The sequence below is a fragment of the Moorena sp. SIO1G6 genome, from assembly GCF_010672795.1.
GTDB lineage: Bacteria > Cyanobacteriota > Cyanobacteriia > Cyanobacteriales > Coleofasciculaceae > Moorena > Moorena producens.
This window is the reverse complement of the sequence record NZ_JAAHFZ010000020.1, coordinates 1-115343: the sequence shown is the minus strand read 5'-3', so window position 1 is coordinate 115343 and position 115343 is coordinate 1. Positions and strand designations below refer to the sequence as shown.

Here is a 115343-nt window from a genome sequence, read left to right as displayed (position 1 = left end):
TACCGCCTAAGAGTTTTCCGCCGTTTTCCAAATAAGCAGATGCGCCAAGTGGTCATTTATTTGACCCGTTCAACTTCTGAACTCGTTTATCAGACAGCGTTTGAGATTCCTGGTACTCGTCACGAATTTGAGGTCATTCGGCTATGGGAACAACCAACTCAGCTGTTTCTGGAATCGACGGGGTTATTGCCCTTGGCTGTACTGACACAAACCCCCGATGCTGCTCAAACCTTGCGTCAGGTGGCTGCAAGAGTTGAGACGATTCCAGAAATGAGGATACAGAGCAATGTGGCTGCGTGTGCTGGGATTCTAGCAGGGCTATTATTAAAGAGGGACTTCATTAAGCAGGTTTTACGCACAGATATCATGGAGCAGTCTGTAATTTATCAAGACATTAAGGATGAAGGCCGTCACGAAGGGGAACAATCTCTCATCCTCCGCCAACTCTTGCGTCGCATCGGCGAAGTGTCCCCAGAAATGCGAACGCAGGTTCAAGCCTTATCCCTCCCTCAGCTTGAAGCTTTGGGGGAGGCGTTGTTGGACTTTACGAAACCCGAGGATTTGGATGAATGGATGCGTTCACTATCTGTTGCTGATAGCAAATCGAACTCGTAGGCCAATCGCACTTTCTTACCAACAGTTTTTGGAGAGCGATCGCGTAGCGTGGCCTACGGCCAATCGCAAATTATTAGACAATTAGAAAGATGAGCCAATTGCAAAAAATACAATGGTGGCTACCAAAACTTTTACCTTCAGGTAACTACTTATTAACATTCTCGCAGAGATGGCGATCGCTCTCGCTGACATTAGGATTATTCTCCAAATAGTCACGCACCCAATTGCAACCCTGCACCATGAGTTCATCCAATGATTTAATCTTCCACAACCCAAGTATTTCTTTATCATCATCTTTTATCTCAACCATAGCCACTTGCTTACTATCGTGGCTAAAACTGAGATTGATATTGGAGTAATCATCAGTTTCATTCTCTACCTTGAATTCTGCCACCTGCTCCTTGGTCTCTACATCCCATAACTTAACGATACGATCTACTAATCCAGTAGTAGCCAGTAACTTGCCATCAGGGCTAAAACTGACAATCATTTCCGAGTTTTGTATTCCTGGTAATTTGGCTAATTTTGTGTTATTTGAGTCCCACAAACAGACGGTGCCGTCAAAGCCGGTGGTAACCTTTAACTTCTGATCAGGGCTAAAAATTTCCCAAAGGTCTGTAGTAAACTCCGAGTGACATTCCTGGAATAAATTATTTGTTGAGCTTCCTTCGTATCTCTTTAATTGACCACTCGACGAGAATAGTTTAGGATTATCACTTGAATCAGGAACTTGATTAGCTTTAAAGTCCCAAATACTGATCAGACCATCTCTACCGGCGGTAATCAACTGCTGACCATCAGGGCTGAAAACCGCTCTTTCTATCCAAGTGTGCTTGGTTTCGATTGTAATCTTATCAGGAGAAGACGGCTTTTGTAAAACTAATGTGTTTTTATAATCATTAGAAAACCTTTGGTGTTTCGGAAAAGTTACGGTCTTACCATCACTGCTATAAATTGGATCTAGTGAATCTAGCCATAACATCGAGAATTGTGGTTCTCCTTTAAATTGGTTTTTGGATATTTTTTGAACTGATAGGTCTTGATCTGATAATTCCCAGTACCTAAAATCATAAGGATGATCATTCTTATTCGACTCAGACATAAGAGCAAGTTGCTTGCCATCCTTGCTAAAGACAACCTCCCTTGCTAGATTCAAGGTGTCGTATATTAAGTCGGCTATTACTAGGGGATACTCCTGTTCATTTTCTAAGTTCCATAAATTTAAGGAATACGGCATTCGTGGTCCGTATCGTCGCCCAGGATTCCAATCGCTAGTAATTATAGCCACTAAACTGACATCCGGATTAAAACTGGCACTGTCAAGATAGCCTGCTTGATCTGCTTTACAATGATTCTTCAGAAGTTTGCCTGACCTGTCCCAAATGCAGATCAATCCCGTCTCATCAACGCTACCGATTCTACTGTCATCCTGGCTAATACCAAGACCGATCACTCTGCCTCGATGTTTTTCTAGGCGATTCCGTTCTCTTACTCCATAAGCCACCTTGCGCACTGTTGTTAAAACTTGTCTTTTAAGCTTAGGCTCAGGCTTAAATAAGAATAAGTACCAAGGCCAATCTTTAAGAGATTTCGCTGCTCGTAAACTGGCAAGCGAAGCTTCTAAATGTGGTAAGTTTACTTCAGCGGCTTGACGATCAGTCTGAATTTGACTGATCAGGGCGTTTCTTTGACCAATCAAAGAAAATACTAAACCTGTACCTAACCCCAGCATAACTGCGATCGCAACAACCCAATTCCGACGAGTATTGAAGCTTTTGCGCCTGACGCTACGCCGCACAAACTTAGTTTCTACTTGGTTAAGCCAGTTATGCTCAGAATTGAGTACCTTTTTCAACAAATCCAGACGTGGGTTAGTATGCCAAAGAAACCTTGCCCTCTGCTGGCTTTCCCACTCCTGTGCCGCCGGAGTTAACCGCCGTTGCAGAAGTAGGCTTTCCTCCTCCTCTTGCTTCCATCCCAGCAATCTTTGCCATCCCCGTACTAAAGCATCATGGGCTGGTTCTACATCAGGATTCCCCTCACTATCTTGTCCTTCTACTAATAACCGTGCTGTGCTAAAACGCTCAATTACTTCCTTAACTAAACTATTTTTCGCTGGTGGATATTCCAATTCCGATAAAGGTACCCGCCTACGGGCTAATTCACCCCCACCTAGTGCCACCATCCGCAGCATCACATGACGGATCACTTGGTCATAAGCGGGGTTTTCATTAACTAGCTTCTGATACTCCTCATCCGCCCTTTGAGTTAGCGATCGCATTACTCCCCCCAATTCCTGATAATCGGCTTGAGTCAACGCCCGGTCAATAGTAATACCCCTGTATTGTGCTTCTCTTTGTCGCCTTAAATACAAGAGGAATAATTCACTCAAGGCAAAAGACAGCAGGGGCAATGCTCCCGGCATATCCGCCACTTCATCAATTAATTGTTCAACTAATTCGTGGGGCTGAAAATACATCACCCGTGCTTGAGCCGGTTTCTCAATGGCTTCCTTTAGTTCCCCTCGTGTCATCCCTGGTACAATAAATCGTCTGCTGTGCCAACGATTTTTAAGCACAGTGTTTTCCACGTTATAGTCTGTGGGGACAAACCTTAAGCCAGCATCCCTGACTTGGGGTTCAAAGTCAGACCGTAGGGTTAATATTACCCGTAATTTATCCCCATGGGCATTGATGGCTGTGAGTATCTGTTGGAAAAACTCCTGACGCTCATCTAAGTTTCGACAGAGTGTAATAATTTCTTCGCTTTGGTCAATAAACAGTAATAACTTAGAGTTGGGGTTATTTTTTGCCCAAACATCAATGCTCATTGCCAGGTTATGCTCTGGGTTTTGTGGCTCAACATTAGGTAAGTTAGCATTACATAGCACATTATTTAACGCTTGCAAGGGCGTCTCACCAGGACGGATGGGTGGCAGAATACACCAAGTTTTATATTGCCGTAGGTTGGGAATTAATCCTCCCTTGACCAAGCTAGATTTACCAGAACCGGAAGCACCCAACACCACTGTTAAGGGATTAGCTTTGACAAAATTCTGTAACTTTTCTACTAGTAATGTTCTACCGAAAAACAGAGCACTGTGTTTCTCCTCAAAGGACTTTAAGCCCCGATAGGGATTTTGTGACTGATCTAAAGGTGGTGCTGGTGGTAAATTAAGTTCATGTCCGGGAGAAAGAAAGATATATTCTCCCTTATCATGCTTATTTAAACACCAAATTCCAGGGGTTTGTCGCAGACGGCATTTTTCTGTGGGAATTTCGACTCGATCCCGTAAATGTAAATATAATTCTGTGGCTGTAATTACCCCATCTCCAGCCGGTTTACCATTGGTAGCAGGAGGATAGATATCTGCTGCACCTTCGAGAGCGTCTAATAATGCACTAGCAAAAGGGGAATGATTACCGACTTGACCGCGTACGCTATCTAAATTAAAGTTATCGAGGGCTTTTTGGTCAGAAGCTGAAGAAGTAATGATTTGCCATGCCGGGTCACTAATAAAACGGTCATAACGCTCTTGGTGAATTACTTCTGGCGAGGTTAATAAATCCCTAGTACTCGACCATTTAAAAGCACCAGCAAAACAGCAGTCGAGGATACCCAAAAAATGACGGCAGGGTAATTGAATTAAAGCATCGTGTAACTTGGTCATGGGCAGATAACTATTAGTATCCCCCAGTTTGGCATCTTGAGGAATTAAGTAACCAGCCGGGCCATCATCCCCATTGAGAGCGACTCCATGACCAGCAAAGTAAAATAATAAGCGGTCATTTTCAGTGACTTTTTCGGGTAAGGTATGGGATAAAAATTTGTTAAAGTTAGACAGAGTTGCCACTTCATCTAAGCATTCCCAGACTTCGTAATCATGCTTTTTGCGGAGAATTTCCACTAGTTTTTTGGCATCGTTTACGGCAGTGTTGAGGGGGGAAATGCCGTTTGTGTAGTTATTGATGCCGGTGATAAAGGCGAGATTTCGAGAAAACATGTTCTGCTAAAAGCACTTAAAAGCACTTATAAAGATAACTTGAATACTCTTGATTGGGAGCATCCCATTTTTTTTGGCAAAAATATCTTTTTATAGCAGTCGCCAGCGATGCAGCGCGGTCTTGGGGGTTTCCCCCATGAGCGACTGCATCAAGACAGGGTAGTTAGAACATGACAAAAGTATTAAACCTAAGTAAGCGCAAGAGTTTGACTTCTGACTTCTGACTTCTGACTTCTGCTATATGTGGGCGGTATAATGACGCTCACACAGCTGGGGTATAGTTTTTCCAAACTGGGATGCTCCCTATTTATTCCCCAAGATAATCTGTTGACTTTACGCATAAATTATTAGTTTCGTAATAAATCTTTACAGTAGTTTCATTGGCGTATATAGGGTTTATAAATGAGATGTAAACCTAGGAGGTATTTTTTGACTGTCCAATAAAACTCCAGATCTATTTCCCCTCTTGGCTTTTGCCTCTTGTATGCAAGCCTTTTTATACAAGAATTGTGTTTACAAGTAAGCATTCAGTTAATGCGCTACGCGCACCGCTGACCGCTGACCGCTGACTGCTTACGCATCATTGGTTTAGATTCTGGCTTGGTTGAGATTGATTACTAGGTTCGGTATTATTGGATGGCTTTAATACCAGCCAACCAATAATACCCGCTACTAACACTCCAACTACCCCAATAATGCACCATTTCAGTGCTTTGTTCCCTGAAGAATTATTAGTAATATCATTAACCACAGGATTTGCCACAGTAGTAGTTGTACCTGCAAAATCAGATCTGTTTTCTAGGGCTTGAATCACCGCCTGAGAAAACGCAGTTAACCCCACTGGTTCAGCAAAGTAAACCAGGTGATCGCAGCCGATTTCCAGGATTTGCGGTTGTGGAGTCCGGTCTGAACCTACGCTTTTTATACTTTGTACTGTAACAGCGATATCATTGGGTTGCTCAAAGAAAGCCATAGCTACAGCTTGATCAAATAACTTCTCCATTAGTCGTTGCAAGGGACTAGAAGTTTGATTGGCTTCTGCTTTCAGGGCGGCAGGAATAATAGATGTATTACCAGCAATAATTGAGTAAGGTACTTTGGGGTCAGGACTTGCTGCTAATTGTTCCAAAAACTCAGAACCAGGATGCATCTGGTCTAGGGAAATATCAATAGTTTCAATCTCATCAGCAAACTGGTTAATAGCCTTAAGCAAAATCCCCATCACTGGTACTGGCAAAGTAAATTCTGACAGCCCATTTAAACCGATACTTAAGGTAGCTAATGCCCAATCTTCAACCGTAGACCAAGGGGAACCAGCATTGGGTGTACCCAGCATAATTAAATGCCCAACTACCTGATTACCTCCTTCTCGTTCAATAAACCAACGAGAAACCAACCCTCCCATGGAGTAGGCGACAATGTGAAAAATTTTACCGTGGTTCTCCCCTAACCCTACAGCTTGTAGTCTCTGCTTCAGCAATTTAGCATTCTCTACAATTGAGGTATTTATAGTCTCATAATCATAGCTGAGTACCAGGTCATATAATTCGGCCAGGGGTTTTTCTGTTCCATCCACCTCAACCTGGGCGGAGCGAAGGCTGGGCAGCAAGCTCTTGGTATCACCAATAATACCGTGTATGTAGAGGACTATGCGTTGGGCTTGGGCAACCCGCGACTTGACTTGTTCAACCTCTCTTGTATAGTTGACTGTATAGTTGACCACGCCAGAGCCAGTGACATCCGCTGCTGCCAAGATTGGGTAACTAAAGTCTAGCCCCAGTTGTTGAGACACTACTTTTTGGAAGAAAATTCGGATTGAACCCCCCAAGCTGCGGCTACCTTCACTAATTGGTTCTGTTAACCGTTCCAGTAAAATCTCCGTTTTGCCCTCCGGGGTAGACCGAGCCCGTCCCAAAGGCAGGAAAAACTCCCCATCGTAGCTAATGGGTAACAGTTGTTCATTAGAAGCAAGGGGTCGATCAACAATAAGTTTCAGGGGATTTTTCGGTGTAACGGCTGACGGATTTTCCACCTCAGTTAATTCCAGCGCGCTTAAACCAGGATCCGTTCCCCGACTGCTAGTAAACTCAAAAGACTCAATGCCCGGATGGTCCTCCCGCAGTATCGGTGGTAACATGTGGTTACCTAAATCCCTGGTTGATTGGGTGAGAGTGGTTAGACGTGCCTTTGCTCTAAATTCCGAATGGGCGTATAGGGTGGAACCTACTCCCAGAAAGACAGACTCGTCCCCTGTGGGAATAGGAGTACTGTGTAGAGGACGCACGGTAGTAATGCTAATTTGGCTAGTTAACCAGTCATCATAGATTTCGTCTTCTTCTGGTCTGCTGCGGAGGTCACGAGCTGGAATCCTTCGCATCAAGCGGTTCAGGGTACCATTACCGCGACGGGGTGTAGGCGAGATCCGTTGAGGTAGGTCAAGTTCTGGTTGTTGGAGCAAAGTGGCATCAAATTCCGTCGAACAGATAATCAGTTTGAGAATATCTTTAACTTCCGTAATCCCCGCTTTTTGCCATAGTTGTTTGGGGACTTCAGGATAAATTGGATTGCCGCGATTAACCCAGGCTTGATCTCCCTCTTGCCCCCTTGGTTCCAGCCAAATTCCGCCCCCATCTAACAACTCAGCTGAGACGGCGTAACGGTCGGTTAAATCGAGAAGAGCGCAATAAAGCGGCTCATTACTGGTGTTTTTCAGCTTAATTTTGAATCTGGGCGATCGCCACCTGCGATTTTCCTGTTGATATTCCAGGCGAATGTGAGGATCTAGCAAAGGTGACCCATCCTGCTGGTAAATCAGCATTTGCACGGCATCAGGGGGAATGCGGCTGGTGGCTGGGCTGGCCAGTTCAGTGATATTCAGCCAACGGGTGATATGTTCTAATCGCTGAATCGCCTGCAAGGCAGTGGCATCGGTGTAACCGGAAATGGCAGCCACTAGAGGACGGTCATCCGCTGGTCGTGTAATTAAATAGTTACCGTCACGAGCCAGTAATTTCAACTCGGCAGCTTCAGGGGTTGCCACTTCCCGAACATACAGGGAAGGCTGATTGTGACCAGTGTTGAGCAGGGTGGTACGGGCTAATTCTACACCAGCTGGTTCTCCTGACAATAAAACCCCTTTCGGTGGCAGGGGCAGACTAGTGATGACTGCTTTCCAGGTCATGTCGGGATCTAAATCCCCAATACCACTAATTTGAATTTGACTCAGCTGGGGCATTACTTCGACAATTTTTGCCTCACCTACTGCGGTTGAGAGTTGGCGAAGTTCCTCTGTGGGGGTGTCAAAGGGAAACAAGGCCAGTATTGTGGTGTCATTCCCAACAGGTTTAGAAATGCCGTGAACTGCACCACCATCAATCACCCAGTCGTGGTTTTTGTCATAGCAGACAGTAAAGTAGGGTGTACGGTTAGCGATCGCACCGCCCAGAAAAGGTTGGTCTAAATCACTCAACTCCGTAGCTTCGATTTGGGGAGATTGGGCGGTGATCTTACTGCGGACTAGGGCATTGGCACGCTTGAATAAATCCCGATAAGTCAGGCTACCATTGGCTTTCTTCAAGGTATCCAGCAAAAAGTAAGAAAACGCACCTCTTGGTTGCCCATTGCTGTTGAATTCTTTCGCCGTCTCACTATCTCGACAAGCAGCTAGGACGATATGTTTTCCTGTGGGGAAACTCCAACCACTAGGATTTTTTTCTGGGCTGAGGGCAGCTGATAATTTGTCAGTTTCACTCAAGGAGAAAATAAAACTCTCCCAAGGTCGCTGGCGTTTGTCAGTGGAAGTTTTGCGAATTGCTGTTTCTCCTTCTAAATCCCCACGGGTGCCAGCACCAGAGTGACAGCAGTCTAAAATCACAGCAATGTGGGGGTTTTTCTCAGCTACCTCAGAAATTAGCTTGGCTAACTCCTTATCTGCCAAGTCCCAACCCCCCTCAGTGCGACTTTCATAACAGACTAGAGTTTCATCCAATCGGTCTGGCTCTATTGCCCAAAACTCTTGTGGGGCTTGCTCTTGAGAACCATGTCCCGCGTAGTAAAAGAAAGCAACATCTTCACGGCTAGCTTTACACAAATGCTCCCGAAAACCATCAATAACTGCCTGACGGGTAGCATCTTGATTCAAGAGTGTGCGGATGTGAAGTTTATCTCCATCTGCAGCGACCCGCCCTTGCAAATAGTCCTGTATTTCTAGGATGTCATTGACACAGCCATTCAAAGAAGGAACAGGACTGGGATATTCATCAATAGCTACCAGCAGCGCATATATATTGTAGGTCATAATTGTCGAAGATTGCCCCTAGGTGAGTGGGAGCATGTCAGTTTTGTTAATTCCTTCATCAGGAGCACTTTTTTATCTAATTTATTCCTTCATCAGGAGCACTTTTTCATCTATTTTTTTACTTAATAAGGGTAACTTTTTTATCTAATTTCCTCCTTCATCAGGAGCACTTTTTCATCTAATTCCCCCCTTGGTTAAGGGGGGTTAGGGGGGATCTATGTACCTAATTACAAAGGTGACATGCTCCCGGCTGAGTTGGTCAATTCTCGCCCAAGAATATAACTCCTGGATTATAAACCTCTATCGGTTTTTCCTGGAGAACGCTCACTAGTAGTTGTATTAGATTCTGGTGCGGTAATTTCTTTAGTGTCTTGATTATCTGTTTCGACATTTTCATCACTCGATCCAGCTTTCACTTCAGTTTTTTCAGGAGTTGTTACTGTTTCCTGAGAGTCGGAGCGAGGGTCCCCTAAGGGGTTAGTATCGCCAGCTGTATTTTCTACTACTTTATCTTCAGAATTTTGGTTAGATTCTGTATTTTCCATAGCCACTTTTATGCACCCCAATTTTATGATACAGGGCAAGGGCAAGACTCAATAAATTATTCTTAAAAATAGTGATAACTAAGCGCAATAGTTATGAGAATCAAGGCTTACTCTGGTCATAATCCTTGCCGCATATCACATTTTTGCTTAATTTTTCTTGCGCTTACCCGGGCTTTATTATAATAAGCTCTATTTCTAAAATAGCATATTATGAGCTGATTTGTCAAGGAAGCTAGAACCATTGCGCTGCCGTCAGCGATCAGCGATCAGCGATCAGCGATCAGCTATAGCACTACGTATTAAGAGGACATTGATACAAGCTGAAACGCTGTTGTAGTAAACTTTTGCCTCTTACCTATTGCCTATTGCCTCTTGCCTCTTACCTATTGCCTCTTGCCTATTGCCTATTGCCTCTTGCCTATTGCCTCTTGCCTATTGCCTCTTACCTATTGCCTCTTGCCTATTGCCTCTTGCCTTCCCCTCCTGGGAGGGGTTAGGGGTGGGTTCCTCTTGCCTATTGCCTATTGCCTTCCCCTCCTGGGAGGGGTTAGGGGTGGGTTCCTCTTGCCTATTGCCTCTTAGCCTTTCTCTACCGCACCTAAAGCTTTTAACGTGTTTTTCTGAGCTTTTGTTAAACCAATGGCGTTTTTAATATTCATCCCTTCATAGGGTCGATCAATTCTCAAGGTTTTTATACAGTCACCCGTATCAAGATTCCAAAGCTTAATGGTTTCATCTTCGCTGCTACTCACTAACACAGGACGATTAGGACTAAAGGCAATTGACCGGACTGCTTTGTGGTGTCCCTGAAATAGTTTAACAACATTACCTGTACTGATATCCCACAGTTGAACAGTCTGGTCATCACTGCCACTGGCTAAACTCTTGCCATTTGGACTAAAGGCAATGGTTCTGACTCGAGATCTGTGACCGGATAAGGTTTGTAGACATTGCCCCGTCTCAACATCCCACAGTTTAATCGTCTGGTCTCCACTGGCACTCGCCAGCAGATTTCCACCAGGACTGAACACAACCGATAAAACCCAATCCCCGTGACCTGGCAATGTTTGTAAACAGCTTCCCGTACTGACATCCCAAAGTTTGATCGTGTTGTCATGGCTACCACTGGCTAGGATTTTACCGCAGGGACTGAAACTAATGGTTTTGACCTGCTGAACATGCCCTTCTAAGGTGTGCAGACATTCTCCCGTATGCCAATCCCAAAGCTTTACGGTTTGGTCACGACTGGCACTGGCTAAAATTTCGACCTCTGGACTGAAGCTGACCGAATGCACCCAACTATCATGTCCCCACAGGGTTTGCAAACACTCTCCTGTATTTGCATCCCAAAGTTTGATAGTTGTGTCGTCGCTGCTACTGGCCAGAATCTGATCGTCTTTGGGAGCAAAGGTGACGGATGAGACCAGATTAGTATGTCCTGAAAAATTTTGTAAACATTGGCCCGTCTCAATATCCCACAATCTTACCCGTTGGTCTTCGCTGCTACTGGCCAACATTTCACCATCTGGACTAAACGCAACGGATAATATCCAATTACTATACCCATCCACTGTTCTTAAACATTGTCCCGTGTGGATATCCCATAACTTCATGGTTTGGTTTTCATTCACACTCAGCAAGGTTTGACCATCCGGATTAACAGCAACCAACCAAATCCGTGAAGGGTAGCTATTACCTAAAGGGGAATTGCTATACTCGTGCAACGTTTGCAGACATTTCCCGCTTTCCACCTCCCAGATTTTAACCGTTGTATCCTCACTACCAGTCACCAGTGTTTTACCATCTGGGCTGAAAGCAACTGACCACACATAACTGTTGTAGTCTGGTAATGTTTTGATACACTCACCACTAGCTAAATCCCAAAATTTTACCGTTGTGCCATCACTTCCAGTTACCAATGTTTGTCCATCTGGGCTAAGGGCAATCGATAATACCCAATTGATCGGGATTTCTAGGACTTGCAGGCAAGAACCAGTGTTGAGATCCCAGACTCTCACAGTTTGGTCTTCACCCCCAGTGACCAACCTTTGTCCCTTGGGACTGAAGGTAGTAAAAAATACCGGATTGCTATGGCCTGACAAGGTTTGCAAACATTTTCCGGTGTGAACATTCCACAGCTTTACCGTTTGGTCATGGCTACCACTAGCTAAAATTTCCCCGTCTGGACTAAACCCTAGGGATTGCACCCAACTGGTATGACCTCGCAATGTTTTTAGACATTGCCCGGTCTGGACATTCCACAACCTGATCGTTTGGTCGTTACTACCACTAGCTAAAATTTCTCCCTCTGGACTAATAGCCAGGCATTGCACCCAAGCCCTATGACCATTGTAGGTAATAATTTGTTTGATATTGGCAACGTCCCACAACCAAATCTCATTATCCACACTGGTTGCCAGGAGTTTCCCATCTGGGCTAAAGGTCGCTGATAAAACCCCCCCTAAGGTGCGAGTCAAAGCTGACTTACTTAAATCGGCATTGGAAAAGTTGACTCCATGCAAATTCATGCCCTGTAGGTAAGCTTGCCAAACTGTTAAGTTAGAAAAATCATAGCCAGTCAGGTCAAGATCAAGCTGCCAGAGTAAATTGAGAACATTCCCCCCGGCATATCCTGGTTTTCGAGGGGGAAAAGACTTCAGTTTTGATAAAATTTGATTCAAATAGTTTTGCACATTTTCCGGGAGACCAAGCAGGTTTAGTAGTTGCTCGGTAATCGGTTTTAGAATCAGCTCAATTTGGGCATTTATAACATAATCTTTGGCTTGAGCTTTGATTAAAGCACAGCGCTGCAATAGGGCTATTTCTCCCGTTTGAATTTCTTGAAAAATCTGTTCAATTAAGCGATCGCTGACATACTCCATCACCACGGGTTGTTGAGTAAATTTCCCCGAAGTCTTCTCAATCAGTGACCGCAATTGGAGAGATTCTAAGGTTTCTAATAAATGTTTGAAGGAAACAGCCGGAATACTGTCCCTTTGTAGCTCCTTAAATGAAACCCATTCTCGATTAATTGTCAACCAGTACATCACTTGTTTTTCTAACGTGGACAAGCGATTAAACTGCTGGTCGAGTAAATCTGAAATATCACCAAATACAATAGTGCCTTCTTCTAAAAACTGAGCCACGTCGCCGTCAAACAACTCATAAATTGTGGTGGAAACAATCTTCAACGCTAAAGGATTGCCTGCATAAAACTCTATCAGTGCTTGACATTCTTCTTTTGAGACAGAAAAGCCTTTTTCTGCGAGAATTTTTTCCCCTTCTCCCTCGGTTAAGCCAGGTAACCTCAGGGAACGAATGGGAGCATTTACACCTTCTTTATTTCTAATTTCTCTGGGTTTCTCCCGACTAGTCAACACCAGACAACTTTGATGGTTAGTCTCCCCCCAGCTTCTGAGCAGCTGCCCATAGCCTTCATATCCTGGGCGATAGGCTCCTGCCCGTTGGTCAGGGGATAGAATTGACTCTACATTATCTAAGATGAACAAACAACGCTCTGCCCGCAGATAGTCGATTAAACAGGAGATTTTACCATCTAAGCTTTCTGGTAAAGTGGTTTCTTGCTGATGGGACAAAAACCCAATCAGGTCGGTCAAAAGCTCGTGAATGGGTGGGGCATTACGCAAACTTCGCCAAATCAGGTACTGGAATTCTGATTGTATAAGCTGGGCTAACTTGACAGACAAAGCTGTTTTACCAATTCCACCCATGCCAATTAAGGTAATCAGTCGGCAATGGTCATGAATAATCCATTGTTTGAGTGTGGCTAATTCTTCCTTGCGCCCGTAGAAATTGGTAACATCAATTGCTTCTCCCAAGTCTTGGCGTTTGCTAGAGCTTCTGATCTGTGGGTTTTGAGCTACAGTCTGGGATATTACATCATCTACAGCCTGGGATGGCAGGTCAAAATCTAAATTGGCAATGGCTCTCCATTCCAGTGCCAATTTATGACAAATTTCTTCAAAAGTAATATAGTCAACGGGTTTGCCAGTTAGGAAGTTGCTAACTGTGGCTAAGGCAAACCCCACATCTTCAGCCAAAGCCCTCTGGCTCGGAAAACCGTTACGCCTGACTGCCAGTTTAACTTTTTCAATGCACTCCTGACGGACTTTGAGCGACCTGGACATGGCTGATGGAATCTTGAATGCCGGAATTATACCATTGACAGACGAAAAGTCAGTCACAAATTATTCACAAGTTAGTCACAAGTCAGATCATCTCAGGCGGTAAGTCAGTATGCAGTCGGGTTTGATGAATATATAGCAATTTAAGGCAAAAGGCAATAGGCAATAGGCAATAGGCAATAGGCAATAGTTCTTTAGGGTGCGTTAGGGCGTGTTTTCAAAGTTTGTCGCATGATTATGATCCCCCCCAGCCCCCCTTAAAAAAAGGGGGGAGCCATACTCAAAGTCCCCCTTTTTTAAGGGGGATTTAGGGGGATCTCCGAGTTTGAAGACACTCCCTAGGGGCGCTCACCCTAATTTTCAGCCTCAACCCCCGGCTTAGGTTGCTGCCCGTAACGCACCACTGAGTCAAACAACTGGTATATATTCTAGTAATTTTATCCTAAAGAAAACCATGAATGTGCTTTATAAAAAACTATTAGCCAGAACAACATTATGGCTAGTGTTGGAAATTTTACTCAACTTCCTTGGACTAGATAACCTAGCTGATTACAGCGAATTTATTTTTGATAATAATTTCAGCATTCAGCATTCAGCATTCAGCATTCAGCTTATGCGCTATGGGCAGGGTTAACTAGGAAACCAGAATAAAACAGTTCAGCATTCGTTTAATTTGAGTGAATTCACAGCGGTTGTGGCCAACGGCCAAGAGCTTTTACCCAGACTTTAAATTATCATTAATCTCGAACTATTCAATTCTACCGTTTCGCTATGGGCACGCTACGCCAACCAGGTTTATTTTAAGCTGAAGCCTGATAGCTTAATGCTTACGAATAACCCCAATTAATTTATCATAATGACATTTCACCATGACTAATCAACAACTCTTGACCAAACCCATTGGTATTGATGTTAACCAAGTTGCTGATTCAAGCAGTGAAGAAGCTACTAAAGCCGAAAGCAGTAAGCCGGAGTTAAATTCAGACGAAGGTTTGCCATTACTGCTCAAAGCAATTATTGAAGGCTTTGTTGATGGGGTGCTGATTCTAACTACTAACCAAGAGTGGTTTCATGCCAATGAGTGTGGACGTCGAATGTGCTCTCAAATCTCTCAAGGTAAGTTACCAATAAATTCTATTCCTGAGCCAATTTGGCGAGTTTGCCAATCATTAATTGATAGTCGTGAGTGGTTTAGCGATCGCAAACGATTTTTAGAAGATGAAATTAAAGTGAATAAGTCAGTTGAGTTTCGGGTTAGGGTGAGATGGTTAACGTTAGACTTATCCCGAGACCCTTACCTATTAGTCACCCTAGAAGATCAACATCAATCTACCAAAAATTCCGCTATCACTGATGTTATTAACTATGGGCTAAGTCAAAGAGAGCAGGAAGTCTGGTTACTAAAAAAAGCCAACTTTACTTACGAAGAAATTGCCCATCAGCTATATATCAGCATCAATACTGTTAAGAAGCACCTGAAAAAAATTTACGCTAAACAAAAACAACTGATGCAGCATTAACATTAATATATACAGCGTTTTTCCTAGCTATGAGGTACACAGAATTGTTTCCCGATTCCCGATTCCCGATTCCCGATTCCCGATTCCCTAAAAAAAATGAAAACAGAACCAAAATTAGACGAGATTAATCTATTAAAACGTATATCTAAAGGCGATAGCACTGCCTTTTGGAAATTATGGCTACTCAATCAAGACTATCTTTACGGTCGGTGCGTAACTTGGATGGGAGGCGATCGCACCAATGCTGAAGAAGCATTAAGTTTGGCCAGAATCAAGGCGTGGGAGAAACTACCACACCATGCCGAAAAAATTACTAATCCCAAAGCATGGCTAACTCGAATGACTCATAACCTATGCGTGGATCTGCATCGAAAACGCCACAAAAGTGCAATGGGTATGGAGAGCATTGAAGAAATGGCAGGAGGAGAACACCAGACATTAGCCTCTAGTCAGTACTCTCCTGAGTCAGCTATTCTCCGTCGCGAGTTACGAATGTACATCTGCCGTGAAGTAAAGGCTCTGTCTCCCCAACTGCGAGAGCCTTTTGTGCTGCATTTTTACCAAGATATACCCTACCCAGACATTGCCAAAAAACTTGCTCTCTCGGTGGATAACGTTTACAAACGGATTCAAAAGGGGCGAGCAATTATGGAAAAGCAGTTGAAGCAGTATCTATCAGGAATAGATAATTATCCCCCCTTGTTAAAAGAGCTTGGAGAGGATGATAATTTTGATTATTTTAAAAATAAAAAATCAGTTATTCTATCTCAAACTCCGACGACAGAGTGCAAATTTGAGCAAATTAATGATCAGATTAATTATCAGGTAACAGCGATATGTCTAGAAACACTACCCCCTGTTTGGTAACCTTATCCCAGTCTTCATCCCAGTCTTCAAAGATCGAGTTAAATGTAAAACTGGTATTAGATAAAAAAAACACCCGAAAACAGCAGAAGTTGAAAACCTTAACTAACTATGTGCAGCAGTATCCCTCTGGATGGAAAAAACGGTTGGAATTGGCTGATTTACTCTATGAAACTGGAAACTGGGAGCAGGCTGTTAAGGAGTATGACCAAGTTATTCAGCGGCAACCTCAATTAATTCAGGTAAGGTTGAAACTGGGGAAACTTTTACAGTTGATGGGAGAGGTGGCTAAGGCAATTGAGGTTTATCACAGTGCTTTGCCATTATCCAGTAATGTTGCTACTGGGCATCATATCCGGGGTTTGATAGAGGTCTGTCGGCGTCAGCCAGACAAAGCAGTAAAAGCCTTTGAGACAGCCGCATCTTCTGAGCCAGAAAATCCGTCTCACTGGCTGGCATTGGGGCGAGTTGAGATGGAACTGGATCATGCTCACGCTGCTTTGAACGCTTTTGAGCAAATCTTGTTACTTCAGGCAGATGATATTGTGGCTTTGATTCACAGTTATGACGCACTCCTAGTAGTAGGTGATTTTCAGTCAGCAGAGTTGAAGTTAAGTCGAGCAGAAGAGTTAGCTCCTGGTGATTACTCAGTTTTAAAACGACGCTTGGCCTATCGTTGCCAGATGAAATTAGTATTGGGTAAGGAAGGGAAACAGACTAAAAAGATAGTTAATGCTGTATTGAAACTCGCTCCCCACTCCGCTGATGCTCATAAGTTGCAGGCTGACTATTATCGGTTGCGAGGAGAATCGGCAAAAAGCCTGGCTATATTGAAACAGTTTACTGAGCAGTATCCAAATAATCCTTATGGCTGGTGTTATTATGCTCGGTTTTTGTCTGAGAGGGGTGAAAATAAGAGGGCGGTTGAAGCTATTGAGAAAGCTGATCATCTATACCCGAATAATTGGCTAGTTTATGGGGCATGAAGAGGGTGAAATAACTTGAGGAGGGATATATTTGTTATTATAAACCTATCTACAGCGTTTTGTATAACTAAAATGACACAATCATCTTCCCATCACACTGTAAGGCGAGGACGGGTTTTTCCGGAGAAACGACTGTCTCCTGAAGAAAAAGCCAGAATTAAAGCAGAAGACGCAGTATTTTATAAGCGTTGTCGAGAGGTCTTTGAGCGAGTACAACCAGAGTTGATTCAAGAGCATTATGATTGGTTTATTATTATTGAACCTGATAGTGGGGAGTATTTTATCGATGAAGATGAAAAGGTAGCGCTGGCAAAATCACGTTCTCAACATCCACAAAAAAAATGTATTATTATGCGAATTAATGAAACAGGAACTTGTGGAACAATATGATCCAAGGGGAATTTAATAATCGAGGAGAGTTGTTTTTTGAAGTTGGCTTGATCTCTGCTGATGGAGAGATTGTTCCCGTAATGGCGATGTTAGATACAGGGTTTACGGGTTGGTTAGCTATTGATAATCAAGATGCAGATAGTTTAGGGTGGAGAAATTATAACTATACAAGAGATATGCAAACAGCAAGGGGAGAAGCACAGTTTAATTTATATGAGGCCAAGGTGGTTATTGAGGAAGAGGAGTTTACGGTTGAGGTGTTAGGAGGGAATGAATTGGTGAATATTATTTTAGGTGTTTTGTGGTTACGAACAAAGCGTTTAGTTGTGGATTTTCCCATGGGAGTGTTAACCCTAGGATAAGTGATGCTCTGAAAAAGCCGCTACGCGAACGCATTACTGATAATTAAAGAGGTGCGTTACACGTTGTTAATGCACCCGACCAGATATGCGATTGGCCTATGGCCACGCTACGCGATCGCATTAAGTAAGGTTGTCACCAACCCTACTCTCCTTCAAGCAAAACTGACTAACTCTTGGTAATTTCTACCTTCCATTGCTGGGATGTCCATTGAGGTAAATTCTCGTTAATGACAAGGGCCGATTCACCATCAGTTTTAATCTCGATATAGAACTGCCCTCCTCCAATGAAGTTGGAGCCGATCAAAGCGAGTGTTCCTGAGCCTCCAACTTTGCTAATAGTGTCCGTCAGGTTGATGTTAGCACCGATATTGCTGGGAAGATAAGCATCGAAACAATAAACCGTGTATGTGGGTCGGTCTCCATCAGGGTTTAACAACACGGTGAGCCGATTGTCGGCGCTAGTAACTTCCATGGTAATACCATTTTTCAAAAGTCGTGTCATACTTAAATTAATAAAACAACTATAAATAACCATGACTGGAGTAGCTAATCTAAATGTTATTGAATCTCCTGAGAGATTATTAAAGCTGATGAATCAGCAAAAAACTGCCTTGGGATTTGCCAAAGTTCAAAGCCTATATCTTTGGAAGATTGGTGCTGTAGAAACCGTCAGACATTTAGCTGTTCTTGTTGGTAGAACTGAAAGAACAATTCATCGTTGGTTGGAAATTTATCGCCAGTCAGGAATTGAAGAACTACTCAAAGAAAAGCCGAAGACGGGCAGACCGAAAAAATTAAAAATAGAGCAGGTAGCTAAATTACAACAAGAATTAAGAGACCCGGCTGGATTTAAGAGTTATAAAGAAGTTCAACTGTGGATATTTATTTTCTGGGAAATATGGCTCAGCTACAGTACAGTACATCGAATAGTTAATCAAGAGTTAAAAGCTAAGTTAAAAGTAGTGAGACCGAGAAGTAAAAAACAACTACCCGGAGAAGTAGAAGAATTTATAGCCACTTTTCCAGAAAAGCTTAAATTATTATTGGAACATCAAAAGCATATAATCAATCAGTACCAAAAAGTTACTTTTTGGTGTAGTGATGAAACTCGATTGGGCTTACATACAATTGAGCGCTTTGAAGTTACCGTAAGATAGTTGAGCCTTTATAGTTAGTCGGTTATGCGTAAAAGGTTCAAGTCTTTTGTAATAAGGCTCAACTATCTAAGGTTTCGTCCCAGAAGATTAACACTTAAAGGAGTCAAACCAGTACATACTCATCAATTTAATTTTCAATACTTTTGGATATATGGATCAGTAGAACCAAAACAAGGACGTAGTTTCTTTTATGAGTTTTCTCATCTAGATGCTAGTTGTTTTAACAAATACTTATCTTTATTATCTCAAGAGTTTCCTAATGAAGTTCTGATTATTCTCATTGATAATGCTCCTATTCACACGAGTCAAGAAGTAGAAGTTCCTGATAATATTATTCTATTTTTTCAGCCTCCTTATTGTCCCGAAGTTAATGCTATTGAAAGATTCTGGGAATATCTCAAACAAGATTTGGCTTGGGAATTGTTTGAATCTTTAGACTCTTTAAGAGCCAAGACAGATAAAAATTTAAACTCTTTATCTAATGCAATTGTAGGTAGTCTAACGGGCTGGTCTTGGATTTTGCAATCTTTATGTATGTCAGGACTTTAAATTTTTGGTATAACTTCATTTTGGTATGTAATATTCATCTTGCTTCTCTTTGTTGGGTCGTTTTTTTTTGATTGGAGAAAACTTCGATTTTCAAACTTCAGTTTCTCTCCTAATTTTGAACTTTGGACAAAGTTTGAGTTTCTGTCTTCAGTCTCTACACCCTTAAGACGATCTCAAAACCCAATTTTGGAATTTTTCGAGTTAGCACCAATTTTTTTTATCGACTCACCCCATTCAACTCACTTCAAAGCCCAAAACCCTTTTGTCAGCTAACTTGTAGCCATTTCAGTGTGTTTGTTGAGAAAGCAATGCTCGTCAGCCGCTACGCGATAGCCGCTACGCGATCGCTCAATTATAAAAAGCAGTCAGCAAAAAAAGCGATCGCCTATCTTGTAGCGATCGCTCTAATTTAGATGGGTTTATCCTGTACCCCTAAGGGTGCTTTTTGTAATAGGGGTCTCAGCTCACGGGGTGACAACCCCGTCAGGGTTTACCCACCTGTTTGTCGAGTCTAATTATTACAGCTTTGCTTCACTGAATAAAACCTTTGACTATACTAAAGGTGGTATCTCTCTTAAAGAGTTCACTGCCATCTGATTGATGAAGGTACAATTGATAATTTTGATGCCTTATGTAATAACCAGGATAGTTAATTGACTCAAAAGAGAAGCCTCCATTTCCATACAATCCTGGTACGATTTTGAAAGTTGCATCTTTTCTGAAAAGATCGCTTCCATCCGATGTATGTAGTTTGATTTCGTAATTTTGATGTCTCAAAAAGTGATCGGGATAATTAACAGACCTAAAAGAGAAATAAGCTTCGTTATCTAGCCCCGGGACTAATACAAAGCTCGCGTCTTGTCGGTCTAGCTCAGATCGAATAGGTTCAATGTAGAACATGAAACCCTTGTGGCGAATATACCGATCAGGGTAATTCACAGACTGGAATGACGAATTCATCATTTCTTTCTCCATTTATTAATTTTAGACTTTGGACAAAATTTGAGTTTCTGTCCTCAGTCTCTACACTCTTAAGACGATCTCAAAACCCAATTTTGGAATTTTTCGAGTTAGCAGCAATTTTTTTCTCTCGACTCACGCCATTCACCCCACTTCAAGACTCAAAACCCTTTTGTCACCTAACGTGTAGCTGTTGCAGTGTGTTGGTTGAGAAAGGGATGCGTGCCCATTGAGCCGCTACGGGAACCCATTACTGATAGTTAAACAGGTGCGCCCACATCGGTTTCGGGAAGCTTGTCACCCAGTCAGGCCAGGGCACAGGCTAAGTAATAACAACCGTTAACATAGGCGTTGGAGTTGGATTGAGTGGGGAGCCAGTCTCTACATTTACAATGCATTGGCAATTATTGACAATGTAGCTATAAACAAGCAGTAAGCAACTAAGTATCCCCATGGACACAATGAACATTGCCCTGCCCTCGGAAATGAAAGAGTTTATTCAAACTCAGGTAGCCGTAGGGGGTTATAGCAGCGCTAGCGAGTACATTCGAGAGCTAATTCGAGCTGACCAAAAGCAGAAAACTAGATACGCCCTAGAAATGGAAATTCTCAAAGGACTAAGTAGGGGAGAGCCAACAGCGATGACAGCCCAGGATTGGGAAGATATTCGCGCCAATATCAGACAGCGGTTTGACCAATCCGGGAAATAATAGCGTTTCTCATATTAATTAGGTACACAGGATTTTTTCCCTACTCCCTATCTCCTTATCCCCCTATCTCCCTATCTCCCCACACTCCCGACTCCCTAAAAAAAAAATCGGTCAAGTTTAGGTTAACCCCAATCCTTGACCGAATTATGTACTTTAACCTTCCACAAATACAGCTGAGCTGCACTCAACTATCGATAATTTCAGATCAGTTATGACATGATTATCGAGTTAGTCAGCAACTGCTGGAAAGCAACAACATCCCAACTCATTCTGCTTCATGCTGCTTGATATTCCTCCACAAAACATCCTTCACCAGTTCTGATTTGCCAGGGGGCAACCCTGGCAAAATCCTATCTTAATCTACGTAAAAGTATCGAATCAAAAAGGTCATAACCTCACCAGGCTTTCCGGTAGGCTCCGGAGTGCTCCACTCGTCCGGCTCCGCATACTTAAGGGAATAAATGGCATTAATTGTTTTGCGAACCTTTTCAGGAGAACCCACCAATAAGAGCTTGGCTTTCTTGGGTTTAGAACCTTGGTTGTCGGAAGGAGGAAAATTGTTACTCATCTGAAATTATGGATTGATTTTGTGGACATTATTAATTTATCAATAAATAAATATATTGTCAAGGGGTTTAGAAAATTTTTTTTTATTAAGAAATCGGGAATCGGCAAAATTAAGAATGAAGAATGAAGAATGCAGAATGCAGAATGGAGAATGCAGATTAATCGTAGGGTGGGCAGTGCTTCCGAGGGATAAACTTAGCTTGTAATCGGTTTAGGCACTGCCCACCGACATTAAATTAACTAAAAAATAGAATCGGGAATTTGCAATAGAGATTAATCGTAGGGTGGGCAGTGCTTGAGAGGGATAAAATTAGCTTGTAATCGGTTTAGGCACTGCCCACCGACATTAAATTAAGTAGAAAATAGAATCGGGAATCGGGCATCGGGAATCGGGAATATGCAATAGAGATTAATCGTAGGGTGGGCAGTGCTTGAGAGGGATAAAATTAGCTTGTAATCGGTTTAGGCACTGCCCAACGACATTAAATTAACTAAACAATAGAATCGGGAATCGGGAATCGGGAATCGGGAATATGCAATAGAGATTAATCGTAGGGTGGGCAGTGCTTGAGAGGGATAAAATTAGCTTGTAATCGGTTTAGGCACTGCCCAACGACATTAAATTAACTAAACAATAGAATCGGGAATCGGGAATCGGGAATCGGGAATCGGGAATCGGGAATTTGCAATAGAGATTAATCGTAGGGTGGGCAGTGCTTACGAGGGATAAAATTAGCTTTTAATCGGTTATTTAGCCACTGCCCAACGACATCAAATTAAGTATAAAATCGGAGTGAATTGTCTAAATTTTGATAACCCTAATCGTAGGTTGGGCATTGTTTTATACCGATACTATCAGCGTGTAATCCGTTGGTTAGGCACTGCCCACCAACATCAAATTCACTAAAAAATAGATAAAAATAATCCTAGGGTGGGCAGTGCCTAAGACCGATAAGATCAGCTTGTAATCGGTTTAAGCACTGCCCACCCTACATCTACATCTTCTCTAGATTTTTAATAAGATTACTGGTCAGGTGGGCAGTGCCTAATACCAATTCAAACCCTGACAATCCTTTTGGTACCCACTGCCCACCCTACATCTACATCTGAAGAATGAAGAATGAAGAATGAACAAATTCTAAAAGTGCGATTGACCTTAGGTCACGCTACGCGATGCTCGGTACGAGCCGCTACGCGATCGCAAAAATGATTTGTGGTGGGAACCCCTGTGAGATCTCCCCATCTCCCCATCTCCCCACCCTTAGTACACTTCCCACACTTTCCCCTTCTAAACAACCCGATGTATTGTACTCAAGTACAGCACTACGGATTAAGGTTAGGACGTTGATACAACCAGCAAAAGCTCTTTTAGTCAACTTTTGCCTTTTGCCTTTTGCCTTTTGCCTTGCGCGTAGCGCTATACAAACCGTTATAATGGATTAAGCCAGTTCCATTAAATCCCTGTCCCACATTCATCTAGCTATTGATCAGGCAGCATTCCATCGGACCATCCTGTCGGCGGAATGCTAACAAAAGCACTACTCCCATCACTCCTCTAAACAAAATCTAATGTCTGGTAACTCACCCCCACTCATTCAAACCCTCAACCCAGACCGTTGGGCAGGGTGGAGCATGGACTTTATCGGGGCAGGCTATATTGCTTTATTTGTCAAAAATGGTCGGTGTGTGCGGGTATGGAAACCAGGGCGTCATGTCAGCTTTGCCCTACCCTGGCTAGAAAAATGTGAACTGCTCCTAGTAGACAGCAAACTCAGGCACTTACCCATTACTTCCCAAGGAGACTTTCTATCCCGGGATCAGTATCTGGTCAATGTCTCTTTGAATGTAATGTATCAAGTGGTAGATGCCAAACGAGTTGCCCTAGAAATATCTGACCCCATTGCTGCCCTAACTAGTGCCGTTAAAGATAGTTTAGGAGTAGCAATTAGTCACCTAAGGATGGAACAGTTAACCAATCAGGGACGGGTAGAAGTCCGACAATACATTCTCGACCATGTTGACGTTTACTATACCGTAGGCTTTTCCATCGAAGATGTGCGAGTCAGTGACATCAGCTTTCCTAACACACGCGGGATAATTCGTCAAGTCGAAGGGATGAGTGCTCGACAGGAAGCAGAACATGAAGCCGTCCTAAAAATGCAGATTGCCAATGCTGGTCGCCCAGAACTCTCCCCACCACCAATCCAGCAAGTCAATATCCTCCCTGGTGGAGAAGCTAACTCTAAACACTCCATTGTCAATCAGGAAGTACCTAGGGCTACAATTCCAGACGAATCAGCCGCCACACCCAGTCTGCCCATTCGCGATCAACCAGTACTTGCCCCAACCGTACTTTTTTCCAATCCTACCCCAGCAAGCAAGGGGCGTTTAGTAAACCGTTCATCCGGTGCCATGATTGTTTTGTCTGCTAATCCTTTCACCATTGGCAGAGAACCCACGAACACCCTAGTGTTAGAAGATGCGATGTGTTCTCGCAACCATGCCCAAATTCTCCAAATTCCAGAGCCTCAGGACAAAGTGCGCTACCAAATCATTGATGTGGGTAGTTCCAATGGTACTTTTGTGGACCAACAGCGGCTTAGTTCCCATCAACCCTTTTGGCTTAGTGCAGGAAATGTGATCCAGATTGGTAATCAGGAATGGACTTTCCAGTTACCTTGAGCAGTTGATCCGCATCTAATACTCTACGAGGCAGCATTACCGTAAAAGTAGTGCCAACGCTAACATCACTGTTTAGACTAATTGTCCCACCATGAATATCGACACATTTTTTGACAATGGCTAACCCCAGTCCAGTACCAGAAATATTTTCTACATTCGAGCCTCGATGAAAAGCATTAAATAGATTATGTTGCTCTTTCCTAGGAATGCCAATCCCGTCATCACTCACCTCAAAAATAACTTGGTTATTTTGACAGGTAAACTTGATCAAAACCTTGCCTCCATTAGGGGAATACTTGATGGCATTGTCAATCAGATGGGTAAGGATTTGCAGTAGCAGCTTAGAATCAAACAACGGTCGCCCACAGTCTTGATCAATGTTTAAAATCAGGTGATGTTTATCACCATAGTGCTGTTGCATGTCATCCACTAGATCACGCACAAATACCCCTAAATCCAAAGGAGTAGGCTGAAACTCCAGTTGTTCAAATTCTGCCTTATTCAGGAACATCACATTACCCATTAAGTCCGTTATCCGTTGAACAGCTGCTCGGATCCGTTGAAAATGTTGGCTTTGTTTAGATTTATCCCATCGATGGCAGTAAGCTTCCAGCAGTTCAGAACTGGAGAGAATGCTGGTCAAGGGCGTGCGGTACTCATGGGAAATGGCTATGATCATCCGAGATTTAAGATGATTGAATTCTTGTTCTTGGGCTAGAGCTTTGCGTAGCTGAGCTTCTAATTCTCGCAGTTGCTGGTTTGCCTGTTGTAGATCAGCAGTGCGTTCCGCTACCCGCTCCTCTAAGTACAAATTTTGGTCTTCTAGTTGTTTGGTCAGGAAATGCAGTTGTAAATGCACCTTGAGACGGGCTAACACTTCTTCAGTCTGAAACGGCTTGGTGATGTAATCTACAGCCCCCAGGGACAAACCTTTGATCTTATCAACCGTGTCATTCAGAGCAGTCATAAAAATCACTGGTATTTCATTAGTTGCCGGATTAGATTTCAGTCGGCGGCAGGTTTCAAAACCATCCATTACCGGCATGATTACATCTAACAAAATTAGATCTGGTGTTGCATATTCGCTCTGATCGATAGCCGTTTCACCATCAGTTGCTACCAATATTTCCCATCCCGAATTTGCGATCGCTTCCGACAACACTTTCAAATTCGTGGGATTGTCATCAACGATCAAGATAGTGGCTTGATCAACTTTAGTGATAGTCATGGATTTACCCCCTGAACGATTTTATAAATTCCCGAATTTGCTTAACCTGAAAGCTAGTTGCTAATTGCCTTAACTCCTTGGCAAAATGCCGATATTTTTTATCGCTCTGTTCCAGTTCAACCAAGGTTTTATCTATGCCATGGATATTGCCTCTTTTGGCCAATTCAAATAGCTGATCAATTACCTCAGCTGGTGGAGCAAAAATTTCACCTGTCTCCAGTGATAGATTTTCTGAAGTTATACTTTCTAGGTTGTTATTATGTTCATAAATCCAATTAATTTTTAAATATTTTTGTAACTGATTAAAAAGATAATCCATGTTAATTGGCTTAGATAAAAATGCATCAGCTCCAGTCTTTATACTGTTTGTTATGTCAGTTTCAAAGGCACTAGCAGATACAACCATAATCACTACATTTGGCAATTGCTGTGATTTCCTAATAGCACCGATCATTTCCAATCCATCCATAATTGGCATCACAATGTCTGTCAAAATTAAATCGGGCTTAATTTCTGTTGCTTGCTGATAACCTTCTTGACCATTACTTGCTTCAAAACAACGAAATCCAATCGACTCTAGTAGGTTAATGAGTAACGAGCGATTGTTGAGATGATCATCCACTATTAGTATGGTTGGACGTTTCCCTTTAATGCCAACAATATTGCTGCTGTCTACGACTGTTTCTTGCTGGGGCGATTCGGTAGTGGTTGCTAGTTCCAAATCTAGCCAAAACCTACTTCCCTCACCTAAGGTACTTTCCACTTTGATTTCACTCCCCATTAGGGAAATAAGCTTCATACTAATTGCCAATCCCAAGCCAGTGCCTTCTGATTGTTTTTTAGTATCTCCTACCTGCTCAAACGGCAAAAAAATCTTTTTCAATTGTTCTGGAGTCATCCCGACACCAGTATCTTCAATTTGAAACCTGATTGTGTGGGAAGGGTCACCATTCAACGATGAACCGATTAAACTTACTTGAAAGGTCACACTTCCAGTATCAGTAAACTTAATCCCATTACCCAGTAAATTAATTAAAACTTGCCGCAGGCGTTTTTCATCCCCATAAATACCCACTGGCAGCTGAGGCTCGGCATGGTAAATAAACGATATACCTTTTTGCTGGGCACGAATCCGACAAATTTCTACCACGCCCATCAAGAATGAAGTAAAATGAATATCACTTTTGTGCAGCTCTAGTTTCCGAGCTTCAATTTTCGATAGGTCTAAAATATCATTGATTAAAGTAAGTAAATGGGAGCCACACTGGTGAATAATACCGATGCCATCCAGGTCTGATTTACTTATATTTGAAGAGCGTTTGAGGATTTGAGCGTATCCCAGAATGCCATTGAGGGGAGTGCGCAGTTCATGGCTCATGTTAGCCAAAAATTCGCTTTTTGCCTGGTTAGCAACATCAGCAGCTACTTTGGCTGTTTCTAATTCTTGAGTGCGCTCCTTAACTTTGACCTCCAGAGTGCGAGAATAATCTTGCAATTGCTGGTTAGCTTGTTTCAATTGCCATTGATTATGGGTATTAGTTCCTAAAATCGCCGATAAACATAGAGCTATTAATGGGGAAATTACAGGAATCCACCAACCTGTTAGAAAGACTAAATAGCTACCACCGACAATCATGCCCCCTGTCATCAAAATACTCAGAATTAATTTGCTCAGGAGATGTTTTCTTAACCAGTTAGTCTCTGGTAATACCCAACTTCCTACGGCTCCGATCAACGAACAGCAAAAAATCCACAGCCCCTGTGCGTTAACATACCATACTCGCAGCAGAAGTCGTCCATCAAGTGCTGCACTCAACATCTGGCTGGCGATATTGGCATGAATAACAACACCAGGCATTTCCTGAACGATAGAGCTGAGACTGCTATCATAGGGCGTCGGAAAAATGTCGTTAAGGCTCGGTGCAGTCATACCAATCAAAACAATGCGATTGTACAACTGCTCCGGCGAAATTCTATTGCTCAGAACATCACTGATTGAAACTGTATTGAAGCGCTCCTGGGTGCCACGGTAATTCAACAATATTTGGTAGCCTCCAAGATCTGCACCTTGATAACCAGCATTTTTCTCGGTTAGATTGAAAAATCTTGCTTGACCTAATTGGTAATACTCGCGCCTCCCATTGATTTTTTTGAGATTGATCCCTTTGGCTTGAAGATACATCAAGCTCAATCTAACGCCTAAAGTAGGTATATCCTTACCGGATTCATCTGCTGCTGATATCAAGCTTCGCCTTACTTTACCATCCCCATCTAGCACCAAATCTGCTAGAGCAACTTGATCTCGTTGTGCTAAGGTCGGAGGTGGGGCAACTCTTTTATCCCTCACGAGGGACTTCACTCCAATCAAGTTGGGTGTGGACTTCATCACCTCAACGAACTCCTGATAACCAGGTTCCACTGGAAAATCGCGATAAATATCCAGACCAATACCTTGAGGCCGGTATGCTTTAATTTTTGTGATTAACTCAGCTAAAACAGCATCAGAAATCGGCCATCCTCCCAGTTGAGTCAGATCCGATTCATCTATGGTGATAATCACAATGCGATTATCAATGTCTTCAACCGGACGCAGGCGAAAAAATTGATCCAGGGTAGCCCACTCCAGTAGCTGGAACCATCCTGCCGTATCCAAAACAGTGACTAGTGCAGCCACAACTGGAGCTATTATAAATACAAAGCGCCATTGCTTCAAACGCTCTTTAAAGTGAAGCCACATTCCCCTTAGTCAATCTCTAATCTAGGTCAGGTTTGTTCTCTACCAACCTTGGTGAGAAGCCTATAGGCGCTTCTATTGGTTGGCAGGATTCCAGGAATAGCATCGACCGGTAGAACTGCTTTTGTGGTGAGTCACTAACCCGTCGATAACTTACCTACAGAGTTCCCAGTAAATCCTGACTAAGTAACAGTCTTGAGAAAAAAAGCAAAAAAGGGATAAAAATTGACGTTGCCCAATTATGGAATGATTGAGGCTAATTGGTAATGGGTAATTGCTAACTGACTCAACTATAGCAATTATCATAGCTATGAGGTACACAGAATTTTTTACCTCTTCCCTCTTCCGACTTACCTGTTATCTGCTCCGTTATCTGCTCCGAAGTCCCTGCTCCCTGCTCCCTAAAACCGAATAATTTGTACCTCACCCAAAGAATAATTGCTATATACTTGATTGAGTTTCTTAGTTCAGCTATTGACAGGATAGGACGGAATCAATTCCGTAAGTTGTTTTAAGCCCCATGTTAAACCCCTGGTTTAAAACCACGGGTTTAAGAAGCGAGATTTTTTGGATTTATCACAGATCAGCTGCTAACTAACCCCTTGAGCCCCATAGGGTTAAATCCTTGCAAAGCAAGGATTGCAGGATAAGAGTTGATGGCCTGATGTTCAGTGATTTATAGTTTATTTATTGAGCAACGGCTGGTTAGCGATCGCATTTAGTCCTACTGATTGTAACAGTTCTTCCCAATGGGAGCGATAGACTGAATTTCTTGGTTCAGCTCGCCTTAAATCAGCGAGGGTAGCGACAGTATCGACCCAAATCCCATCTTTAGCCAACAATGAGGCTTTTTTCAGTGAGGCTTTTAATGTGTGCTGATTCATCAAGGTAGAATTGGCTTCAACTCGACGAATCCATCCAGTTACCTCAGGACTATCTGGTTCTAAATACTCCCCACAAATCATCACCAAAGACCACTGGTAATTCTTACCGACCTTTAGTGGTGGAGCCTCAGGTGGTAATTGAACCGCCATTACACCTGGCTGATTAGGCAGACGTATAAAGGACTGGTAATGATGGTTTCGCTGTTCATCCTCGAAACTTAAAAAAGCTTCTTGAGCTGAAGTCTGAGGAACATATACCAGCAAAGTTGGACGTTCTGCTACCGTTAAGCCCAAATTAGTGGCTGGCATCAGCGGTGTGACTGATGAAGTGGTGGTTTTAGCATCAGAGAAACAAATATCTTCACCCCGGGAAGCTCCTCCCCTTGCTCTCTCCGGTCTTGGATTCTGCGTATTTCTGAATCCGATCGCCTGAGTTGGCAAACTGTGGATGAGATTCATTCCTAGGAATAGTAAAGTAAAACAAAGTGGTAATCTCACGGCTAATTTGTTTGATTTCATAAAATATTTCCTATTGCTGCAGGACTTTCTTTATGATCATGCTGGGCACAGAAAGCAGAGCAGATTATTTACCGCTTTCTAATTTTTATTTTGAGGGTTGCTAGAACTTTCAATATAAACGCCTAATGTTTGCGTTCATGTTTGTTTTATGTTTTATTTCTAGTATGTTTGATGCCCAATTGTCCTCTAAGAATGTGTTTGAAAAGTCCTTCGATTAGAGATAGAGCAGTCGCCAGGGCAGTTAGGACATGACAAAAGTCTCACACCCTTTGTAAGCGCAAGAGTTTGACTTCTGACTTCTGACTTCTGACTTTTGACTTCTGCTATAGAGCAATTACAACCAATTTCCCACTAACACAAAGGGAGCCCAGTAGACAGGATGGTTATATTCCCCTTTCAATAGCGCTAACTGAGCACGGCGCAATGCTTCAGCTTTAGTTACACCTGCTTGAGCCAGATACTTGTAAAATTCAGCCATCAGCTGAGCAGTAGATTCATCCCTTACTGCCCATAGGGTAGCTAAGGTGCTCCGTGCTCCCGAACGTACTGCTACTCCAGCTAACCCCAAGACAGCACGATTATCCCCTCTAGCAGTTTGGCAAGCACTGAGTACCAATAATTCAATGGGATTAGTGTCTTGTCTTTCTCTTGAGCGCAGTAGTGAATTGAATTGCCGGACATTAATTCGATCGTTCCAGGCTAAAACAAACGTCTCATCGGCAGTACTACTAAACTGACCGTGGGTTGCCAGATGTAATACTGGGAAAGGTTGTGCATCAACAGCGTTTTGGAGGTTGCTATCAGTAAACTCCTGATTCAAAAGCACTGTTGTGGAAATTTTTGAGGAAATCTGTTCTAATTCTCGCTTTACTGCTGGCAACGGCTTAAAACCTTGGCGACCCTCACTCAGCCCAGCAGTTATAGCTTGGATCTGGTTTGATTCAAGGGAGCGTGGATCTAAAAGCTGCAATCCTGGACTTAGAGCTATGCTATATTTCTCGATCAAATACTGTTGACCATCATAGAGAGCGGACATGGGTAAATTCCGCAAAGAACCATCTAGCACAAATACTAGAGTGGTGATGCCGTGGTCTTCTAACTCAGATTCTGCAGGTCTAATCAGCCAATCATAACCTTGCTGATAGAGCTTGAGACGTGCTCGCTCAGAAAAAGCTCTATTCAAAGATTGTCGCATCCGTCGGAAGAACTGCTCCAGCTCTGCTTGAGGTATATAAGTTTGGTAGTGACGGAGGGCTTGTCCTGGCACAGAAACAATCACCTCTAACCGTTCTGGCAAAATAATAGGATAAATAACTGCCGCTTTCTGGTCAATTTGGTCAATCTGCCTCGGTTGACCTTTTAAACAGGCTTCCTGGAAAAAGTTCTCTAATTCAGCTAATTGCAGCGATTCAATAACTTGCATCGCCTTTTTCAGGTGGTCTTGACTAATTTCTGCTGAGCCTTTTGCCTGGGATACCCCTCCTGGCTCAGGGGTGGTGACAGAAGGTTGCAGTAGTAATTCAACTAGCTCTCGATAGATCGGTTCGACAGTTTCAGTGAAAGAAAATTGGACATCTCGATTGATAGCGACTAAGTCTGAGCGCAGTGACTGGAGAGTTTTGACCGCTGAATCGTAAGCTGCGATCGCTTCGTTGATATCCCCCTGCTGTTTGTGCAGCCTCCCCAGTTGCCAAGCTGCACGAGCGGCAATATCTGAGGCATGATTACCTTGGGCAATCTGTAGAGCATTCTCTGTTAACCTCAAAGCCTCGGACCACTGCTGGGTTTGTTCATACAATGAACCTAACTGAGTCATGGCATAAGCTTGAGCTGTTGGATCCCCCAATTCCATGGCTTGTTGCACTGCTCGTGCCAGAATTTTTGCGGCTTTTTGGATAGGTATAGGCACCCCTTGTGACTGTCTAGTTGAAGCAGCTGCCAACTTTGACAAGCTCTCAGCAAAGTTGACCGCAGCATAGACTGTGGTTCGACTGGGGGGCTGCTGAGCTAGATTAGATTCAATGGCAGGCAATAGTGCGATCGCTTTCTTGTGCTGGTCTAGTTCTATATAAAGGCTGAGTTGGTTGAGTTGTGCTTCAGTTTGAATTTGTGGGCTAGTTGCTTTTGTGACCACTTGTTGGTAATACTTCAAGGCGGTTTCCGGCTCTTGTAAGTTTCTGGAAGTATTTCCCAAGCTGAAAAGAATGTGACTGGTATCCGTGGCAGAATCTAACTTCTGGGCGATTTCCAAACTTTGCTCTAAAACTTCCCTGGATTCGTGTACATCTCCCACTACTTGCAAAGCCACTCCCAAACTCCGCAATCCCTTGACTTTAAGCAGGGAATCATCTTGAGCTTGGAGCTTTTCATTGACAGCTTCTAAGAGTTTTCGCGATCGCCTGTAGAAGCCCATAGTTTGTAGGGCTTGAGCCTGGTTAATCTGGCTACCCAAGATGCCAACCTCATCCCCTAGAGATTGATACGTAGCTTCTGAGTTTTGCCAACTTTCCAGAGCAGATTCCGTTTGTCCCATCGCATTTCTGAGACTGCCCTGAATAGTCAGCGCTTGAGCCAAAATCGACCCTTTTTCCCTAAGTTGTATACCCTGCAAAATCTTCAAACTTTGGTCAATAGCACTCTGGGCTTGCTGCCATTTTCCCAATCGTTGGTCAGCTAAGGAGAGATAGCTCAAGCTCAAAGCTTGTCCCACTTCATCACCTTGTTGCTCAAAACCAACAGCTGCCTGTTGCCAGACAGCAGCCGCCTCAGCAAATCGTCCGGCTTCATAGAGAGTTCTGCCTTGCTCTAGCAACTCTGAACCATGCTTGGTGGGTTCTAGCACAAGGGTTTGGGGATTAGAAATAGCACTAACGAGTTCCTGGTTTCCACCGACCTTTGCTCTACTCCCCAGTACCGAATGATCAGGATGGGCTACAGCAGGAACTACCATAGTCACTATCAAAAAGGTTAGTAATCCTAACCAGATAGTATAGTGACTAGATTTGGGAAGCTTACCTAGCTTGCTCATCATCTATGTCCAATAACTACCAGCAAATGTTCTTGGGCTCGCATAAATTTCTGTCATCTTAGTTATTAATTAGTTATTTTTAATTGATTATTTTTAATTAGCTGAATATTTAGCCATGACCGGAACATACTCTTCCCCCATATGGGAGCTAATCGGGATTAGTTCTATAGTTCCCACTTTTCTAAGCAAGAGCGTCAACCAACAAACTGTTTAAAAATTCGGTTCGATTACCCATTACCTATGACCAATTGGGTTAACGGGGATATTCAACCCTGATGAGGTATGGCTAGAGATGCTTGATCAACAGCTTTTGTGATAATATAGGGCTATATTGCGATTGGGGCTGTGGCTCAGCTGGATAGAGCAAGCGCCTCCTGAAAAATCGGGCACCATGGAAGAAATTCCGTGAGTGAATGTGGTCAAATTCGGTGAAACCTAAGGGGTATTTAGCTTACTCAGTACTCTAAGGCAATACCGAGCCAAGCCTGAATCTGTGTGCGAGTCATCGTCGAGGTTAAATGCAGGAAGGTGGAGAGACTAGACGGCCACCACCTAAGGGGTATTAACCTTAAAAGGTCCTAGGGTGAAGGTATAGTCCAGAGAGTGGGGAAACTCACACCAATCTGAAGCGCTAGGTCGCCGGTTCGAATCCGGCCAGTCCCGTTGATAAACTATTAGCTATTAGGTACTTTGTAAGCATTCAGCGGTCAGCGGTCAGCGGTCAGCTTATTCTATTCAAAAGCACCGATTGCGCTACTTGAGGTGCTGGGCGAACAGTAGCGTGGCACAGGCTTCTAGCGTGGCACAGGCTTCGACGCTGTGACCTAACCCATAAGCTGATAGCTGATACGCGACACGCTGATAGCTGATAGCTTACGGTACGTTAACTACTTCAATAACTACTGCAACACTTCTTCTAATTGGTGCTGCTCCCAAAGAAAGCGATAAATACCGGGTTGTTGTAGAAGTTCACCATGAGAACCAGTTTGGACAATTTCCCCTGCGTCCATTACCAAAATCCGGTCAGCTTTAGCAGCAGCTGAAAGTTGATGGGAGATAAAAATTACAGTTTTGCGCTGGACTCCTTCGGAAAGATTGTCCAGTATTTGGGTTGCTGTCTGATTATCAACACTCGAAAGTGCATCATCAAGAATCAGCACTGGTGCATCCATCAGTAGAGCTCTAGCTAAAGCAGTACGTTGTCGCTGCCCCCCAGAGAGGGTTATTCCCCTTTCCCCGACAATTGTTTGGTACTGCTGGGGGAAATTCATAATTTCAGGGTGAATTTGGGATTGCGAAGCTGCGTATTCTACCTCTGAGTGTTCGCTGATTGGTATACCGTAGCAGATATTGTTTTTAATGCTAGTGCTGAACAAGAAGCTGTCTTGAGGAACATATGCGATCGCATTCCGCAAGTTCTGCAAGGGCAGCTTAGTAGTATCATATCCATCCAAAAACAGTTGACTAGCTTGAATATCCAGCAAACGAGGCAAGGCATTAGCCAGGGTAGATTTTCCAGAACCAATGGCTCCCACAATCGCTACTGTCTCACCTGCATTAATCGTGAAGCTAACATTTTTCAGGGCAGGAGTTTGACTGCTGGGGTAAGTGTAACTCAAGTTGACAGCCTTGAGCTGACCTCTTACTGGGGTTGGCAGGCTAACTGAATCTGGGGCATTGGTAATCCGAGGCTGAGCCAAGAGAATCGACTCAATACGATCAATACTCACTTCACCACGTTGATAAGCAGTGATGGTAAACCCTAGCAGTGCTGTGGGGAAGACTAAACGTTCAGTGTAGATAATCAGCGCCACAAAGTCACCAATACTGATAGCACCGGACTCAATGGAACCAGGACCAATGCTTAACAGCACCAGTAAGCTGAGGTAGGTAAGAGCCTCAATTATCGGAAACAGAAAGTTTCGTGTTTTTGCCAAATTGAGATTTGCTCCCAAAAGCTGCTGATTGAGCTGATGGAAGGCACGACGCTCGTTTTCTTCCTGAGCGTATATTTTAATCATGGCGATACCACTCATATCTTCCTGAATCAGCTCACTGAGGTTAGACAGTTTCTCCTGGACTTCTTGTTGTTGGCTGCGCAGTTTCTCACTAAATAGCTTGACAATGATCAACATCAACGGATAAACCGCCAAGGCTAAGAACGTCAACCACGGATCAATGCCAATCATAACCGGCACGGTCAAAGAGTAGGCAAACACCGTATTTGCCAGACTCAAAACTGCAAACCCCAATAGACGCCGAATATTATCCACATCACTGGTGGCTCGGTTAATCAAATCACCGATCGTGTTCTGAGAAAAATAGGCTGGTTCCAATGTCAGCAAATGCTTAAAAATCCGTTGCTTCAGGTCAAATTCCACTTTGCGCCCCACTCCAAACAATAGGATGCGCGAAGCCATCCGAATCCCCCACATCAATGAAGTGAGTATCAGAATAAGCAGCACAAATCTCCAGACTTGGTCGAAGCTCAAGGTTTGACTCAACTCGTCAATAGTATCCCTGATCAGTAAGGGGATATAAACACCAAGTCCATTGACAATAAGGAGGGCAAAAATACCTAGGGCTGACTGTCGCCAGTATGGGCGCAGGTAAAGCAGCAGTTTTTTTAGACGGGAATTCAGCATGTTACAATACTATACAATTCCCATCCTGGTTACAATATTAAACAATTCCCTTCCTTTAGGCTTAACCTTTCACCAAAAATCGGGGAGTACTTAGCCTCAAGGGAACCGCAAATCATAAATTACCGACCCTTACTGAAGGTGGGAGCCGAGGGTGGTATCGGTTTACTTCCGATGAAACCAGAAACCCACACTATACCCGATTGGGTTCATGTGGGTAGTTAACATAATGTCTATATTTCAAGAAACATCTCTTGCGGTCGGCGATTCAACTTCTGTACTGGTAACTGGTCTTCCTCGTAGTTGGAAGTAAATATTGCTAAAGAAGGTGTTAATTACCCTGGTAGTCTGGTCAAGGGCTCCGATAGAAGGGATAAAAGCTTGGATGCCAATGGCTTGATTGGGTGGAACAAGTTGAGCCAACACAGCGTCCCTAGGGAAAGGACTAGCATTAGTAGTAAGCTGAATTGATTCCCCATCGGGAACAAAAGCAGTTAAGGTTTCCTCCTGCCACCCGATTGTTTTGGCCATTTGAACCGCAGGTTGGTTTTGAACGACTCCAGGCCCGAGAAGTTGAGCCAGCCGATTAGATAGAAAAGGGGTGCTGGCGACAAGCAAGACAAAAAATCCCGTCCAAATCAAGGTAGGTCCTGGGTTAGAGATATTGTCACCTTTAATTCGCATTGCTCCTAGGAACCAAAGCAGAAGTGCTAAGCCCAATGGTTGAAAGGGAAGTGAGAAAATTGTCCATATCGGTGAAACCAGGGCATTGGTTGGGGTGAAAAACAGCAGGACAATAATGGCAAAAACCAAAAAACCCCCAAGCCAGGTGAAATACTGTTTAGGGATGATTTCGAGCAGCAGCTTGGCGAGCAAAAATCCAAGCACTACCCATAGCAGGACTAGAAATAGTAGTTGCATAGTGAATACCTTGTAAGTTTTTGACCGTTAGCTGTTTGTTGTGGAAGTTTGATCCGACAACTCAACCTCCTATCCGGCTAGTCGTATTCGGCTAATTGATCAACTGTGGTAATTTGATAGGCATAAATCCCTCAAATCGTGGCGACATGCTCAGTTTGAGGAATATCTCAACAGGTAAATCACCCCAGTCTGAATTGCCTTAACACCGGCATTATACTTGCCATTGGCTGCAAAGGGTCACTTTGAAATTGGTGTGAGTGGGATCAAACTAGGAAACGTTTTCTGTCAAAGGGGTTGAAATTTTGCTATTTCAACCAATAATCATAGAATACCCTTGGCGAATTAACAGGGGATATTTGGATCTGACCCCATTTAATAGCAGACTAGGCAAGACTTCATACTCCATGCCTGTTTGCCTCGCGCCGATATTGATGGCCGATATTGATGGCCAATATTGATGTTTGATTGAAAACGTTGCCGGTGGATAAACCAGCTCAAATGGGAAACACTTCATACAACACGACCCCTACCATACAAGAGTCGCTGACGGTGGAAAACCGCATCAGTCGTTTGGAATTAATTGTTGGACAAATCGGAGAGGCAGTGCTTGCCACTACCGAAACTATAGACCGTCTGGCTGACCGGGTCGATAACTTTGTGATTCAAGTGCAAAACCAAGGACAGCAAGTCCAACAACAAGGCTACCAGCTTTTTGCTCTAAGTGATGCGGTGCAAACCTTGGCAGAAACTCAAAATGAGTCTCTAAAACAGCTTGAGCAAGTCACACAAACCTTGCAACAGCTTGCTGCAGCGATTGAAGCAGGGGAACACTGACTTTCCTGGCTGTTGAGTTACGCACCAAGCTTGTCGATTTAGACTGGGTATGGGGTGTGGAAAAGATCGGGTTTGGGGTAAGAATAAGGCTAACCTCCTTTTGGAGCATACTTTCGTCTTTCAAAACCCCTCAAAACTTTTGGGGATTATTGACAGGTTTATTGAGAATAAATTGCTCCAAAGCATTCCCAGGAAACTAAGAAATCTCGTTCAGTTATTTGAACCAGTTAAAATTATGGCTCAATCAGGACTTACGCAGCAACTCTACTTGTAGGGTCTCCCTCAGGACCCTACACCATCAGCATGTTTGTTGCCCAGTTTTGCGTAAGTCCTGTCAAAGTCAGCCTACACCCACGCGCTCACCCTATCCTGACTCTGAACGCCGTGCATTGAAGAGTGGAGTGTTGTGGAAATGAAGCTAAAGCTTTCCAGCATGGTAAAAATATGCTACCACAACGAGAGTACCCAAAACTGATTAGGAGAGCATTAATGCATTTTCCAACGCGGTACTTCCTCCTTGTTCCGGCGACTGTACTCATGAGCTTATTGACCGTTAGCTGTAGTGGCAAAAAAGTTGAATGTCAGAAAATTATTGAAGTGGCGAACCAGGCAGTTGAAGAAGCTAAAACCCTGACTAATGGTGGAGAATCAAGTGATCCCGAGGCAATGCTCCAGGCAGCTAATGCTATGGAGGGGGCATCTCAAGACATGGAATCGATAATAGTTAAGGACGAACAGCTCCAAGACTATCAAGCTGGTTTTATTAAGATGTATCGCAATACCAGCAAGGCGACTCGCGACTTTGTAGAGGCTTTTAACAAGCAAGACCGCTCAGCTGCGGAGGAAGCCTTGAGCAATTTGCAGAAAGCCACCACCCCAGAACCAAAATTAGTGGCGGATATTAATACCTACTGCTCAGCTAACTAGGGGGTTGAAACAGTTAATAAAACCCTATTATTACCTCGACGTCTGTATTGCCAGACAGGTTGTTTAGATGTCTTGTGGTGGGCTGACTGCGCTATAGAATCGCCGTCTAGAGCGCAGCTGAAAAACCCGATATTTTTATATGCTAGTTAGGCAATACCCAAAATACCGTAGCTGCTAGGTCTATAGTAAATTTACCATTCAAGTATATGGTATGTTTCGTTTCTCAAGTACTGCCAGTAGTATATGTGAAGTAACCCAACTTGCTTCGCTAACAGCGAAGCAAGGACGGTCTTATTCGTCTTTAGGATTTCCCGCTTCATCCGCCGATGCCACGTTGGGTACTCCCTAAGAATAGAAAGTCCAGAACTGAATCTGGTGATGGTCTTACTCAGCGTCCACAGGCAGTCGCCCGTCTTCCACAGGCAATAATTCTTTTTGCCGCTTGGTTTTCGCCGTTTGTAACGGTCGTGCCAGTTGATTTATGTCTAAATGACATCTTGCGCTTGCCTTTTCTGCACGCTGTTGCGAACGGTGGTCGAGTTCGTTTACGCGCTTTGACTACATCTCTATTCCACCTAGCTCGACTATCATCAGCCCATGCCTAACCATGTAGACCTAAGCCAGTTATATTCATATTAGCATATAATCAACTATTTGACTATCCATCCCCACCGTCAAAGTTGGATGGGGAATTCCGCCATTTTTGTTAAACAATCTGCCTTTGAGATCTAATGAAATATGCCTTGGTTCATGAGTGGTTGACTCCCAAAGCAACTGGTGGCTCAGAACTGGTAGTGCAAGAAATACTCAAACACATTGATGCTGACCTGTACGCCCTGATTGATTTTGAATCAACCAATCCCCAGAGTTATCTATATCAGCGCTCTATTGGCACAACATTCCTACAGAACTTACCCTTCGCTCGTAAAGGGGTTCAGAAATATCTGCCGCTGCTACCCTTAGCGATTGAACAGCTTGAACTAGGGGAGTATGATGTTATTCTCTCCTCTTCCCATGCTGTTGCCAAGGGTGTCCTTACTAGTCCCCAACAACTGCACATCTGTTACTGCCATACGCCCATGCGTTATGCCTGGGACTTGACGTTTGATTATTTGCGCAGTAGTTCTATGGGACAGGGTCTTCCAGGCTTGATCACTCGCTATCTGCTTCATCGGTTACGTCAGTGGGACGTGATTACAGCAAATCGGGTGGATTACTTTATTGCCAACTCTCATCACACAGCACGGCGGATCTGGCGCTGCTATCGGCGTAGGGCTGAAGTTATTTACCCACCGGTTAATATTGAACGTTTTCCTTTCCAGGAAGAAAAAGAAGATTTTTATCTGACCGTTTCCCGGATAGTAAGTTACAAACAAGTATCTTTAATTGTTCAAGCTTTTAATCAACTGGGATACCCTCTCGTGGTGATTGGTGATGGCTCAGATTTAGCAGGGATTCGCAACTTGGCTCACAAGAATGTAAAATTTATGGGATTTCAACCCAATGAGGTGGTTGAGCAGTATATGGCTAAAGCTAAAGGGTTTGTCTATGCTGCCTGTGAGGATTTCGGCATTGCCCTGGTGGAAGCCCAAGCTTGTGGTACGCCGGTGATTGCCTATGGTGCTGGTGGGGCACTAGAAACAGTTCTAGATATTCGGCAACATTTAGACAGTGGTACAGGTCTATTGTTTCCAGAGCAAAGCTCAAGGGCTTTGATTGAAGCCATGGAAACCTTTGAGACCTTGGCAGGAAAGTTTAATCGGGAAGCGAGCCGGTTAAACGCTGCCAAATTTGCCCCCAACATTTTTGCTGATCGCTACCTGACATTTTTGGAAAACTGTTATCAAGACTACCAGTTTTAATTTCTCTGGTAAAAAATTAAATATCCTAGCTGGCTATGCGCTATAGCGAGTGTCTCGTAGCTTTATGATTATGACGTGTGGTGTGAATTGAAGGAGTGAGATGACTGCCGAAAGCCAACTTAACTCCGTCAAGATATTGCGAGCATTCGTGAAGCGAGGTTTTCAGCCCCTCGTTTCACGTCGTAGACACAAGAATCTGACTCGCTATCGCTTAGACGGAAATTTTGCCAAGCGACTGTTTGATGTGACCTTTTCCCTATCAGTTCTGATTTCGTTTTTTCCCGTTTACCTGCTACTGGCATTGCTAATTGTGATCAGCTCACCTGGACCAATTTTTTATGTTCAGGAGCGGGTGGGTAAAGACTACAAACCTTTTGCTTGCCTGAAATTTAGAACTATGGTGGAAAATGCCGACGAAATGTTGCTAGAGATGATCGAAAAATCCCCTCAGATACGGGAGGAATTTCAGGATAATTACAAGCTCAAGGATGATCCTCGAATTACTGGAATTGGAAAATTTCTACGGCTGACTAGCTTAGATGAGTTTCCTCAGTTCTGGAATGTACTCAACGGACAGATGAGTGTGGTTGGTCCAAGACCGTTAGTGCCAGAGGAATTGCCCAAATACGGGCGTCACATGGATAAAGTCTTGACAATTCGACCCGGAATTACTGGCTTATGGCAGGTTTCTGGACGCAATGACATACCTTACCACCGCCGTGTGCAAATTGATGTTTACTATGTCAGTTTCCGGAATTTTTGGCTGGATTTATGGATCATCGTGAAAACCATTGGTGTTGTTATTTTTCCCAAAAATAACGGTGCTTACTAGAGGTAACTAGTGCCTGCTAGAGGAGAAATTAGGTAATGGGTGACATTAGGTAATGGATCATGGGTAATGGGTAATAAGCCCAGTTGCCAATTACCCATTACTGATACCAAGTTGCTCTCAAACCTATTATTTAAGCTATTATTTATTGCTTAAGGGCTCAATTGAACGGAATGGGGAGATGGGAGTGAACAAGCTCCTATCTCCTACCCATGTCTTGATGCAGTCGCTCATGGGGGTTTCCCCCAAGACCGCTTAGGTGCGCTTTCCGTAGGCGAATTAAATTCGCCACGGGTCGCACCTCTGCATCGCTAAATGCAAGTCGGTATGATTACCTACTATCAGCATAGTTTGTTGATATGATCGCCCTATCAAACCGGAGGGAAGATCAGATGAACAAAGCAGAACTACGCCGATCCCTGCTTCAAAAGCGCCAGTCTATGTCTGTAGAAGAATGGCGGCAAAAAAGCGATCGCATCTGTACCCATCTACAATCTGGCGTCCTAGTTACCCAGTCACAAACAGTTTTAGCCTATTTCAGTTTTCGACAAGAACCAGATCTAAGTCCCCTATTTACAGACACTAAGCACTGCTGGGGACTACCCCGATGTGTGGGAAAATCTCTCTTCTGGCATACCTGGAAGGCGGGCGTTCCATTGCAAAAAGGAAATTATGGTATTTTAGAACCCAAACCTAATGCTACCACCCTAGAGCCAAAGGATGTGAATTTAATCCTTGTACCCGCTGTGGCTTGTGACCAGCGGGGGTATCGTTTGGGCTACGGTGGTGGTTTCTATGACCGACTGCTGAATTCACCAGAGTGGGATTCTATTCCTACCATCGGCATTGTATTTGAATTTGCCTATATACCTCAACTACCCATTGATGAGTGGGACAAAGGCTTGCACAGTGTTTGTACAGAAACAGGATTCAAGAGGGTGGAACAGATCTGAAATTCCGTGTTTCATACTGTTTCATACTCTTGCTGTACAAAAACTTGAGACTTCGTACTTCATTTAGTAGACGATTGACAATTAAGCGCTCCCTTTGGATAAGCAATACGTTGGTGATTATATTGTTGCCAAACTCTGATGAACACTTGGGCAATTTTTGATAAATCCTGCCGGGTTAGCCCAGAATCGACTAATTGGTTGTCCTGCCAGCGAGCTTTGAGAATTTTATTGACCACCGTAAGAGCAGTTTCCGGAGTGACCTCTTTGAGTGAGCGTAGCGCCGCTTCACAGGCATCAGCTAACATAACTACACCAGTTTCCTGGGACTGGGGAATTGGACCGTCATAACGAAAATATGACTCGTCCACAGACCCAGTACCTTCAAGTTGAGCTTTTTGCTGAGCCTGGAAATAAAAATAGGAAATCAGCAATTTCCCCTGATGCTCTGGGATAAAGTCCCGCACTGCCTTGGGTAACTGGTGCTTACGAGCCATAACCAGTCCTTCGGTAACGTGCTTTTTGATAATTTCAGCACTCTTGAAAGGATCATTAATCTGATCATGCTTGTTCGGACCACCCATTTGATTTTCTATAAACCCTAACGGATCGTGCATTTTACCAATGTCATGGTAGAGCGTACCTGCCCGAACCAGTTCCACATTACAGTGGAGTTCTTGAGCCGCTGCTTCTGCCAAAGAAGCAACAAACAGAGTATGTTGAAACGTTCCAGGTGCCTCAGTAGCTAGACGCTTGAGCAAGGGACGGTTGGGATTAGACAATTCTGCCAGACGAATCGGTGTCACCAGGTCAAACAAACGTTCCAGGTAAGGTGATAGCCCCAGGGCGACAATACTCCAAGCTAAGCCAGACAAACCTAATAACAAGGCTCCTGGCAGAACTGCAGACCAAATTGTACTAGCAGTGGCACTAATAATCAGATTGATAATCAGGGAAACGACACCTTGAGTTAAGCCCACCCCAACTCCGAGCAGAGCCAATTCCTCTCGCGATCGCATTCGTCCTGCCATCAAGGCACCCAGTAAACCACCAGCAACATTTGCTAGTACTTGTTCTCCAGTGACTTCCATACTAAAGGTCACTAAGCCTGTCAGTAAACCCACTACTGTCACGCCCATCGTAGACCCATAAAAGTTCCCTACTAACAAAGCAATAGCAGGCATAGTGTAGGGAATCTCGAAGAAGGGACTCTTGAAAAGTATTGATATTGGCATACTCAGGGTCAGTAGCAATACCAAAATGTAGTCCCGCCGTCTCCATTTCGGGTGAACTCGCCGTTGCACTAAGGCAAAGATGCCCACCGTAGTAGTAACCAAACCACCAAATCCCATCAAACCCAGCCAGTTAATTCCTCGACGGCTTAAGTCGAAATAATCCAGTAGTACAAAGTCTGTTTGAGTGATGGTTTCACCTTCGGTTACAATCACATCTCCTTTCCGCACTGAAACCATCATTGGTTCCACTTTTTCTGCTGCCTGTTCTGCTATGAGCTTGGTTAATTCTTTGTTTTCGATCAAGTTGGGTTCTAAAACTCTCACTAGTAAATACTTGGCTAGTGGTTGAGCTTCCTGGGGCATAAGGCTACTCAAGTTTACCTTCACCGCCTCTTGGATCAGATTTGGTGGTAATCCTGGAACAATGCCTTGGGTCAGGATGCGACTAGCAGCCTGCTTAATGACTATGCGGGTTTTCTGCCAATCTTGATCTGATAGATCGAGTACGGAAACATCATTTAGGCTACTGAATTCAGGGCTAAGGTATTCTGAGAGCTGAGGCAACACCTGAGCATACTGTTGGCGAGCAGCAGATATTGACTCAATCAGAGCTGAGAACTCTTGTTCAGAAGACTTTTGACGGTAGCTTTGCAGTTCACTTACTGCCTGAACAAAAGCTACATTTAATGAATTTTCTGGCGGAGTCGGTGGTTTGGCTTCAGAATCAAACCCGTTGCCATGGTTATCGATATCTGAAAATGCCAAGATAGCCCGCCATTCCCATTCCTTACTTTGCCGTAGATACCGCTGGGTGGCGATGGATAGTACATCAGTCTTTACAAAAGGAAAAACACCGCTGTTAGTGCGCAGTTCTTCGACAGCGTCCAGAGACTTATCAAGATTTTGATAAATTCCTTCTGTAACAGATTGGTCAATCATCAAGACTGGTTGAGCACCTCTTTGAGCTTCTTTGCGTCTCTCAGCCGTGGTCTTAGAGTCCTCAACTATAGCATCGAATGGTGCCCGGATTGTCTGTGGTGCTACTCTGTCTTCACGTAGCTGTGGCTGATTGTAAAAGCGCCCTCCCATAACACTGGTCAGGGAAACCACTGCTAAAGTCCACATTACAGGTAGAGTAATTCTCTGTTGAATTTGGTGCTGGCTTTTGCCCCAATCTTTTCCTGAAGTTAGGCTAGTCGAAGTGCCTTCACCATGGGTTGGAGACTCTCTCGGCTGTAGAGGTTGTCCTTTCAAATTCTCCTGCTGTGGGCTAACTGAGGATTTGGCAGCACTAGAGGAGTTAAATCCCAAAAAACTGCGAAGGTGCTGAGATGTTCGCCGTAATTGCGTGATCGGCTGCGTCAGCGAATTGAACGTTTTCATAGCACAGGAATGGCAATGTCTGGTAACAGTAGCGGTCTGCTCACAATTTGCTGTGTGGTGGTGGCATTTTGCTTAAAGACATCTACATTTATTTATTATTCATAAAAAACACTGGAAAGTTTGCCTCCACTCATTTTAAATCCACTCATTTGACATGGGTAGAGCCCACGTTGCGTGGGAAACTTCCAGTGACAATCAGGCCTTGTATACTGTAACAGTAACTGGAGTTTGCGAACAGAAAACTTCATTAAAGTGGTAATTATGGTTTCGTGGTTACCTTGGTCAATCCCCATGGCTATTGGTTGGGTTTGACTTCCAGATGATTCACAGACCAACTTCACCGTAAATACGCCTAGGTCATTATTTACAACTTTAGCTTTTCTTTCTTTGATCCATTCCCTAGGGGAACTTGGGGTAATTTGCATTAGTGGCTGTCGAGTTGGTGATAAAATGGCTACTCCCATGGAGATAATCCTCAATCATGGAGTTATAAGTCCCCTCGACCACCTAATCCAAGATGATTCCTGTCGTTAACCGCGACTGAAGTCAGCAGTCTTGCAGATACTCCAGCTTAGGGGTTGTGGCTGGAAGTTCTTACCAGGATTAGGCTCAATGGTCTAGTCACACTTAGGCTTAAGTCTTACCCCATAAGCACCCTTTATTGCGGGGTCAGTAACAGAATATAATCTCAGACTTCACTGATTTTTAGCTGACAAGGCTCAGAAGCCAGTGTTTTTTTAGATCATCTTAGTTTAACTGGTTTATATTGGTTTTACCTATAGCTGTGGTAGCAAATTCAACACCACGGGTGCAACACAGGCCATGAAAATTTTATGTACCATCAAGTTTCAGGCTACAGCCCCTTGTAGGTGGAGCTTCATTTTTGGTTTGACAGTCCGTTGATTGAACAGCTTATCGCGATCCGATCACTCTTGGTGCTACCACAGCTAGCTTCTGAAACTCAGCTATGGCTGAAACATCATATACACCTGACCACACTGCCAACAACTGGTCTGCTAATTGCCATTGGTCAACCCCAGTACCGCTGAGGTTAAGCGCCATCAGCCAGGGCACTGGAATACCGATGATACCGTTATAGGCACCAGCTAAAGCACCTGTTAAGGCAGCAGTAGTTTGTGATTGATAGCCTGTAAGAGCTGCACGAGTTACACAGAGGCGAAAATCTTCTGGGGTGTTTAGGAAACAGTACAATGCTAAGGCAATCGATAAAGAGCAGTCATCCTCAGACTCATTTCTACGCCTTTGCTCTCGACGCAGCTGGATAACAGTTTGTTCTAAACTTGCCCCAAGCTCGAGTAGAGTTTGTAATTGTTCCAAGTGTTGCACCCAGACCTTTTGATTTTGATAGTTCCCTAGGTAGGCAATGATTCTGGAAATCAGGGTAGGGCAGTCAAGTTTTTCGGTAAGGGCGATCGCTGTCGCCCAAGCTATTGTCAAGACACTCTCAAACCTTTCAGAATCATTTTGCCAAATTGCTGCCGCCTCTAGCAGTTTTTGGCGCAACTTGACTTCATCTTCATGAAAAAATAATGCTATTGGTAAGGTTGCTACTGCTGCTTCGCTACTGTTGACAGTCCCTTTTAATGAAAGGATAGAGGGTTGAGCCTTTTCACACTGCACTAACCAATCTCCTAAATCGAGGTTGCCACAGCGAATCAAACTTTCAATACCACAAGTAGCAATCTTGCTCCAATGGGAAATCGTCTTACTCAGACCAGCATCCCCTTGGGATGGCGGTCGAAATCTTACTTGAGCTGGTCGTAACTTTTGGCAGCCACTCCCAGCCAGGATTTCTCCCACAAGGCTACCTAACAAGGCACCTCTAAATCGGTTCAAAAGTGAGTACCGCATCCATATTTTGTCAAGAAATCTAGTGTGCTTTTAAATTGCCTTTTTCAACCCGCAAGGCAGCACCCATCAAATTTTTGATTTTAATTACCAATCGATTTTCTCAATGTAAGAACTAGAGCCTGTAACCCCAGTCTATAGCTGTTAGCTCCAAAACCACTAATCTGACCGACTACCACTGGTGCCATGAACGAATGATGTCTAAAGGCTTCTCGTTGATAGATGTTGCTAAGATGAACTTCTACAGTTGGCAAGGCTACCGCAGCTATTGCATCTCGAATAGCCACACTGGTATGGGTATAAGCAGCAGCATTAATTAAAATCCCGTCGTGGTGTCCTAAAGCTTCATGTATCCTATCGACTAAGATACCTTCATGATTAGACTGCAACGCTGTCACGCTTGCCTCAAGCCTTTGCCCTTCTTGCTCTAGGAGATAGTTAATCTCATCCAAGGTGACAGATCCATAAATACCTGGTTCTCGCTGTCCCAGTAAATTAAGATTGGGACCATGGAGAACCAGGATACTTAGACGTTTTCGAGAATCACCGGACACAATGACTATCTAATTCCGACGACACCTTGGGTCATTAACAGGAATGGGGATTGGTTCTGGTTCAGGCTGAGCCTCAGGACCTAATAGCGCTTCAATAAGCTTGCGCGCCCATTCTTGAATTTTTTCCAAAACCTTTTCTATATAGTCCATCAAGCAAAAAGCTCCTATAAGACCACTTGTATCTTTTCTTTTACACTTTCAGTTCCCTAACAGGTTAAAAACCATTACTGCTTTTTGAGCAGATCAGCAAGGGAATCAGTCTTGCCTAAGGTTTTTTTGGCTTGACCATGACTCTGAGAAAGGAAAAAGAACAAAGTGTTGTATCTATTATGTTAATAAGGCTAGCACATTTTATACAATTCATTCAACCAAGATACATTAACCGTGTTTATACCCTCACCAGCATAAGACCTATCAGTTGCCTGACCGAAAAATTGGGGAGTGTGAGGGGTGAGGTCTATACGCCCCTAGCTTTAGATATGGGGTTAGCATCACCCCTGACATAAAACAATTGAGGGATTCGGCGTTTCATTTGTTCTGTTTGTGTTATGATGTTATTACTGGCCTACCACAGGTGAGAAGTCGTCGGTATCACCAATTAATCTACGACGTAAAGCGATGGTAGCAGCAAGGGAGCGAAAAACCCTAAAAACGCATGGACTCTAAAGAGTACCGACCAAAGCGCAAAAGTTAAGTTTTTTAGTCAAAGGTAGGGCGGGGCACGCCCAAACCCTGGGAGAGTTATTCCAGTAAGCTTGTGGAGAGCAGACCGCTGGGTACACTTGCTTAAACTAGATAATGCGTTTGTAGACGGTTATTTGGTGCGAGGAACGGTAAAACCCTTGTGTATTAAAGTCAGCTCGTCGAAACAAGAATCCCCTGGCATAAGCGCCATGGGGAGTGTCAATCAGTCAGTAATATTTGCCGAAAGGCTTGCCTGGTTTCGGGCTTCAAATAATTCTGTTGTAAGGTTTGCCACTGTTGCCATGATTTGTAGCGGTTGGCCTGTAGTAACTGAGCCAACTGGGGAGCGTTATGCTTTAGGTCTGAGTGAAAGACAGAGTTTAAGAATTCGTCTAAAACCATACTGTCCTGAATATCACCTAAGATGCCTTGAATTTGCTTCATATCTTCGACATAGTCCTTATAGGTAGGACTATAGAGTTCAGTAAATAGATTCATTTGGTAACGCACCCGCTTGGCTTGCTTGCGTAGATCGTGAATCATTGATCCACGAATGGCTAGCAGGGACTCAACTGCTGCTGGTTTCAGCTGCTTGGGAGTTTGGCTACCAGTATCCTTAAGATCAACGCCCACTAGCCAAGCGGGGTGGAGTAACAGGCGGCTGACAATGGGTAAGAGTAAATCAGGTAATACTGCAGCCGCTGGCATCTGAGCCATTTCTTTATAGGTGGGTTTTTTTAGCCACAGTTTTAAGGTTTGCTTAAGCTTTTGGTGTGGCTTACCTTGCAGAACGTCCCGAACTTGTTTTAAAGCTTTGCACCGCTTTTTTTCCAAGTAAACGTAGGCTTGCTTCAATGCTTTCCGTTCTTTGGTCGGTAACTTGGGTTGGTAACCTTTGTGGAGGGTTTCTTGGAGGACATCTAGATCTCGAAGACTCCCTAGAATACGGGCAATCTTACCAATCTGTTTTTCAGAGGCTGCTTTGGGCAAGACTACGGCAGGGGTAAAACTAGTGACGGCGGTACGCAAGCGCCGCATTCCGATACGCATTTGGTGCAGCTGTTCGGGATCTCGATCTTCGAGAACGGCGGCTTCGTGACTAAGCATTTTCTGGAAGTGTTTCTGAATTCCCAGATAACTCCATTCTCCAATGGTTTTGGTTTGGGGTAATACTAGTTTGTTCATCGTCCCAGATACGTTTAACCCGGTAATTCGTGGGCTTCGCCGGAATCCGTGTATAGCACGTCAGTAATTGACGAGGAGGTATCTCTCAAAGCTTTCAGGAAAATCCCAAAAGCGCCATTGTGGTCTCGATCAAGTGTGTGTCCGCATTCAGGGCACAAAAACTTCTTAGATCCGCCTAACTTACGGTGAACATGGCCACACCTTGTACAAGTCTTGGAAGTGTACTCTTCAGATACGTCTACTACAAAACAACCTCTTTTAGTTGCCTGATGCTTCAACGTCATATTGAATCGGTAATGTGCCCAATTCATCATTGCCCTAACTGTTTTACTTCTGATTTTCCTTTTAGCCTTACCGACCATTTGTGATGTTTCAAACTTTGGTAAGTAAATAACTTGATATTCAGAAGTTAGATAGCAAGAAATTTTCTTGTGGGCTTCATCAATTAGGTTACGAATTTTTCCCCTAATCCTTTGAGCAGCCTTCCTTAACTTAAACCTCTTTCTCTTGTTAGGGCGTCCCTTGGCCAAGGCTGCCTGACAAATTAATCGATCTAAATGAGAACACAGGCGATAAACCCTTCCAATGTCCCCAGTCCCTAAGTCTATAAATCTCTGGCCATCAAATCCAGTTAAAAAGCTCCTCACGCCTGGGTCTAAGGCGATTGCTTTTTGAGGGATAGGGAAATTATCTTGGTCTGATTCAACGGCAAAGCTAATAAACCACCGACCTCGATCAATGCTAAGTATCGGCTCGTGAGTCATTTTCTCAGGGAGTGGTTCACTGCTAGTGAACGTTAATCCTTTGGTCTGTCTAGGATAAAAGACACCTTTGGAGAAATTAGACTTTTGGAATCGAATAGATTGGACTGGATCGCAGTACCGCCTAAACTTAGTATGACCACCAGATTTAATAGCAGCTTTGTACGCTTCAAAAGCTTGAAACACTGCTAATTGTCTAGGGTTGTAGGGAGTTTGATTTACCCATTCAGGAACATCTAACATCACCTTTTTCCTGAGGTCATACTTCCCAATTTTTGTAGTTTTGAGGATGGCGACCGCTTTATTGTAACACCATCTAGCTGCGTTAATCCAAGTTCTCCATTTAACCTTCAGTTCAGTTCCCGGGTAAACTCGGATCTTCTTTGATAGCAGTTTTGTACTTCCTGAGACCGTAGAGTCGGCAACTGAAGACATGGACAATGGCGAGGATATTCTCCACCATCTCTCCCTCATAAGATAGGTCTGACTGGTTGAGAACCAAGATCTTGCCACCGTTTTGCGTAACATACCATTCGATAAGTTCAAATCCGAATCTTGGCCTACGGTCTTTGTGTGGGACCACAACCAGGTTGATATCTCTTGACATGACCCGTCCCAATAAGGTTTTAAGACCTTTTCGCTTGTAGTTGAGTTCTCAGCCGATGTCAAAGATGATTTCTGCTTCCGGGAATTGCCCTTGGCAGAACGCCGCTTGCCTTTCGAGGTCGTCTTTTTGTTTTTTGCTTGAAACCCTGGCGTAGATGACGACTGGCTTGTTTGGGACTTGTCCAAGAACGGAGTCAACATCGTACCTCTGTTGATTACTTGGGGTTCTAATGGTTTTGATTTTTCCTGCTTGATCCCAGTATCGGAGTGTTCGCTGTGATACTCCAAGGATTTCGCAAGCCTTTCGGGGTGGAACATAACGCATCAGCGGTTAGTAATAATTGGCTTTCTATATACTGGTACCAGAGTCTGCCGATGAATTCCAGACACTGCCGGAAAAATAATCATCTATTAGCTACAGTCTGAGGTCTAGCAAGCCAGACTCTTGAGATTGAGGTTGAGTGGACTCAGGATAGTTAGAGTCCAAAGCTTAACCTCAAGTTAACCAAAATCCCACTTTGATTAACTTGAGGTTAAGGATAAAAATAATGCTATATATTTTTACTTAGTCAGAGAATATTGTCAAGTTATGATCAGACTTTCCATAGAGGTTTGCAGCTCATGAGTCAGGTCAACTATAGCTTATCTAGCACCATGACGACTGGCTCGATAGGCTGGGTAAAACTCAGAGACCGATATTGGTTTACCAACTCTCATCTGTACCCTTTGCTTACCTAATCGAGGACGATCAAAGGGGTTGCCACCCTTGAGGCGAGTCACCAGATCCCATAGCAGTAAGGTTGTCTCAACAAACCGCTCGACGGTGGGTTTTTCCAGCACATATTGACCTGGTGAGATAAATTTTAGGGGCGGTTGGGCATAACTCATCGGTGTCTGGTCGATAGTGTCTGTTGGATGATACTTGCAGCACTAACTGATTAATCGAAGGTTTGATTGATTGTGATCAGATGTAGTGATCTAAGGATGGATAGTTCCATCAGGCATAATTGTTTCCCTTAGATTAGCTTGGCTTAGTTCAGCTTCAATGATAGTAGCCCCAGTTAAGTTAGCTTTACTGAGGTTAGCGCCCCTCAGCTTAGCTGTAGTGAGGTTAGACCCGCTTAAATTAGCTTTGGTAAGGTTCGCCCATCTAATGTCAACCCCGTAAAGGTCTGCCTCTGCTAGGTTAGCTCCAAACAGATAGCTTCCACTCAGGTGAGCTTCTGCTAGGTTAGCCCCTGGACACTCAGCTTTGTATAGGTAAGCCCCAAGCAGTTCAGCTTGATGAAGATTAGCATTGCTCAGATTAGCATGGCAGAGATTGGCAGCCATAAGGTTAGCCTCAACCAGGTTAGTCCGTCTTAGCTTTGCCCCACTTAAATCTGCTTCTGAGAGATTAGCTTTGAGCAAGCTAGTGCCAATTAGGTTAGCATTACTCAAATCAGCTTCCATCAGGTTAGCTAGGGTCAAGTCAGCCCCAATTAAATTGGCACCATTTAGGTCAGCCCTGATCAGGTTAGCTGCTATAAGTTTAGTCCCAATTAGCTCTGCCGAGATCAGTTTAGCTTTGATTAGTTCAGCATCTTGGAGGTTGGCATTACTGAGGTTAGCTTGACTGAGGTTAGCGCTAATCAGTTTAATATTGCCTAGATTTGCCTTTTTTAGGTTAGCTTTTGCTAAGTTTACCCTTTCAAAGTTAGCCCCATTGAGGTTAACTTCGCTAAGGTCTGGTTCTAGATCTAGATTTGTCTTTCTCCATTCTGTCCATCTCAATGGATCTTGTTTGAGTAGAGCAAGATGTTCTAGATTGGCCATTGAGGTTCTCCTTCACATTATGTAGCGGTGCCAACAAAGACTTTAACCCAATGGCACTACATTAAGGGATCAGGTCAGGAAGAATTCCTTTCTATTCCTTGCGCTTGGCAGCAGGATGTTCACGACCACTCACGCTTTCAATAGCAGTCAGCGCTGCTTGAGACGCTGCTAATATATCCCGTTCTTCTCCGCCTAGGTAGAGGCGTCCAAAGCTGCCCACTGCACTAATTTGTAAGATGTTAATTAAGGCGGATTTCTCTGCTTCATTGGCAGCTAGGGCAGCATAGGCAGCTGGCTCAACTTCTAATACATATAGGGTTTGCCCTGCTAGCAACATTTGACCGCGCCGTGTGCGATTAATTAACTGGGTCTGGTGGGCATCAATATTACGGATAATTTGGCTAGAAATGACCCGAGGTTTGAGCCGATCCTGTTCACGGACGCCCAGTGCGTCTAAAATTGCTTTGCCAGCTGTACGGGTTTCCCCTTGTTTATTAGCATGCACCTCTAGAAGTCCGTAAAGCCGTTCGACCACCAGCACTCCTGGACGCACGGCAGTGGATTTGAGGGCAATATCGGTAATCCGGTTAATTTCAATACCTGGTGAGATTTCAATCCAAAGGGAGGTATCTCCTGGTAAGGGCAAAAATCCTAACGCTACTGTTCCCATGTAAGCGGCGTGCTGAGGCTGCAAGCTGTCTATGTATACGTAACTGCGTAGTTCAATACCCAAAGTTTATATCTGTTCCTTTTTTAGTGACTAGAAGTTGTCCAAAAGGCAATTCGCACTCACAGAAGCCTACCACACCTCTCGACCTTCTGGTTTACCCCAGTGAACCTCTTCACTGATTTCGACTTGATTGGCTAGTAATTCATCTAGGGTATATTCTTCAGGTTATTCTACCGGTCCCAAGACTAATTTTCCGTCTACAACCCTGGAGATTATATTCATCTTTAGTCCCTACTGCTAAGCAATGGCTTTGGGAATTATAATGGCTAAGGAGTTTCTCCACCTACTGATATCCGTTAGTGAAGCATCTCGGTTGGAGATTCGTAATGGTGTTGATTTTATGAATTTTAATTACAGATATACAGCCGCCATAAAACTATGGTAAATTCAGGGGTATTAGTTTATTTTTAATTCAATTGTCTGCTGCGTTTTTTTGGCTATAAATCTGATAATTATTCCAGAAAAATATCCATCATGGCTTTTAATATGATTATTTGTTAATTAATTTAATCTTATTGCTAGTTTTTTTTTGCCTATAAATTATCTATCGTAATTATCTGGATAATTTATTTATATCTAAGTTTTTTTTGATAGCATAAAAACTCTTATAATAAAGAGTATTGTTTGATCATAACAATGATCAAAATAGCGTCAAAAACTCTTGTTTATCTTTTATTAATTTTTATTTAAACAGTATGATTTTATTTATAGACAGCAATAAGTATTATCAATATCACTTAAATCTAGTCTTGTTTGGTTGAGCTATGAATTGAAAAACGTCTCCAATATTACATTTTTAAGAGTCCGTTGGTTATCGATAATAATCTGGTTGATAGGGGATTGGTTAATGCTTTGGTTGCTCTTACTGATATCTAGTTTATTTAAAGCTCCGATGGTAACCTGTTCACTAATCAAAGCAAGAAAACGTAAGGTGTTGCGTCAGTCTTAGAATGAATAGGAGTAGAGTGGGCATCCTGCCCGCCCGAAAATATTGATAACAGGCAAGATGCCTGTTCCACAAAACTATTCACATCATTCCATTATTAAGCAACGCCAAACGTAAAGCTTCGCAAGCTAAAACGTCTATAACCAAGATTATGCTAATTGAAATTAAACTAGAAACTAGCCTATAATCACATACCTTCTCAGAGGTTGAAGAGTATGTCAATCCTGGCTGACATACTGTTGATGAAAGTTTTAAACTGATGAGATAATGGTAGTTTGGTCTAAAAAGGAAGTAAGTAATGCGACTGTCTCAGATGCTGTTGGTGACACTGCGGGAAGACCCAGTGGAAGCAGAAATCCCTAGCCATAAACTTTTGCTCCGTGCGGGTTACATTCGACGTATTGGCAGTGGCATATACGCCTATTTACCCATGATGTGGCGTGTCCTCAAAAAAGTTTCTCAGATTGTGCGGGAGGAAATGGATGCCACAGGTGCTCAAGAGTGTCTACTGCCTCAGCTACAACCGTCTGAGCTGTGGAAAGAATCGGGTCGTTGGGACACCTACACCAAAGCTGAGGGCATTATGTTTGCTCTGATTGACCGACAAAAGCGGGAATTGGGGCTTGGACCAACCCATGAAGAGGTAATCACTACTATTGCTAAGGACATGATTCGGTCCTATCGGCAATTACCTCTAAACCTGTATCAAATTCAAACTAAGTTCCGAGATGAAATTCGCCCCCGATTTGGCCTGATGCGGGGACGGGAATTCATTATGAAGGATGCGTACTCCTTCCATACGGATCACGAAAGCCTGAAAAAGACTTATCAGGCGATGGATCAAGCCTATAGAAATATGTTTAGCCGCAGTGGTTTGGAGTTTAGAGCGGTTGAGGCTGACTCTGGGGCGATTGGGGGTTCGGGTTCTCAAGAATTTATGGTTCTGGCTGATGCTGGGGAAGACGAGATTCTCTACACGGAGGATGGCAAGTATTCTGCCAATGTGGAAAAAGCGGTTTCCTTACCACCAGACCTAGAGCCCTCACCCTATAACACTTATGAAAAACTAGAAACTCCAAACACCTCAACTATTGACACCCTCTGTCAATTCCTGAAGTGCTCTGCCACTAGTGTGGTAAAAAATGTCCTTTACCAAATTGTCTATGACAACGGGATGACGGTGTTGGTTTTAGTGAGCATTCGGGGGGATCAAGATGTAAATGAGGTGAAGTTACAGAATGAACTGGTGAAATTGGCAGACCAATACGATGCCACAACGGTTTTAGCCCTGACTGTACCAGAGGTAGCTACCCAGGAAAAATGGGCATCGAAACCTCTACCTTTGGGCTACATGGCACCTGATTTGGCAGATGATTACATCAAGCCAGCTAAAGATATTGCGCCTCAGTTTGTGCGGTTGGTAGATAAAACAGCAGTGGAACTGAAAAACTTTACTACTGGTTCTAATGAGTCAGGCTATCACGTAGTTGGTGGCAATTGGGGTGAGCAATTCCAGTTACCGAAGCTAGTGGTGGATGTCCGTAAGGCGAGTCCAGGCGATCGCGCCATCCATGACCCGAATCAAACCCTAAAAAGCGCTCGCGGAATAGAAGTTGGCCATATTTTCCAGTTGGGGACGAAATACTCATCGGCGATGGGGGCTACCTACACCAGTGAGCAAGGGGAAGAAATTCCGTTATGTATGGGCTGTTATGGGGTGGGAGTGTCTCGGTTAGCTCAAGCAGCTGTAGAGCAATCCTATGACAAGGATGGGATTATCTGGCCAGTTGCGATCGCACCCTACCATGTGATTATCACGATCCCGAATGTGGGAGATACCCAGCAGATGGCAGCAGCAGAAAAACTTTACACTCAACTCAATGAAGCAGGTATCGAAACCCTGCTTGATGACCGCAACGAACGAGCTGGGGTCAAGTTCAAAGATGCTGATTTAATTGGGATTCCCTACCGGATTGTCACTGGGCGATCGCTTAAAGATGGCAAAGTGGAAGTGGTGGAACGGGCTACCCACAAATCGACAGAACTCTCCCTTGAGGAAGTGCTACCCACCCTGAAGCAGTGGATTGATACAGCTCTAAGGACGGTTTAGGATTGAGGGTTGCAGGTTGAACGCGATTGCGTGGCCTTTTGGCCAAGGTTGTTCGCCCAAGGCGATTTGATCTAGGGTAGGTTGAAGGATACAAGGAAGGATACAAGGATAACCATTGGGTGAATATGACGAATGACTAATCAGTGTTAAACCCATTCTATGGGTAGGGAAACAGTAAACTTCGCTCCCTTACCCAATTCACTGTCCACAGTTATCTGACCCGCCATCAGATCACAGAGCTTTTTCGCGATCGCTAAACCCAACCCAGCCCCACTATACTTGCGGGTGTCCGACTCATCTACCTGAGTGAAGGGTCAGTCAGTTGGAGTTGAGTACTGTCAGTTCGAGCATGCTGCATCATGCTTTGAATGATGCCCTCGGCTCTTTGACCATGAAGTTTGATAGCGAGAGAATTGTCTCGCAGTTCTGTCAAGGTGTCTTTGATATAGCTAGCTGTTGTTGTTTCTATATGCTCTAATTGTATTTTAAATTCTTCGATGAGTTCCTCAGCTAACTCCATCGAACCTTCGGCATAATTGTTGACAAAGTTGAGAGGATTCCTCAGTTCATGGGCAACCCCTGCAGTTAAGGTACCCAGGGTAAGCGCAAGAATCAATAAGCTGTAGCTTATTGAGAAAAAACTGGGTTCATTATCAACTATTAAACTCTATTGAGAATCAAGTTCTACGAGATTATAGGGGTTTCGAGCCACGATCAACCGATATCCAGCCAATGCACATTATGGGCAATTTTTTCTTGCGCTTACCCTGTTAAGGTACCGAGGTATGCTAGTTTCTCTGTGGCAATAATTTGCTCTTGGGCTTCCTTAAGCTGTTGGAAAGTCTTACTTAACCTGGTTTCCGCCGCCGCACGTTCCGCAACTTCTTGTTTCAAACGGGCATTTTGTTCATCAAGGGTTATAGTCAAATGTCTTAGTTGTAGATGTATCCTTACTCTAGCTAATACCTCGTCTTGTTGAAACGGTTTGGTGATGTAATCGACGGCTCCGATGGAAAGACCTTTGACCTTATCAACTGTGTCAGTCAGTGCGGTCATGAAAATTACGGGGATGTCTCGATTTGAAGGGTTTGCTTTTAGTCTTTTGCAAGTCTCAAATCCGTCAATTCCTGGCATCATTACGTCCAATAGAATTAGATCGGGTTGATTATAGTTAACTTGTTCAATCGCGCTTTCACCATCTGTTTCCACAGCAACCGTAAAGCCAGCATTGTGCAAAGCCTGGGATATGACTGATAAATTGGTGGGTGTATCATCTACAACTAAGATGAGATTTTTGTCTTGATCGTATGTCACTGGTTCAGGGTCATATCAACACAAATCGATTTACTCATAAATTGTAAAATATCTATAATTTATCATCCCTTAACCATGTCTAAGTCTAAATTTATTTATTAAAATAAAACAAATAGTTTTGAGTTATAATCCTAGAAAATTTAGTTATTATGAATTTATTTTTATCAATTATTTCACTTATTAGAGTTAGCAAAATCTAAGCCGGATCAAAAAATGGGTAGCTTGATTAATCTGTGCTGCTGCATAGTTGAAGCTATTACTGAAAAAGGTGCTTGTTTAGGATTATATAAACTTACCTTGAACTTACCCTCAGGGAAAATACTGACAGGAGGTGGGATTTATGGCAGTTATTGTCAAAAATTGAGAAACGAGCCAGGAGTATATTGGGCTCGGAACAGGATTTGGAGCTTACAAATCATCACGCCCAAGTCATTTCTGGTAGTAACTTTAGACATCAGCTAGTTTGTTGCCTACTTTTGCTTAAGTTCTGATATAGCACTACGCATTCAGATGTAAGACAATTCCTAAACTCCGAAACGTAAGTAATCGCTTACTTCTGACTTCTTACTTCTTACTTCTGACTTGCACGTAGCGCTATAATTTCTGTTTTATCCATGATAAAAACCTCTCCTTGTCTGCTTTTCCATCAGCCTTAACTATGGGTGTTCAACCAGATTTGTTCTGATCGGCTATTGATCTGATCGGCTATTTACCAAAGCCAGAATTTCTTGCCACTCCTGATTTGATAAAGGCTTCTCTACCAACTCCACACCAAAACAATCGGCAGCAGCATGAGTTAGGGCATCCACCACAATGTTTATTAAGGCATCTCCCCGTTGAGCCATGGGTAGATCAAAGGGAGGGGGCGCTTCCCCAAACACTTGAGTATACAGTCCAGCATCTGGTTCTAAGGGAATTGAGCCATGCTGCAAAGTCACATTACCACGGCGCAATTGAGCACTACCAATCAGTTTAGAACCATCTGCCAACACTAAATCGGCACCAGTAGCAGTCCCGAAACAGTTGGGATTGTGAATATACCCCCGTCCGGCTGAACCATAGTGCAACTCTACACCAAGCGAGCGCCACCCCTGAATCAAAAACTCACAAATTTGGTGATAGGCATCAAGACGTTTACCAGTCAACCCGGAATTAACCACCATATAGGTCAAATCTCCCTGATGTAGCACAGCTCTACCACCAGTGGGACGCCTTACCAGCTCTACTGGTTGTGATGCCCAAGTGAGTTGTTCCCAGAACTCAGGCCAACGGCGTTGATGGTAGCCAACAGAGATGGTTGGTGATGCCCAGGTATAAAATCGCAATACTGGGGGATGTTTTCCCCGTTGGTGCTGGGCTAGTAGCCACTGGTCAATGGCCATCTGAAGCCGCCCTGATGCCTGTAGTAAGGGAATTAAACGCCAGGATGAACTCTGAAGTGGTAAGTCTGAACTATCAGAAGTCTCAAGTGGTAAGTCTGAAGTATTAAACAATGCCATTGTTGGCTGATTTGTTCGCTAACTGGTATGTTTTAATCTTTATCCTTCACCTGTGTGGTAATATCAACTGGAATCAGAAGATTTTAGGCCGCACCAAACTCAGCTTGTAATAAGTCATCATTGTCATCGGCTATAGTGGCTACCACGGTAATGGCGCGAGAAATTTCTCCTGGGGACAATTCAGCAACAGTTCGCGTGGATAACACGACAACTTGATCCTCAACAATAGCAAAGCGGGATTCAAAGGTGTCATACCAGTTCATTTCCAGGAGCTTGCGCATCAATTTTGCCTCGTCCTTGGCAGGTAGATGCATCACAGAAGACCAAGCTGTGAAGGTGTCATCATCTGTGGAACCAGTGAGCTGAACGAATACTTCCACGCTACCGTACTGAAACTTCCACAAGTAGCCTTCTTCACTGTGGCTTACCATAGCGCTATTGTTTTGTTCCAGGCTGGAGATGACCGTTTCAATGTTTTCGACATAGTTAACGGCAGTCATAGTCTGGTTGAACTCACTGGCAACGATTTCTGCCATTGACAAGTCTTGACTAGATAGAGTGTCAGGATTCGGCTGTGGGTTTGTCATAATCTATTTCTCTGTGCTGGTCTTGGGGTTTGCCTAAGACCCAGTATCACCTGTAGCTATGCTTCTTGACACGTTGAGTGATTTTCTTAAATCAAGGGTCGAGACATGCAATTAGGTGAGACAGGCAAAAAGGAAAGGGTCAAGGGGAAAAAATGATTTTGCCTTAACCTTTTTCCTTGAACCCTTGTCTTAGATTTTACCTTTGAGATACCGAAACACTAACAAATGCCCTTGAACAGCTTCTGACTTCTTGACCAATTTTCTAGGAGACAGCTTTTTGCTGATGTTTAGATACCTGATTCAGACCGTTCAAAAACATTGGCACAAATTTTTCGATAAACCCTTGTGGATCTTGCTGCCAAGCCTTTTGTGCTACCTGAATCCTGGTCATTTGCAGTTCAGGGGCTAGCAAGGTTTGGGGTAAGCGCTCGATCAGGTACTGAGGACGTTCCCACACTGGCAAAGTATTGGCAACCTCTAGCAAGTTATTGAGTCGGCGCAGTTCAGCACCTGCCATCAGATCTATACCAGATTCATAAGCCGCCTGTTCTATCGCTACATACTGGCGCTTTGCCTGTTCGACCTTCTGTCGATGTTCTGGGCTTTTCTTGGCAATTTGTGCCAACCACCGATTCCCCCAACGCACATGACCAACTTCCTCTGGGAAAATCTGTTCAATGGTTTTAAGAATCTTAATATTTTCTTCCGTTTTCGGTGCCTCTTTCAATGCTTTGATGTGAGCTGAGAAGTACTCACATCCCCGTTTTTCGGTGACATTAATCGCTGCCAAACCACCGATCAGTCCATCGTTCAGCTTTCCTGGTTGTTTATAGCTTTCCTGGTCGATCAGTCGATCAAATTCCTTGATGTAGGACACTCCAGGGGGCTTACCAATATCTGCCCCCAGTTTCATGAGTAGGTCAGTCAGCCACATGGCATGACGAGCTTCGTCAGCAATGTGATGAGATAGGTCACGCACCAGTTCTTTTGGCTGACCATCCAGCTTTTCTACCAAATCCGTGAGATCCAGGCAACTGTGTTGTTCGTTGTAGCGATAGCGGTTGAGCATGACCAGGTGAAGTTTGCGATCGCGTACCACATGTGGCAGGATTTCACGGGCACCCATGCCATTGTTTGATTTGTGAGGATATGCAACTGTCATAGATTTTCTTAGCTAAACCCGCACCAAACCCACGTCTGACCCGATAGGGGAACGGTCGTTGAATTGGGGACAGGAATTATTTATGACCAAGTCTACTGTAGACTATAGCGTTTAGATCTCGGTTGTTAACATACTCCCAAAGGCCAAGAGGCATGCATGTAAGAGGCAAAAGGCAAAAGGGGCAAGAGCTCCGGAGTTTTATTCGACAATAAAAAAAGACAATACAGGTTTACATCTCAAATACAAACGCGCTTATCATGAAAAAAATTACTGGACCTCGTAGCAGCAAAAAACATGATTCAGTAATAAAATCAATCTAAAATCAGTGTGGCTCGAAGTGTTCCTCAATGGACACTGAACCTACGGTTTCAGCTGTCCGAGGAATTGCCGTCAAACAAACAATTGAGCGATAGTAAATCCGCTGTTCAGGAGCCATATTCGTATCCATCAGCAAAGTGAATAGTTTTCAAATATTTTGGATGAACGTCAAACCTTTTGCCGACTGTGGTTAGTTTGAAACTTGGTCTAAATCGAATCGCCACTCGACCGGTGTAGATTCCTAGGTACTTCCCAGTTAAAACATTAGCTTTCACTAAATCCCCTGTCTGGAAACCCATAAAGAACTTTTGGGATGGAGCATGACGGATTGGGAAGCCGTAGCGGTCAGTCCCGCAACGCTGACGAGTTCCATGACCTTTTGCCTTGATTAATAGTGGCTTAACTCCCTTTAAAAGTAGCTTTTCCGGTGTAGAGGCACCTACGCAAGCCGCATCAGTCCAGTGGTGTTTCTCGATGCCTCTGGTCTTACGGTTAAACTTGGTTGTACCCCCTGTACCTGTTTCTAATAGCAAACTGAACGATTGCAGCCTTCTGAACAGTTCCCATCGGGTAGCGTTAACGGCTGCCGCATCTTTCAATGGTGCTAATGCTTGTGCCAAAATTCGTTTGAGAACTAATGGTTTTTTTTTCAGGAACTCTTCAACAGGTTGGTTTCCTTTGGCTTGATTACAATAATGACAAGCCAATGTTAAGTTGCTCACACGGTTACTACCTCCCCTTGATTTGGCGATGATATGTTCAATCTCTAAGGGGACATTTTCAACGCCGCAATAAGTGCATTTTCTACCCCATTTGGTCAATAGATACTCTTTTACTTCAAAGCCAAAGAGCTCTCCGTGTTGATACTCAACACCGCTAATCTCAGGATTTTGTAATTCCTGAGTATCGAACCTAACCAGCTCAGTAGAGATGGCTGTAATAGGACAAACTTTGAGCATCCGTCTGACCCATGTTTCAATGTTGGCAATCCGACTCTCAAGAGAGGGAGGTAACCATCCTTGTTTACGGGTTCGATTCAGAAATCGAGGTTTACGGTAACGGGTTTTACGGTTACGGCGTGCCCTTCTTAATGCCCTACGAGATTCAAGGGCGTCTTTAATTTGTTGCCCTCTGTGAGAGATTTCTAACGCTCCTACAACACGTCCTGTCTCCTCTTGAACTACGGCAATTCCAGTTACTTTGCTTCCAGGGTCAATCTTAATCCTATGAGGATGAACTATCGATTCTTCCGCCGTTCTCTCCTGTAGCACGATCGTGAATGGATAGCGCTTGTAGACTTTCGCTCGTCCTTTTGTGAGTAGTTCTCTCGCCCGTGCTGGATGGCAAGGGTCAAGAGGCAAAATGTTTTTGTCTACTACGAAAACTCGCATTACTTTGAACGCTCAACATAAGTTGGTAAGGTTTGCCTCGACGTGTTAAGACTCGGTACTTTCTGAGTAACACTGGCTTTCCCGAATGACCTGTTTAATTACCCAGTTGTAGTGCTTGAAACTGGCACGCATTTCAAGGTACGAATTTTAACGCTTAGTCTTAACGGCTGCGCGAGGCGAGGATTTCTTGCCTCGCGCCGTCTGGTCAACAGGCTTTATTCAAGCCCACACTGTACCTTGAGGGTCAGTGTGCGGTAGTTGACCCTAGAGGATGGCTAATGGTCTTAGTTCACCATTGACAAAGTATTAGACATCGTAGTATAGTGCGAACTCATAGGGATGAGGCCGCAACCGCATGGGGTTGACTTCGTTGTCTAGTTTGAATTCAATCCAGTTGGTAATGAAGTCTTCGGTAAATACTCCTGATTCAGTCAAGAAGGTATGATCCTTTTGTAAGGCTGCCAGAGCATCCTCTAGAGAACCGGGGGTGGATGGAATTTTGCTCAATTCCTCTGGAGAGAGGTCGTAAATATCCACATCTAGAGAGTCACCTGGTTCAATCTCGTTCTTGATGCCATCAATACCAGCACAGAGCATGGCAGCGAAGGCGAGATAGGGGTTACAGGTGGCATCAGGGCAACGGAACTCTAACCGCTTGGCCTTAGGATTGGGGCCAGACAGAGGAATGCGGATGGAAGCTGAACGGTTGCCTTGGGAGTAAGCTAAGTTGACTGGGGCTTCAAACCCAGGAACCAGACGCTTGTAGGAGTTCGTGCTGGGGTTGGTAAGTGCTAACAGAGCCGGGGCGTGCTTGAGTAAACCACCGATGTAATGGAGCGCCATGGTACTTAGGTTGGCGTAACCATCACCCCAGAACAAGGGTTCCCCATCCTTCCAGATAGATTGGTGGGTATGCATTCCCGAACCATTGTCATTAAAGATTGGTTTGGGCATGAAGGTGACAGTTCTGCCATACTTTTTGGCAACATTTTTGATGACATACTTATAAGTCATCAGATCGTCAGCAGCCTTAATTAGGGTGCCAAAGCGGAAACCCAACTCGTTCTGTCCACCTGTAGCTACCTCGTGGTGGTGCTTTTCAATGGGTACGCCGCACTCTGCCATGGTTAGCAGCATTTCGGTACGCATGTCTTGCAGGGTGTCTGTGGGGGAGACAGGGAAATAACCTTCTTTATAGCGAGGCTTATATCCGAGGTTACCACCTGCTTCTTCTCGACCAGAATTCCAACGACCTTCAACGCTGTCTACATAGTAGTAGCACTGGCTCTCGGTTTGGTCAAAGCGAACATCATCAAACACAAAGAATTCAGCTTCTGGACCAAAGAAGGCGGTATCCCCAATGCCAGTGCTGATCAGATAGTCAAGGGCTTTCTGAGCAATGCTGCGTGGATCGCGGCTGTACCATTCCCCAGTACGCGGTTCCTTAATGCTGCAAATCATGCTCAGGGTTGGTTCTTTCATGAATGGGTCGATCCAAGCCGTTGTGGCATCAGGAACCATTGCCATGTCAGATTCGTTGATTGCTTTCCAACCCCGAATACTTGAACCATCGAAGGGAACTCCATCGACAAAGGAATCCTCTTCTATTTGGTCTTGGTAAAACGAGCAGTGCTGCCAGATCCCTGGCATATCAATGAATTTAAGGTCGATGATTTTTATGTTTTGGTCTTGAATCATTTTCAAGACTTCTTGTGGGGTTTCAGGCATGAATGACTCCTTTGATCAGCTTTACGTTTGTTTACAAAGAAACAATCTTAGAAAATTACTTGAGTTAGTGAATCTACCAAAATTGGCGACACTTAAGCTTTCCCAAACCGAGGACGGGCTAGGTAAGCATCCGAGTCAGTTATTCCTGGGGAGATACTTTTTTTTGAGTGGTGCAAGCAGCACGATTTTCTTAAAAGCATCTTGATGGGCTTTTCCCTTGAACAGTGAAAAGTTGTAGTTCCCTGATTCCTGACTCATCCTAGGGATAGAAAGTAGGACATTATGTATCTAACAATACAGAATGTCCTAAGATGATCGGATCTCATATGAATAAAAAATTAAATTTTCGAGTTCTAGACTAAGTCAGGTTCGCACAAAGGCTCGCACAAAGGCTCAACAGAAGGTCTTTGTCTGGTCACCATGGCACAGAGGCGAAGACTAGGCTCTGGTTAGTGGCAGGTTTTGCCTAAATCCCTCTATATGGCCTCTATATGGGCAATGGGGTTAGTGGGAGCATTTGGTCGGTCGGTTCTAGTTTCCCTGTTTCCCCCCTCTGGAAGTGTCTTGCTCAACTATAAGGTCACATCTATGGTGGGCAACGCCCAATTCTCAAGAAGCATTAAGGATGAAAGCAACAAGCAACAGGGTACAATCTAGTGATGAAAGATATGTATACGCTTAGCTCCAGCCAATTATAGCGTCTGGAATTGAGCACACATTCAACTTGCTGTTTAACTCCTGTGGAGTGCATAGTGTAGCGCTCTGTACCTGTTGAGTGCTCGCCCTATATCTAGGGAAGAGGTCAATAGTAAATCAAAAATATCAAGATTGTTGTTGGGAGAATAATTTAATGAGGGATCTAGTCACAAACTTGATTAGGAATTATGATAGCTCAGGTCGCTACCTAGATCGGGATGCCATCGATTCACTTAAGTCTTACTTTGAAACTGGCACCGCTCGGGTGGCTGTAGCTACTTTAATCAATGGCAATGCTGCTTCTATTGTCAAGCAAGCATCAGCACAACTGTATGAGGAAGTTCCTGAACTGTTGCGTCCAGGTGGCAATTCTTATACAACTCGTCGTTATGCTGCTTGTTTACGAGATCTGGATTATTACCTGCGCTATGCTAGTTATGCCCTAGTTGCTGGTGATACCAATGTCCTGGATGAGCGGGTTCTACAAGGGTTGCGGGAAACCTATAACTCCCTAGGTGTGCCAATCGCTCCAACCGTGCGTGGGATTGAGATTATGAAAGATATGGTCAAAGCAATGGCAACAGAAGCTGGTATTGGGAATATCGGATTTGTTGATCAGCCCTTTGACCACATGAATCGTGAGTTTAGCGAAACAGATCTTTAAGACATTGATGGTTGGTTGACAGTTGACGGTTGTACGGGTGACTGGAATGGTTGCCCGTACTATAGCGCTGCGCGCAGGGAATCGGGAATCGGGAATCGGGAATCGGGAATCGGGAATCGGGAATCGGGTAATTGCTGATTATATTGCTAATTTTGTCAAGGTCTATTACTTGAACGCTGCTCCAGTAAGGGACGAAACTAGCAAACCTTCCAGAGCCGACCGCCACAAATGATTGAATTGCTGATTGAAATGCGATTGGCCGTAGGCCACGCTACGCGATCGCTTAATAGCAGGCTTGCTGGTTTGTAGCACTCAGGACGGATAACTTGCTTCTAAAATAGTACATAAATACTAAATCACGTCCAGTATGTGTGGTAGATTCACCCTGACAACTATAGGGGTAAGCCTAGCGCGAGCTTTTGATTTAGATGATGTGCCAACCCAGGAGGCTAGTTACAATATTGCCCCTACTCAGCTGGTGGCAACAGTATTAAACCCCTCAACTGAGACTGAGCGACAATGGCAATTGTTACGTTGGGGTTTGATTCCTAGTTGGGCAAAGGATATAAAAATTGGTGCAAAGCTGATTAATGCTAGAACAGAAACGGTAGCAGAAAAGCCAGCATTTCGCAGTGCATTCCGTCGTCGGCTTTGCTTGGTTGTAGCGGATGGTTTTTATGAGTGGCGAAGACAGGATGGCAAGAAGCAACCGTTGTATTTCCATATGAAAGATAAGCGTCCGTTTGCTTTTGCAGGACTTTGGGAACTTTGGAAAAATCCAACGGGTGAGATAATTGCTTCTTGTACAATTATAACCACAGTAGCTAATGACATTATCAGTCCGCTCCATGATCGAATGCCAGTCATATTAGAACCTAGGGATTATGATTTATGGCTGCATCATCAGGTAAGTCAACGGGAGCTATTGCAGCCACTACTGATTCCCTATGATGCCCAGAAGATGAGTGTTTATCCCGTTAGCACTACTGTGAATAATGTCAGAAATAATAGTCCTGAGTGTATCATCCCTGTGGAACTTGATAATAATTAAAATAGTCCCTACAATTCTACATTTTAAATCACCATGACTGCTTTTACAGTAAGTTTCAACTCTATTATTGAACTGACTGATGACCAATTTTATAAGTTATGTCGAAATAACCCGGAAATAAAATTTGAGCGCAATGCCAAGGGAGAAGTGATTATCATGTCACCTACTGGTGGAGAAACTGGTAACCATAATGCTGAAATCATCATCGATTTAGGTATTTGGAATCGAAAAGCTAAATTAGGGGTTTGTTTTGACTCTTCGACGTGCTTTAAACTCCCTAATGGTGCTGACCGTTCTCCGGATGTAGCGTGGATTAAACAACAACGCTGGGATGCACTTAAACCAGAGCAACGCCAGAAGTTTCCACCGATTTGCCCGGATTTTGTGCTAGAATTAATGTCTCCAACTGATCGGTTAACGGTGACTCAAGCCAAGATGGAGGAATATCTAAAAAATGGGGTAAGTCTGGGCTGGTTAATTAATCCTCAAGCACGGCAAGTGGAAATTTATCGACCAGGTCAAGTTGTGGAGGTGTTGGAGTCTCCTAAAACTTTATCAGGGGAGGAGGTTTTGCCTGGGTTTGTCCTGGATTTACACTATCTTTGGTAAATATAAAATTTTACTTTCGTCACTCATCACCTGCCGCTGGAATAATAATTTTTTAAACATTCAACACTAGTTTTCTAGAGGTCTGCTATGGGTCGTGCGTCAAAACTAAAACAACAACGTCGCCAAGAATCTCACGACGGTACTAACAGCACTTCATCCCGACCTAGGTACGTATTATTTGAATCCAATAGCTCTAATTACCTAGCTTCATTAGAGTTATTAGGTGGGATGGAACGGTTAAATTGGTGTCCTCATGCAGGGGGAGCACTCAAATTTGATTCCTTCAGTCAAGCCCAAGCCAAAGCTAAGCGGATTGCTAAGCAAAGAGGATACAGCCTAGAAGTGGTTGAGCTTAATTTTGAACATGTTAATACTGACCAAAAACCTTAGTTACAACCTCCACATTAGGCTCAACCTCTATCCAAAGGGTGGCACCACTATTCTTGGGAGATTCTGGTCTATAGACTAACCGGGATGGCCCGCTGATTTCTACATAATGACAGTTGATATCGCGATTACCCCGTTTAACTGTAATCACTGGGTCTGTTGTATGGTTTTGTTGATTCTTTTGAAGTACTTCCTCGTTGAGGTAGATGTGAGTCAGGGATTTGCTGGGCTGTTTTCTCCAGGAGCCTTGTGGTCCTCGGCTACCGGGAACTATCTTGGGCATACCGTTATATAGCGGAATCCGCCAAAAGCGACCAACTTTTTCGGCTCCTTGAATTCTGCCCTCTTTCAGGAGTTGGCGAACTCGTTGAGGACAAATACCTAGAAGATAGGCGGCTTGGGTGGTATCTATCATGATCGGGCAACTTACTCTAGCGCTATTAATTTATTCGGAAATATACCATACAATTACAGCAATTGCCAAGTTTTATAGGGAACAGGGAATCGGGAATCGGGAATCGGGAATCGGGAATCGGGAACAGGGAACAGCGGATCTGGGCACAGCGGATCTGGGCACAGGGAAGAGAGACTATTAAGTATTAAGTATTAAGGATTAAGTATTAAGGATTAGGAATTAAGCCAGAAGTCTTGAATCGATTAATAAACGTTTAGCAAAATGGCTGATTTATCTGCAGGAAGTACGATAAAAATCAGCAAAAATATCTTTAACTATACCAAATTATCGAAAACTATTTATTCCCTCTCCCCCCACACTCCGAACACTCCACCCTCTCCCGACACTCTTCCCTATTTCCTGCCCTCAGCCCCATGCTTCTCACAAGAATACCGTCGAAATCGATAACCAGGGACTTTAGATATAGATTGTTTATCCTTAATACAACCTTGGGCTTTTAACTCAACAGAGGCAGAAAAATTGACTACCCACAATTCTAAAGGTTTGGGCAGTTGAGCCACAGTTTTTTGCAGGGTTTCTGTAGCTACCCTTGGCTCGGTGTCTTTATGTGCCAAAAGAAACTGGGGTGAATTAATGGCAGTATCAACTACTTTGCGACGGTTCAATTCCCAAGCTAACCCCATCATTTCTCCTGTTTGTTCATGGCTTTTGTGAACTGTAGCAATCAGGACTGGCAGGGATTGAGACTGGAAATCACTAATCTCTAAGATTTTAGCGATCGCAAGATCTGGTCGATCGGCTTTTTGGTAACTCACATGGGATGCCACTATCACTCCACCTACCAATCCCATCAACAGGATTAGTGCTACCCATTGCTGATCTTTCCCTTGGGCAGCTCTCCAACAACTGGCAAAGCTTGCTGCTAGTAACATAATTACGATGGGGAAGTAGACAAACTGGTAACGAGCGGCTAAGGTCAAATCAATGCCAAGACCGTAAGTGATTAATAAGAATAATGCGATCGCTCCCAGGACGAAACCGCCCAAAACCTGAGTCATGACCTTAGTCTGGGAGTGTAACCTCTGAATTCTGATTCCTCGACGCAACAGTTGCCCTATCAAGAGCACTAATATTACTGTTACTAGTCCAGAGGCGACCATAATCGGTAGGGATTGCCCTTCTACTGGCAGCATCACTACCATAGTGATCAGCCAAGACAAGAGTCTAGCTACCGGTTCGAGCAAATTGCTGAGGGTTGTGTCTTGGTGAACCCACTCTGTCAAACGATTACTGGAGGGGCGTGGCAAAATTGGCAGCCAAACTAAGACTCCCATTAATGTCCCGAGGGCCACCGCGTAAATTCGCCACCAGTACTTCCAAGAAAATACTGAACCCCCTGACCCAATCCGCAACCCAAGCATTACCAGTCCTACAGCTGCGATCACCAGGACGAAAAAGTAATGGACAGCTATGCCCAAGCTATTGACAATAACCCAGATTAATGCTATGTAAATCGGGAAGGGCGTCTGCCGTTGAAGCGATCGCGTAGCGTACACCAAACAACTGACTGAAGCGATAACCAATAGAATCCCTAGAGTGTAGTGTCGAGCTTCTTGAGCCAGATAAATGCCATAGGGTGAAACAGCCATCAGTGCTGCTGCGAAGTGACCCACCAGGCAAGAACGAAACCCTAACCAACCTAACCCAAACATGGCTGGAATTGAAATCACTCCCAGTAGCACACTCAAGGATCGCGCTACCCACAGGGATACCAATTCCCCATGGCCTGGAAACAGCTTCAGCCACAGATGGGTTAGGACGAAGTACAGTGGTGGGTGATTACTCTCCGTGATTAGGTTATTAATAACGGAATTGATGCTAGCACTAGAGTTCGGTTTGAGGGGAGCTAACAGGGTATCTGACGTAATCACCTGATCCAGCGGTACGCTCCGAAAACTATTGCCCAGGCTAAACACTAGGGTGGCAAATTCATCTGACCAGGGGGGTTTTCCGGCCAGATAGGTAAACCGTAAACCTGCTGCGATCGCTATCCACACCAGCAGTAATAGAACTATGACCCAACTACTCCAGCTTTTGTCCACTTGGGATTTTGGGTTGTTAAGAATCATTAGTCATTAATTCTCTTTGTAGCTAGGAATCAAGGTAACGTTTTCCCAAACTACTTTATTATCGTTGATGCCACTGTTTAGTTACTTTAACTGAAATCGGTGCTGGGGCAGAGGAATAATACCGCGCAATCATACCGCTATGAAATAATTAGATGAGCTAATCATTGGGATAATTTTTGAATACTGATGAAGGACAAGCTCAAACCAGACTGGGCGGGGGATGACTTACTCTCCCGGTTCGTTAATCTGTTGATCGACACCAAGCCGATCTACAAGGTGATGCAACACCAGGCCAGGCAGGTGCTAATTAAAACCGCAGAAAAAAATGGGATTGAGTGGCGGAAAAACTACCAGGAGTTAGAAAAATCAGGAGCGAAGACCTTACTATCCGAGATTACTAACCCTAGCCTGGTCTACCCAGACTACTACAAAGTCCCTTTCCATGCTTATGACCAGGGAAACCTATGCTGGGAAGCTGCCTTTGAAGCTGCCAGTGCTACCCAGGCTATGGGGTTGAGGGTTTGGCCCAAAGAAAAACTTACTTGGCTTTCGGCACAAGAGCGATTACGAAGTAGTTTTCATCAAGTACTAGGAGAGTATAATCCCGAGATAGTCACAGATGTGCTAGACATTGGCTGCTCAGTAGGGATATCTACCTTAGCGCTACACCGCTACTACTCCAGGATCAAAAAGGGCAAAATCCGCACCGTTGGGTTAGACTTATCCCCTTATATGCTGGCTGTGGCCAAGACCATGGATCAGACAGCAGAAATATCCGAATGGATCCATGGCAAAGGAGAGGAAACCAGTTTACCAGACAATTCCTTTGATGTGGTCACCTTACAGTTGGTTCTTCATGAACTACCGCACCAAGCAACAGAGGAAATTTTTTCCGAAGCGCTACGTATTCTACGACCTGGTGGCTGCCTTGGTGTTGTAGATAATAATCCTGCCTCCCCAGTCATCCAGAATCTGCCCCCTGCACTGTTTGTGTTGATGAAAAGTACAGAACCTTGGAGTGATGACTACTACAGCTTTGATGTGGAAGGGGCGATGATTAAAGTTGGTTTTGACTATCAGACCACGGTAGCCAGCGATCCTCGTCACCGCACTATTATTGCTACAAAACCGTAAGCTATAGCAGTCGCCAGGGCAGTTAGGACATGACAAAAGTCTCACACCCAAAGTAAGCGCAAGAGTTTGACTTCTGACTTCTGACTTCTGACTTCTGACTTCTGACTTCTGCTATATCAGCTATCAGCTATCAGCTATCAGCTATCAGCTATCAGCTATCAGCTATTGCGCGTAGGGCATATGCTTACACAAAACCTGCTTGAGGTGAGTGGGTGAAGTGTGGGGAGTTTGGGAAGTCAAATCAGCAACTCTTGTCCACTGTTACCTGATCTCTGTTCCCAAATCCGCTGATCCCTGTTCCCGACTTCTGAAAGAAATCTAAAGGTTGTAGCAATTCCTCTTGATGCAGTGGCTAATCTAGCGTTTTTTAGCCTAATGAGGTACACATAATTTTTTACCTCTTCCCTCTTATGACTTTACTGCTTCCTGGTCCCTGGTCCCTGGTCCCTGGTCCCTGGTCCCTGGTCCCTGGTCCCTGGTCCCTGGTCCCTGGTCCCTGGTCCCTAAAACTTGTACCTTACTAGCTTGAAAACCGCTAGAGTAATAATTACGAGTCAATCCCAAATGAACTAGTTTGGGATTGACTCGCTGTTTGCAGCTTCCTGTGCCGTTCAAAGGTGCTGTAAAAACAACCCAGTTAGGTTATATAAGTAAGGATATGAAAAAATCAGTATAATTTTTATAAATTTATCATGAAGACTACCCAAATTTTTTGAAAGCTTTTTTGAACTAAATGTGAAGATTTGGTTAATTGTGAAAAAAAAGTAAAAATTTGGTGAATCAAGTCCAGGTGGTTGTCGAGTTTCCTAGTCTTGCCCAACCTGAGTTCGACATCACCAACTTTATCCAGGAGTCAGGAGCTTCGATTCAGGATTCAGGAGCCATAATAACTGAATTTTATAGTTAATTTGGAATTAATCAGAGTTTAATGGGCAATTAACCTATGTATTCTCCCAATAACTTCTGAATTATTCTCCTGAATTCTTAATTATGTCTCCTATATCCTCAAAAAACCAGCCAATTTCTTACATAAAACTGAGGTTGTCCAAGACCGATTGCCCAAGACCGATTGCCCAAGACCGATTGCCCATGCTGGGATTTTGGCATCAACAGGCTCGGGGTAGACTCATAATCTAATCCCTTTACCCTTTCCCCTTTGCCCTGATAACTGCGGCGAAGTCTAATCAGCGCCCAAAGCCGCTTAGGCCAAAGCAGGGGCAGAATTTAGGGCAGCACTATGGTATTGATTGGACTAATAGCAGTCAAACCGAATTGGACTAATAGCCATCGGAGGAGGATATCCTGATCTGGTCAGCCTTGGGGTTTATCACCTTTCTCGTCAGAGAGATAACATAAAAGGAGTTCTTGCCAGCAGCACCTACACTAGGAGGTGGGACCCTAGGGCGATTTACTCGCCCTAGGAGGCGCGCACCTATGGAAATTTATAGCCACCATCTACGAGGTCTTCTGGTTATGATCACAGATCTGTCCCAATTGGGATCAGGACTGAAACAGGTTGTTAGGACTAATCAGGGGGATGTTGATAGAAGGGATTACTGGCTATCAGCAGGTGCGCTTGACCTTGGCGAATTTAATTCGCCAAGGTCAAGCGCACCTATAGAAAGTATGGGGTTGGTGACACTCGATGGCAATCAGGCGAAGCCAAGCTGTCAGTTGTATCGTCTCTATTTTCGTCTTGCAGTTGGCAGGGAAGGTATTCGAACCATTTCCTAGATTTCTTTAGATGTCTTTTGTTAAGAACAAACACAATCACTATTAATTATGTCAGAAATTCTAACACTAATCAAAAAACCAGAGATTCCCAGGAAATTAGTAAAACCATCTCAACCAATTGAACTAATTCAGCCATCAGAACCAAAGTTTATGGCTGTTGGGGTTGTAACTGGTGAGGTAGATTTGTCTGAGAAAATTCCTACCATTACCATTCAGGGTAAGGCTTACCCACTCTTTTTTCTGCTTAAGCACAACCGGAAAAGGTATGTGCTGGATATTCTCAAGGGGCACATAGAGGCCGGAAACCGAGAGCATCGCCTCGTGGTATATCCTAAGCCGATCCACTTCCCAGACAGGAACAAATTCCAGGATATCCGGTTTGAGGTAATTGGGATTTTACAGGAAGACAGACCCCATGCTTGGGCTGAAGCGATTGGCAATGGGTATTTCATCTTGGCTGGATTGTGGCAGTTCATCCCTGTTTGTAAAGTTCCCTGTGTGTCAGTCTTTAGGAACCACAGTGAACAATTAGTGAACTATCTCAAAAGCCACCAGGCTACAGAAAGAACTCGGGTACTCAAAGCTGGTCACTGTCCATTATTCTGGCGGGACTCCTCGGTCAAACCATTCCGATTCAATCCTAAGCTCAAGGAGCAGGGCAAGCCAAAATTCATCCAGGTCAAAGCCCGATTCCTTCCCCACAAAAATGCCTTCGCGTTTGTGGAAGAATTGGCACCCCCAATGGATCAGCCTCCACGGTTCTGCAAAGTTCGGAAAGAAGATAAGCAGGAAGCCTTGGCGGAAGCTAAGAAAAGAGCTGCTGAAATGGCTGAAAAAAGAGCTGCTGAAAGTTCTGAAAGTCCTGAAAAAACAGCTGCTGAAAGTCCTAAAAAAAGACCTGCTGAAGGTCCTGAACGTCCTGAAAGTTGAGTACTTCTATTCACAATACCAACTGTGCTCAGTACCAACCCAACGCCCAGTCGAGCCGTTGAGACTTGACTGCTGAGGCGTTTGGTGCTGGCAAGGCTGGTAGGGTGATAGTTAAGACTTAAGCACAAGTCAGGTAAGCCAGCGCTGTCGGATAACTTGGTTGACTGACTATATATTTTCCAGAGCTTAACTATAGCGCTAGTATAAACCACGAGTAACTATAGCGGTTTTCAATTAGGTGAGGTACATTTTTATAGGGAGCAGGCAGCAGGGAACAGGGAACAGTGATAGGAATTATTTGACCAACGACTTTACTTAATATAGCCAATCATTGATAATAATAAGTTATAATTAAGGGTTAACCTATTTTATTAAGGTTTAGGGTATTGCTTTGACAAGGATGCGATCGCAACTGCCCCCGTTGGTACTTTTCTGTCAAAAAGCGAAGCATCCGCAGTTTCTGTACTTAATTTTGGTACTTAAGAGTAATTATCTCTGATTATCTTCTATTTTCTTGACAATGAAATATCCCTGCTCTTAGAATCGCGAATGGCGCAGGAGTTCTTGAACCGAACTCCAATCTTTTCCAAAGTCCGATGGGGCAGGAAACCTGACTATTCCTGAATTCCCCGGAACCAGAAGCCACAAGGAGACCCTATGGTTCAGTCTTTCGAGTGCTCAATCCAAATTGACCCGGCCTTAAGGGGATGGCAGACTTGAGGGTCTCCATCATCTCGACCGTCCTGTCCCTTTAACATCAGGCCAAAATTCGTAAAATCATTAATTCAAACATGCTAAAGACAACATTCAACCGCTTCAAGCCAGCTGCTCTTCCCTTGAAGAAAGCACTCTCAAGACTGGCACTTGGTCTAGGGACCCTGCTCTTTGCCGCAGTGGCAGTATTCTGTGTCACAGCTCCCACGGCTTTAGCAGCAACGGTAGAACCATTGCATGGAATACAAATTACTGAAAAAAGTGTCACGATCGTAGTGACGAGCAACGGCTGCACGCAGAAAGAGGACTTCACAACCATATTGGCAAAATCCCAGCCTCCCATTGTTACCTTCATCCGCCTGAAACCGGATCTTTGTAAAGGTGTTTCCCGTCCCTACCCGATTCAGTTCTCGCTGTCGGAAGTGGGTGCGAAAGAGTTTAAATTGGCCAATCTCTTTGTACCTTCCGCCAGTTTCTATTAGCGGCGGAAGTTCTTAAAACAGGACTCTAAGTCGAAAAAAATGTCACAAACTGCCTGGTGAGATCGTTTTAGTTATAGAGCGACATAGCTAACTTTGGGGTAGGCGAGTGTGGCGAACACGAGTTAAACCTTGTTTAACTCTTACCCGATGGTCTCAATTCAAAAATTCCATAGGTGCGCTTTCCGCATTAAGAATTAAATTCGCCACGGGTCGCACCTGCTGAAATTCCTCCCGATGCTGACGTTACAGTAGAGCGCGGGAGGAATTTTTTAGCTTCCGGCAAAAGAAGCCCCACAACGAACATGCGCAGCATGAGTGTTTAAAGTTACCGTAAGATAGTGGAGCTTTTATGGTTAGTCGGTTATGCGTAAAAGAGGTGCGACCCGTGGCGAATTTAATTCGCCTACGGAAAGCGCACCTTTGGTTAAATCTTTTGTAATAAAGCGACCCTATCTAAGGTTTCGTCTCCAGGGATGAATTTTGCACAGAGTCTTTCACTTTAGACCAATCGATGTGTTATACTGGAAATACTGACTTTCAAAGCCGTTCGCGTAGCGTGGCCAAAGGCCATAAATGCTGGGAAGTTGGTCAAACATTATTAAACAAAAGACCAAGAAAACAGAGCGGCAGCGATGCAGCGCGGTCTTGGGGGTTTCCCCCATGAGCGACTGCATCAAGAGAGGGCAGTCCGTTCTTAAAGCCCAGCGCCTCCTAAGCAATAGCTGGATTGGCGCTTGTTGCCCACACTGAACTCAAAGAGTCAGTGTGGGAGCTGTCACAGGGTATGCTATAATAAGTGCTAATTTGGGGTTGCATCATTGCGGGATGATTGAGAAAACTAGGAAACGAAATGTCCTAAATACCAATCAACCCATATCCGTAAGAATAGTCACGGTCGAGGTAAACGAAATTACCTCAAATTTGCTGAAGTCAATTTATTGAATCCTATTCCACCAAGGCTTATTCAGCCGAAGTGAATAAAAATTGTCGTAACTGCTCACCCCAGGTGAGCAGTTACAGCGAAACAGAGCGAATACTTTCAAAGTGTAATAGACATAAACATCAATAAGAATTGTAAAAAAATCACATTAGTATTGGTACTTTTAGGTTATACAAGTGTTAGACATCTAAATTTAGAATACCCAGTAAATCTGTCATAGTTTGTTTAACAGAAAGCTGGCACACCTAACCAGTTAACCATGTTTATAACAATAGTGTTGATTGGACGTGTGTGATAGTTATTATAATTTTGGTAGTCATGCACAGTAATAATAACGTGATCGTACCCGAGAATTATAGTGATGGATAAAGTACCAGATAGCACCAATGTGGTTGGACAGCTTTTTAGAGAAAGACAGAGTTTTACGAAGGGATAAATTCGTTGTATAATGGTGTTGTTTAGTCTTTAAATATAACTTGTTTAACCAGATTATTTGCCCACATAAATACCACATTTAATTCAGTAGGATAATTAGCTTTACCTTCTTTTTTTTGTCACCTTGACTTGTCGAGGAGTCTCTTGATAGTTTTGATTTACATAATTGTGAAGCCATCTAATAGACACACCTGTAGATGGAGCAATTCCCGCCAAGGTAATTTTCTCCAACAGCAGACGATCAATTAAGTCTTTCGTGGTTGTTTAAATGGGCTTATATTGAGAGTATTAACCAAATTTAAAACCGCAATAAAAACATTTAAATATTTGTTTTTAATAGTATTTTTTTAGGTTTTAATTAAACGATATATCTCGCAATCGTGACAAGAAATGTTGTTATTAACAGAAGTTAAATTTGACCTGAGGGGGTGACATGATCCCTAAAAAGCTTATTATATAAGGCTTTGAGGCGAATAAGCTCATGGAAGATACAGTCCCAAATTAACCCTTGATTCATTTTCTGAAAGCTCAAACCCTTATAACTACGTTCAATGTCAGCCCAAAACAGAATGTATCTTTTTGTAAATTACGGGCTGGAATTATTACCCAGTAAGGATTTAAGCTTGCATGTCACCCCCCCAGAAATTTGACTTATGTACTAACTGTGCATAAATACCGGATTTTTTGAATAGCTGTAATTAGGGTTGATTTCTAGATTAATTGGGATAACTATACTATAGCCGTGTTTGGCAATTATGATAAGCTTAAAGGAGAGATTGTATGCACATCAAATCAAAAGTGGTAGCGATCACCTGCATTTTTTTAGGACTTCTTGTATCCGGTAATAGCTGCACTAAATTTGGCTTAGACGATCCAACCCTAGACATTCTAGACAAGGCGATCGAGGAACTACGCCAACAGCCTGAACGCTGGGAAAAAACAATGATTAATGCAACTCAACAGCTAGAGAAATCTGGGAGCAAGCTTTCCGAGCAAGTAGCCAAAGATGTTCGGGACACCTACAACAGTATTCTGGGACAGACAGGCAATGAATTTTCCTGTCGTTCTGATTTTGTGGCAGAGAGATTACAACAACGACTCCAATCCATCGGCTACAGATTAGATTCAAACCGCTTTGCTCAACCTGTGGTCTCTCCGGTAATTTGCTCTACCAATCCCGGCAACTCAATTACAATCGATACTCAGCTAATTTCCTATTATGGATTTGACTTTCTAGAGTTTAAGGCTTTGAAGCCATTTCGGGCTTACCTGCAATATGCAGATGGCGAGGAAGTAGAACAAGTTGGGATTGCCGCGCCATCAACCAACTATCAACTAAATCTAGATATACAAAGCCCAAGGGTCAAAGAGAAAATGCAGGAACTAGACCGAAACAGGCAACCACAAATCGTAATCAAGTGGGGAGAGCAAACCAAAGAGCAATCGATTTTACCGATTATCTTGCCAAAAGCGAAACTTCCCAAGCGAAAGTATGAGGTGGTCGGTAAAATTGGCCCGTTTGGTGGACATTGGGGAAGTTGGGGGAATCAGGTACAATGCCCAACAGATCAATGGGTATTAGGGGGTGAACTTAAAGTAGAACCTAAACAGGGGCGGGGTGATGACACAGCCCTCAATGGCATCTACCTCCGGTGTGGCACCCAGGGAGACCGAGCGAGAACTACGGAAATTGCCTCAGCAGCAGGGCCGTGGGGAAAGAAATTTGAATTAGGAACTTGTAAAAGCGGATATGTCATTGGCGCTCGGCTGAGGATTGAACCTAAACAAGGCTCTGGCGATGATACGGGTGGTGTAGATGCACAGTTTTGGTGTGAAGATGAAACCTCTTTGCAAACTTCCTATCGATTGGATTGGGGTGGATGGTCAAGCCGTCAAAGCTGCCCACGTCAGAGCGCCATTTGTGGCCTCAAGACCAGGGTGGAGTCTAGTCAGAGAAGAGGAGATGATACAGCGCTAAATGATGCCGAGTTCACCTGTTGTTCTCTGCCTTAATATTGTTGAATAGAAAAAGGGAATTATTGCCCCCATTCAAGCCTGATCGGTTACTTACTCTGTCCCCCACAATAACTGTGAAAGCTGCGGGATGATTAAGGTAACGTGATTGAGTAGCGATCGCACACCAAGATGCCAGACTCCACCACCACCCTCCTCAGCTTATTGAGAGTTTAGTAGGGTGAGCAAGTGGAGACTAATTCTCAATGTTGACTTTAACACTCACCTTGTCCACCCTAATTAATTGTGGCTTGCCTAGAGTTTGGTGGGCAAAAACTAATAGAGTTTTTCCATTAAGCTTATAGGCGAGAAATTTTTGCCCACCCTACCATTATAGCTTTTTGCCCACCTAGTGATCACCAAAGCTAGTAGGGTGGGCAAAAACTAATAGAGTTTTTCCATTAAGCTTATAGGCGAGAAATTTTTGCCCACCCTACCATTATAGCTTCAAAGTCATCTCCAGCCCAATAATTCAGGCTAGTTTGGTGGGCAAAAACTAATAGAGTTTTTCCATTAAGCTTATAAGCGTACGCTTTTTGCCCACCCTACCATTATAGCTAAACTTCAATCATACCATTATAATAGCTAAACTTCAATCCAATAGCCAACTAAACAAATCTCCCACAGTAATGCTTAACTCCCTAGCAAAGGATGGCACAGGAAGTTGCTCGGATGATTGATCAAACACTTCCATCTGCTGTTTTGGACGATAAACGAAAACCGTTTGCTCCTCTGGATCAATCAACCAGCCCATTGCCGTCCCATACGTTAAAAAATGGAGAATATTCTTTGTCACCTTAGTTTGACTTTGGTCAGGTGAAAGAATCTCAATTGTCCAATCAGGCGCTGCCTGGAAAACATTGGCAATTTCGCCATTGTCATCACGAGGAATTCTCTGGGAAACAAACACAGATACATCGGGAACGGTTGAGCGTCCACCAAAAGTACACCGAAGTTCTGGAAAAGCACGAGCAATTCGTTCTTGCTTCACCACTAGATTAATAGCAGTAACCAATTCCCCTTGAATTGTGCTGTGTTTTCCCTGTGGCATTGGTTTCTGAACAATTTGTCCATCAATATACTCACTAGCAGGTTTGGTTTCTGGTAGTTTGAGAAACGCTTCCAATGACACTAATTTTGATTTTTTATTTGGAGAGTTTTGAGTAATCATTGTCATTGGTCACAAACCCCATTGAATTACTATTTATAGTCTATAGCATTTTTAGTTAAGATGTGAACATAAATATAATCAAGCAATCAGCCAGGGTAACCAAATTGCTAAACTAAGCAAGCTGACAAACAAAACTGGCATGGTAAGAATAAAACTTAAGCGAATATAATAAACCCAACTGATTTGGAGTCCTCTAAAAGCCAATACATTCAACCAAAGTAGAGTTGATAAACTTCCTAATGGAGTAATTTTTGCTCCTAAATTGCACCCAATTAAATTCCCGTATATCATCACTTCTTTGACAGCTGGTTCAATATCCGTAATGCTTTCAATTGCCTTAGCATTCAGCAGTACTGTTGGTAAATTATTGAGTACACTAGCAAGAAATGTGGCTAAGAAACCACTACCACTAGCTGCTAAGGTGAGTCCCCAATTAGAAAGGATTTCCAACCGCTGGCTCAACAGAGCAGTTATGCCCAGATTGTCCAAACCGATGCTGAATAGAAACAGCACTAGGATAAGTAAAATAATTCGCCATGGCAGTTGACCTGCTAGCTGTAAGATATAACTAAGTCTACTAGCCCGACCGTTAAGGGAACGTGCTGCTAATGCCACCATCACTAAAGCTGCCATAGCAGCAATCCAGGCAATGGGGAAATTTAGCACTTTTGCCAACAAGTAGCCGATTAGGAGTAGTCCTAAAATAGGAAAACTCAATTTAAAGATTAAGGAATCTCGAATCGCACGATTAGGTGGTGGTAGACGGGCAAGGTTATAGGTCAGGGGGATTTGGGGTTCAAAATAGAACCAAAGAATGATGATACTAGTAGCTATTGTGGCAACGGTTACGGGCAACATCACCATCACATAGCGCAACCAGGAAATCTCTAAATAATCAACATAAATCAGATTTACTGGATTACTCATTGGCAGTAGTAAGCTAGCGGCATCGGTAATAAAACCACTAGTAAACACAAATGCCAGAGTAGCTTTGGCACTAAAGCCGAGCAGCAGCAAAATTTCCATCACAGCAGCTGTCCAGACTATGGTCGTGGCGAGGTTAGTAAACACATTGCTCAATAACATCCCCACTAGGATCACTAAGGAGAAAAGCAAATGGCCACGACCACATCCCCAATTAGCTATGTGAAGCGCTAACCACCGAAACCAACCTGCTTGACCTAAACTTAGGGCAAGAATAATTAGAGCAATGAGGGTGAAAGTGGCGTTTCCAACTCTCGCCCAGGCTATGGGAATATTCTGCAATAGCAAAGGGAGTAGGGAGTAGGGAGTAGGGAGTAGCGATGCAGAGGTGCGACCCGTGGCGAATTTAATTCGCCAACGGAAAGCGCACCTAAGCGCTCATGGGGGTTCCCCCCATGAGCGACTGCATCAAGACGGGAGTAGGGAACAAAAATTGTCACAATTCCTACACGCATCCCTATATAACTAATAACTAATTACACTAATTACTGGTAATCCGATGCTAGGGATAAGTGATCATTTTATGGTACTATCAACCGTCAACGGTGAACGGTAAACGGTGAACTGTCAAGAAAATATAAAGCATTAGGTAAAATGAACTATTAGGTCACAAATAGTGTTATATTACTTAAGTTAAAGATTAAACCACTAGATATAGCGTGACCTCTGCCAGAGTCTTCCCCAAACCCATGAACCATATCCAGGAGTGGACAGCTAGTAGTGTTGATGAACAGCTGACTCGCCTCAATGTAAGGTCTCTCGAAGGCTCTAGCCCATTTGAGTATCTCTTCTATTCCGACTCCCTGCCCAGACGCAATGATGGTCGAGTGCTAAACTCGATTCTGAAACGCTATCAACACCTCGAACAAGGGGGATGGTGGTGTTCTGGTATTGACTTGCTTACTGGTCAGGAGGATATTTGGGGCTGTTTCAAACCCAGCCAACCCCGTCACAGTGGGGAAACTAGGAAGCTAATAAAATATGAACATCCCCCCAAAACCCCCACAGGCTTGTTTGCTCTGCGAGTACCTTTGCACCTGTGGCAACGGATTGCTGAGCGCAATGATTTTACTATTCTCCCCACAGACCTTGACCACAATCAACCGGATCTAGGGTTTTGGCAGTGGCTAATCTCTCACCCCTCAATTCCGTTGTGTATTACTGAGGGCGCTAAGAAAGCTGGAGCTTTACTCACTGCTGGTTACGCTGCGATCGCATTACCAGGAATTAATGGGGGGTATCGAATCCGTAGGGATGCCCAGGGAAATCGGATTGGCAAGTCTGACTTGATTCCCCAACTACGGAAACTAGCGACTCCGGAGCGAGAGATTTACATAGTCTTTGACCAAGACTCGAAACCGAATACCATCAAAGCTGTCAATGCTGCGATTCGTAGAATGGGATATCTGCTCAATCAAGCAGGTTGCCCTGTAAAGGTGATTACTTGGGATGCCCAGCTAGGCAAAGGGGTCGATGATTTAATTGCTGATCAAGGTCAGAAGACCTTTGAGCAAGTTTACCAACGAGCACTCCCCCTCGATACTTGGAAAGCTAAATCCCTAACCCAGCTCACCTATCGAGCTAACCTTAAGGTAAATTGCCGCTATCTGCAAGAACTTCCGATTCCGGATACAGCCCAACTGATTGGGATTAAATCCCCTAAGGGTACTGGAAAAACCCAACTACTGGAAAAAATTGTCTCTCAAGCCCTAGCCCGAAATCAATGGGTATTGGTGCTTGGTCATCGGGTGCGATTAGTAGAAGCATTGTGCCAACGCTTCGGCATCAAGTATATCACTGAGGTCAGGGATGACCAGAAGGAAGGGGTGTTAGGTTATGGTTTATGTCTCGACTCCTTGCATGGTAATTCTCAGGCTCGCTTCAATGCCGCTAACTGGTCTGATGGCGTAGTAATTATCGATGAAGTGGAGCAAGTGCTCTGGCATGGATTGAACTCTAGCACCTGTCAGAGTAATCGGGTTGCTATTCTCAAATCTCTGAAAACCCTAATCCAGAATGTCTTGGGGGGGTCTGGTCAAGTTTATATTGCCGATGCGGACTTGAGTGATATATCGATAGATTACTTACTGAGCTTGTCTGGAGTTGACCTTGAACCCTTCATCATTGAGAATGACTGGAAACCGAACATTGACGGGTCCTGGCAAGTTCATAACTATACCGATAGCACACCAAAAAAACTAGTGCGAGAGCTAGAAGCACACATTGCTCAAGGAGGCAAACCCTTTGTGTGTCTTTCCGCTCAAAAACCCAAGAGCCAATGGGGTACTTGCACTCTAGAAGCGTACCTAAAAAAGCAATTTCCCCACCTCCGGATATTGCGCATTGATTCGGAATCCCTTGGTGAAACAAATCATCCAGCCATGGGGTGTATCAATAACCTCAACAATGTTTTAGGGGAGTATGACATTGTATTAGCTAGTCCTGCTATTGAAACGGGAGTGAGTATTGATCTGCGGGGACACTTTACCTCTGTGTGGTGTATTGCCCAAGGGGTGCAAGGAGAAAATAGTGTCAGACAAACCTTAGGGCGAATCCGAGAAAATCTACCCCGGTTCATCTGGGTAGCCCCTTATGGCTTTAATCACGTCGGTAATGGCTCCACGTCTCTATCCTCACTACTGGCATCTGGACAGCGTTTGACCCAAATGAATATTCGGTTGCTACAACAATCGGATTTCGATGCTGTGGATGATTTAGATACAGGCTTTCAAGCAGAATCCTTGATGTGCTGGGCTAAAATGGCTGTCCGATTCAATGCCGCCATGGTCAACTATCGGGAATCGGTGCTAGCAGGATTGCGTGCTGAAGGTCATCTGGTGATGGATGTTTCCCCAGCCAGTTCCACTAAAGCTGGGAAAAAGAAGTCTAAGGGTTCACCCCAAGCGGAAGAGTTGGGAGCACAGAATGCTCTGATGGCAGCGATTACTGCAGTTAGAGACCAAAACTATCAGGCTGAGTGTAATGCGATCGCATCTAGTCAAGACTTCAGTTATAGCCAATATCAAAAGATTAGCAAACGCCTAGTCAAAACACCATCGGAGCGTCGCTCACTACGGAAGTACGATTTAAAGCAGCGTTATGCCATCCCAGTCACACCAGAACTGGTACTCAAAGATGACCAAGGCTGGTATCAGCAGCTACGGCTCCATTATTTTCTTACCCTAGGTCGGCAACATCTGGCAGAACGGGATGCTAAGGTAGCGCGACTGTTAATTGAGCAAGGTCAAGGGAGTATCTTTCTACCGGACTTCAATCGTGCTGTGCTAGGAGCGATGATTGGTACTATGAAGGTTTTGGGGATACCAATCCTATTAGAAAATCTGGAACGAGAACTCAGAAATACTGATCAGGACTTGCAGCAGATGGCTGCGATCGCATTAGCAAACCGTTGTGCTATCAAAACCATCACAGGAATAGGACTAGCTAAGAAAGCAACTCCGATTGTTATTATCAGGCGCTTCTTGGATAAAATCGGCTATGGCTTACAGTGTATTCGTTATCAGAGTCAAGGAAAAAAGCGGTTCAGAGTTTATCAGCTAGTTAGTCCAGAAGATGGTCGCATGGAAGTGTTCCAGAAGTGGTTAGCTAGTGATGCTCTGAGGTTAGGCACTAGTGAAATTTGGCTGGATAATGCTTTATCTGCTAGGTCGGGTAACACTCAGTTAGTGGATTCAGAAAACAGCAATTATGTTCAATTGTGTTTGAATGTTTAGTCTTATAGCGCTACGCGCAAGGCAAAAGGCAAGAGGCAAGAGGCAAGAGGCAAAAGTTGACTACAACAGCTTTTGCTGCTTTTATCAATGTCCTAAATTTAATGCGTAGTGCTTAGCATTAGTTCGAGGGTTGGGTGAGGCTATAACCCCCCTCTACCACTTTCTTCTGGTAAATTTTTGTTGCAATATCAACACTTTATAGCGTTTGAACTGCTATACTCCAAATAGCTTTTTAATATTCAACTGTTGATAATTTCAAAAAGAAATTAAACAGGAAAAAATCAATGAAAAAATTTTTTAGTGTCTTATTACTTAGTCTAGCATTATTTGCTTTTCTTCTGAGCTCTTTCCCTCAGGAAACATTAGCCGCAAATGTCTGTGATGCTGAATCAGTTTCCAAGTCTATCTCTGGTAAAGTCGCTACAAAGATTACTTTTGTTAACAAATCTAATGACCTAATCAAGACTTATTGGCTGAACTACCAGGGCAACAGAACATACTATTATCAGCTCAAATCAGGCCAAGGTTATACTCAACAAACCTATGTAACTCATCCTTGGGTAATTACAGATGAGCAAGACAACTGTCTAGGAGTTTATTACCCTGACGGACAAGCACGCACCGTAAACTATTCCGGCTAGTATTTCTGCTCAGCTGAGTTAGAGCCCTTCAAAACCTAAAAAGATTGATCTAGCTAAGCGCTTTGCGCTCAGCTAGAAAAGCTTTATCTGGAGACAGGAAATTTAAAGTTAACCACCAATGGCGTTGTTAGTAGACGCCAGGATTATAGCGATCGTCGCCCGCATTATAAACCTCTGAGGTCTTAGTCACGGTAAAATCATCAAGGTGAGCTTGTAAATTTTTCTTCTGGCTATCGCTTAGTCCCGGAATGTTCAGTACATCTTCTACTGACTTGTAGGGAGCATTTTGAATAATCTTACCAGCCAGGCCTGGATAGAATCCGCGATAGTGGCGAAACTTTCGCACATGAGTATTGTTCAGGTCAATCTTCTCACCAAACTCGGTGGCTAACTTGGCATCAGCCGCATTGCTCCGGGATGACTGAGCGATTAAAGCGGTAGATGAGGGCAACGTTAAGTTATTTAAAGAAAATGTGTCTGCTGAAGACATAGGGGAAGCGATCGCACTTTGGGATAAGCCTAAGCACCCCAAGCTAAGCACTAGAAGGCATACCACTGCTAGATGAACCAATTTTCTCATCATAAAACTCCTTACTTACACAACACAGCACTAAGAGAAATTAATCTCTGTGGGTTTAGTTTAATTTTTGTTTCCTATCATCTCATATTATCGAAGTCCAGACACAAGACCTCAACTTTTTCCAGAAGACGATTCCCACCCTAGTTACTTGACAAATTTTGCTTTGTAAGCTAATAGCTATCAGCTATCAGCTATCAGCTATCAGCTATCAGCTATCAGCTATCAGCTATCAGTTATCAGCTATCAGCTTATGGGCTACAGATAGTGCTACTGTTCGCGCAGCGTGGCCATTCGCGTAGCGTGGCCAACGGCCAAGGCCAAGGCCAAGGCTGACCGCTGACCCCTGACCCCTGACCCCTGACCCCTGACCGCTGACCCCTGACCCCTGACCCCTGACCGCTGACCGCTGACCCCTGACCCCTGACCCCTGACCGCTGACCCCTGACCGCTGACCGCTGACCGCTGACCGCTGACCGCTGACCGCTGACCGCTGACCGCTGACCGCTGACCGCTGACCGCTGACCGCTGACCGCTGACCGCTGACCGCTGAATAAAGAATTCCTAAGCCAATCCTAAAATAGATCTAAAAGCTGACCGATAAACTTGAGTTTTGTGGCACGATAACTATCCTGACAAGAAAAAATAGCAACAGGATTTAGCCATGACTCTACGATTGGGGGATACCGTACCCGACTTTACTCAGAATTCCAGCGAAGGGGAGATTAATTTGTATGAATGGGCAGGAGATAGCTGGGTGGTGCTGTTTTCTCACCCAGCCGACTACACCCCAGTTTGCACTACCGAGTTAGGTATGGTTGCTAAACTCAAGCCCGAATTTGAGAAGCGCAATGTTAAAGTGCTAGCCTTGAGCGTGGATGATGTTGACTCCCACAAAGGCTGGATTGGAGATATCAACGAAACCCAGACAACAACGGTCAACTACCCGATTTTGGCGGATCCAGATAAAAAGGTGTCTGACCTTTACGATATGATCCACCCCAACGCTGACAATACCCTAACCGTACGCTCTGTTTTCGTCATCGACCCACAGAAGAAATTGCGGTTAGTGTTAACCTACCCTGCTAGCACCGGTCGTAACTTTGACGAAATCCTGCGAGTGATTGACTCCCTACAGTTGACCGATGACTATAAAGTCGCTACTCCCGTTAACTGGACAGACGGGGGTGACTGTGTTATTGTACCCTCCATCAAAGATCCAGAAGAGTTGAAGGAACGGTTTCCCAAAGGATATGAGGAAATTAAGCCCTATCTGCGGATGACACCCCAACCGAACAAGTGAAATAATTATCTAGTCTGAAGGATGAAGGATTAAGGATACTTCATCCTTCATTCTTTAGAATTTAGAATTTAGAATTTAGAATTTAGAATTTAGAATTTGTAATTTAAACTTGATTTAAATGGATATCAAAGCAGGTTTTGTTGATACAGTTGGTAATACACCACTTATTCGCTTAAACAGCTTTAGCGAAGAGACGGGTTGTGAAATTCTAGGGAAAGCCGAGTTTCTCAATCCAGGAGGTTCTGTAAAAGACCGAGCTGCCCTCTATATTATTAAAGATGCAGAAGAAAAAGGCTTACTAAAGCCTGGGGGTACAGTTGTTGAAGGAACCGCTGGCAATACGGGCATTGGTCTAGCCCATATCTGTAATGCTAAGGGATACAAGTGCCTGATTATTATCCCGGAAACTCAATCCCAAGAAAAAATGGATACCCTCAGAACCCTGGGAGCTGAAGTTCGCCCAGTGCCAGCAGTACCCTACAAAGACCCGAATAATTATGTAAAGCTTTCTGGACGCATTGCCCAAGAGATGGATAATGCCATCTGGGCGAATCAGTTTGATAATTTGGCAAACCGACAGGCTCATTATGAAACTACTGGGCCAGAACTGTGGCAGCAAACTGACGGGAAAATTGATGCTTGGGTCTCAGCAACTGGGACAGGTGGAACCTATGCAGGGGTAGCGATGTATTTGAAAGAAAAAAATCCTAACCTTCAATGTGTGGTGGCTGACCCCATGGGCAGTGGTTTATACAGTTATGTCAAGACCGGTGAAATTAAACCGGAAGGTAACTCTATTACAGAAGGTATCGGTAACAGCCGTATTACTGGGAATATGGAAGGGGCTCCCATTGATGATGCCATTCAAATTGATGACCACGAATGTCTCCGGGTAGTTTACCAGCTGCTGAGCCGGGATGGATTATTTATGGGAGGGTCTGTCGGGATTAATGTCGGAGCTGCTGTTGCTCTGGCTAAACAAATGGGACCTGGTCATACAATTGTGACTGTACTTTGTGATGGCGGTGGTCGTTATCAGTCACGGCTATTCAATCAGGAATGGTTGGTATCTAAAGGACTTTCTGTGGGTGATTGCAGCTCTTGAGGAAAAAGGCTGAAGGGTCATTAATCTAGTCATCTTTGTAAGTATTCAGCCAATGGCAACGGGAAACGGGGAACAGGGAGCAGACAGAAATCCTTGACACTTATTACTAACTAATCTTTAAGCTTAACACAAATAAAAACAAATAAAAGTACCCTTTCGAGTACTGTCACAGATGCCAGCAAACTTGGTATTGTAATTGATATAGATCAATATCAAGCCTTGCTCTGTCAGCACCTTGAGCAACCTAGGCACCACGGATGTCCCTAAAAAGACACCTACACACACTGGTGCCAAGGCTTTTCACTTTGGAAAGACACCTCAAGTCAACTGAGCTTTTGGTTATAACTTGAACCATTACTCCTTCGCTCTCTGGGGCCTAGGGGCTGATAGCTGTTTGCAGAAAGTGTAGCATGGGCGTCGCGGGTTAGCTGACCGATCAAACTAGATCAGTGTCACAAATCAAGACTTAATTCTCATTATTTATTAAGAATAATGATGAGGCTTCTTCAAGAAAAACTGAAGTAAGAAGCCTGAACTTCGTATGTTGATTTTTCTAGAGGAAGTACACCAGATGCAAACCCAAGACCTCCTAAAATCCCCTAATCGTCAAAAATTTGATGCAGTAGTTGATTCTAGCTGGAAACAAAAAGAAAACTCTGAGGTATATACATTTATTAAACGCCAACTCAAGTACTTCAATCTTGAACAGGAACTTGATATAGGCCAGATACTTTTTGAGGGCTGTATTCGTGGCGTTAGCAAAATTGAATCTGGACAAGATATTCAAGACCCCTCAGACTGGCTAAAATCTACCTGCTTCTACATAATCCTAGACCATATCCGAATCACTTACGTCTACAGCAGTTCTGACTGGGAGCTAAGCACAGGCAATTGGGAGCAAGCATCCCAAGGGCACGCCATGGGCACCTACAACTAATGTGGCAACTAATGTGGCAACTACTGATGTGGTAATTCCTTGATGATCACAAGGGCTATAGTCATTAGGCTCAGCAAGGACAAATGTAAGTAGCGAGGCATACTAAAACACCGCTATGGAAAGATTTTTTATGCCAATTTGGCAACACAGCTCGGTAACCTCATTGTTTCATGGTTATACCCTTGATGAATTTATTTTACCCTACCTACTTATCAATGTCACAAATCGAGACTTAATCGTCACTAAGTGAGTAATAGTGATTAGAATGTTTCTCAAATACAATTGAAAGTCAGGGGCATCATGTGCTTTTATTTTTCCCGAGGAACTACACTAGATGCAACCTAGAAAACCTCCAAAGTCCCCTAATCGTAAACAATTTGATGCCGCTGTTAATTCTCTTTTAAACCAAAGAAATAAATCGGGATTGTTTGCATTTATTGAATTTAGACTAAAGCAGTTCAATCTTGAACACAAATTTGATATCTTTGACATATTTATTGAAAGCTATATTCGCGGAGTTAGCAAAATTGAATCTGGACAACATATTGAAAATCCATCAGCTTGGCTAAGAACAACCTGCTTAAATGTGATTAGAGAGCATTTTGCTAAGAAAGGAAAGCATTGGAAAAAAGAACGTGAATTTAGCTCTATAGAATACCAGATTAGCTCTAATGATGCTTCCGATTATTTATCGGATCAATATGTCAAGGAAATACTGTCAGATATTAGACAACTAGTAAGTCCTCTAGATTTTGATATTTTTGTGTTACGAGTCATGGAGGAATTGTCCTGGATTGAAATTGAAGAACGCCTGAACTTGGCAAGTAATACAGCGTTGCGAAAACGATATCAGCGTATGAGGAAAGTTTTGAGAGATTATTTTTTTGATATCGACAACTCTATGCTCGAAGACTATGGCTTATCCTGAAGTAAGCATATGCGCTACGCGCACGCTACTTGAGGTGCCGTCAGCTGTCAGCCGTCAGCTAAAAGCTCACGGGTGCGCGTTCAGCCGTCAGCTGTCAGCCGTTAGCCGTTAGCCGTCAGCTTATTTTATTAAAAAGCACCTCAAGTAGCACCATCTGTAGCCCATAAGCTGATAGCTGATAGCTGATAGCTGATAGCTTAGATTATTCTTAAAGATTTCCAGTGAAACAAGCAAATTGATGACGTAGAGTTTCACTGGTCTTAGGTGATTTCTGGGAAACAAAGATTTCTAAATACTCTTCTAACTTAGCGATTTGGTTTTTATAGGTATCAATATCATTGTCACTCAGCCAGCTAAATTGTTTAGCTATAACTAGATCAGCTTTATCTATCAACAGGTTAAGGATTTGGTCAGCTTCAGCTAGTTCGAGGATCTCAGCCATACGGTTGCTGTCTGACACAGACAAAGTTGGACGCGCTGCCAGTTGGCAATACTCCAGCAATAGTTCCAATCGGCGTAGATTTGATTGGGTTGGGCTTTCTGTTGAGATCGTGTACATAGAAAATCTGTTCATCTCACACTGGTTACTTTGATTGGGCTTCAGTCTTGATTGGGCTTCACTACATTAGTGAGATTTTTGCTGTAATTAGGACAAGAATCCAAGGAATTTTACAAAAGCTTTATATCTCAGAGGTTTTTTGTGAAGCAACCATGAAGCTTGAAGGGTAAAGGTGGAAGGTTTAAGGTTGATCAGGTTGAAGGTTGAAGGTTGAGGTTGATCAGGTTGAATGTTGAAGAGGTTGAATGTTAATCAGGTTGAAGGTTGAATGTTGAAGAGGTTGAAGGTTGAATGTTGACAAGGTTGAAGGTTTAATAACCAGCTAACCTGTAACCAGCTAACCTGTAACCTGTAACCTTCAACCTGATAACCTGATAACCTGATAACCTTCAACCTGATAACCTTCAACCAGATAACCTTCAACCTGATAACCTTCAACCAGATAACCTTCAACCTGATAACCTTCAACCAGATAACCTTCAACCTGATAACCTTCAACCTGATAACCTTCAACCTGATAACCTGTTCCCTATTCCCTGTTCCCTATTCCCTTTGCTATATGACTTAGAATGTCTACCGTAGCTTGCCCAGTTTTTTGCCAACTAAATTCACTGGCTCTAGCAAGACCTGCCATACGAAGATGCGATCGCATTTGAGAATCGGTTGCTACTGCTGCCATAGCTGCTGTGATTTCCTCAGGGTTGTAAGGATTGATTAATATAGCGGCATCTCCAGCTACTTCCGGTAAGGAGGAGAGATTGGCTGTAATTACAGGAGTACCGCAAGCCATTGCCTCTAATACAGGGATACCGAAGCCTTCCCAAAGACTGGGGAATACAAATGCGATCGCATTTCTAATCATGGTCGGTAACTGGTGCTGAGGAACATATCCCAGGAATTTGACCTGACTGGATATATCCAGTTGTTCCGCTTGGGCTTCCAGCAATGGTGTGTAGCGTTTATCCGTTGCGCCAGCAATCCAGAGTTGGTAGTCGTGGCAATTGGCTAGACCAGCGAAAGCCTCAATCAGCCGATGGAGGTTTTTGTGGGGGTCTGGGCGTCCGATGTAGAGAAAATAGGGACAATTTTCCCGGTTTTCCCGATCTTTTTCACCATCTACTGTATCCACATAATTAGGACTTACGAAATTTAGTTGGTTTTGCCCCCCTGCCCCCCAATTCTGGGGGGTAATGATGTCAAAGTCCCCCAGAATTGGGGGATTTAGGGGGCACTTGCGTAAGTCCTGATAATAATAGTGATTGGCATCGTAAGCCAGTAAGATCGGGGTGATTTTTGCGGCTGGAATCTCGAAGAAGTCAGTAAGGTCTCTAGCAGTAGCCCTAGAGTTACAGATGATGTGTTCTGCTTGACCAAGAACTTGGGGGATATAGTAGCGTTGGTAGGTAGTTAAGGGTGAGAAACCCTGGGGAAACCGTAACCCAATCAAATCATGAACCATTACCACATAGCGGCAATTGGTAAAGAGGGGAGCTTCTGGAACTGGAGAAAACAAAAGATGCGTTCGCAATTTTTTATAAATTCGCGGCAGTTGAAACTGAGTCCACAACAGACGGCGAAAATGTCCTTTCGTGCCTTGTTCAGGGCTTAAATTCCCTGGAATTGGGTAGCAAGTGTAGGTAGTAGCACTACAGAAACGGCTAGACGCAGTGGGAGAAATCAGTAGAGTAGGGTCGAGAGGTTTTAAATAAGGAAAAAGATTAGCGGCATAGTTAGCAATACCCGTGGGTTGGGAAAATAGAATCGAGAGATTAACCAACAACTGGCTCATAAGGAAAGAATTAAGAATTAAGAATTAAGAATTAAGAATTAAGAATTAAGAATTAAGTATGAGCTATTTGTAAATGCTATATAAGGCAATAGTAATTATAATTTTAAGGGAATCATCCTCAAAACAAATACTTTACATCATAAGTGCGATCAACGCTATAATTTTTGTTGACTTTTTTTAAAAAATTAACGTTACTTAACCCCTTTCTGTTCCCTACTCTCTACTCCCTACTCCCTATTCCCCTTACAACCAATTACCCACCAGAATAAAAGGTGCCCAAAACAGAGGTTCGTTAAACTTGGTATCCCCAATCAAATCTAGTTGGGCTTTCCTGACCGCTTCTGCTTTCGTAATTTCTGGCTGTTTTAGGTATTAGTAAAACTTGTTGATGAACATAGCAGTGGAGTCATCACGCACTTTCCACAATGTCCCTAAGGTAGAACGCGCTCCCGATTTAATCGCAAAACCCGCTAACCCTAACATAGCTTGATCGTCCCCTTTAGCAGTTTGACAAGCACTCAGAACGAGTAAATCAATTTGGTCTTCTCCCAACAATTCTTGACTACGCAGCAGTTGCTCTAATTCTTTGACATTAATTTTATTTTCCCAGGTTAGTATAAAGGTCTCCTCAGCTTTGGAGCTAAACTGACCATGAGTTGCTAAGTGTATCACATTGGAGGTTTTAGTAGTTATTTCCTTAGAGGTTGTCTGAGAAGTCTCATTTGCTACATCCAAGCCCCCGTTGGTCCCCCTCTGGGGGACTTTTAGAAGCAAATTGACTCTTGTTCCCCCCAAAGTTGGGGGGTCAGGGGGGCAAAATTCAGTATCAAAAAACTTTTCAGATATCCTCTTAGACACTCTCTCGCTAGTGAATTCTTGATTGAGCATGACTGAGTCTGGGTTCAAGCTTTTAGCAATTTGCTCAATTTTCTGCTTCACCCCTGGTAAAGCTTTAAAGCCTTGACGAGCTTCACTCAATCCCCCAGCAATTATACTAAATTTCTCTTTTCTTGACACTCCCCGCCCGCTTATGAGCGGGGATTCTTGGCTCTATGACTCGTCGTGGCTCTTTCAAACCGGAGTCAGAAAAAGTAGAGGACAAATCTCCCCAAGCGTTTAGATCATAGATAATGGTTTCGGTGTGCCCCACCGTACCTTTTTTAGATGAATAGACAGATACTTTTTTATCTAAGTTTTTCATAGACGTTGTAGTCGTTAGACCAAATTACGCAATACGTATCTCATACATATTTTTTACGTTATCTACTTATTTTTAGATAGTATTTATCTAGCTTTTTAGTTTATTGTAAGGGTTTTTATTATAACACGCTCTGTGAAAACTGTCAAGTTTTAGCTGAAAAAGAAAGCCGTCTCTAGAAGTTACCGTAAGAGTTAAGAAGCCTTAATTAATAAGTTTTAACCCTTTTGCTCATAGCCTGCTCCCAATAAATGCTTCTTAACTCTGAGGCGCGCGTCTCCTATAAGGACGGGGCTTTAAACCCAATTTTTTCGGTAACGGTTGTGGATCTAGCAGTTGCAACCCTAGAGACACGGAAATATTGTATTTTTACACTAGATACTGCTCTCCATCGTGTAGGGTGCATCTCAGTTTTGCAATTAGGCAAAACTGAGATGCACCCTCGCACCGCAAGTGAGAGACAGAGCTATAGCAGAAGTCAGAAGTCAGAAGTCAGAAGTTAAACTCAAGCCAAACTGTAGTTTGAGACTTTTGTCATGTCCTAACTGCTCTGGCGACTGCTATAAATGTATATTGTTGAGTTATCAAAAGTTTTATATCAATGAATTAACGTCACTATTTGGAGTCAATCGAAAAACTATATATAACTGGTTAAATAGATGGGAATATCAAAAAATAAGAGGAATATATAATCAAAAAGGTAGGGGCAGAAAACCTAAGTTGAATCAGGAGCAAAAGACATTTCCATAATACTATAGTAAACTTTTGCCTCTTGCCTCTTGCCTCTTGCCTCTTGCCTCTTGCCTTGTCCGTAGCGCTATATTAGATTACTTCGTACCATACAAGCGATCGCCTGCATCCCCAAGTCCTGGAATAATATAGCCATGGTGATCTAATTCTTGATCAATAGCCGCCGTGTAAATCACTACATCTGGATGCTGCTGTTGGAAATAGTCAAGCCCTTGCTGTGCTGCTAATAAGCACAGAAACTTAATTGACTTCGGGCTAACTTCCTTGAGTCGGTCAACAGCAGCAACGGCAGTATTACCTGTAGCTAACATCGGATCAACCACCAACACATCTCGCTGACTCATATCATCGGGGAGTTTGAAATAATATTCGATGGGTACAAAGGTATGGGGGTCACGGTACAAACCGATATGACCGACACGAGACGATGGGATGAGTTCTAGAATGCCATCTAACAGACCCTGTCCGGCTCGCATAATCGAGACAATCACCATCTTCTTTTCTGAAGCCAGCATCGGAGCTAGCATCGGCGCGATTGGTGTATTGATTGGTTCATACTTTAGGGGCAAGTCCCTTGTTACCTCGTATGCCAACAATAACCCAACTTCTTTAAGGAGTTTACGAAATTTGGCTGTACTCGTTCCAGCCTGACGCATCAGGCTTAACTTATGCTGCACAAGGGGATGGTGAATTACTTTGACATTATTGATCATCAGTGATTGATCATCAGTGATTGGTGGCGACCTATTTGACTTTAACAGAATGTGAGACTATTTCAAAAATAAACGGTTGCGTGGATAATTTGTATATGGCTAATTTTTAGATAAAGTGTGATTAGCGCATTAATTATTGCCACATAAATAATGATATAGCATTTCCGGCTGATTTATCATAACACCAAAAAATATTCCTATTTCCTGCTGTTCCCTATTCCCTGTTCCCTATTCCCTTTTTATATCAATCCTATGTTTACATCTCAACTAAAAATTCTATATTATGAATACTAAATTATTGAGTTATCAGCGCCTAACTCACCTGAGCACCGCGTTGGGTATGCTTTTTCTAGGAGCTTGCATGGGAAAACCCAACCTTATAACCCAGCAAAGGTTTGAGGTCAAATTCTTAGTCGGTAGCGCTTTAGGGCAATTCTGCGAGCAAGCAGCGGAGCAATTTAACCAACAACAGCCGAAATTAGCCAATGGTAAGGGGTTCTCTCTCAGCTGCGACACTAAAAGTAGTAGCGATGTGGTAACTAGTCTGACATCCCTGGCGCAACAACTCAAATCCCGTAGCCTTAAGCGTAATGCGCCAGAATTTCCTAGCTTAGTTTCGGTGGATGGGGAAATCCATCATCGTCAGTTAATCGATCAGATCAATCAGATTTTCCCAGGGCGAGATTACATCGGAGAGATTACCGATGCACCATTGTTAGCCCAGAGCCCCATGGTATTTATGACATCGGCAGAATTAGCCGATGGATTACGCCAGCAACCGGATTTGTACAAAGCCTTGGTGAATACCAAAACCCACCAGGAACTTGATCCCAATAGCCCTCGATTGCCCATTCACCTTGTCCACACTGCTCCTACTGGCTCCAATTCTGGTTTACAAACCTTAGTGGCTCAATTTGCCAGTGTATCTGGTAAACCACCAGAACAATTGACAGTAGCAGATGTGCAGGGTTATCAGACACAGATCCAAGCCATACAAAGTAAAGTGATTCGCTATGGTGTCTCTACCAGTTCCTTGGCAAAGGACATGGTAAAGAATGGTTCCTTTTGGGCATCGATTGGTTCAGTGTACGAGTCCTCGGTGATTGCTGCAAATTCCGATCAGCAAGCTGGGCAAAGCCGCTATCAGGCCGTGTATCCTCAGGCAACCTTTACCTCCAATATGCGAGCAATTTTACCCAAAGCCCCTTGGGTGAGTAGGCAGGAAAAGGCTGCTGGGCAACAGGTGATTGATTATTTGCGATCGCCCCAAGTCCAAAAAATTGCCACAGAACTTGGTTTAAGGCCAGGTGTACCAGAAGTGCCATTAGGTGCCAAGTTTTCTGCTCAATTTGGTGTTGACTCCAAGGCCAGATACGATTCCCTGAGTTCCCCTCAACCAGAGGTAGTGGCAGCAATGGTCAAGTCCTGGCAGGAATTTGCCAAAAAACCCTCACAAGTGGTGGTGTTGGTAAACTCTTCCGGTTCTATGTCGGGGAATAAATTAGCAGCGGTTCAAAAGACTTTGCGCGCATACATCGAGAGTTTAGGACCAACAGAACAAATTGCCCTGATTGATTTTGATTCCGAGATTCGTCCACCAGTATTGGTAGATAGCACCCCTCAAAAACGCGATCGCGCTATGGCGTTTATTCTTAATCTCAACCCTGACGGGGGTAATCGGTTATATGATGCTGCCCTCGAAGCCCGTAACTGGTTACAAAAGAATTACCAAGAGCGTGCCATTAATGCTGTGGTGATTTTGACCGATGGCGACGATTCTGATTCTAAGCTTCGTCTTGAGCAACTATCTCAAGAACTGGAAAAAAGTGGCTTTTCCAGCGATAATCGAATTGCCTTTTTCACTATTGGTTACGGTAACGAAGGAGAGTTTAATCCTAAAGTACTAGAACAAATTGCTGAATTTAATTGGGGATACTACCGTCAAGGGGATCCATCAACTATTTTGAACTTAATGGCAGATTTAAAACTGGAGTTTTAAAAATTATGAATTATGACAGATTAATTGATAATGAGTCGCTCTAAATTATAGAGCTATCGTTGATCAGCCAATGATTAAACTTAGCTTACCCTGTTTTATCCCATGTCTTTGCTAGTCGGTGGGTAAGCATATGCGCTACAGATGGTGCTACTTGAGGTGCGGTCAGCGGTCAGCGCTCAGTGGTCAGCGGTCAGCGCTCAGTGGTCAGCATTATTCCAATGCGTACCTGTTTTATTCAAAAGCACCTCAAGTAGCGCATTAGCTGAGAGCTCTCAGCTGAATGCTTACGTCGGTGGTGTACTACTCGTAGTTGCTTTCCGGTTTATACCGAGCTACTGTAGTATCCTGATTTAGGGTAAGTGTTGTGCTCAGTTTACCAGCCGCCTTATTCTACCGATATTATCCTCCAAGAATTTATTGCCCATGGTTCCAATCACCCAGATGTTGCCACCGTTTACCAAAGTATTGCTCTCCATCGGTAGCAATAAGCACCAGATAAATCAGGGTAAACCGGATCAACACTCAGCACTCAGCACTCAGCACTCAGCACTCAGCACTCAGGGCACCTGAGATAATTCAAATCCATAAGACCACCAAATTGTACAGCAATAGCAGATAATTGATTCTTGACGACCAATAAATAATTAATAAATGATAAAGACTGCATGGGTGTTTCCCGGACAAGGTTCTCAGGTACCAGGTATGGGAGTAGACTTATTAGACCTGCCCTCTGCAAAGGTTAAGTTTAAGCAAGCTGAGGAAATTTTAGGCTGGTCTGTCCTAGATATTTGTCAAGGGGAGTCCGATCAGTTATCTCAAACCCTCTACACTCAACCTGCCTTATACGTAGTTGAGAGTATCCTGGCTGATCTGCTCATGGAACAAGGGGAACGACCCCATCTACTAGCGGGTCACAGCTTGGGAGAATATGTTGCCCTCTACACTGCCAGGGTATTTAACTTTGAGGCAGGGCTACGCCTAGTCCAACATCGGGCTAAATTGATGGATAGTGCAACTGAAGGCATGATGGTTGCTCTGATTGGCTTCAAACGCCCAGAACTTGAAGAAAAAATCGAGCAGATACAGGATGTTGTTATTGCTAATGATAACAGTCCTGCTCAAGTGGTAATTTCAGGTAAACCAACAGCAGTTCAGGATTTGCTGAGTCAGATTAAAGTCAAACGGGCTGTTCCTCTAAAAGTGTCCGGTGCCTTTCATTCTCCCTTAATGGCTGAAGCAGCGGCTCAGTTCCAGGAACTCTTGCTGTCTGTCCCCTTTACTGACGCCCAGGTACCAGTATTATCGAATGTGGACCCTGTACCCACGGTCGAGGCAGCTACCTTAAAACATCAACTCCAGTCTCAAATTACTGGTTCAGTACGATGGCGAGAAATTTCTCTGAGGCTACCAGTGGAAGGAATTGAGAAAGTAGTGGAAGTCGGACCAGGTAAGGTGCTGACTGGCTTAATTAAACGGATGTGTCCGGAGTTAAGTTTAGAAAACGTTAATAGCATTGCTGATCTGCAGCAATGCTTAGCAGTAGGCTAACTCGAAGCCCTAACCTCGATCTGATTCATGTCTTGGATGGCGGCGCAATCCTATTTGACGCGCCGCTTTGGTGGAATTCGGCCAATAATTACCAAGGTGTAGGGATGGCAAGTGTGGCAAGTGTGGGGCGTGTGGCAAGTGTGGGGCGTGTGGCAAGTGTGGGGCGTGTGGCGAGATTTTTATTAAGGGTAATTATCCGGACATGATGTCAGGAGCGCGATGAAGCGTTCGCGTAGCGTGGCCTACGGCCTCAGCTTCCGCGCTTATGCGATCGCATATCGATCAAATCCAGAACCATTAGGTTTTTTTGAGTTTTTCAAACTTACCTAACATTCTTGATGCAGTCGCTTTTGAAATCATAAAAATATGAGAAAATGCAAAATCACAGAGTAAATAAGTAAGTCAGTTGACCTTCGATGGCTCGAAAAGGTCTCTGGATTGGTGGTCTCTAGACAAAAGATCAACCACTGTTTCCTTATGGCCACTAAACTGACTTGTGCTGAGTTACCCCTGACCAGTCTAACACCTTGACCCAAGGGGTTTCGGTTAGGGGAAATGTCAGCATTCAGCTTTCAGCATTCAGCTTTCAGCATTCAGCATTCAGCATTCAGCTTTCAGCATTCAGCTTTCAGCGACCACTGACCACTGACTACTGAAGGCTGTTCGCGCAGCGTGCGCGTAGCGCATATGCTTACTCAAACACTTGTACCTTACTAGCTTAAAAACCGCTATATTTTCTTAACCATATTCCTAAAACAAATCACTTTTATTACCAAAGGAGTTGCCGATGCTTGAAATAATGAGTATTCACAAAGCGGATGAAATCAGTCAAATAAAAAAACCAAAAAATGGAATAGTTTCTGGCAAAATGGAAATCACTATCAAAATTAACGAGTTACCGACAGCAAAAACGGTTAAAAACGGCTGGCAGGAATTTAGTGTTGATTGTGATGGCACGATTTTTACGATTAAGGTCAAACCTAAAGTTTGGAAAAAAATCACCACTGCTAATCAGATGTATTCCATGTGGGTGGCTGTTATTACTGGCAAACTGGGAGCCAAAATTAACAAAGGGTTTCGGGTAGAGCAACCAGGCATTCAAGTATTTGAGAAAAAACCCAAGGCACCGAAACCAGATAAAGCACAACTACAAGTACAAGCACAGGAACAACTACAAGTACAAGCACAGGAACAGCGACAGGAACAAGTACAAGCCCAATCACAGGAACAACTACAGGAGCAGCTAGCTCAATCACACGAACAGCTAGAAGCCCAATCACAGGAACAACTACAGGAGCAGCTACAGCAACAGCTAGCCCAATCACAGGAACAGCTACAGCAACAGCTAGCTCAATCACACGAACAGCTACAACCACAAGCCTAAGCAAAGACCAAGAATTGGGCGGTGAACTGATTTAATCTGAACAGTTATTATCAAATTTCGTTAATCGTTAATTGAGAATTAATAATTTTAAATTAACGATTAACAATTAACAATTAACAATTAACAATTAACAATTAACCTGGATTCCTGCTCCGGCGGGTCGGTTCGTCAGCCACCAAGCCAGAAAAGGTAATGTTATGCTAGCGTAAATGGCTAATTGTTCATAGAGTTCATTGGTTTACAGGCTTTAGCCATGAGCGATTTCCTATAGGCTATCTCCATATGAGCGATCGCATAACTCATATCCTTCTGATTGATGATGACCCAGTATTCCGATTGGGTCTCACGACTGCCTTGCAAGCCTTCGAGGAGCTGCTAGTTGTAGCTGAGGCTGATACTGGCACAGAAGCCCTATCAAGATTAGCGGCACTAGAGGCGACCAACTCCGTGGATGTGGCAATTTTGGAACTAGCTTTGGGTCCCCCTAATTCAAGTGAAGGGATAGCCTTATCAGGATTGCCACTGTGTCAGCGATTACAGCAGGAGTACCCTAACTTGCCAATCTTACTACTGACCAGGGAATCTAAACCCACCGTGCTAGCAGCAGCTCAAGCATTGGGTGTAAATGGGTACTGCCCCAAAGGAGTAGCGATCGCTACCATTCTTGAAGCCATTGGTCAAATTATTGAGGGTCAATCCTATTGGCAGACACTGTCTAACTTACCTACTATATCCTATAAAGGTGCAGGTTTTGCTCCCTGGTATCAACAGTGGCGTAACTCAGGATTCCAACAATTTGAAGCAGCTTTAGCCCAGGTCAATAGTCAGCTGCAAAATCCTCGTCTTTCCAATTGGGATTGGCTGTTTTGGACTGGACGCCGTCGAGAACTATTGGTAGCCCGTTGGCTGGCGGATCAGCTATTACCTGCTAGCATCATTCTGGTGGAACCGTCACGGGAGAGTTCCTTAGTTCCAATGCCTAAACCGGAAAGCTCACTGACTGTTGCGCCAAGGGCTCAATCCCAGCTTAGCCCTAAGGCACCACTAGTTGAGCGAACATTTGAGCGAACATTTGAGCGGACAATGGTAAAACTTCAATCCGGTTTATCCAACCTCTCTGGTGTTCCCCTAGAAATTGACATTCTCCAAGTAGAGAAAAGAGCAGAGTTACTTGGTTTAGTCTTCCAAACCTTTGAAGCACTTGTTGAAGATTTGCGCTTGTCTGAAGTAAAACTGGAACATTTACCTCAGAAGCAACAGCTGATTCTGAAAGATCTGTGGGAAGCATCAATCACAGATTTCTTCGGCAAGTATTATACCTTGTACACGGACAATACACAACTAGAAGTTGTCACTATTTTGCTGGGTAACTATCCCATCGTAAAAAAGGAAATTATTGATAAAATTCCTCTAGTTATTGACTTATTAGCTCATCGGCTATTTGAGAAATCATTAGTAATTGATAATGTCTCCTATCCTGCCCAGACCCCCGAAGCAATTCAACGGTCAGAATTTCTCCTGGACAATTTAATTATCCAAATTGCTAATGGGGTGATTCAACCGTTATTAAATCAATTGGCAGATGTAGAAGTTATTAAGGTAAATTTTTATCATAAAAATCTAATGTCATCCCGGGAAATAGCCCGATTTCGCAATAATCTATCCTGGCGATATCGCCAAGATAAACTATTTGGTGAGCCACAAGCAATTTTCGAGAGTCGATATGATTTATTTATCCTAACTGACACTGGCATTAAACAAACTAGTATCTATGCTCCCCGACGTCGAGAATTAGAAAAGTTGCGAGGTTTTCAGCTAGCTGTGACTTTAGCCTATGAGCTACGGGATGCTCTTTCTCCCCGTCTGCAAGCGGCTGTTACTTGGATTGGTAATGGCGTGGTGTATCTGTTGACCCAAGTCTTTGGTAGAAGTATTGGTCTAGTAGTTCGTGGTGTAATTCAGGGAATTGGTAGTAGCGTCCAAGAGGCCAGGTTTGGGAAAAATCCTGGACGTGGAAAATAGGGGAAGACAGGGAAGAGGGGAAAGTAAAAAAATACCATGACATCCGGCATTGGGACTGATTCAACCCTCCCCACCTAAACAATTTTAGAAAACAATTTTAGAAGCCCCTGCCTTTAGGCATAGGTTTCATGACTCATTCACAGCCACACCATTTTTGCCATTACTCTGAGTATGCTCTACTACCTCCGAGCCTAGAGGATTAGCTTTATGCTGAGATGGTGGCAAAGCGGGAGCTAATATTTCCCAAGCCTCTTTGGCAATGGGCAAATACTGATCGTGAGCTGCTTTGGCTTCAGCAAATTTTGTTAAGGTTTTGGCAAAATTTCTATCCGTTGCCAGTTTCATATGTTCCGGTGTCAGGGGGTCTGGGGAAAATAAGGCTTCGATCACTGGCCGTAATTCCACCGCTTGTTGGTAAGCTTGTTCCAAGTTGACCCTTAAACTTGCTAAAGATGCGATCGCTTTTACTGACTGAATAATCTCTGCTTCCTCACCCTCTGTACTACCGGTAGCTAGTGGCTCAACTAAAATCAAATCTTCCGCACTCAAGCCATCGGCAAAGCTATCCTCATTGACCGTAGTGTCTTCTGAGTCTTCCATGCGCCGTTGAATCTCTTCTAGGGCTTTGGCTCTGTTTTTGGCATTGTCGGTTCTGCCGGGGACTTCAACGATGAAGCCGAGTTCCTTTAAATCCTTAGTTGTATATTGCACCGTAGCTTTTGACATAATGTTTACCCTAGTTTCGGTATCCGATTAAATTCATCCTACTTAGATTAATAGTACGCCTGATCGAGTTCCCCATGGAACATGGTTACCTCCAAATCAGCTCTCAGCTCTCAGCTCTCAGCTCTGAGCTCTGAGCTCTGAGCTCTCAGCTCTCAGCTCTCAGCCATTGGCCAACGGCTGACGGCTGACGGCTGACGGCTGACGGCTGACGGCTGACGGCTTACCACTGACCACTGACCACTGACCACTGACCACTGACCACTGACCACTGACTGCTGATAGCTGACCGCTGACAACTGACGGTCTAGCTAATAATTTTTGCTTACTGAGTATTTATTAACTTTTGTAAAAATGAGTGTTCAAGACCTAGAAAACTGATATATACGTCGTTAAACTATGCAAAGTGTGTGTTTATACTGATGCGTGAAAGTATTAACGGTGTGAGGCTTGTGGAACCTAGATGATTCCGATCCAACTAACTCTAAAAAACTTCCTCAGCTACCGCGACGCCACTCTAGACTTTCGGGGTCTTCACACTGCCTGTATTTGTGGTCAGAATGGAGCCGGGAAATCGTCCCTGCTAGAAGCCATTACCTGGGCGATTTGGGGACAAAGCCGTGTTGCTTCGGAAAACGATATCATCCATACTGGGGCGAAGGAAGTCCGAGTTGACTTTATTTTTCAAAATAATCAACAAACCCATCGAATTATTCGGACTCGCCACCGAAAACAGGGGAGTTCCCTAGAGTTTCAAGTGGAAACACCAAATGGTTTTAAGTCTTTAACCCAGAAAGGAGTACGAGCAACTCAATTATTAATAATAGCGAATCTGAAGCTAGATTACGATACCTTTATCAACTCCTCTTACCTGCGTCAAGGTCGAGCTGATGAGTTTATGGTCAGGCGTCCCAGTGAACGGAAACAAATTCTGGCAGATTTGCTCAAACTAGACCAATACGAAAAATTGGCAGACCAGGCCAAGGATTTGTCAAAGCAGTTGAAAGGTCAAGTAGAACAGCTAGAGCAAAGTTTGCAGGGTATTAAGGAACAACTGGGAGAACGGGATGCGATCGCACAGGAAACAGCTACCCTGGAAACTGCCTTACACCAGCTGCAACAAGACCAAGACCAAGACGCCCAACAACTCAAAAAACTACAAGCGATCGGACATCAGCGGAATAGCTGGGAACAACAGCTGAACTTTGTTAGGACACAATATCTCAATCTCACTCAAGATTGCGATCGCATACAACAAGACATTGCTACTGCTGTTGCTCAACAACAACAACTTTCTGAACTACTCTCTCAAGACCAACAAATTACTGCTGGTTATGCCGAATACCTCCAGCTACAAGAACTTGAAGAAAGTCTTGCCGCCAAATTACAGACTTATCAGAAAGCGCAACAGCAACGACAACAACTCCAACAGCAGCTCGATCAACAAATTAATCAACTTAATCTGCAAATCCGTGATATCCAAGCTCAACTAGAAGCCTTGGGTACTCAAGAGCAAGAGATTCAAGATACCCTCTCCCGTTCAGGGCAAGTGGCTACAGCCCTCGCACAACTTAAGCAAGTTCGTGAACGGCTCAAGCAGCTAGATAATTTACAACTAGAAGTCTCTCCCTTGTTGCAACGTCGTGGGTCTATCCAAAGCGAACTTGACCGGGTTCAAGCCAGACTCAGTGCCAAATTAGAAGAACTGGTTTCTTCTGAAAAACAGTTATCCCAGCAAGTAGCAACAACACCTCAGCTGAGACAGGCCGCACTGCAGTTAGAGGCTGAACTTGGGGAATTAGAGAAAAAGCGGGTCTACCTGTCTCGGTTACAGGACAAAGGACTAGAACGTCGAGGCTTTCGAGAACGCCTCCACGAAAACCAACGTCGCTATGAAAAATTACTGGGGGAACTGACCCAAAAAATCCAATTGCTGCAAGTTCAGAACGCGGTTTGTCCCTTATGCGAGCAGCCTCTAGATGCAGCCCATTCTGACCGGGTGATTCAGAAAACTACTGCTGAGCACAAGGATGTTCAAGATCAATTCTGGGTAGTACGAGAGCAGCTAACAGTTTGTGAACGAGAACTTCAGGTGTTGCGCCATGAATACTCCCAAATTTCCAAACAACTCTCTCCTTATGAAGAGTTGCTAGAACAACGGGGACAACTAGCAGCACAACTAGAAGCCACTGACGAAGTTTACGACCGACTCTATGAAGTATCAGAGGAAAAGAAAGAACTGCAACAATCCCTTAGTATTCCTGGTTATGGGGTAGAATTACACGAAGAACTCAGGCAACTCGACCTCCGAATCCAACAGCTCAACTACGATGAACAAACCCATGCTCTAGCACGGGGGGAAGTAGACCGCTGGCGCTGGGCTGAAATCCACTCGGCTAAGCTAGAAGAAGCAAGGCGGCGTCAGAAAAAAATTGATGCCCAGAAACCACAGCTGCTTCGAAAGCTGGATACTCTTCAAGCCTCAGTGCATCAGTTACAAACCAATTCCCCGTTGAAGCAGCAATTGGATCAGCTGGATCGATACATAGCTGAGATTGGCTATAACTTGGATGCTCATAATCAGGTTAGAGCCTCGTTGCGTCAAGCCCAATCTTGGCAACTGCCTTATCAGGAATTACAAACTGCCCAAGAGCAACAGCCCCAAGTCGGTCAACGCTTGGCAAGCCTAACTCAAACCCTCCAGAGCAGACGCTCTAATCTCAAGGAGGTTAATACACAAATTGAGGACATTGTCAAGCAAATGGAACAAAGTCCTGATGTCACTAGAGACCTCCAAGCTTTAGAACAGGGGATGAAGCAGCGCCGACAGCAAATGGATAAACAACTATCCCAGCAGGGGCGTCTCCAACAACGGTTGCAGCAACTGGAATCCCTGCAAAGTCAGTATCAACAGCAACTCGAAAAGCTCCAACAACTCCAGCGGCAATATCGGGTGTATCAGGAATTAGCGATCGCATTTGGCAAAAATGGCATCCAGGCTCTAATGATAGAGAATATTTTGCCTCAACTAGAAGCCCAAAGCAATCAAATTTTGGCTAGACTGACTGGGAATCAGTTACACATCCAAATTGTGACCCAAAAGGCCGGGAGTCGGTCTTCTAAGAAAAAAACTAAGCTGATTGATACCTTAGATATTTTAATTGCTGATGCCACTGGTACTCGACCTTATGAAACCTATTCCGGTGGTGAAGCATTTCGGATTAATTTTGCCATTCGTCTGGCATTAGCACAACTGTTGGCCCAACGCTCAGGAACATCGTTGCAAATGTTGATTGTGGATGAGGGGTTTGGCACCCAAGATGCCGAGGGGTGTGAGCGATTGATTGCAGCAATTAATGCGATCGCATCCGATTTTGCTTGTATTCTAACCGTGACTCATATGCCTCAGTTTAAAGAAGCCTTTCAGACCAGGATTGAAGTATCTAAGACATCCCTTGGCTCTCAGTTAAGTTTGACCATGTGATCAATGCTAATATTTGTAGCAAAGGGAGTCGGGAGTCGGGAGTCGGGAGTCGGGAGTCGGGAATAGGGAATAGGGAATAGGGCATCAATAATTATAACAATTCCTACATGGATTGCTAATAACTGATATAGCACTACGCATTAAAGTTAGGACATTGATACAAGTAGCAAAAGCTGTTCTAGTAAGCTATTGCCTATTGCCTATTGCCTCTTGCCTTCCCCTCCTGGGAGGGGTTAGGGGTGGGTTCCTCTTGCCTATTGCCTATTGCCTCTTGCCTAGCGCTATAGCTAATAACTGATTGCTGACGGCTGTTCGCGTAGCGTGCGCGTAGCGCTTAAGCTGATAGCCCTACAAAATCAAATCCATTGCTGTTTTTATAATTTCCTCGCGCTCCACCATTTTAGCAATTTCTTCAGCTTCATAAGTTCCTTGAAATGCTTCTAATGAGGCTCGATCTAGAGCGGATTCATAGGCATCTTCTAAAGTTTCTAATAATTCCTCTTCGGTTAGATAAGTTCCTTTAGCCTTGTGGCGCTTATTAGTCCGTTGAATTTGTTTAACCGCATTGCGGATTGATACTTCCCAAGATTTAGTCGTTCGTTTCTCAGCAGCTTTTTTAATTAGATGTAACAGCAGAATAATTCCGTAACTAAATAGTTTATTCAGTTTATCCGATTTGCTCATCTCCTCCAATTCTTCAATCAGTTCCAGGGCTTCAGGGATTTTGCCTTCGTAGAGCAATTCCTTTAGAGTCATTAATTCTTCCATTGGCTATTATTCCTCCGCTTTTAAATTGACCCGTCGCGACTAATACTGGAATAACCAAAGATAGTTTGTAAGCATTCAGCTAATGCGCTACGCGCACGCTACGCGAACAGCCGTCAGCCGTCAGCTCATCAACGGGAGGTAGTAAACAAGCTGGGGGGTGCTGGTACGGCTGCTTGAAAATCCCTGCTCGTTTTACTCAGCTGATAGCTGATAGCTGAGAGCGGAATACTTACTTATGAACTACATTCAATTCCCGACTCCCGACTCCCAACTCCCGATTTCCAACTCCCGATTCCCGACTCCCGATTCCCGACTCCCGATTCCCGATTCCCGATTCCCTACTCCCCTTAACCCATTACCCATTACCAAAATAACCGTAAAATTGCCCAATGTCTCCAATTAGGCTATTCAACTAATTCCGCAATTGTACGGTTATTTTAATCTTGAAATAGCTTCTACTATAGTAATATCTCAACCAAAATCCCGGCAGTATAGAGGCTGTTATAAACGAGCTAGTTTCGGGTCTTTTGTTGACTAACGTTAGAAAGACGGTAGGACGATAACTAGTCCAACGGGAATCAACTATCAGGGCATCTACACATAGGGTTGCAAAAAGGTTGTTGTAAACTAAGAAGCTGATTTAACTGTTGGCTGTAAACTGTTGACGACTTACTGACAACAGTTTACCACAGGCTAAGAGTACAAATGACGCTAATTGGATTATAGCACCTCTAATCAGGGTTGCATCTACTTTTTTTCTGGTTTATTATTACTTAGTTTAGAGTTTATTCCGGAGAACCTTTATAAATTCTTGCTTGCTGCTGAGGTGTTATCCATGCTCCTCTTGAAAACTGGGTTTGAGGGGGTAAAAACTGCTTTTGCAGTGGACTATATTCCAGAACCTCTCCCGTTTCTATCTTATAGACCCAGCCATGAAGCCGAATTTCCTCACTTCTGAGTCGAGATTGAATAACTGGGTAAGTACGTAAATTTTGTAGTTGGTTAAGGACGTTTTCCTCCACCGCCCCATTCAGGAGTTCATCACCTTCATAGTCTTGATAGTGTTCTTTGATAATCCGGCGAGTGGCTTCGGCATGCTTGAGCCATTGGTAAACGGCTGGCATGTCCTCTTCTAGCTTGTCGATTTTCAGTAAACCTTTCATCGCTCCACAGCGATAGTGACCGCATACGACAATTTCATTAATGCCTAAGGCATAAATAGCATACTCTACTGCTGCTGGTTCACCCCCATTACTTGCTCCATAAGGCGGTATGATATTCCCGGCATTGCGGATGATGAACATTTCACCAGGCTCAGTTTGAGTAATCAGACTCGGGTCAATGCGAGAATCTGAACAGGTGATGAATAGTACTCTGGGATGCTGCCCGTGAGACAGTAACTCAAATAGGTCTCGGTGGGTCTCGAAGTAATTGGTCTGGAATTGATGCAGACCTTGAATCAACTGCTTCATTTCAGGCTTACAGCTAGATGCTCTATAATTGGGATCTTCAATAATTTTATAGGCAATAGCGGTCTTAAATGACTTTTAGGTTTGTATTTCGGTAAGCATTCAGCATTCAGCATTCAGCATTCAGCATTCAGCATTCAGCATTCAGCTATCAGTTATCAGCTATCAGCTATCAGCTTATGCGCGTAGGGCATAGGCTTACCAGGTAAGTATTGGTTTAATCTCTGTTAGGTCTGCTGACCGCTGACCGCTGACCGCTGAATGCTGACCGCTGACCGCTGACCGCTGAATGCTGACCGCTGACCGCTGACCGCTGAATGCTGACCGCTGACCGCTGACCGCTGAATGCTGACCGCTGACCGCTGACCGCTGAATGCTGACCGCTGACCGCTGAATGCTCACGCCAGCATACTGATAGTATTGATTGAATTGCTACGGAGAGGGAGGGATTCGAACCCTCGTTAAAGTTGCCCCTAAACAGCATTTCCAGTGCTGCGCCTTCAACCACTCGGCCACCTCTCCAGGTAAAGTATTCAGTTAGAGCTTTGAATCTTTTTCAACTCATCGCCCGATTTCTGATTATACAGAAAATTATATAGGAAGTCAATGACTCAATCGTACACCATTCAGATTCATAATCGCCAAACTGGTGCTAAGCACAAGGTAAACGTGCCAACTGACCGCTATATCTTGCATTCCGCAGAAAACCAGGGTGTGGAGCTACCCTTTGCCTGCCGCAATGGAGCTTGTACCACTTGCGCAGTGCGAGTGTTGGCTGGAAAAGTCTACCAACCGGAAGCCATGGGACTATCTCCACAATTGCGGGAACAAGGCTATGCTCTATTGTGTGTGAGTTATCCCCGGTCAGACCTAGAGGTAGAGACTCAGGATGAAGATGAAGTGTATGAACTTCAGTTCGGTCGATATTTTGCTAAAGGTAAGGTTCGGTTTGGGCTGCCACTGGATGAGGATTAGGAAACTAGCCAAGCAGAGGTACAGTAGAGCGGGGAGCCTCCTTAGTTGCTTTCTGCTCTTGCTCGGGGGATGCCAATTGACAAATGTCCCCAACCAGATTGAAGCTCAAGTGCAAAAGGTGATCAGTGGACACACGGTGGATGTGTTGATCACCAATCAAGATCCACCATTAATGGCAAGAATCCGGATGATTGGTATTCAGGCACCAAGCTGGAAACAAAAGCCTTGGGGAGATCAGGCAAAAACCTGCTTAAAGAAGATCCTCAGTGAAACTAGTGATCAACAATCGGTTATTTTGGAGCTGGATGTCGAGGAAAAAGACCGCTATAGCCGCTGGTTAGCCTATGTATGGCTAGATGGTGTGTTGGTCAATGAGCAGTTGGTAGCTCAGGGCTGTGCCTTAGCTTCACCCCTAGTTCCTAATAACAAATATGATGATAAAATAGCCCATGCTCAAGAATATGCCAGAATTATGGGCTATGGGATTTGGAACCCAGATCAGCCTTTGCGCTTGACACCAGCAGAATTTCGCCGTCAAAATCCTTAGTGGTTATTAGTTATTAGTCATCAGCTATCAGCCATCAGTTATCAGCTATCAGCTATCAGCTATCAGCAATTAGCTATCAGCTATCAGTTATCAGCTATCAGTTATCAGCCTATGGGCTACTTGCAATCAGTACTTTTGAATAAAATAAGCTGACCGCTGACCGCTGACTGCTGATGGCCATGCTAGTTAAGGTACTTTTGAATAAAATAAGCTGACAGCTGACCGCTGACTGCTTACGGCTGATGGCCAAGCTAGTTGAGTTACTTTTGAATAAAATAAGCTGACAGCTGACCGCTGACTGCTTACGGCTGATGGCCAAGCTAGTTGAGTTACTTTTGAATAAAATAAGCTGAGCGCTGACCGCTGACTGCTGACTGCTTACCGAATTAATTCATAAACTACAGGTTATCTGCTCAATGACAGAACATACCTCCGAACAACTACAAACTTTCCTTGATATTGCCGCTAAAGCTGCCACTGCTGCTGGTGATGTTTTGAAAACTTACTGGGGCAATCTCAAAACTGTAGAAGAGAAAGGTCGTCCTGGAGATTTAGTCACTGCAGCTGATAAAGAAGCAGAAGCAGTAGTCTTAGATATACTCAAAAACGATGTGCCAGACCATTCGATTCTCGCAGAAGAATCCGGTCAACTGGGAGACAATGAAAGTAAATACCTATGGGCGATTGACCCCCTGGATGGTACTACTAATTATGCCCATCAATACCCCATTGCTGCTACCTCTGTGGGGTTGTTGATTGACGGCAAGCCTCAGGTGGGAGCAGTATATAATCCCTTTCGGGATGAGTTATTGTGCGCAGCTGTGGGCTTGGGCGCAACCTGCAATGGTCAACCAATCCAGGTTTCCCAAGTCTCTGAGCTGGGTAAGAGCTTGTTAGTGACTGGATTTGCCTATGACCGGCGGCAGACTTCTGATAATAACTATGCTGAGTTCTGTTACCTGACTCATCTGACTCAGGGAGTTCGCCGTAGTGGTTCTGCATCCATCGATTTGTGTGATGTTGCTACTGGACGATTAGATGGCTATTGGGAACGAGGGCTTTCTCCTTGGGATGTAGCTGCTGGTATCGTTATCCTAGAGGAAGCTGGTGGTAAAGTTACTGCTTATGATGGCAGTCCTATTGATATTAATTCTGGGCGGATTCTGGCAACTAATGCCAAGATTCACGACAGTCTCAGTGCTGCCTTGTTAGAGACACCACCTTTATCTTCTTGGAAATAAAATAGTAAGCATTAAGCTATCAGTTTTTAGCGATCAGCGATCAGCGATCAGTTTTTAGATATCAGTTTTTAGATATCAGTTTTTAGCTATCAGCTATCAGTTTTCAGCCATTCGCGTAGCGTGGCCAACGGCCAAGGCCAACGGCTGACGGCTGACGGCTGACGGCTGACCACTGACCGCTGACCGCTGACTAATTATTTATAATAATAGATGTAAACTCGATTAACTGGCGTCCATGAGTGACGCATTTTTTATAGCTAATATCTACAATGTCTACAATCTCTACAGAAAATGTTGCTCAATTTTTCCATGCTATTTCTCTACAAGAAGATTTAAAACAGCAGCTAATAGCTACTAGAAATCCAGAAGAGGTAGTTAAGGTAGCACAGGATTACGATTTTAAGTTTACCGTAGCTGACTGGCAACAGTTTATCCAGGGGCATCACTCTAGTCAGCCTACCAGTGATACTTTTAAAAATGAAATAATAGGATTAGATGTTACTGAAGAACAGTTAGATGCTTGGTGGAAATTTGCTTGGGAAACAGGAGATATCAATCTGATCGGGTGGGTTTATGATAAGAGAGATGCTATCACTTGGGTGCAATTGCTAGATGAGTTTAAAGTAATTAAAAAAGACGATTAATTGTCAGCTATCAGCGGTCAGCGGTCAGCGGTCAGCGGTCAGCGGTCAGCGGTCAGCCTTCAGCGGTCAGTGGTCAGTGGTCAGCGGTCAGTGGTCAGCGGTCAGGCTGAAAACTGATAGCTGATAGCTGATCGCTTAAGATTCAATCACTCCATTAATCAGTAACGCTGCTTTAGTTTTGTCTAAAATAACTTTTTCATAGGTTTTGATCGACTCGTTATGAATGGGTGTAGCCATGAACCTATATTGACTGGACGTTGTTAGTTCATCAATCTTCAGGTGAGTCGCCATCGGGTCTTCTATCTGATACTCTTTCTCGAAGTAAAGTAAGCTAATTGTGGTCAGGTGTATTCGATCAGCAATAGCAGCAGCAAGCAATCGATAAAAACGAGCTGCAAAACGGGGGTCTTTCTCTAGTTTATGGGTTAATTTAGCTCGATCAATTGACCACACAATGGAGTCTTCTAAAGCTTTAACTGTAGCGGAAGGGGGATGATCTTTCACAAAAGACATTTCTCCGACTACTTCACCGTTGGATAATCGAGCAATTTCCCGACTTTTCCAAGCTTCAACGGAAACGGTTAAGATGCCATCTAGGACAATGTAGAGTGCATTGATAGATTCTCCTTCATGAATCAAGACATGACCAGCTGGAATTTCTTTACTGCCTAACCATATACTGCTCAGGGTTCCAGTTAATAATGGCTCACCACTTTTGGCAGCAAAAACCCAGGCTGGACTGGTTTCTCCACCTTTGGATGTTATCTGGTAATCCATGATGGTGAATTCATCAGTTTTTTCGTGATTGATATTTTTCCTGAGATTTAATTCTGTGCCAAGGTTGAACTCAATTTGATGGGAAGTAGGGTCTAAACCCATGGACATCTTATTGTCATGGTGAATTTGACTACCTTGCTTTGACCTTCGCTTTTTCTCTATGGAAACTTTAAAATCATCATTGAAACCACGGTGATAATAGGGAAGTTTGCCATTGGTTAAGTTCAGCCTTAGCTCTCCACCGGTTAGCCCAAGTTTGATGCTACCACCCGGTAGTTCTAAAAATTGATCATGAAAGTTTATAGTTAAGAATAGGTCAATTTTATCTGGCTGAACGATAGTCCCCTCTAATTTCATTAACAGGCAATCTTCGTATTTATTCTCAATTTCAATAGTTTCTAGTTCTTTTGGCAAATCCTGCGTTATTACCATGCCAGTTGAAATTGGAATTATGAAGTTACTTTGATTAAAATCTAACATGATAATTTATATATTTTTAATCTATGTTGATCAGAAATTAAGATTTACAAAAGCTATAATAATCCTCGATTTATTCCGAGAAATTACTGAATTAGTAAGCGGTCAGCTGTCAGCGGTCAGTGGTCAGTGGTCAGCTTTCCGTAACTCAGATTAAACCAATGCTTACCTATTTTAGGCGTTGCTGAATAATAGAATGATTTTAAGAGTAGGTGCGCGCCTCCAAGGGCGCGAGGGATTGCTCGCGCCCTTGGGTCACACCTGTAGAATGGGCATCTTGGTGGAACGGGCATCTTGGTGGAACGGGCATCTTGGTGGAACGGGCATCTTGGTGGAACGGGCATCTTGGTGGAACGGGCATCTTGGTGGAACGGGCATCTTGGTGGAACGGGCATCTTGCCCGTTATCAATATCTGGTCGAGCGGGCAGGATGCCCACTCTACTGCTATTCATTACTTGACTGACGCAACGCCAAAAGCCAAGCTAGCTAGCCACAGTTAATCCTGGTGGGCAAGGTGATTGGTCAACCCAAGCGCTCCAACCAATTTATCTCCCCTTGCCCACCCTACAAAACTGGCTAATGCTAAAAATTAATTCTAAATTCTTCATTCTAAATTCTTCATTAGTCTATTGCCTTTTGACTTGTTCAGCGAAGCTTCCTAATTTCCTCTACAGGTATGCCAGTAGTTTGGCTAATCGTTTCATCATCCAAAAGAGGCAGAAGTTGGCGTGCAATTGTTTGGGCTTTTTCTTTCTCCCCTTCTTCTCTCCCTTGTTTCATTCCTTCTTCTATTCCTTGTTTCATTCCTTTTTCTCTCCCTTGTTTCTCAGCAAAAAGAATCAGCCCTTGTTGGTCATGAATAAACATTTCTCGTTTTCCTAGTTCGTCTAACTCCTTCCTGGTTAAATTCGCCTGAGACGCAATGCCAAATGCCTGTTGAAACTCTGGGAGTTGTGCCATTTTATCTGGGACTGTATCTAAAGAAGGGGCATTTTTTAAAAAATACATCCACAACTCATCCAAGTCTTCTAACTCCTCCAACTGTTTCTCAAATTTCGGTAACTCTACAAACAATAATTGTAAGTAATTTTCTACGTAGCTGATGTTGGTACTTTTTTCTCGGAACTCAAAATGATTAATTACCTGATTATTCTCAGGAAACATAATAAAATCGGTAATGGTCAGAGCAATCACTGGTTTGAGAGAACGGTAGCCTTCCCCTTGACCTAATTGTAGTGAGTAAGCTTTAGCTGCGTTATACAAAACTCGACGAGCAAAAGACTCTACCTGCAAAACCTGCATTTCAATAATCACTAGAGAACCATCCCTCAGTTTAGCTTTCACATCCAGGAAAGAGTCTTTGAGGATTGGCAGAGGAGAAGACTGATAAGGATCAATAATTTCCAAATCTTGGATGAGAGGTTGATTGTGATAGACAAGAGCATTGAGGAAGCTAATCAGAATCGGCTTACTTTCCTGGGAGGCAAAGATTTTTTTAAAGGCAAAGTCGGTTTTGGGGCTGATGAATTTCATGGCTGATATTGGGCTGAGGGTGCCTTTACTAAAACAAGTAGTAGACTACAACTATAGCAATTATAAGACTTGTGAGGTACAAATATCTAGGTTTTAGGGAGCAGGGAGCAGCGATGCAGCGCGGTCTTGGGGGTTTCCCCCATGAGCGACTGCATCAAGACGGGAGCAGGGAGCAGGGAGCAGGTAAGAGAGAAGAGGGAAGAGGGAAAAAAATCCTGTTGAGCTTACACTCCCCATCTCCCCACCCTTCCCACACTTACTTTCTTTTTGGCAACTATGATATCGACCCTACTCCTCCTCTTCTTCTTCCCTGAGCCAACGCCAAATCAACACGCAAAGATTCAACACTATGATTAGGTTTGCATCAAGGAATAAAGCTAGTAACTCCACAACGAACTCTATTAATAGCCAACGTTTTCGGTTGCGATTAGTCTTCTTGGTCATAGTCATTATTTTCAAGTGAAATGGTTAGTAAGCATTCAGCCGTCAGCCGTCAGCCTTGGCCAAACACGCTACGCGAATGGCTGATAGCTGATAGCTGATAGCTTAAAATGCTTCTGACCTCTAATCTATTGACTAAAAAAATCGGTGTATAGGAGTTTTATATAAAAAACTTTGATGGTATTTACTGGAAAATATACCTAAATAAAAATAGGGATTATAACTATAAAGTAATAAACTAAAATATCCTAAAATAAAAACAAATAAAAATTGCTGTTCACCTAACACAAATCGAAATCTACATGGCAGAATTTAGGTAAGCATTCAGCGGTCAGCCATCAGCTATCAGCTATCAGCTAATGCGCTATGCGCACGCTACGCGAACAGCTTATGGGAGTTAAGTATCACAGGCTGGAAGCCTGTTCTACCCTGTTCCCTGCTCCCTACTCCCTACTCCCTACTCCCTGCTGCCTGCTCCCTTTCTTATGAAAAATACCATGATCAACCAACAATCTCAACAACAACAGTTCCTTGAATACATCGCTGACCAGATTTTCTCTATAAATAGCTCTGAAACCCAAAAACTATGCTTTATACTGCGTTTTAGTCCTGAAAACCGACAAGAATGGAATGTGGAGATTGCTCGCCAAATGAAACAAAAACTGGGAGGGTTTAATGAACCGAGTATTAATACTACCATTAGCGAAGTACTGGAAAAGCTGAAAAAGCAGTTTGGGGAGGAAATGAATAAAAATGGGGTAAATTGGGATAATAAACGAGGAAGACCAGCGGATGACAAACAATCTCCTTGGCGAATTGCTTATGGCTGGTTATGGGATCAGAAATTTCCTTACTGGCAAATGGATGGGCTTTGCTGGGGGGGCGACATGAGAGCTAAAAAGTAGACTGTATAAGCTTCATAGCTCTCATACCTCGTAAATAATGATCGAGCTTATGACGACTTAAATGCATCAAATTTTCAACTAATCCCCAACATTTAT

Annotated in this window: 102 protein-coding genes, 1 tRNA gene and 9 pseudogenes (1 of these 112 running past the window's edge); 56 read left to right on the top strand and 56 right to left on the bottom strand. The window is 43.8% G+C overall.

Features of this window, described 5'->3' with window-relative positions; all coding sequences use genetic code 11:
• Positions 1 to 615: pseudogene (locus F6K63_RS20040) on the top strand (Rpn family recombination-promoting nuclease/putative transposase); it begins 223 nt to the left of the window's first position.
• Positions 616 to 760: 145 nt separating this feature from the next.
• Here F6K63_RS20040 and F6K63_RS20035 read toward each other — a convergent pair.
• From F6K63_RS20035 to F6K63_RS20025, 3 genes are all read right to left on the bottom strand, one after another.
• The gene (locus F6K63_RS20035; RefSeq protein ID WP_287312985.1) at positions 761 to 4618 is read right to left on the bottom strand and encodes an nSTAND1 domain-containing NTPase; all 3858 of its coding nucleotides are present in this window, start codon (positions 4616 to 4618) and stop codon (positions 761 to 763) included.
• 580 nt (positions 4619 to 5198) lie between these two features.
• Positions 5199 to 8915 carry a DUF7379 domain-containing protein gene (locus F6K63_RS20030; RefSeq protein WP_287312984.1) on the bottom strand — a complete coding sequence of 1239 codons (3717 nt, stop codon included), beginning with the start codon at positions 8913 to 8915 and terminating at the stop codon, positions 5199 to 5201.
• Positions 8916 to 9205: 290 nt separating this feature from the next.
• The gene (locus F6K63_RS20025; protein WP_287312983.1) at positions 9206 to 9460 is read right to left on the bottom strand and encodes a hypothetical protein; all 255 of its coding nucleotides are present in this window, start codon (positions 9458 to 9460) and stop codon (positions 9206 to 9208) included.
• A 344-nt stretch (positions 9461 to 9804) separates the two neighbouring features.
• Here F6K63_RS20025 and F6K63_RS20020 point away from each other — a divergent pair, with 344 nt between their 5' ends.
• Entirely contained in the window at positions 9805 to 9957 is a 153-nt protein-coding gene (locus F6K63_RS20020; RefSeq protein ID WP_287312982.1) for a hypothetical protein, read from the top strand.
• Positions 9958 to 10038: 81 nt separating this feature from the next.
• Here F6K63_RS20020 and F6K63_RS20015 read toward each other — a convergent pair whose 3' ends face one another.
• On the bottom strand, positions 10039 to 13608 hold the full coding sequence (locus F6K63_RS20015) for a WD40 domain-containing protein (protein WP_502708332.1): 3570 nt from the start codon (positions 13606 to 13608) through the stop codon (positions 10039 to 10041).
• Between the two features lie 866 nt (positions 13609 to 14474).
• Between F6K63_RS20015 and F6K63_RS20010 the strand changes: the two genes are divergently transcribed.
• The 5 genes from F6K63_RS20010 (at position 14475) to F6K63_RS19990 (ending at position 17727) form a co-directional block, all read left to right on the top strand.
• Positions 14475 to 15125, top strand: a complete 651-nt coding sequence (locus tag F6K63_RS20010; protein ID WP_287312980.1) for a helix-turn-helix transcriptional regulator — start codon at positions 14475 to 14477, stop codon at positions 15123 to 15125.
• A gap of 96 nt (positions 15126 to 15221) precedes the next feature.
• Positions 15222 to 15992 (top strand): RNA polymerase sigma factor, encoded by a 771-nt coding sequence (locus tag F6K63_RS20005; RefSeq protein ID WP_287312979.1) that lies wholly within the window; start codon positions 15222 to 15224, stop codon positions 15990 to 15992.
• Entirely contained in the window at positions 15962 to 16975 is a 1014-nt protein-coding gene (locus tag F6K63_RS20000; protein WP_287312978.1) for a tetratricopeptide repeat protein, read from the top strand. Before F6K63_RS20005 ends, F6K63_RS20000 begins: the two co-directional genes overlap by 31 nt.
• 72 nt (positions 16976 to 17047) lie before the next feature.
• Positions 17048 to 17365, top strand: a complete 318-nt coding sequence (locus F6K63_RS19995; protein ID WP_071103994.1) for a hypothetical protein — start codon at positions 17048 to 17050, stop codon at positions 17363 to 17365.
• Positions 17350 to 17727, top strand: coding sequence for an aspartyl protease (locus tag F6K63_RS19990; RefSeq protein WP_353736727.1), 378 nt, complete (start codon positions 17350 to 17352; stop codon positions 17725 to 17727). The genes F6K63_RS19995 and F6K63_RS19990 overlap by 16 nt, the downstream gene beginning before the upstream one ends.
• Before the next feature lie 166 nt (positions 17728 to 17893).
• Here the strand turns inward: F6K63_RS19990 and F6K63_RS19985 are convergent, their stop codons facing one another.
• Entirely contained in the window at positions 17894 to 18229 is a 336-nt protein-coding gene (locus F6K63_RS19985; RefSeq protein ID WP_287312977.1) for a hypothetical protein, read from the bottom strand.
• A 31-nt stretch (positions 18230 to 18260) separates the two neighbouring features.
• Between F6K63_RS19985 and F6K63_RS19980 the strand changes: the two genes are divergently transcribed.
• The 3 genes and pseudogenes from F6K63_RS19980 (at position 18261) to F6K63_RS19970 (ending at position 19846) form a co-directional block, all read left to right on the top strand.
• Positions 18261 to 18884 carry a helix-turn-helix domain-containing protein gene (locus tag F6K63_RS19980; RefSeq protein WP_287312976.1) on the top strand — a complete coding sequence of 208 codons (624 nt, stop codon included), beginning with the start codon at positions 18261 to 18263 and terminating at the stop codon, positions 18882 to 18884.
• Between the two features lie 81 nt (positions 18885 to 18965).
• Positions 18966 to 19433, top strand: a pseudogene (locus F6K63_RS19975) (IS630 family transposase); the annotation flags it as partial.
• A gap of 290 nt (positions 19434 to 19723) precedes the next feature.
• Positions 19724 to 19846 carry a hypothetical protein gene (locus tag F6K63_RS19970; protein WP_287312975.1) on the top strand — a complete coding sequence of 41 codons (123 nt, stop codon included), beginning with the start codon at positions 19724 to 19726 and terminating at the stop codon, positions 19844 to 19846.
• 118 nt (positions 19847 to 19964) lie between these two features.
• Here the strand turns inward: F6K63_RS19970 and F6K63_RS37340 are convergent, their stop codons facing one another.
• Positions 19965 to 20393 carry an AbfB domain-containing protein gene (locus tag F6K63_RS37340; protein ID WP_353813059.1) on the bottom strand — a complete coding sequence of 143 codons (429 nt, stop codon included), beginning with the start codon at positions 20391 to 20393 and terminating at the stop codon, positions 19965 to 19967.
• Between the two features lie 461 nt (positions 20394 to 20854).
• Here F6K63_RS37340 and F6K63_RS19965 point away from each other — a divergent pair, with 461 nt between their 5' ends.
• Positions 20855 to 21103, top strand: coding sequence for a type II toxin-antitoxin system ParD family antitoxin (locus tag F6K63_RS19965; RefSeq protein ID WP_287312974.1), 249 nt, complete (start codon positions 20855 to 20857; stop codon positions 21101 to 21103).
• A 355-nt stretch (positions 21104 to 21458) separates the two neighbouring features.
• Here the strand turns inward: F6K63_RS19965 and F6K63_RS19960 are convergent, their stop codons facing one another.
• Positions 21459 to 21671 (bottom strand): hypothetical protein, encoded by a 213-nt coding sequence (locus F6K63_RS19960; protein WP_287312973.1) that lies wholly within the window; start codon positions 21669 to 21671, stop codon positions 21459 to 21461.
• Between the two features lie 1189 nt (positions 21672 to 22860).
• Positions 22861 to 23046 carry a hypothetical protein gene (locus F6K63_RS19955; RefSeq protein ID WP_137985831.1) on the bottom strand — a complete coding sequence of 62 codons (186 nt, stop codon included), beginning with the start codon at positions 23044 to 23046 and terminating at the stop codon, positions 22861 to 22863.
• Positions 23047 to 23239: 193 nt separating this feature from the next.
• Between F6K63_RS19955 and F6K63_RS19950 the strand changes: the two genes are divergently transcribed.
• Positions 23240 to 24352: an FHA domain-containing protein gene (locus F6K63_RS19950; RefSeq protein ID WP_287312972.1), complete on the top strand. Its 1113-nt coding sequence runs from the start codon at positions 23240 to 23242 to the stop codon at positions 24350 to 24352.
• Here the strand turns inward: F6K63_RS19950 and F6K63_RS19945 are convergent.
• The 6 genes from F6K63_RS19945 to F6K63_RS19920 all read right to left on the bottom strand — a co-directional run bounded on the left by F6K63_RS19945 (position 24294) and on the right by F6K63_RS19920 (position 36308).
• A complete protein-coding gene (locus tag F6K63_RS19945; protein WP_008177898.1) occupies positions 24294 to 25580 on the bottom strand; it encodes an ATP-binding response regulator in 1287 nt (428 codons plus the stop codon). The two genes, F6K63_RS19950 and F6K63_RS19945, sit on opposite strands and share 59 nt — an antisense overlap.
• A 4-nt stretch (positions 25581 to 25584) precedes the next feature.
• Positions 25585 to 28317 carry a CHASE2 domain-containing protein gene (locus F6K63_RS19940; protein ID WP_287247906.1) on the bottom strand — a complete coding sequence of 911 codons (2733 nt, stop codon included), beginning with the start codon at positions 28315 to 28317 and terminating at the stop codon, positions 25585 to 25587.
• A 680-nt stretch (positions 28318 to 28997) separates the two neighbouring features.
• The gene (locus tag F6K63_RS19935; protein ID WP_131827273.1) at positions 28998 to 29717 is read right to left on the bottom strand and encodes a DUF928 domain-containing protein; all 720 of its coding nucleotides are present in this window, start codon (positions 29715 to 29717) and stop codon (positions 28998 to 29000) included.
• 334 nt (positions 29718 to 30051) lie between these two features.
• Positions 30052 to 32745, bottom strand: coding sequence for a CHAT domain-containing protein (locus F6K63_RS19930; RefSeq protein ID WP_502708331.1), 2694 nt, complete (start codon positions 32743 to 32745; stop codon positions 30052 to 30054).
• 899 nt (positions 32746 to 33644) lie between these two features.
• On the bottom strand, positions 33645 to 35390 hold the full coding sequence (locus F6K63_RS19925; RefSeq protein WP_287312971.1) for an ABC transporter ATP-binding protein: 1746 nt from the start codon (positions 35388 to 35390) through the stop codon (positions 33645 to 33647).
• 237 nt (positions 35391 to 35627) lie between these two features.
• Entirely contained in the window at positions 35628 to 36308 is a 681-nt protein-coding gene (locus tag F6K63_RS19920) for a hypothetical protein (RefSeq protein ID WP_287312970.1), read from the bottom strand.
• A 498-nt stretch (positions 36309 to 36806) separates the two neighbouring features.
• Here F6K63_RS19920 and F6K63_RS19915 point away from each other — a divergent pair, with 498 nt between their 5' ends.
• The 6 genes from F6K63_RS19915 to F6K63_RS19890 all read left to right on the top strand — a co-directional run bounded on the left by F6K63_RS19915 (position 36807) and on the right by F6K63_RS19890 (position 41713).
• Entirely contained in the window at positions 36807 to 37142 is a 336-nt protein-coding gene (locus tag F6K63_RS19915; RefSeq protein ID WP_044491879.1) for a hypothetical protein, read from the top strand.
• Positions 37143 to 37679: 537 nt separating this feature from the next.
• Positions 37680 to 38069 carry a hypothetical protein gene (locus F6K63_RS19910; protein WP_287250233.1) on the top strand — a complete coding sequence of 130 codons (390 nt, stop codon included), beginning with the start codon at positions 37680 to 37682 and terminating at the stop codon, positions 38067 to 38069.
• 326 nt (positions 38070 to 38395) lie between these two features.
• Positions 38396 to 38674, top strand: a complete 279-nt coding sequence (locus F6K63_RS19905) for a hypothetical protein (protein ID WP_131827274.1) — start codon at positions 38396 to 38398, stop codon at positions 38672 to 38674.
• Positions 38675 to 38800: 126 nt separating this feature from the next.
• Positions 38801 to 39931 (top strand): glycosyltransferase, encoded by a 1131-nt coding sequence (locus tag F6K63_RS19900; protein WP_287250228.1) that lies wholly within the window; start codon positions 38801 to 38803, stop codon positions 39929 to 39931.
• A 100-nt stretch (positions 39932 to 40031) separates the two neighbouring features.
• The gene (locus tag F6K63_RS19895) at positions 40032 to 40763 is read left to right on the top strand and encodes an undecaprenyl-phosphate galactose phosphotransferase family protein (RefSeq protein WP_008177920.1); all 732 of its coding nucleotides are present in this window, start codon (positions 40032 to 40034) and stop codon (positions 40761 to 40763) included.
• Between the two features lie 389 nt (positions 40764 to 41152).
• Positions 41153 to 41713, top strand: a complete 561-nt coding sequence (locus F6K63_RS19890; protein ID WP_044491881.1) for a 5-formyltetrahydrofolate cyclo-ligase — start codon at positions 41153 to 41155, stop codon at positions 41711 to 41713.
• 59 nt (positions 41714 to 41772) lie between these two features.
• Here F6K63_RS19890 and F6K63_RS19885 read toward each other — a convergent pair whose 3' ends face one another.
• The 10 genes and pseudogenes from F6K63_RS19885 to ccmP form a co-directional block, all read right to left on the bottom strand.
• Complete coding sequence (locus F6K63_RS19885) at positions 41773 to 44328, bottom strand: HD family phosphohydrolase (RefSeq protein ID WP_044491856.1); 2556 nt, start codon at positions 44326 to 44328, stop codon at positions 41773 to 41775.
• Positions 44329 to 44423: 95 nt separating this feature from the next.
• Positions 44424 to 44792, bottom strand: coding sequence for an RRXRR domain-containing protein (locus F6K63_RS19880; protein WP_008177928.1), 369 nt, complete (start codon positions 44790 to 44792; stop codon positions 44424 to 44426).
• Between the two features lie 448 nt (positions 44793 to 45240).
• On the bottom strand, positions 45241 to 46200 hold the full coding sequence (locus tag F6K63_RS19875; RefSeq protein ID WP_287312969.1) for an ADP-ribosylglycohydrolase family protein: 960 nt from the start codon (positions 46198 to 46200) through the stop codon (positions 45241 to 45243).
• Between the two features lie 80 nt (positions 46201 to 46280).
• Positions 46281 to 46751 (bottom strand): type II 3-dehydroquinate dehydratase, encoded by a 471-nt coding sequence (gene aroQ, locus F6K63_RS19870; protein WP_008177933.1) that lies wholly within the window; start codon positions 46749 to 46751, stop codon positions 46281 to 46283.
• 903 nt (positions 46752 to 47654) lie between these two features.
• Positions 47655 to 48620: a CHAD domain-containing protein gene (locus F6K63_RS19865; protein WP_008177938.1), complete on the bottom strand. Its 966-nt coding sequence runs from the start codon at positions 48618 to 48620 to the stop codon at positions 47655 to 47657.
• Between the two features lie 14 nt (positions 48621 to 48634).
• A complete protein-coding gene (locus F6K63_RS19860) occupies positions 48635 to 49816 on the bottom strand; it encodes an RNA-guided endonuclease InsQ/TnpB family protein (RefSeq protein ID WP_287312968.1) in 1182 nt (393 codons plus the stop codon).
• Positions 49737 to 50315, bottom strand: a pseudogene (locus F6K63_RS19855) (IS607 family transposase). Before F6K63_RS19855 ends, F6K63_RS19860 begins: the two are co-directional and overlap by 80 nt.
• A 314-nt stretch (positions 50316 to 50629) precedes the next feature.
• Positions 50630 to 50836 (bottom strand): annotated as a pseudogene (locus F6K63_RS19850) (1-acyl-sn-glycerol-3-phosphate acyltransferase); the annotation flags it as partial.
• A gap of 129 nt (positions 50837 to 50965) precedes the next feature.
• Positions 50966 to 51802 (bottom strand): pentapeptide repeat-containing protein, encoded by an 837-nt coding sequence (locus tag F6K63_RS19845; protein ID WP_008177946.1) that lies wholly within the window; start codon positions 51800 to 51802, stop codon positions 50966 to 50968.
• Positions 51803 to 51893: 91 nt separating this feature from the next.
• Positions 51894 to 52535: a beta-carboxysome protein CcmP gene (gene ccmP, locus F6K63_RS19840; protein ID WP_044491860.1), complete on the bottom strand. Its 642-nt coding sequence runs from the start codon at positions 52533 to 52535 to the stop codon at positions 51894 to 51896.
• Between the two features lie 1241 nt (positions 52536 to 53776).
• Here ccmP and proS point away from each other — a divergent pair.
• Positions 53777 to 55588, top strand: coding sequence for a proline--tRNA ligase (proS, locus tag F6K63_RS19835; protein WP_287312967.1), 1812 nt, complete (start codon positions 53777 to 53779; stop codon positions 55586 to 55588).
• 146 nt (positions 55589 to 55734) lie between these two features.
• Here the strand turns inward: proS and F6K63_RS19830 are convergent, their stop codons facing one another.
• From F6K63_RS19830 to glnA, 9 genes are all read right to left on the bottom strand, one after another.
• Entirely contained in the window at positions 55735 to 55851 is a 117-nt protein-coding gene (locus tag F6K63_RS19830; protein WP_324293442.1) for a sensor histidine kinase, read from the bottom strand.
• A gap of 35 nt (positions 55852 to 55886) precedes the next feature.
• Complete coding sequence (locus F6K63_RS19825) at positions 55887 to 56204, bottom strand: histidine kinase dimerization/phospho-acceptor domain-containing protein (protein ID WP_287312966.1); 318 nt, start codon at positions 56202 to 56204, stop codon at positions 55887 to 55889.
• A gap of 146 nt (positions 56205 to 56350) precedes the next feature.
• On the bottom strand, positions 56351 to 56902 hold the full coding sequence (locus F6K63_RS19820) for a response regulator (RefSeq protein ID WP_287312965.1): 552 nt from the start codon (positions 56900 to 56902) through the stop codon (positions 56351 to 56353).
• 689 nt (positions 56903 to 57591) lie between these two features.
• A complete protein-coding gene (locus F6K63_RS19815; protein ID WP_008177956.1) occupies positions 57592 to 58401 on the bottom strand; it encodes a lipoate--protein ligase family protein in 810 nt (269 codons plus the stop codon).
• Between the two features lie 83 nt (positions 58402 to 58484).
• On the bottom strand, positions 58485 to 58988 hold the full coding sequence (locus tag F6K63_RS19810) for a YbjN domain-containing protein (RefSeq protein ID WP_008177958.1): 504 nt from the start codon (positions 58986 to 58988) through the stop codon (positions 58485 to 58487).
• Between the two features lie 262 nt (positions 58989 to 59250).
• Positions 59251 to 60150 (bottom strand): ferritin-like domain-containing protein, encoded by a 900-nt coding sequence (locus F6K63_RS19805; protein ID WP_044491863.1) that lies wholly within the window; start codon positions 60148 to 60150, stop codon positions 59251 to 59253.
• 322 nt (positions 60151 to 60472) lie between these two features.
• Positions 60473 to 60598, bottom strand: a complete 126-nt coding sequence (locus F6K63_RS19800; RefSeq protein ID WP_287294045.1) for a hypothetical protein — start codon at positions 60596 to 60598, stop codon at positions 60473 to 60475.
• Entirely contained in the window at positions 60576 to 61859 is a 1284-nt protein-coding gene (gene iscB, locus F6K63_RS19795) for an RNA-guided endonuclease IscB (protein ID WP_287251413.1), read from the bottom strand. The genes F6K63_RS19800 and iscB overlap by 23 nt, the downstream gene beginning before the upstream one ends.
• A gap of 306 nt (positions 61860 to 62165) precedes the next feature.
• Positions 62166 to 63587 (bottom strand): type I glutamate--ammonia ligase, encoded by a 1422-nt coding sequence (gene glnA, locus F6K63_RS19790; protein WP_287312964.1) that lies wholly within the window; start codon positions 63585 to 63587, stop codon positions 62166 to 62168.
• Positions 63588 to 64067: 480 nt separating this feature from the next.
• Here glnA and F6K63_RS19785 point away from each other — a divergent pair, with 480 nt between their 5' ends.
• Together F6K63_RS19785 and apcB are read left to right on the top strand one after the other, a co-directional pair.
• A complete protein-coding gene (locus tag F6K63_RS19785; RefSeq protein WP_154659636.1) occupies positions 64068 to 64244 on the top strand; it encodes a hypothetical protein in 177 nt (58 codons plus the stop codon).
• Between the two features lie 193 nt (positions 64245 to 64437).
• Positions 64438 to 64947: an allophycocyanin subunit beta gene (apcB, locus tag F6K63_RS19780; RefSeq protein ID WP_008177972.1), complete on the top strand. Its 510-nt coding sequence runs from the start codon at positions 64438 to 64440 to the stop codon at positions 64945 to 64947.
• Here apcB and F6K63_RS19775 read toward each other — a convergent pair.
• A complete protein-coding gene (locus F6K63_RS19775) occupies positions 64928 to 65173 on the bottom strand; it encodes a hypothetical protein (RefSeq protein ID WP_154659637.1) in 246 nt (81 codons plus the stop codon). The genes apcB and F6K63_RS19775 overlap by 20 nt on opposite strands.
• Before the next feature lie 141 nt (positions 65174 to 65314).
• Here F6K63_RS19775 and F6K63_RS19770 point away from each other — a divergent pair, with 141 nt between their 5' ends.
• The 3 genes from F6K63_RS19770 (at position 65315) to F6K63_RS19760 (ending at position 66997) form a co-directional block, all read left to right on the top strand.
• The gene (locus tag F6K63_RS19770; protein ID WP_287312963.1) at positions 65315 to 65998 is read left to right on the top strand and encodes an SOS response-associated peptidase; all 684 of its coding nucleotides are present in this window, start codon (positions 65315 to 65317) and stop codon (positions 65996 to 65998) included.
• Positions 65999 to 66031: 33 nt separating this feature from the next.
• A complete protein-coding gene (locus tag F6K63_RS19765) occupies positions 66032 to 66607 on the top strand; it encodes a Uma2 family endonuclease (protein WP_008177978.1) in 576 nt (191 codons plus the stop codon).
• Positions 66608 to 66694: 87 nt separating this feature from the next.
• Complete coding sequence (locus F6K63_RS19760; protein ID WP_287251408.1) at positions 66695 to 66997, top strand: hypothetical protein; 303 nt, start codon at positions 66695 to 66697, stop codon at positions 66995 to 66997.
• Here the strand turns inward: F6K63_RS19760 and F6K63_RS19755 are convergent.
• Both F6K63_RS19755 and F6K63_RS19750 read right to left on the bottom strand, forming a co-directional pair.
• Positions 66975 to 67409 (bottom strand): helix-turn-helix domain-containing protein, encoded by a 435-nt coding sequence (locus F6K63_RS19755; RefSeq protein ID WP_008177982.1) that lies wholly within the window; start codon positions 67407 to 67409, stop codon positions 66975 to 66977. The genes F6K63_RS19760 and F6K63_RS19755 overlap by 23 nt on opposite strands.
• Before the next feature lie 392 nt (positions 67410 to 67801).
• Positions 67802 to 69538, bottom strand: a complete 1737-nt coding sequence (locus F6K63_RS19750) for a glycosyltransferase family 39 protein (RefSeq protein WP_008177986.1) — start codon at positions 69536 to 69538, stop codon at positions 67802 to 67804.
• Between the two features lie 186 nt (positions 69539 to 69724).
• On the opposite strand from F6K63_RS19750, the gene F6K63_RS19745 reads away from it, so the two are divergent.
• The 5 genes from F6K63_RS19745 (at position 69725) to F6K63_RS19725 (ending at position 74532) form a co-directional block, all read left to right on the top strand.
• Positions 69725 to 70672, top strand: a complete 948-nt coding sequence (locus tag F6K63_RS19745; protein ID WP_008177988.1) for a class I SAM-dependent methyltransferase — start codon at positions 69725 to 69727, stop codon at positions 70670 to 70672.
• Between the two features lie 775 nt (positions 70673 to 71447).
• Positions 71448 to 71579, top strand: a complete 132-nt coding sequence (locus tag F6K63_RS19740) for a hypothetical protein (protein WP_008177993.1) — start codon at positions 71448 to 71450, stop codon at positions 71577 to 71579.
• Positions 71580 to 71662: 83 nt separating this feature from the next.
• Entirely contained in the window at positions 71663 to 71809 is a 147-nt protein-coding gene (locus tag F6K63_RS19735; RefSeq protein WP_287312962.1) for a hypothetical protein, read from the top strand.
• A 645-nt stretch (positions 71810 to 72454) separates the two neighbouring features.
• Positions 72455 to 73336, top strand: a complete 882-nt coding sequence (locus tag F6K63_RS19730; protein WP_008177995.1) for a hypothetical protein — start codon at positions 72455 to 72457, stop codon at positions 73334 to 73336.
• Between the two features lie 791 nt (positions 73337 to 74127).
• Positions 74128 to 74532 carry a hypothetical protein gene (locus F6K63_RS19725; RefSeq protein WP_287312961.1) on the top strand — a complete coding sequence of 135 codons (405 nt, stop codon included), beginning with the start codon at positions 74128 to 74130 and terminating at the stop codon, positions 74530 to 74532.
• 1256 nt (positions 74533 to 75788) lie between these two features.
• Here the strand turns inward: F6K63_RS19725 and F6K63_RS37920 are convergent.
• Both F6K63_RS37920 and F6K63_RS37915 read right to left on the bottom strand, forming a co-directional pair.
• A pseudogene (locus F6K63_RS37920) lies at positions 75789 to 75902 on the bottom strand (IS1 family transposase); the annotation flags it as partial.
• A gap of 107 nt (positions 75903 to 76009) precedes the next feature.
• Positions 76010 to 76165, bottom strand: a pseudogene (locus tag F6K63_RS37915) (IS1 family transposase); the annotation flags it as partial.
• A 522-nt stretch (positions 76166 to 76687) separates the two neighbouring features.
• On the opposite strand from F6K63_RS37915, the gene F6K63_RS19715 reads away from it, so the two are divergent.
• The gene (locus F6K63_RS19715; protein WP_287312960.1) at positions 76688 to 77920 is read left to right on the top strand and encodes a hypothetical protein; all 1233 of its coding nucleotides are present in this window, start codon (positions 76688 to 76690) and stop codon (positions 77918 to 77920) included.
• 592 nt (positions 77921 to 78512) lie between these two features.
• On the opposite strand, the gene F6K63_RS19710 is transcribed toward F6K63_RS19715, so the two are convergent.
• Positions 78513 to 79097, bottom strand: a complete 585-nt coding sequence (locus F6K63_RS19710; protein WP_287312959.1) for a Uma2 family endonuclease — start codon at positions 79095 to 79097, stop codon at positions 78513 to 78515.
• A gap of 72 nt (positions 79098 to 79169) precedes the next feature.
• The gene (locus tag F6K63_RS19705) at positions 79170 to 80357 is read right to left on the bottom strand and encodes an ArsB/NhaD family transporter (RefSeq protein ID WP_287312958.1); all 1188 of its coding nucleotides are present in this window, start codon (positions 80355 to 80357) and stop codon (positions 79170 to 79172) included.
• Between the two features lie 55 nt (positions 80358 to 80412).
• On the opposite strand from F6K63_RS19705, the gene F6K63_RS19700 reads away from it, so the two are divergent.
• The 3 genes from F6K63_RS19700 to F6K63_RS19690 all read left to right on the top strand — a co-directional run bounded on the left by F6K63_RS19700 (position 80413) and on the right by F6K63_RS19690 (position 84450).
• The gene (locus F6K63_RS19700) at positions 80413 to 80544 is read left to right on the top strand and encodes a hypothetical protein (protein WP_287312957.1); all 132 of its coding nucleotides are present in this window, start codon (positions 80413 to 80415) and stop codon (positions 80542 to 80544) included.
• A 220-nt stretch (positions 80545 to 80764) separates the two neighbouring features.
• Entirely contained in the window at positions 80765 to 83809 is a 3045-nt protein-coding gene (locus F6K63_RS19695; protein WP_287312992.1) for a plasmid replication protein, CyRepA1 family, read from the top strand.
• Positions 83810 to 84093: 284 nt separating this feature from the next.
• On the top strand, positions 84094 to 84450 hold the full coding sequence (locus tag F6K63_RS19690; RefSeq protein WP_287312956.1) for a VHL beta domain-containing protein: 357 nt from the start codon (positions 84094 to 84096) through the stop codon (positions 84448 to 84450).
• A gap of 127 nt (positions 84451 to 84577) precedes the next feature.
• Here the strand turns inward: F6K63_RS19690 and psbU are convergent, their stop codons facing one another.
• Both psbU and F6K63_RS37335 read right to left on the bottom strand, forming a co-directional pair.
• Entirely contained in the window at positions 84578 to 85030 is a 453-nt protein-coding gene (gene psbU, locus F6K63_RS19685) for a photosystem II complex extrinsic protein PsbU (protein WP_287312991.1), read from the bottom strand.
• A gap of 267 nt (positions 85031 to 85297) precedes the next feature.
• On the bottom strand, positions 85298 to 85582 hold the full coding sequence (locus F6K63_RS37335) for a hypothetical protein (protein WP_353813058.1): 285 nt from the start codon (positions 85580 to 85582) through the stop codon (positions 85298 to 85300).
• Between the two features lie 109 nt (positions 85583 to 85691).
• On the opposite strand from F6K63_RS37335, the gene F6K63_RS19680 reads away from it, so the two are divergent.
• From F6K63_RS19680 to F6K63_RS19660, 5 genes are all read left to right on the top strand, one after another.
• Positions 85692 to 86330: a peroxiredoxin gene (locus F6K63_RS19680; protein WP_008178020.1), complete on the top strand. Its 639-nt coding sequence runs from the start codon at positions 85692 to 85694 to the stop codon at positions 86328 to 86330.
• A gap of 118 nt (positions 86331 to 86448) precedes the next feature.
• Entirely contained in the window at positions 86449 to 87435 is a 987-nt protein-coding gene (locus F6K63_RS19675; protein ID WP_008178022.1) for a cysteine synthase A, read from the top strand.
• A 571-nt stretch (positions 87436 to 88006) separates the two neighbouring features.
• Positions 88007 to 88372, top strand: coding sequence for a hypothetical protein (locus F6K63_RS19670; protein ID WP_287296786.1), 366 nt, complete (start codon positions 88007 to 88009; stop codon positions 88370 to 88372).
• 334 nt (positions 88373 to 88706) lie between these two features.
• Positions 88707 to 89300, top strand: coding sequence for an RNA polymerase sigma factor (locus tag F6K63_RS19665; RefSeq protein ID WP_008178027.1), 594 nt, complete (start codon positions 88707 to 88709; stop codon positions 89298 to 89300).
• Positions 89287 to 89412, top strand: a complete 126-nt coding sequence (locus F6K63_RS19660; RefSeq protein WP_287249629.1) for a hypothetical protein — start codon at positions 89287 to 89289, stop codon at positions 89410 to 89412. Before F6K63_RS19665 ends, F6K63_RS19660 begins: the two co-directional genes overlap by 14 nt.
• A 96-nt stretch (positions 89413 to 89508) precedes the next feature.
• Here the strand turns inward: F6K63_RS19660 and F6K63_RS19655 are convergent, their stop codons facing one another.
• From F6K63_RS19655 to F6K63_RS19640, 4 genes and pseudogenes are all read right to left on the bottom strand, one after another.
• Positions 89509 to 89874 (bottom strand): hypothetical protein, encoded by a 366-nt coding sequence (locus F6K63_RS19655; RefSeq protein WP_287312955.1) that lies wholly within the window; start codon positions 89872 to 89874, stop codon positions 89509 to 89511.
• A 514-nt stretch (positions 89875 to 90388) separates the two neighbouring features.
• A complete protein-coding gene (locus tag F6K63_RS19650; RefSeq protein WP_008178032.1) occupies positions 90389 to 91648 on the bottom strand; it encodes a glycosyltransferase family 4 protein in 1260 nt (419 codons plus the stop codon).
• A 243-nt stretch (positions 91649 to 91891) separates the two neighbouring features.
• Positions 91892 to 92536: pseudogene (locus F6K63_RS19645) on the bottom strand (CHAT domain-containing protein).
• A gap of 106 nt (positions 92537 to 92642) precedes the next feature.
• Positions 92643 to 92849: a hypothetical protein gene (locus F6K63_RS19640; protein WP_287312954.1), complete on the bottom strand. Its 207-nt coding sequence runs from the start codon at positions 92847 to 92849 to the stop codon at positions 92643 to 92645.
• Positions 92850 to 93410: 561 nt separating this feature from the next.
• On the opposite strand from F6K63_RS19640, the pseudogene F6K63_RS19635 reads away from it, so the two are divergent.
• Positions 93411 to 93581 (top strand): annotated as a pseudogene (locus F6K63_RS19635) (helix-turn-helix domain-containing protein); the annotation flags it as partial.
• Between the two features lie 92 nt (positions 93582 to 93673).
• Here F6K63_RS19635 and upp read toward each other — a convergent pair.
• Complete coding sequence (upp, locus tag F6K63_RS19630) at positions 93674 to 94309, bottom strand: uracil phosphoribosyltransferase (RefSeq protein WP_287298236.1); 636 nt, start codon at positions 94307 to 94309, stop codon at positions 93674 to 93676.
• A 283-nt stretch (positions 94310 to 94592) separates the two neighbouring features.
• Between upp and F6K63_RS19625 the strand changes: the two genes are divergently transcribed.
• The 7 genes from F6K63_RS19625 (at position 94593) to F6K63_RS19595 (ending at position 101262) form a co-directional block, all read left to right on the top strand.
• Positions 94593 to 96308: an extracellular solute-binding protein gene (locus F6K63_RS19625; RefSeq protein WP_502708329.1), complete on the top strand. Its 1716-nt coding sequence runs from the start codon at positions 94593 to 94595 to the stop codon at positions 96306 to 96308.
• 141 nt (positions 96309 to 96449) lie between these two features.
• A complete protein-coding gene (locus F6K63_RS19620; RefSeq protein WP_131827278.1) occupies positions 96450 to 96662 on the top strand; it encodes a hypothetical protein in 213 nt (70 codons plus the stop codon).
• A 69-nt stretch (positions 96663 to 96731) separates the two neighbouring features.
• On the top strand, positions 96732 to 96878 hold the full coding sequence (locus F6K63_RS19615; protein WP_008178041.1) for a hypothetical protein: 147 nt from the start codon (positions 96732 to 96734) through the stop codon (positions 96876 to 96878).
• Positions 96879 to 96959: 81 nt separating this feature from the next.
• Complete coding sequence (gene fabD / locus F6K63_RS19610) at positions 96960 to 97856, top strand: ACP S-malonyltransferase (RefSeq protein WP_008178043.1); 897 nt, start codon at positions 96960 to 96962, stop codon at positions 97854 to 97856.
• Positions 97838 to 98062, top strand: coding sequence for a hypothetical protein (locus tag F6K63_RS19605; protein WP_287267422.1), 225 nt, complete (start codon positions 97838 to 97840; stop codon positions 98060 to 98062). Before fabD ends, F6K63_RS19605 begins: the two co-directional genes overlap by 19 nt.
• Before the next feature lie 581 nt (positions 98063 to 98643).
• Complete coding sequence (locus tag F6K63_RS19600) at positions 98644 to 99240, top strand: hypothetical protein (protein ID WP_287312952.1); 597 nt, start codon at positions 98644 to 98646, stop codon at positions 99238 to 99240.
• A 282-nt stretch (positions 99241 to 99522) separates the two neighbouring features.
• Entirely contained in the window at positions 99523 to 101262 is a 1740-nt protein-coding gene (locus F6K63_RS19595) for a DUF3685 domain-containing protein (RefSeq protein ID WP_287312951.1), read from the top strand.
• A gap of 126 nt (positions 101263 to 101388) precedes the next feature.
• Here F6K63_RS19595 and F6K63_RS19590 read toward each other — a convergent pair whose 3' ends face one another.
• On the bottom strand, positions 101389 to 101988 hold the full coding sequence (locus F6K63_RS19590) for a hypothetical protein (protein WP_287312950.1): 600 nt from the start codon (positions 101986 to 101988) through the stop codon (positions 101389 to 101391).
• A gap of 152 nt (positions 101989 to 102140) precedes the next feature.
• On the bottom strand, positions 102141 to 102284 hold the full coding sequence (locus F6K63_RS19585; RefSeq protein ID WP_158026830.1) for a hypothetical protein: 144 nt from the start codon (positions 102282 to 102284) through the stop codon (positions 102141 to 102143).
• Between the two features lie 164 nt (positions 102285 to 102448).
• On the opposite strand from F6K63_RS19585, the gene sbcC reads away from it, so the two are divergent.
• Entirely contained in the window at positions 102449 to 105469 is a 3021-nt protein-coding gene (sbcC, locus tag F6K63_RS19580) for an exonuclease subunit SbcC (RefSeq protein WP_287312949.1), read from the top strand.
• Here sbcC and F6K63_RS19575 read toward each other — a convergent pair.
• Together F6K63_RS19575 and F6K63_RS19570 are read right to left on the bottom strand one after the other, a co-directional pair.
• Positions 105448 to 105603, bottom strand: coding sequence for a hypothetical protein (locus tag F6K63_RS19575; protein WP_287312948.1), 156 nt, complete (start codon positions 105601 to 105603; stop codon positions 105448 to 105450). The genes sbcC and F6K63_RS19575 overlap by 22 nt on opposite strands.
• Positions 105604 to 105817: 214 nt before the next feature.
• On the bottom strand, positions 105818 to 106237 hold the full coding sequence (locus tag F6K63_RS19570; RefSeq protein ID WP_008178053.1) for a DUF29 family protein: 420 nt from the start codon (positions 106235 to 106237) through the stop codon (positions 105818 to 105820).
• Between the two features lie 235 nt (positions 106238 to 106472).
• Between F6K63_RS19570 and F6K63_RS19565 the strand changes: the two genes are divergently transcribed.
• Positions 106473 to 106640 (top strand): hypothetical protein, encoded by a 168-nt coding sequence (locus F6K63_RS19565; RefSeq protein WP_287312947.1) that lies wholly within the window; start codon positions 106473 to 106475, stop codon positions 106638 to 106640.
• A 382-nt stretch (positions 106641 to 107022) separates the two neighbouring features.
• On the opposite strand, the gene F6K63_RS19560 is transcribed toward F6K63_RS19565, so the two are convergent.
• The 3 genes and pseudogenes from F6K63_RS19560 to F6K63_RS19550 form a co-directional block, all read right to left on the bottom strand.
• Positions 107023 to 107709, bottom strand: coding sequence for a carbonic anhydrase (locus F6K63_RS19560; protein ID WP_008178055.1), 687 nt, complete (start codon positions 107707 to 107709; stop codon positions 107023 to 107025).
• A gap of 292 nt (positions 107710 to 108001) precedes the next feature.
• A pseudogene (locus F6K63_RS37330) lies at positions 108002 to 108190 on the bottom strand (hypothetical protein); the annotation flags it as partial.
• A tRNA-Ser gene (locus F6K63_RS19550) sits at positions 108142 to 108228 on the bottom strand. The pseudogene F6K63_RS37330 and the gene F6K63_RS19550, both read right to left, overlap by 49 nt.
• An 84-nt stretch (positions 108229 to 108312) precedes the next feature.
• Between F6K63_RS19550 and F6K63_RS19545 the strand changes: the two genes are divergently transcribed.
• The 4 genes from F6K63_RS19545 (at position 108313) to F6K63_RS19530 (ending at position 111113) form a co-directional block, all read left to right on the top strand.
• Positions 108313 to 108681: a 2Fe-2S iron-sulfur cluster-binding protein gene (locus tag F6K63_RS19545; protein ID WP_008178059.1), complete on the top strand. Its 369-nt coding sequence runs from the start codon at positions 108313 to 108315 to the stop codon at positions 108679 to 108681.
• A 76-nt stretch (positions 108682 to 108757) separates the two neighbouring features.
• Complete coding sequence (locus tag F6K63_RS19540; RefSeq protein WP_229414242.1) at positions 108758 to 109228, top strand: thermonuclease family protein; 471 nt, start codon at positions 108758 to 108760, stop codon at positions 109226 to 109228.
• Positions 109229 to 109644: 416 nt separating this feature from the next.
• Entirely contained in the window at positions 109645 to 110469 is an 825-nt protein-coding gene (locus F6K63_RS19535; protein ID WP_287312945.1) for an inositol monophosphatase family protein, read from the top strand.
• Positions 110470 to 110738: 269 nt separating this feature from the next.
• Complete coding sequence (locus F6K63_RS19530) at positions 110739 to 111113, top strand: Nif11-like leader peptide family natural product precursor (protein ID WP_008178068.1); 375 nt, start codon at positions 110739 to 110741, stop codon at positions 111111 to 111113.
• A gap of 135 nt (positions 111114 to 111248) precedes the next feature.
• Here F6K63_RS19530 and F6K63_RS19525 read toward each other — a convergent pair whose 3' ends face one another.
• A complete protein-coding gene (locus tag F6K63_RS19525; protein WP_287312944.1) occupies positions 111249 to 112322 on the bottom strand; it encodes a cyclic nucleotide-binding domain-containing protein in 1074 nt (357 codons plus the stop codon).
• Between the two features lie 241 nt (positions 112323 to 112563).
• Between F6K63_RS19525 and F6K63_RS19520 the strand changes: the two genes are divergently transcribed.
• Positions 112564 to 112827 (top strand): hypothetical protein, encoded by a 264-nt coding sequence (locus tag F6K63_RS19520; protein ID WP_287312943.1) that lies wholly within the window; start codon positions 112564 to 112566, stop codon positions 112825 to 112827.
• A 186-nt stretch (positions 112828 to 113013) separates the two neighbouring features.
• On the opposite strand, the gene F6K63_RS19515 is transcribed toward F6K63_RS19520, so the two are convergent.
• On the bottom strand, positions 113014 to 113901 hold the full coding sequence (locus F6K63_RS19515; RefSeq protein ID WP_287312942.1) for an Rpn family recombination-promoting nuclease/putative transposase: 888 nt from the start codon (positions 113899 to 113901) through the stop codon (positions 113014 to 113016).
• Positions 113902 to 113972: 71 nt separating this feature from the next.
• Between F6K63_RS19515 and F6K63_RS19510 the strand changes: the two genes are divergently transcribed.
• The 3 genes from F6K63_RS19510 (at position 113973) to F6K63_RS19500 (ending at position 115247) form a co-directional block, all read left to right on the top strand.
• Entirely contained in the window at positions 113973 to 114215 is a 243-nt protein-coding gene (locus F6K63_RS19510; RefSeq protein ID WP_287312941.1) for a hypothetical protein, read from the top strand.
• Positions 114216 to 114708: 493 nt separating this feature from the next.
• A complete protein-coding gene (locus F6K63_RS19505) occupies positions 114709 to 114831 on the top strand; it encodes a hypothetical protein (protein ID WP_287312940.1) in 123 nt (40 codons plus the stop codon).
• Between the two features lie 8 nt (positions 114832 to 114839).
• Entirely contained in the window at positions 114840 to 115247 is a 408-nt protein-coding gene (locus F6K63_RS19500) for a hypothetical protein (RefSeq protein WP_287312939.1), read from the top strand.
• Positions 115248 to 115343 lie beyond the last annotated feature (96 nt).

Coding starts and splice junctions, on each gene's coding strand:
- F6K63_RS19530 (WP_008178068.1), top strand. CDS start 110,739: ATGTCTACAATCTCTACAGAAAATGTTGCTCAATTTTTCCATGCTATT.
- F6K63_RS19785 (WP_154659636.1), top strand. CDS start 64,068: ATGGCCTCTATATGGGCAATGGGGTTAGTGGGAGCATTTGGTCGGTCG.
- F6K63_RS19930 (WP_502708331.1), bottom strand. CDS start 32,745: ATGAGCAAGCTAGGTAAGCTTCCCAAATCTAGTCACTATACTATCTGG.
- F6K63_RS19640 (WP_287312954.1), bottom strand. CDS start 92,849: ATGAAAAACTTAGATAAAAAAGTATCTGTCTATTCATCTAAAAAAGGT.
- F6K63_RS19515 (WP_287312942.1), bottom strand. CDS start 113,901: ATGAAATTCATCAGCCCCAAAACCGACTTTGCCTTTAAAAAAATCTTT.
- F6K63_RS19730 (WP_008177995.1), top strand. CDS start 72,455: ATGTCAGAAATTCTAACACTAATCAAAAAACCAGAGATTCCCAGGAAA.
- F6K63_RS19980 (WP_287312976.1), top strand. CDS start 18,261: ATGACTGGAGTAGCTAATCTAAATGTTATTGAATCTCCTGAGAGATTA.
- F6K63_RS19565 (WP_287312947.1), top strand. CDS start 106,473: ATGAACTACATTCAATTCCCGACTCCCGACTCCCAACTCCCGATTTCC.
- F6K63_RS19710 (WP_287312959.1), bottom strand. CDS start 79,097: ATGACAATGATTACTCAAAACTCTCCAAATAAAAAATCAAAATTAGTG.
- F6K63_RS19675 (WP_008178022.1), top strand. CDS start 86,449: ATGGATATCAAAGCAGGTTTTGTTGATACAGTTGGTAATACACCACTT.
- F6K63_RS19915 (WP_044491879.1), top strand. CDS start 36,807: ATGGGAAACACTTCATACAACACGACCCCTACCATACAAGAGTCGCTG.
- F6K63_RS19815 (WP_008177956.1), bottom strand. CDS start 58,401: ATGGCATTGTTTAATACTTCAGACTTACCACTTGAGACTTCTGATAGT.
- F6K63_RS19715 (WP_287312960.1), top strand. CDS start 76,688: ATGCACATCAAATCAAAAGTGGTAGCGATCACCTGCATTTTTTTAGGA.
- proS (WP_287312967.1), top strand. CDS start 53,777: ATGCGACTGTCTCAGATGCTGTTGGTGACACTGCGGGAAGACCCAGTG.
- F6K63_RS19665 (WP_008178027.1), top strand. CDS start 88,707: ATGCAACCTAGAAAACCTCCAAAGTCCCCTAATCGTAAACAATTTGAT.
- glnA (WP_287312964.1), bottom strand. CDS start 63,587: ATGCCTGAAACCCCACAAGAAGTCTTGAAAATGATTCAAGACCAAAAC.
- F6K63_RS19885 (WP_044491856.1), bottom strand. CDS start 44,328: ATGAAAACGTTCAATTCGCTGACGCAGCCGATCACGCAATTACGGCGA.
- F6K63_RS20000 (WP_287312978.1), top strand. CDS start 15,962: ATGTCTAGAAACACTACCCCCTGTTTGGTAACCTTATCCCAGTCTTCA.
- F6K63_RS19670 (WP_287296786.1), top strand. CDS start 88,007: ATGCAAACCCAAGACCTCCTAAAATCCCCTAATCGTCAAAAATTTGAT.
- F6K63_RS19880 (WP_008177928.1), bottom strand. CDS start 44,792: ATGGGAGTAGCCATTTTATCACCAACTCGACAGCCACTAATGCAAATT.
- F6K63_RS19620 (WP_131827278.1), top strand. CDS start 96,450: ATGGTGCTACTTGAGGTGCGGTCAGCGGTCAGCGCTCAGTGGTCAGCG.
- F6K63_RS37340 (WP_353813059.1), bottom strand. CDS start 20,393: ATGAATTCGTCATTCCAGTCTGTGAATTACCCTGATCGGTATATTCGC.
- F6K63_RS19660 (WP_287249629.1), top strand. CDS start 89,287: ATGGCTTATCCTGAAGTAAGCATATGCGCTACGCGCACGCTACTTGAG.
- F6K63_RS19590 (WP_287312950.1), bottom strand. CDS start 101,988: ATGTCAAAAGCTACGGTGCAATATACAACTAAGGATTTAAAGGAACTC.
- upp (WP_287298236.1), bottom strand. CDS start 94,309: ATGATCAATAATGTCAAAGTAATTCACCATCCCCTTGTGCAGCATAAG.
- F6K63_RS19760 (WP_287251408.1), top strand. CDS start 66,695: ATGGGTCGTGCGTCAAAACTAAAACAACAACGTCGCCAAGAATCTCAC.
- F6K63_RS19650 (WP_008178032.1), bottom strand. CDS start 91,648: ATGAGCCAGTTGTTGGTTAATCTCTCGATTCTATTTTCCCAACCCACG.
- F6K63_RS19735 (WP_287312962.1), top strand. CDS start 71,663: ATGTCTCCTATATCCTCAAAAAACCAGCCAATTTCTTACATAAAACTG.
- F6K63_RS19910 (WP_287250233.1), top strand. CDS start 37,680: ATGAGCTTATTGACCGTTAGCTGTAGTGGCAAAAAAGTTGAATGTCAG.
- F6K63_RS19750 (WP_008177986.1), bottom strand. CDS start 69,538: ATGATTCTTAACAACCCAAAATCCCAAGTGGACAAAAGCTGGAGTAGT.
- apcB (WP_008177972.1), top strand. CDS start 64,438: ATGAGGGATCTAGTCACAAACTTGATTAGGAATTATGATAGCTCAGGT.
- F6K63_RS19680 (WP_008178020.1), top strand. CDS start 85,692: ATGACTCTACGATTGGGGGATACCGTACCCGACTTTACTCAGAATTCC.
- F6K63_RS19690 (WP_287312956.1), top strand. CDS start 84,094: ATGAAAAAATTTTTTAGTGTCTTATTACTTAGTCTAGCATTATTTGCT.
- F6K63_RS20030 (WP_287312984.1), bottom strand. CDS start 8,915: ATGACCTACAATATATATGCGCTGCTGGTAGCTATTGATGAATATCCC.
- F6K63_RS19890 (WP_044491881.1), top strand. CDS start 41,153: ATGAACAAAGCAGAACTACGCCGATCCCTGCTTCAAAAGCGCCAGTCT.
- F6K63_RS19570 (WP_008178053.1), bottom strand. CDS start 106,237: ATGGAAGAATTAATGACTCTAAAGGAATTGCTCTACGAAGGCAAAATC.
- F6K63_RS19625 (WP_502708329.1), top strand. CDS start 94,593: ATGAATACTAAATTATTGAGTTATCAGCGCCTAACTCACCTGAGCACC.
- F6K63_RS19800 (WP_287294045.1), bottom strand. CDS start 60,598: ATGGATACGAATATGGCTCCTGAACAGCGGATTTACTATCGCTCAATT.
- F6K63_RS19545 (WP_008178059.1), top strand. CDS start 108,313: ATGACTCAATCGTACACCATTCAGATTCATAATCGCCAAACTGGTGCT.
- F6K63_RS19535 (WP_287312945.1), top strand. CDS start 109,645: ATGACAGAACATACCTCCGAACAACTACAAACTTTCCTTGATATTGCC.
- F6K63_RS19600 (WP_287312952.1), top strand. CDS start 98,644: ATGCTTGAAATAATGAGTATTCACAAAGCGGATGAAATCAGTCAAATA.
- F6K63_RS19985 (WP_287312977.1), bottom strand. CDS start 18,229: ATGACACGACTTTTGAAAAATGGTATTACCATGGAAGTTACTAGCGCC.
- F6K63_RS19595 (WP_287312951.1), top strand. CDS start 99,523: ATGAGCGATCGCATAACTCATATCCTTCTGATTGATGATGACCCAGTA.
- F6K63_RS19560 (WP_008178055.1), bottom strand. CDS start 107,709: ATGAAGCAGTTGATTCAAGGTCTGCATCAATTCCAGACCAATTACTTC.
- F6K63_RS20005 (WP_287312979.1), top strand. CDS start 15,222: ATGAAAACAGAACCAAAATTAGACGAGATTAATCTATTAAAACGTATA.
- F6K63_RS19875 (WP_287312969.1), bottom strand. CDS start 46,200: ATGCGGTACTCACTTTTGAACCGATTTAGAGGTGCCTTGTTAGGTAGC.
- F6K63_RS19960 (WP_287312973.1), bottom strand. CDS start 21,671: ATGAGTAACAATTTTCCTCCTTCCGACAACCAAGGTTCTAAACCCAAG.
- F6K63_RS19770 (WP_287312963.1), top strand. CDS start 65,315: ATGTGTGGTAGATTCACCCTGACAACTATAGGGGTAAGCCTAGCGCGA.
- F6K63_RS19810 (WP_008177958.1), bottom strand. CDS start 58,988: ATGACAAACCCACAGCCGAATCCTGACACTCTATCTAGTCAAGACTTG.
- F6K63_RS19905 (WP_131827274.1), top strand. CDS start 38,396: ATGCCACGTTGGGTACTCCCTAAGAATAGAAAGTCCAGAACTGAATCT.
- F6K63_RS19745 (WP_008177988.1), top strand. CDS start 69,725: ATGAAGGACAAGCTCAAACCAGACTGGGCGGGGGATGACTTACTCTCC.
- F6K63_RS19765 (WP_008177978.1), top strand. CDS start 66,032: ATGACTGCTTTTACAGTAAGTTTCAACTCTATTATTGAACTGACTGAT.
- F6K63_RS20010 (WP_287312980.1), top strand. CDS start 14,475: ATGACTAATCAACAACTCTTGACCAAACCCATTGGTATTGATGTTAAC.
- F6K63_RS19940 (WP_287247906.1), bottom strand. CDS start 28,317: ATGTGGCTTCACTTTAAAGAGCGTTTGAAGCAATGGCGCTTTGTATTT.
- F6K63_RS19920 (WP_287312970.1), bottom strand. CDS start 36,308: ATGCAACTACTATTTCTAGTCCTGCTATGGGTAGTGCTTGGATTTTTG.
- F6K63_RS19845 (WP_008177946.1), bottom strand. CDS start 51,802: ATGGCCAATCTAGAACATCTTGCTCTACTCAAACAAGATCCATTGAGA.
- iscB (WP_287251413.1), bottom strand. CDS start 61,859: ATGCGAGTTTTCGTAGTAGACAAAAACATTTTGCCTCTTGACCCTTGC.
- F6K63_RS19695 (WP_287312992.1), top strand. CDS start 80,765: ATGAACCATATCCAGGAGTGGACAGCTAGTAGTGTTGATGAACAGCTG.
- F6K63_RS20025 (WP_287312983.1), bottom strand. CDS start 9,460: ATGGAAAATACAGAATCTAACCAAAATTCTGAAGATAAAGTAGTAGAA.
- F6K63_RS19725 (WP_287312961.1), top strand. CDS start 74,128: ATGCTAAAGACAACATTCAACCGCTTCAAGCCAGCTGCTCTTCCCTTG.
- F6K63_RS19525 (WP_287312944.1), bottom strand. CDS start 112,322: ATGGTAATAACGCAGGATTTGCCAAAAGAACTAGAAACTATTGAAATT.
- F6K63_RS19655 (WP_287312955.1), bottom strand. CDS start 89,874: ATGAACAGATTTTCTATGTACACGATCTCAACAGAAAGCCCAACCCAA.
- F6K63_RS19505 (WP_287312940.1), top strand. CDS start 114,709: ATGCGCACGCTACGCGAACAGCTTATGGGAGTTAAGTATCACAGGCTG.
- psbU (WP_287312991.1), bottom strand. CDS start 85,030: ATGAGAAAATTGGTTCATCTAGCAGTGGTATGCCTTCTAGTGCTTAGC.
- F6K63_RS19950 (WP_287312972.1), top strand. CDS start 23,240: ATGTCTGGTAACTCACCCCCACTCATTCAAACCCTCAACCCAGACCGT.
- F6K63_RS19755 (WP_008177982.1), bottom strand. CDS start 67,409: ATGATAGATACCACCCAAGCCGCCTATCTTCTAGGTATTTGTCCTCAA.
- F6K63_RS19520 (WP_287312943.1), top strand. CDS start 112,564: ATGATTTTAAGAGTAGGTGCGCGCCTCCAAGGGCGCGAGGGATTGCTC.
- F6K63_RS19895 (WP_008177920.1), top strand. CDS start 40,032: ATGACTGCCGAAAGCCAACTTAACTCCGTCAAGATATTGCGAGCATTC.
- fabD (WP_008178043.1), top strand. CDS start 96,960: ATGATAAAGACTGCATGGGTGTTTCCCGGACAAGGTTCTCAGGTACCA.
- F6K63_RS19500 (WP_287312939.1), top strand. CDS start 114,840: ATGATCAACCAACAATCTCAACAACAACAGTTCCTTGAATACATCGCT.
- sbcC (WP_287312949.1), top strand. CDS start 102,449: ATGATTCCGATCCAACTAACTCTAAAAAACTTCCTCAGCTACCGCGAC.
- F6K63_RS19935 (WP_131827273.1), bottom strand. CDS start 29,717: ATGAAATCAAACAAATTAGCCGTGAGATTACCACTTTGTTTTACTTTA.
- F6K63_RS19900 (WP_287250228.1), top strand. CDS start 38,801: ATGAAATATGCCTTGGTTCATGAGTGGTTGACTCCCAAAGCAACTGGT.
- F6K63_RS20035 (WP_287312985.1), bottom strand. CDS start 4,618: ATGTTTTCTCGAAATCTCGCCTTTATCACCGGCATCAATAACTACACA.
- F6K63_RS19965 (WP_287312974.1), top strand. CDS start 20,855: ATGAACATTGCCCTGCCCTCGGAAATGAAAGAGTTTATTCAAACTCAG.
- F6K63_RS20015 (WP_502708332.1), bottom strand. CDS start 13,608: ATGTCCAGGTCGCTCAAAGTCCGTCAGGAGTGCATTGAAAAAGTTAAA.
- F6K63_RS19860 (WP_287312968.1), bottom strand. CDS start 49,816: ATGTCTTCAGTTGCCGACTCTACGGTCTCAGGAAGTACAAAACTGCTA.
- F6K63_RS19805 (WP_044491863.1), bottom strand. CDS start 60,150: ATGACAGTTGCATATCCTCACAAATCAAACAATGGCATGGGTGCCCGT.
- F6K63_RS19925 (WP_287312971.1), bottom strand. CDS start 35,390: ATGCTGAATTCCCGTCTAAAAAAACTGCTGCTTTACCTGCGCCCATAC.
- F6K63_RS19995 (WP_071103994.1), top strand. CDS start 17,048: ATGACACAATCATCTTCCCATCACACTGTAAGGCGAGGACGGGTTTTT.
- F6K63_RS19865 (WP_008177938.1), bottom strand. CDS start 48,620: ATGAACAAACTAGTATTACCCCAAACCAAAACCATTGGAGAATGGAGT.
- F6K63_RS19605 (WP_287267422.1), top strand. CDS start 97,838: ATGCTTAGCAGTAGGCTAACTCGAAGCCCTAACCTCGATCTGATTCAT.
- F6K63_RS19945 (WP_008177898.1), bottom strand. CDS start 25,580: ATGACTATCACTAAAGTTGATCAAGCCACTATCTTGATCGTTGATGAC.
- F6K63_RS19615 (WP_008178041.1), top strand. CDS start 96,732: ATGGTTCCAATCACCCAGATGTTGCCACCGTTTACCAAAGTATTGCTC.